Origin of the sequence: Micromonospora sp. CPCC 205558, assembly GCF_036902955.1 — a bacterium.
Taxonomy (GTDB): Bacteria; Actinomycetota; Actinomycetes; order Mycobacteriales; family Micromonosporaceae; genus Micromonospora.
This window is the reverse complement of record NZ_JBAKHR010000001.1, coordinates 343,398-458,740: the sequence shown is the minus strand read 5'-3', so window position 1 is coordinate 458,740 and position 115,343 is coordinate 343,398. Positions and strand designations below refer to the sequence as shown.

The 115,343-nt window shown below is 70.3% G+C and carries 96 protein-coding genes, 1 pseudogene and 2 riboswitches (2 of these 99 cut by a window edge); of the genes and pseudogenes, 39 read left to right on the top strand and 58 right to left on the bottom strand.

Annotated features, from left to right (window positions below):
• On the top strand, positions 1-2,594 hold the 3' portion of the coding sequence (locus tag V6U86_RS01970; protein ID WP_334497686.1) for an ATP-binding protein. Its footprint begins 2,869 nt before the window's first position; only the last 2,594 of its 5,463 coding nucleotides appear in the window; its start codon lies beyond the left edge, outside the window; it ends in the stop codon at positions 2,592-2,594.
• 86 nt (positions 2,595-2,680) lie between these two features.
• Here the strand turns inward: V6U86_RS01970 and V6U86_RS01965 are convergent, their stop codons facing one another.
• From V6U86_RS01965 to V6U86_RS01925, 9 genes are all read right to left on the bottom strand, one after another.
• Positions 2,681-3,259 (bottom strand): sigma-70 family RNA polymerase sigma factor, encoded by a 579-nt coding sequence (locus tag V6U86_RS01965; protein WP_334497684.1) that lies wholly within the window; start codon positions 3,257-3,259, stop codon positions 2,681-2,683.
• Positions 3,260-3,451: 192 nt separating this feature from the next.
• Positions 3,452-5,278, bottom strand: coding sequence for an ABC transporter ATP-binding protein (locus V6U86_RS01960; protein WP_334497682.1), 1,827 nt, complete (start codon positions 5,276-5,278; stop codon positions 3,452-3,454).
• Positions 5,275-6,981 (bottom strand): ABC transporter ATP-binding protein, encoded by a 1,707-nt coding sequence (locus V6U86_RS01955; RefSeq protein WP_334497680.1) that lies wholly within the window; start codon positions 6,979-6,981, stop codon positions 5,275-5,277. Before V6U86_RS01955 ends, V6U86_RS01960 begins: the two co-directional genes overlap by 4 nt.
• A gap of 56 nt (positions 6,982-7,037) precedes the next feature.
• Positions 7,038-7,628, bottom strand: a complete 591-nt coding sequence (locus V6U86_RS01950; RefSeq protein WP_334497678.1) for a gluconokinase — start codon at positions 7,626-7,628, stop codon at positions 7,038-7,040.
• Complete coding sequence (gene manD / locus V6U86_RS01945) at positions 7,618-8,847, bottom strand: D-mannonate dehydratase ManD (protein ID WP_334497675.1); 1,230 nt, start codon at positions 8,845-8,847, stop codon at positions 7,618-7,620. The genes V6U86_RS01950 and manD overlap by 11 nt, the downstream gene beginning before the upstream one ends.
• A 30-nt stretch (positions 8,848-8,877) precedes the next feature.
• The gene (gene dgoD / locus V6U86_RS01940; RefSeq protein WP_334497674.1) at positions 8,878-10,026 is read right to left on the bottom strand and encodes a galactonate dehydratase; all 1,149 of its coding nucleotides are present in this window, start codon (positions 10,024-10,026) and stop codon (positions 8,878-8,880) included.
• Between the two features lie 7 nt (positions 10,027-10,033).
• A complete protein-coding gene (locus tag V6U86_RS01935) occupies positions 10,034-10,849 on the bottom strand; it encodes a carbohydrate ABC transporter permease (protein ID WP_334497672.1) in 816 nt (271 codons plus the stop codon).
• Positions 10,846-11,799: a carbohydrate ABC transporter permease gene (locus tag V6U86_RS01930; protein ID WP_334497670.1), complete on the bottom strand. Its 954-nt coding sequence runs from the start codon at positions 11,797-11,799 to the stop codon at positions 10,846-10,848. The genes V6U86_RS01935 and V6U86_RS01930 overlap by 4 nt, the downstream gene beginning before the upstream one ends.
• A gap of 76 nt (positions 11,800-11,875) precedes the next feature.
• Positions 11,876-13,162 carry an ABC transporter substrate-binding protein gene (locus V6U86_RS01925; RefSeq protein WP_334497668.1) on the bottom strand — a complete coding sequence of 429 codons (1,287 nt, stop codon included), beginning with the start codon at positions 13,160-13,162 and terminating at the stop codon, positions 11,876-11,878.
• Positions 13,163-13,297: 135 nt separating this feature from the next.
• On the opposite strand from V6U86_RS01925, the gene V6U86_RS01920 reads away from it, so the two are divergent.
• Positions 13,298-14,083, top strand: coding sequence for a FadR/GntR family transcriptional regulator (locus tag V6U86_RS01920; protein ID WP_334497666.1), 786 nt, complete (start codon positions 13,298-13,300; stop codon positions 14,081-14,083).
• Positions 14,084-14,102: 19 nt separating this feature from the next.
• On the opposite strand, the gene V6U86_RS01915 is transcribed toward V6U86_RS01920, so the two are convergent.
• Positions 14,103-15,008: a hypothetical protein gene (locus V6U86_RS01915; protein ID WP_334497664.1), complete on the bottom strand. Its 906-nt coding sequence runs from the start codon at positions 15,006-15,008 to the stop codon at positions 14,103-14,105.
• A gap of 76 nt (positions 15,009-15,084) precedes the next feature.
• On the opposite strand from V6U86_RS01915, the gene V6U86_RS01910 reads away from it, so the two are divergent.
• Entirely contained in the window at positions 15,085-16,128 is a 1,044-nt protein-coding gene (locus tag V6U86_RS01910; RefSeq protein ID WP_334497662.1) for a DUF4034 domain-containing protein, read from the top strand.
• Between the two features lie 15 nt (positions 16,129-16,143).
• Here the strand turns inward: V6U86_RS01910 and V6U86_RS01905 are convergent, their stop codons facing one another.
• Together V6U86_RS01905 and V6U86_RS01900 are read right to left on the bottom strand one after the other, a co-directional pair.
• Entirely contained in the window at positions 16,144-16,872 is a 729-nt protein-coding gene (locus tag V6U86_RS01905; protein WP_334497660.1) for an SDR family NAD(P)-dependent oxidoreductase, read from the bottom strand.
• A gap of 26 nt (positions 16,873-16,898) precedes the next feature.
• Positions 16,899-17,738 (bottom strand): fumarylacetoacetate hydrolase family protein, encoded by an 840-nt coding sequence (locus V6U86_RS01900; protein ID WP_334497658.1) that lies wholly within the window; start codon positions 17,736-17,738, stop codon positions 16,899-16,901.
• Between the two features lie 111 nt (positions 17,739-17,849).
• Here V6U86_RS01900 and V6U86_RS01895 point away from each other — a divergent pair, with 111 nt between their 5' ends.
• The 4 genes from V6U86_RS01895 to V6U86_RS01880 are packed head-to-tail and all read left to right on the top strand — an operon-like array spanning position 17,850 to position 21,349.
• The gene (locus tag V6U86_RS01895) at positions 17,850-18,569 is read left to right on the top strand and encodes a GntR family transcriptional regulator (RefSeq protein WP_334497656.1); all 720 of its coding nucleotides are present in this window, start codon (positions 17,850-17,852) and stop codon (positions 18,567-18,569) included.
• 28 nt (positions 18,570-18,597) lie between these two features.
• A complete protein-coding gene (locus V6U86_RS01890) occupies positions 18,598-19,308 on the top strand; it encodes a (Fe-S)-binding protein (protein WP_334497654.1) in 711 nt (236 codons plus the stop codon).
• The gene (locus V6U86_RS01885; protein WP_334497652.1) at positions 19,305-20,750 is read left to right on the top strand and encodes a lactate utilization protein B; all 1,446 of its coding nucleotides are present in this window, start codon (positions 19,305-19,307) and stop codon (positions 20,748-20,750) included. The genes V6U86_RS01890 and V6U86_RS01885 overlap by 4 nt, the downstream gene beginning before the upstream one ends.
• Entirely contained in the window at positions 20,747-21,349 is a 603-nt protein-coding gene (locus tag V6U86_RS01880) for a LutC/YkgG family protein (protein ID WP_334497650.1), read from the top strand. Before V6U86_RS01885 ends, V6U86_RS01880 begins: the two co-directional genes overlap by 4 nt.
• Here the strand turns inward: V6U86_RS01880 and V6U86_RS01875 are convergent.
• Genes V6U86_RS01875 through V6U86_RS01850 form a run of 6 tightly spaced genes read right to left on the bottom strand, consistent with a single transcriptional unit; the run spans position 21,338 to position 29,161 of the window.
• Entirely contained in the window at positions 21,338-21,838 is a 501-nt protein-coding gene (locus V6U86_RS01875; protein WP_334497648.1) for a signal peptidase II, read from the bottom strand. The two genes, V6U86_RS01880 and V6U86_RS01875, sit on opposite strands and share 12 nt — an antisense overlap.
• A gap of 17 nt (positions 21,839-21,855) precedes the next feature.
• The gene (locus V6U86_RS01870) at positions 21,856-22,668 is read right to left on the bottom strand and encodes an ECF transporter S component (protein ID WP_334497646.1); all 813 of its coding nucleotides are present in this window, start codon (positions 22,666-22,668) and stop codon (positions 21,856-21,858) included.
• Positions 22,665-24,299: an ABC transporter ATP-binding protein gene (locus V6U86_RS01865; RefSeq protein ID WP_334497644.1), complete on the bottom strand. Its 1,635-nt coding sequence runs from the start codon at positions 24,297-24,299 to the stop codon at positions 22,665-22,667. The genes V6U86_RS01870 and V6U86_RS01865 overlap by 4 nt, the downstream gene beginning before the upstream one ends.
• On the bottom strand, positions 24,296-25,477 hold the full coding sequence (locus tag V6U86_RS01860; RefSeq protein WP_334497642.1) for a CbiQ family ECF transporter T component: 1,182 nt from the start codon (positions 25,475-25,477) through the stop codon (positions 24,296-24,298). The genes V6U86_RS01865 and V6U86_RS01860 overlap by 4 nt, the downstream gene beginning before the upstream one ends.
• 4 nt (positions 25,478-25,481) lie before the next feature.
• A complete protein-coding gene (locus V6U86_RS01855; RefSeq protein WP_334497640.1) occupies positions 25,482-26,432 on the bottom strand; it encodes an LPXTG cell wall anchor domain-containing protein in 951 nt (316 codons plus the stop codon).
• Positions 26,429-29,161 (bottom strand): prenyltransferase/squalene oxidase repeat-containing protein, encoded by a 2,733-nt coding sequence (locus V6U86_RS01850; protein WP_334497638.1) that lies wholly within the window; start codon positions 29,159-29,161, stop codon positions 26,429-26,431. Before V6U86_RS01850 ends, V6U86_RS01855 begins: the two co-directional genes overlap by 4 nt.
• Positions 29,162-29,253: 92 nt before the next feature.
• Positions 29,254-29,369: riboswitch (cobalamin riboswitch) on the bottom strand.
• Positions 29,370-29,436: 67 nt separating this feature from the next.
• Positions 29,437-29,558: riboswitch (cobalamin riboswitch) on the top strand.
• 103 nt (positions 29,559-29,661) lie between these two features.
• On the opposite strand from V6U86_RS01850, the gene V6U86_RS01845 reads away from it, so the two are divergent.
• On the top strand, positions 29,662-31,095 hold the full coding sequence (locus V6U86_RS01845) for a hypothetical protein (protein WP_334497636.1): 1,434 nt from the start codon (positions 29,662-29,664) through the stop codon (positions 31,093-31,095).
• Between the two features lie 63 nt (positions 31,096-31,158).
• On the opposite strand, the gene V6U86_RS01840 is transcribed toward V6U86_RS01845, so the two are convergent.
• Complete coding sequence (locus V6U86_RS01840) at positions 31,159-32,046, bottom strand: hypothetical protein (RefSeq protein ID WP_334497634.1); 888 nt, start codon at positions 32,044-32,046, stop codon at positions 31,159-31,161.
• 345 nt (positions 32,047-32,391) lie between these two features.
• On the opposite strand from V6U86_RS01840, the gene V6U86_RS01835 reads away from it, so the two are divergent.
• The 5 genes from V6U86_RS01835 to V6U86_RS01815 are packed head-to-tail and all read left to right on the top strand — an operon-like array spanning position 32,392 to position 37,540.
• On the top strand, positions 32,392-33,990 hold the full coding sequence (locus tag V6U86_RS01835) for an ABC transporter substrate-binding protein (protein WP_334497632.1): 1,599 nt from the start codon (positions 32,392-32,394) through the stop codon (positions 33,988-33,990).
• A complete protein-coding gene (locus V6U86_RS01830; RefSeq protein ID WP_334497630.1) occupies positions 33,960-34,979 on the top strand; it encodes an ABC transporter permease in 1,020 nt (339 codons plus the stop codon). Before V6U86_RS01835 ends, V6U86_RS01830 begins: the two co-directional genes overlap by 31 nt.
• Positions 34,972-35,862 (top strand): ABC transporter permease, encoded by an 891-nt coding sequence (locus V6U86_RS01825; protein ID WP_334497628.1) that lies wholly within the window; start codon positions 34,972-34,974, stop codon positions 35,860-35,862. Before V6U86_RS01830 ends, V6U86_RS01825 begins: the two co-directional genes overlap by 8 nt.
• On the top strand, positions 35,859-36,863 hold the full coding sequence (locus V6U86_RS01820; RefSeq protein WP_334497626.1) for an ABC transporter ATP-binding protein: 1,005 nt from the start codon (positions 35,859-35,861) through the stop codon (positions 36,861-36,863). Before V6U86_RS01825 ends, V6U86_RS01820 begins: the two co-directional genes overlap by 4 nt.
• Positions 36,860-37,540 (top strand): ABC transporter ATP-binding protein, encoded by a 681-nt coding sequence (locus tag V6U86_RS01815; protein ID WP_334497624.1) that lies wholly within the window; start codon positions 36,860-36,862, stop codon positions 37,538-37,540. Before V6U86_RS01820 ends, V6U86_RS01815 begins: the two co-directional genes overlap by 4 nt.
• Positions 37,541-37,746: 206 nt before the next feature.
• Here V6U86_RS01815 and V6U86_RS01810 read toward each other — a convergent pair whose 3' ends face one another.
• Together V6U86_RS01810 and V6U86_RS01805 are read right to left on the bottom strand one after the other, a co-directional pair.
• Positions 37,747-38,946 carry a helix-turn-helix domain-containing protein gene (locus V6U86_RS01810; RefSeq protein WP_334497622.1) on the bottom strand — a complete coding sequence of 400 codons (1,200 nt, stop codon included), beginning with the start codon at positions 38,944-38,946 and terminating at the stop codon, positions 37,747-37,749.
• Entirely contained in the window at positions 38,933-39,103 is a 171-nt protein-coding gene (locus tag V6U86_RS01805; RefSeq protein ID WP_285793846.1) for a hypothetical protein, read from the bottom strand. Before V6U86_RS01805 ends, V6U86_RS01810 begins: the two co-directional genes overlap by 14 nt.
• 138 nt (positions 39,104-39,241) lie before the next feature.
• Here V6U86_RS01805 and V6U86_RS01800 point away from each other — a divergent pair, with 138 nt between their 5' ends.
• The gene (locus V6U86_RS01800) at positions 39,242-40,003 is read left to right on the top strand and encodes a helix-turn-helix domain-containing protein (protein ID WP_393256019.1); all 762 of its coding nucleotides are present in this window, start codon (positions 39,242-39,244) and stop codon (positions 40,001-40,003) included.
• A gap of 621 nt (positions 40,004-40,624) precedes the next feature.
• On the opposite strand, the gene V6U86_RS01795 is transcribed toward V6U86_RS01800, so the two are convergent.
• Positions 40,625-41,161: a hypothetical protein gene (locus V6U86_RS01795; RefSeq protein ID WP_334497618.1), complete on the bottom strand. Its 537-nt coding sequence runs from the start codon at positions 41,159-41,161 to the stop codon at positions 40,625-40,627.
• Between the two features lie 199 nt (positions 41,162-41,360).
• Between V6U86_RS01795 and V6U86_RS01790 the strand changes: the two are divergent.
• Positions 41,361-42,026: pseudogene (locus V6U86_RS01790) on the top strand (transcriptional regulator); the annotation flags it as partial.
• On the top strand, positions 42,023-42,601 hold the full coding sequence (locus tag V6U86_RS01785; RefSeq protein ID WP_334497616.1) for an HD domain-containing protein: 579 nt from the start codon (positions 42,023-42,025) through the stop codon (positions 42,599-42,601). The pseudogene V6U86_RS01790 and the gene V6U86_RS01785, both read left to right, overlap by 4 nt.
• Positions 42,602-42,810: 209 nt before the next feature.
• Here the strand turns inward: V6U86_RS01785 and V6U86_RS01780 are convergent, their stop codons facing one another.
• Positions 42,811-43,797, bottom strand: coding sequence for a zinc-dependent alcohol dehydrogenase family protein (locus tag V6U86_RS01780; RefSeq protein ID WP_334497614.1), 987 nt, complete (start codon positions 43,795-43,797; stop codon positions 42,811-42,813).
• A 214-nt stretch (positions 43,798-44,011) separates the two neighbouring features.
• Between V6U86_RS01780 and V6U86_RS01775 the strand changes: the two genes are divergently transcribed.
• The 5 genes from V6U86_RS01775 to V6U86_RS01755 all read left to right on the top strand — a co-directional run bounded on the left by V6U86_RS01775 (position 44,012) and on the right by V6U86_RS01755 (position 50,045).
• Positions 44,012-45,961, top strand: coding sequence for a copper resistance CopC family protein (locus tag V6U86_RS01775; RefSeq protein ID WP_334497612.1), 1,950 nt, complete (start codon positions 44,012-44,014; stop codon positions 45,959-45,961).
• Positions 45,962-46,026: 65 nt separating this feature from the next.
• Positions 46,027-46,629 (top strand): copper chaperone PCu(A)C, encoded by a 603-nt coding sequence (locus tag V6U86_RS01770; RefSeq protein ID WP_334497610.1) that lies wholly within the window; start codon positions 46,027-46,029, stop codon positions 46,627-46,629.
• 23 nt (positions 46,630-46,652) lie between these two features.
• Positions 46,653-47,861, top strand: a complete 1,209-nt coding sequence (locus V6U86_RS01765; protein ID WP_334497608.1) for a Dyp-type peroxidase — start codon at positions 46,653-46,655, stop codon at positions 47,859-47,861.
• Positions 47,858-48,415, top strand: coding sequence for a copper resistance CopC family protein (locus tag V6U86_RS01760; protein ID WP_334497606.1), 558 nt, complete (start codon positions 47,858-47,860; stop codon positions 48,413-48,415). The genes V6U86_RS01765 and V6U86_RS01760 overlap by 4 nt, the downstream gene beginning before the upstream one ends.
• Before the next feature lie 163 nt (positions 48,416-48,578).
• Entirely contained in the window at positions 48,579-50,045 is a 1,467-nt protein-coding gene (locus V6U86_RS01755) for a PepSY-associated TM helix domain-containing protein (protein ID WP_334497604.1), read from the top strand.
• Positions 50,046-50,097: 52 nt separating this feature from the next.
• Here the strand turns inward: V6U86_RS01755 and V6U86_RS01750 are convergent, their stop codons facing one another.
• Positions 50,098-51,222: a cupin domain-containing protein gene (locus tag V6U86_RS01750; RefSeq protein WP_334497602.1), complete on the bottom strand. Its 1,125-nt coding sequence runs from the start codon at positions 51,220-51,222 to the stop codon at positions 50,098-50,100.
• A 13-nt stretch (positions 51,223-51,235) separates the two neighbouring features.
• Entirely contained in the window at positions 51,236-51,496 is a 261-nt protein-coding gene (locus tag V6U86_RS01745) for a hypothetical protein (RefSeq protein WP_334497600.1), read from the bottom strand.
• Positions 51,497-51,694: 198 nt separating this feature from the next.
• On the opposite strand from V6U86_RS01745, the gene V6U86_RS01740 reads away from it, so the two are divergent.
• Together V6U86_RS01740 and V6U86_RS01735 are read left to right on the top strand one after the other, a co-directional pair.
• Positions 51,695-53,272 carry a helix-turn-helix transcriptional regulator gene (locus V6U86_RS01740; RefSeq protein ID WP_334497598.1) on the top strand — a complete coding sequence of 526 codons (1,578 nt, stop codon included), beginning with the start codon at positions 51,695-51,697 and terminating at the stop codon, positions 53,270-53,272.
• 7 nt (positions 53,273-53,279) lie between these two features.
• Entirely contained in the window at positions 53,280-54,107 is an 828-nt protein-coding gene (locus V6U86_RS01735) for a GNAT family N-acetyltransferase (RefSeq protein ID WP_334497596.1), read from the top strand.
• Between the two features lie 15 nt (positions 54,108-54,122).
• Here the strand turns inward: V6U86_RS01735 and V6U86_RS01730 are convergent, their stop codons facing one another.
• From V6U86_RS01730 to V6U86_RS01710, 5 genes are all read right to left on the bottom strand, one after another.
• A complete protein-coding gene (locus tag V6U86_RS01730; protein WP_334497594.1) occupies positions 54,123-54,497 on the bottom strand; it encodes an aldo/keto reductase in 375 nt (124 codons plus the stop codon).
• Between the two features lie 153 nt (positions 54,498-54,650).
• On the bottom strand, positions 54,651-55,280 hold the full coding sequence (locus V6U86_RS01725) for a VOC family protein (protein ID WP_334497592.1): 630 nt from the start codon (positions 55,278-55,280) through the stop codon (positions 54,651-54,653).
• A 62-nt stretch (positions 55,281-55,342) separates the two neighbouring features.
• Positions 55,343-56,533: an MFS transporter gene (locus V6U86_RS01720; RefSeq protein ID WP_334497590.1), complete on the bottom strand. Its 1,191-nt coding sequence runs from the start codon at positions 56,531-56,533 to the stop codon at positions 55,343-55,345.
• A 187-nt stretch (positions 56,534-56,720) separates the two neighbouring features.
• A complete protein-coding gene (locus V6U86_RS01715) occupies positions 56,721-57,605 on the bottom strand; it encodes a pyridoxal-phosphate dependent enzyme (RefSeq protein ID WP_334497588.1) in 885 nt (294 codons plus the stop codon).
• Between the two features lie 84 nt (positions 57,606-57,689).
• Complete coding sequence (locus V6U86_RS01710; RefSeq protein ID WP_334497586.1) at positions 57,690-59,978, bottom strand: LLM class flavin-dependent oxidoreductase; 2,289 nt, start codon at positions 59,976-59,978, stop codon at positions 57,690-57,692.
• Between the two features lie 315 nt (positions 59,979-60,293).
• Here V6U86_RS01710 and V6U86_RS01705 point away from each other — a divergent pair, with 315 nt between their 5' ends.
• Entirely contained in the window at positions 60,294-61,991 is a 1,698-nt protein-coding gene (locus V6U86_RS01705; protein WP_334497584.1) for a cellulose binding domain-containing protein, read from the top strand.
• Positions 61,992-62,075: 84 nt separating this feature from the next.
• Here the strand turns inward: V6U86_RS01705 and V6U86_RS01700 are convergent, their stop codons facing one another.
• The 8 genes from V6U86_RS01700 to V6U86_RS01665 form a co-directional block, all read right to left on the bottom strand.
• Positions 62,076-63,068: a LacI family DNA-binding transcriptional regulator gene (locus tag V6U86_RS01700; protein ID WP_334497582.1), complete on the bottom strand. Its 993-nt coding sequence runs from the start codon at positions 63,066-63,068 to the stop codon at positions 62,076-62,078.
• A 102-nt stretch (positions 63,069-63,170) separates the two neighbouring features.
• Positions 63,171-64,898, bottom strand: coding sequence for an IlvD/Edd family dehydratase (locus V6U86_RS01695; protein ID WP_334497580.1), 1,728 nt, complete (start codon positions 64,896-64,898; stop codon positions 63,171-63,173).
• An 87-nt stretch (positions 64,899-64,985) separates the two neighbouring features.
• Positions 64,986-65,870 carry a carbohydrate ABC transporter permease gene (locus V6U86_RS01690; protein WP_334497579.1) on the bottom strand — a complete coding sequence of 295 codons (885 nt, stop codon included), beginning with the start codon at positions 65,868-65,870 and terminating at the stop codon, positions 64,986-64,988.
• On the bottom strand, positions 65,871-66,812 hold the full coding sequence (locus V6U86_RS01685) for a carbohydrate ABC transporter permease (protein ID WP_124774813.1): 942 nt from the start codon (positions 66,810-66,812) through the stop codon (positions 65,871-65,873).
• 75 nt (positions 66,813-66,887) lie between these two features.
• Positions 66,888-68,228, bottom strand: a complete 1,341-nt coding sequence (locus V6U86_RS01680) for an ABC transporter substrate-binding protein (RefSeq protein WP_334497578.1) — start codon at positions 68,226-68,228, stop codon at positions 66,888-66,890.
• 104 nt (positions 68,229-68,332) lie between these two features.
• Positions 68,333-70,474, bottom strand: coding sequence for an alpha/beta hydrolase (locus tag V6U86_RS01675; protein ID WP_334497577.1), 2,142 nt, complete (start codon positions 70,472-70,474; stop codon positions 68,333-68,335).
• A gap of 211 nt (positions 70,475-70,685) precedes the next feature.
• The gene (locus tag V6U86_RS01670) at positions 70,686-71,681 is read right to left on the bottom strand and encodes a LacI family DNA-binding transcriptional regulator (protein WP_334497859.1); all 996 of its coding nucleotides are present in this window, start codon (positions 71,679-71,681) and stop codon (positions 70,686-70,688) included.
• Positions 71,682-71,996: 315 nt separating this feature from the next.
• Complete coding sequence (locus V6U86_RS01665; RefSeq protein WP_334497576.1) at positions 71,997-74,369, bottom strand: glycoside hydrolase family 3 N-terminal domain-containing protein; 2,373 nt, start codon at positions 74,367-74,369, stop codon at positions 71,997-71,999.
• Between the two features lie 377 nt (positions 74,370-74,746).
• Here V6U86_RS01665 and arfA point away from each other — a divergent pair, with 377 nt between their 5' ends.
• A complete protein-coding gene (gene arfA / locus V6U86_RS01660; RefSeq protein ID WP_334497575.1) occupies positions 74,747-76,270 on the top strand; it encodes an arabinosylfuranosidase ArfA in 1,524 nt (507 codons plus the stop codon).
• A gap of 111 nt (positions 76,271-76,381) precedes the next feature.
• Here the strand turns inward: arfA and V6U86_RS01655 are convergent, their stop codons facing one another.
• From V6U86_RS01655 to V6U86_RS01625, 7 genes are all read right to left on the bottom strand, one after another.
• Positions 76,382-77,965 carry an alpha/beta hydrolase-fold protein gene (locus V6U86_RS01655; RefSeq protein ID WP_334497573.1) on the bottom strand — a complete coding sequence of 528 codons (1,584 nt, stop codon included), beginning with the start codon at positions 77,963-77,965 and terminating at the stop codon, positions 76,382-76,384.
• Positions 77,966-78,292: 327 nt separating this feature from the next.
• Positions 78,293-79,810, bottom strand: coding sequence for an aldehyde dehydrogenase family protein (locus tag V6U86_RS01650; protein WP_334497571.1), 1,518 nt, complete (start codon positions 79,808-79,810; stop codon positions 78,293-78,295).
• A complete protein-coding gene (locus V6U86_RS01645) occupies positions 79,807-81,015 on the bottom strand; it encodes a fumarylacetoacetate hydrolase family protein (protein ID WP_334497569.1) in 1,209 nt (402 codons plus the stop codon). The genes V6U86_RS01650 and V6U86_RS01645 overlap by 4 nt, the downstream gene beginning before the upstream one ends.
• Positions 81,012-82,193: a mandelate racemase/muconate lactonizing enzyme family protein gene (locus tag V6U86_RS01640; RefSeq protein WP_334497567.1), complete on the bottom strand. Its 1,182-nt coding sequence runs from the start codon at positions 82,191-82,193 to the stop codon at positions 81,012-81,014. Before V6U86_RS01640 ends, V6U86_RS01645 begins: the two co-directional genes overlap by 4 nt.
• An 8-nt stretch (positions 82,194-82,201) precedes the next feature.
• A complete protein-coding gene (locus V6U86_RS01635; protein WP_030330610.1) occupies positions 82,202-83,032 on the bottom strand; it encodes a carbohydrate ABC transporter permease in 831 nt (276 codons plus the stop codon).
• Positions 83,029-83,982 (bottom strand): carbohydrate ABC transporter permease, encoded by a 954-nt coding sequence (locus V6U86_RS01630; protein ID WP_334497565.1) that lies wholly within the window; start codon positions 83,980-83,982, stop codon positions 83,029-83,031. Before V6U86_RS01630 ends, V6U86_RS01635 begins: the two co-directional genes overlap by 4 nt.
• A gap of 75 nt (positions 83,983-84,057) precedes the next feature.
• Positions 84,058-85,305 (bottom strand): ABC transporter substrate-binding protein, encoded by a 1,248-nt coding sequence (locus V6U86_RS01625; protein WP_334497564.1) that lies wholly within the window; start codon positions 85,303-85,305, stop codon positions 84,058-84,060.
• Between the two features lie 162 nt (positions 85,306-85,467).
• On the opposite strand from V6U86_RS01625, the gene V6U86_RS01620 reads away from it, so the two are divergent.
• Positions 85,468-86,262 (top strand): IclR family transcriptional regulator, encoded by a 795-nt coding sequence (locus V6U86_RS01620; protein WP_334497563.1) that lies wholly within the window; start codon positions 85,468-85,470, stop codon positions 86,260-86,262.
• Positions 86,263-86,281: 19 nt separating this feature from the next.
• On the opposite strand, the gene V6U86_RS01615 is transcribed toward V6U86_RS01620, so the two are convergent.
• Positions 86,282-86,596, bottom strand: coding sequence for a chorismate mutase (locus V6U86_RS01615; protein WP_334497562.1), 315 nt, complete (start codon positions 86,594-86,596; stop codon positions 86,282-86,284).
• A 139-nt stretch (positions 86,597-86,735) separates the two neighbouring features.
• Between V6U86_RS01615 and V6U86_RS01610 the strand changes: the two genes are divergently transcribed.
• Positions 86,736-87,620: a CDP-diacylglycerol diphosphatase gene (locus V6U86_RS01610; RefSeq protein WP_334497560.1), complete on the top strand. Its 885-nt coding sequence runs from the start codon at positions 86,736-86,738 to the stop codon at positions 87,618-87,620.
• Here the strand turns inward: V6U86_RS01610 and V6U86_RS01605 are convergent.
• The 3 genes from V6U86_RS01605 to V6U86_RS01595 form a co-directional block, all read right to left on the bottom strand.
• Positions 87,617-88,177: a TetR/AcrR family transcriptional regulator gene (locus V6U86_RS01605; protein WP_334497558.1), complete on the bottom strand. Its 561-nt coding sequence runs from the start codon at positions 88,175-88,177 to the stop codon at positions 87,617-87,619. The genes V6U86_RS01610 and V6U86_RS01605 overlap by 4 nt on opposite strands.
• Positions 88,170-89,006: an alpha/beta fold hydrolase gene (locus V6U86_RS01600; protein ID WP_334497556.1), complete on the bottom strand. Its 837-nt coding sequence runs from the start codon at positions 89,004-89,006 to the stop codon at positions 88,170-88,172. The genes V6U86_RS01605 and V6U86_RS01600 overlap by 8 nt, the downstream gene beginning before the upstream one ends.
• A 77-nt stretch (positions 89,007-89,083) precedes the next feature.
• Positions 89,084-89,881: a hypothetical protein gene (locus V6U86_RS01595; RefSeq protein ID WP_334497554.1), complete on the bottom strand. Its 798-nt coding sequence runs from the start codon at positions 89,879-89,881 to the stop codon at positions 89,084-89,086.
• Between the two features lie 53 nt (positions 89,882-89,934).
• On the opposite strand from V6U86_RS01595, the gene V6U86_RS01590 reads away from it, so the two are divergent.
• Complete coding sequence (locus tag V6U86_RS01590) at positions 89,935-90,537, top strand: class I SAM-dependent DNA methyltransferase (protein ID WP_334497552.1); 603 nt, start codon at positions 89,935-89,937, stop codon at positions 90,535-90,537.
• A gap of 93 nt (positions 90,538-90,630) precedes the next feature.
• Here V6U86_RS01590 and wrbA read toward each other — a convergent pair whose 3' ends face one another.
• Complete coding sequence (gene wrbA / locus V6U86_RS01585; RefSeq protein ID WP_334497550.1) at positions 90,631-91,230, bottom strand: NAD(P)H:quinone oxidoreductase; 600 nt, start codon at positions 91,228-91,230, stop codon at positions 90,631-90,633.
• A gap of 191 nt (positions 91,231-91,421) precedes the next feature.
• Between wrbA and V6U86_RS01580 the strand changes: the two genes are divergently transcribed.
• The gene (locus tag V6U86_RS01580; RefSeq protein ID WP_334497548.1) at positions 91,422-94,250 is read left to right on the top strand and encodes an AfsR/SARP family transcriptional regulator; all 2,829 of its coding nucleotides are present in this window, start codon (positions 91,422-91,424) and stop codon (positions 94,248-94,250) included.
• Between the two features lie 69 nt (positions 94,251-94,319).
• Positions 94,320-95,894 carry an alpha/beta hydrolase gene (locus tag V6U86_RS01575; RefSeq protein ID WP_334497546.1) on the top strand — a complete coding sequence of 525 codons (1,575 nt, stop codon included), beginning with the start codon at positions 94,320-94,322 and terminating at the stop codon, positions 95,892-95,894.
• 135 nt (positions 95,895-96,029) lie between these two features.
• Here the strand turns inward: V6U86_RS01575 and V6U86_RS01570 are convergent, their stop codons facing one another.
• Positions 96,030-96,422, bottom strand: coding sequence for a YybH family protein (locus V6U86_RS01570; protein ID WP_334497544.1), 393 nt, complete (start codon positions 96,420-96,422; stop codon positions 96,030-96,032).
• A gap of 211 nt (positions 96,423-96,633) precedes the next feature.
• Here V6U86_RS01570 and V6U86_RS01565 point away from each other — a divergent pair, with 211 nt between their 5' ends.
• Entirely contained in the window at positions 96,634-98,517 is a 1,884-nt protein-coding gene (locus tag V6U86_RS01565) for an alpha/beta hydrolase-fold protein (protein ID WP_334497542.1), read from the top strand.
• A 60-nt stretch (positions 98,518-98,577) separates the two neighbouring features.
• On the opposite strand, the gene V6U86_RS01560 is transcribed toward V6U86_RS01565, so the two are convergent.
• Positions 98,578-99,291 (bottom strand): alpha/beta fold hydrolase, encoded by a 714-nt coding sequence (locus tag V6U86_RS01560; RefSeq protein WP_334497540.1) that lies wholly within the window; start codon positions 99,289-99,291, stop codon positions 98,578-98,580.
• Between the two features lie 174 nt (positions 99,292-99,465).
• On the opposite strand from V6U86_RS01560, the gene V6U86_RS01555 reads away from it, so the two are divergent.
• From V6U86_RS01555 to V6U86_RS01540, 4 genes are all read left to right on the top strand, one after another.
• Positions 99,466-100,104 (top strand): DNA alkylation repair protein, encoded by a 639-nt coding sequence (locus tag V6U86_RS01555; RefSeq protein WP_334497857.1) that lies wholly within the window; start codon positions 99,466-99,468, stop codon positions 100,102-100,104.
• A 64-nt stretch (positions 100,105-100,168) separates the two neighbouring features.
• A complete protein-coding gene (locus V6U86_RS01550; RefSeq protein WP_334497538.1) occupies positions 100,169-101,407 on the top strand; it encodes an MFS transporter in 1,239 nt (412 codons plus the stop codon).
• A 217-nt stretch (positions 101,408-101,624) separates the two neighbouring features.
• Positions 101,625-102,365: a hypothetical protein gene (locus V6U86_RS01545; protein ID WP_334497536.1), complete on the top strand. Its 741-nt coding sequence runs from the start codon at positions 101,625-101,627 to the stop codon at positions 102,363-102,365.
• A gap of 13 nt (positions 102,366-102,378) precedes the next feature.
• Positions 102,379-102,660 carry a hypothetical protein gene (locus tag V6U86_RS01540; RefSeq protein WP_334497534.1) on the top strand — a complete coding sequence of 94 codons (282 nt, stop codon included), beginning with the start codon at positions 102,379-102,381 and terminating at the stop codon, positions 102,658-102,660.
• Between the two features lie 80 nt (positions 102,661-102,740).
• On the opposite strand, the gene murQ is transcribed toward V6U86_RS01540, so the two are convergent.
• Positions 102,741-103,634 (bottom strand): N-acetylmuramic acid 6-phosphate etherase, encoded by an 894-nt coding sequence (gene murQ / locus V6U86_RS01535; protein WP_334497532.1) that lies wholly within the window; start codon positions 103,632-103,634, stop codon positions 102,741-102,743.
• A 252-nt stretch (positions 103,635-103,886) separates the two neighbouring features.
• Here murQ and V6U86_RS01530 point away from each other — a divergent pair, with 252 nt between their 5' ends.
• The 3 genes from V6U86_RS01530 to V6U86_RS01520 are packed head-to-tail and all read left to right on the top strand — an operon-like array spanning position 103,887 to position 109,537.
• Positions 103,887-105,449 carry a sodium:solute symporter gene (locus V6U86_RS01530; RefSeq protein ID WP_334497530.1) on the top strand — a complete coding sequence of 521 codons (1,563 nt, stop codon included), beginning with the start codon at positions 103,887-103,889 and terminating at the stop codon, positions 105,447-105,449.
• Between the two features lie 11 nt (positions 105,450-105,460).
• Positions 105,461-106,645 (top strand): anhydro-N-acetylmuramic acid kinase, encoded by a 1,185-nt coding sequence (locus V6U86_RS01525; protein WP_334497528.1) that lies wholly within the window; start codon positions 105,461-105,463, stop codon positions 106,643-106,645.
• A gap of 24 nt (positions 106,646-106,669) precedes the next feature.
• The gene (locus V6U86_RS01520) at positions 106,670-109,537 is read left to right on the top strand and encodes an FAD-binding and (Fe-S)-binding domain-containing protein (protein ID WP_334497527.1); all 2,868 of its coding nucleotides are present in this window, start codon (positions 106,670-106,672) and stop codon (positions 109,535-109,537) included.
• Between the two features lie 72 nt (positions 109,538-109,609).
• Here V6U86_RS01520 and V6U86_RS01515 read toward each other — a convergent pair whose 3' ends face one another.
• The 4 genes from V6U86_RS01515 to V6U86_RS01500 all read right to left on the bottom strand — a co-directional run bounded on the left by V6U86_RS01515 (position 109,610) and on the right by V6U86_RS01500 (position 113,537).
• A complete protein-coding gene (locus V6U86_RS01515; protein ID WP_334497525.1) occupies positions 109,610-110,533 on the bottom strand; it encodes a SpoIID/LytB domain-containing protein in 924 nt (307 codons plus the stop codon).
• A 6-nt stretch (positions 110,534-110,539) separates the two neighbouring features.
• Entirely contained in the window at positions 110,540-111,424 is an 885-nt protein-coding gene (locus V6U86_RS01510; RefSeq protein ID WP_334497523.1) for a peptidase inhibitor family I36 protein, read from the bottom strand.
• Positions 111,425-111,458: 34 nt separating this feature from the next.
• On the bottom strand, positions 111,459-112,322 hold the full coding sequence (locus V6U86_RS01505; RefSeq protein WP_334497521.1) for a peptidoglycan-binding domain-containing protein: 864 nt from the start codon (positions 112,320-112,322) through the stop codon (positions 111,459-111,461).
• Positions 112,323-112,529: 207 nt separating this feature from the next.
• Positions 112,530-113,537: an NBR1-Ig-like domain-containing protein gene (locus tag V6U86_RS01500; RefSeq protein ID WP_334497519.1), complete on the bottom strand. Its 1,008-nt coding sequence runs from the start codon at positions 113,535-113,537 to the stop codon at positions 112,530-112,532.
• Between the two features lie 138 nt (positions 113,538-113,675).
• On the opposite strand from V6U86_RS01500, the gene V6U86_RS01495 reads away from it, so the two are divergent.
• Positions 113,676-114,092 (top strand): hypothetical protein, encoded by a 417-nt coding sequence (locus V6U86_RS01495; protein WP_334497517.1) that lies wholly within the window; start codon positions 113,676-113,678, stop codon positions 114,090-114,092.
• A 62-nt stretch (positions 114,093-114,154) separates the two neighbouring features.
• On the opposite strand, the gene V6U86_RS01490 is transcribed toward V6U86_RS01495, so the two are convergent.
• Positions 114,155-115,343: the 3' portion of a hypothetical protein gene (locus tag V6U86_RS01490; RefSeq protein ID WP_334497515.1), read on the bottom strand. The gene runs 854 nt beyond the window's last position; the window shows 1,189 of its 2,043 coding nt (coding positions 855-2,043); its start codon lies beyond the right edge, outside the window; it ends in the stop codon at positions 114,155-114,157.

The following is a 115,343-nucleotide window of genomic DNA, read 5'->3' as shown; positions in this document are numbered from 1 at the left end:
GCAACCGCGCGCTCACCAGCGTGCGTACCCGCGAGGTCGCGGGCTGCACGTTCGTGGTCGCCGAACGCGCCGACTCGAGCGTGGTCTCCGCCGCTGTGCGCTTCGACGCGCTGGGCAGCGCCCTGCGCGGGTTGGTCGAGCTGACCACCGGCGAGGACGCCGTGGACGCCGACATCTACCTCGGCTGGGAGAACCAGCCGGAGGACTTCGACGCGATGGCGGCGGCGCTGGCCGAGGTCGTCGCCGCGCACCCGCTGCCGCCCCAGGTCCGTCGGGTGACCACCACCGTGGCGGGTCGCGGCGGGGCGGTGATGCACCACCACTTCACCTTCCGCCCGTCGGGCGCCCAGCTGACCGAGGACCGGCTGATCCGCGGGCTGCACCCGTACATCGCGCAGCGGATGCAGTTGGAGCGGCTGCACAAGTTCGACCTGACCCGGCTGCCGTCGTCGGACGAGGAGGTCTACCTCTTCCAGTGCGTGGCCCGGGAGAACCGTGCCGACGAGCGCCTCGTCGCGTTCGCGCAGGTGCGGGACCTGACCGAGCTTCGCGAGCAGGACGGCCGCCTGGTCGCGCTGCCGACCACCGAGGACGCCATCGCCGCCTGCCTCGACTCGATCCGCCGCGCCCAGTCGCGCCGGCCGTCGAAGACGCGGTTCAACACCAACCGCATCGTGGTCTACGTGTGGCCACCGAGCGAGCTGACCCGCGAGGAGATGGAGATGATCGCCGGGCGGGTCCGCCCGACGACCGCGGGCGCCGGCCTGGAGGAGATCCTCTTCATCGCGCGGCAGCGCGACCGCCGGACCGGCGAACTGACGAAGATCGCCGTACGGATCTCGTTCGACGCGGCGGGCGGCGCCGAGCTGGCCGTCGGGGAGCCGCCGGTCGAGCCGATCGAGCCGCTCGACGAGTACCGGCTCAAGGTGCTGCGGGCCAGCAGCCGCAACACCGTCTACCCGTACGAGCTGACCGGCCGGCTCGGTGACTTCGTCGAGTACGACCTCAACGACGACCACGTGCTGGTGCCGGTGGATCGGCCGAAGGGGCGCAACAGGGCCGCGATCGTCGCCGGGGTGGTCACCACCGCGACCGAGCGCTACCCGCAGGGTGTCACCCGGGTGGTGCTGCTCGGCGACCCGACGAAGTCGCTGGGTGCCCTGTCGGAGCCGGAGTGCCGGCGCGTGATCGCCGCACTCGACCTGGCCGAGCGGATGCAGGTGCCGCTGGAGTGGTGGGCGCTGTCGGCCGGTGCCCGTATCTCGATGACCTCCGGCACGGAGAACATGGACTGGGTGGCCGCGGCGCTCAAGCGGATCGTCGAGTTCACCCAGGCCGGCGGTGAGATCAACATCGTGGTGGCGGGCATCAACGTCGGCGCGCAGCCGTACTGGAACGCCGAGGCGACGATGCTCATGCACACCAAGGGCATCCTGGTGATGACGCCCGACTCGGCGATGGTGCTCACCGGTAAGCAGTCGCTCGACTTCTCCGGTGGTGTGTCGGCTGAGGACAACTTCGGCATCGGCGGCTACGACCGGGTGATGGGGCCGAACGGGCAGGCGCAGTACTGGGCGCCGAACCTGACGGCCGCACGGGACGTGGTGATGGCGCACTACGACCACACGTACGTCGCACCCGGCGAGGACGCGCCCCGGCGGGCGGTCACCACCGACCCGGCCGACCGGGACATCTCCCACTTCCCGCACGACGTGGCGGGCAGCGCCTTCGCCACCGTCGGGGAGATCTTCTCCGCCGAGGCCAACCCGGACCGCAAGAAGCCGTTCGACATCCGTACGGTGATGCGGGCCCTCTCCGACCAGGACCACCCGGTGCTGGAGCGCTGGGCCGGCATGGCGGACGCGGACACCGCGGTCGTGCAGGACGTCCACCTCGGTGGCATCCCGGTCTGCCTTCTCGGCATCGAGTCCCGGTCCGTGCCGCGCCACGGCTTTCCGCCCACCGACGGTCCGGACACCTACACGGCGGGCACGCTGTTCCCGCGCTCGTCGAAGAAGGCCGCGCGGGCGATCAACGCGGCCAGCGGCAACCGGCCGCTCGTCGTGCTGGCGAACCTGTCCGGCTTCGACGGCTCACCGGAGTCGATGCGCAAGCTGCAACTGGAGTACGGCGCCGAGATCGGCCGGGCGATCGTGAACTTCCGGGGGCCCATCGTCTTCTGCGTGATCTCGCGCTACCACGGCGGTGCGTTCGTGGTGTTCTCGAAGGCGTTGAACCCGAACATGACGGTGCTGGCGCTGGAGGGCTCGTTCGCCTCGGTGCTCGGTGGCGCACCCGCCGCCGCGGTGGTGTTCACCGCCGACGTCAACGCCCGTACGGCCGCCGACCCGCGGGTGCGGGACCTGGAGGCCCGCACCGCCGCCGCGACCGGCACCGAACGCGCCGCGCTGACCGCGGAGCTCGACGAGCAGCGTTCGTCGGTGCGCGCGGAGAAGCTCAGCGAGGTGGCCGCGGAGTTCGACCGGGTGCACAACATCCACCGCGCCGTCGAGGTCGGCTCGGTGGACGCCGTCATCCGCGCCGCCGAGCTGCGTCCGCGCATCATCGAGGCCATCGAGGCCCGCCTGGGGTGACTCACCGAGAGCAAGCGGGGCGGGCCCGGTTCCTGGACGTCGAGGAACCGGGCCCGCCCCGTTCAGGTGTCGTACCGTGCCCTCGCTCAGCCGGTTCGTCGCTCGCCGCTCGGGTCGGTGTCGGCCTGCCAGGCGGCGACGAGGTCCTCGCGCGCCCGGGCGACCCGGGAGCGGATCGTGCCGACGGGGCACTGGCAGACGTCCGCAGCCTCGGCGTAGGACAGGCCGAGCACCTGGGTGGCGACGAACGCCTCACGGCGCTCCCGGGTCAGGCCGTCGATCAGCCGGTGCAGGGTCACCCCCTCGTCGGCGCCGGCCGTGATCGCACCGGCGGCCTCGGCCGCCGCCTGCCAGTCCGGCACCGACGCCATCCTCGGTCGGGCCACCGCCGTCCGGACGTGATCCACGGCCACACGCCGGGCGATGGTGAACACCCAGGTGCGGGCCGACGAGCGGCCGGCGAAGCCGGGCAGGTTGCGAAATGCCCGCAGGAACGTCTCCTGGCTCAGGTCGTCGGCCTCACCCGGCCCGGCCAGGTGCGACAGGAACCGCCAGACCTGGTCCTGTAGTGCCCGGACGAACGCCGTGGCGGCCTGCCGGTCGCCCTGGCCCGCCTCCCGCGCCCACCGGGTCACCTGGTCGTCGTCAGCGACGCCGTTCCGCACAGACCACCGTCCTGTGTGCCACGGGCGCTCCTTCATGCCGAGTTGCCGTCGTCGGAACGCCGCCGGTCGGCCGCGCACTCTGGTGGTCGTCGGCCGGTCCGGAAAAGTTCCCGAGGGTCCCACGTTCGACTGATCTCGCGGATGTCGGAGGTGACGGGAACCGATGCCGACAGCCGATCTCGACGGTGCCGCTCAGCTCGGGACGGGCTGGTCCGCGCTCTCGCGTTCTCTCGGGGCCACGAGGTCGGGCATGCTCCACGAACGCCACAACTGGCTGTATCCGCCCCCGGCTCTGAGCAGCTCGTCGTGCGTGCCGTGCTCGGCGACGCGCCCCTGGTCGAGGACGACGACGCGATCCGCGGTGGCCGCCTGGCTGAGCCGGTGGGCGACGACCAGCGTGGTGCGGCCCTCGGTGGCCGCCACGGCGGCGCGGTCGAGGTCACGCGCGCCCGCGCTGCCCGCCTCGGCGGTGGCCTCGTCGAGGACCGCGACGGCCGGGTCGGCGAGGATGAGGCGGGCCAGCGCGAGCTGCTGGGCCTGGGCCGAGGTGACCTGCCGCCCGCCCTCCCCCACTGCCGTGGCGAGACCATCCGGCAGGGTCCGCACCCACTCGGTCGCGCCGACGAGATCGAGCGCGGTGGCGATCTCGGCGTCGCTGGCGTCCGGGTCGGCGAGGCGCAGGTCGTCGGCGAGCGGCCCGGCGAAGACGTGCACCTCCTGGCTGATCAGGGCGATCTCGCGACGGAGGCGATGCTCGCCGAGCTGTGCCAGCGGCACGCCGCGCAGGGTCACCGCACCGTCGATGGGCGCGATGATGCCGGCGATGATGCCGGCGAGGGTGCTCTTGCCCGCGCCGCTCGCGCCGACGAGGGCGACGCGCTCGCCGGGTGCCAGACGCAGGGCGATGTCCCGCAGCACGACGGGCCCGTCGTCGTAGCGGTGCTGCGCCACTGTCACCTCCAGTGCCGCCGGTACGCCCCGGTCGTGGCGGATGGGCTCGGTGGCGGCGGGGGTCGCCGTGTCCGGCAGGGTGGCGACACCGACGAGGCGGGCCAGGCTGGCGCCGGCCTGCAACACGGAATCCGACTCGAACAGCAGCAGGCCGATGGGGTTGAAGAGGCGGTGAAAGTAGAGCGCGGCCGTGGTGGCGGCTCCGACGGTGGCCAGGTCGCCGCGGACCAGCAGGAAGCCGGCGAGCAGCACGGCGGCGAGCCCCACGAACTCCGAGCGGTTGATGCGCAGCCCGAAGCGGGTGTAGAGACCGAAGATCTCCAGTGCCAGGTCGCGGGCGACGGCGGAGCGATCCGCGATCCGCGCGACGTGGGCGTCCTCCATCCGGTAGGCCCGCACGGTCGCCGCGCCCCGCAGCGCCTCGGCCGTCGCCTGCGCGCGCTCGCCCGTCGCCACCCGCTCGCGGGCGTAGTACGGCACCGAACGCCTGAGGTACCAGCGCAACGCCACCGCGTACGCCGGGGCCGCTACCAACCCGGCGATGCCGAGCCGCCAGTCGAGGGCGAAGAGCCCCGCCGCGGTCAGCACGACGGACAACAGCGCGCCGAGGAAGGCGGGACCGCTGGTGGCGATCACGTTCGTCACCACGGCCACGTCGTCGCCGGCACGGGCCACCAGGTCCCCGGTGCCGGCCCGCTCCAGGGTGGCCGACGGCAGGTGCAGGGCGCGGTCGAGGACCCGCTCCCGCAGTCGGGCCAGCACCGTCTCGCCGAGGCGCGCGGCGACCGCGGCTCCGGCCGCGGTGAGGAGTCCCGCGAGCACGGCCGCGCCCGCGATGACGCCGGCCCAGGCCACCACCCGCGACGTGTCGGTGCCAACGATGACGTCGTCGACGAGGCGGCCGAGCACCCAGGGGGCGACGAGACCGGTAGCGGCGGCGACGACCAGCAACGTGCCGGCGGCGGCGCTGAGCCCCGGCAGGAGGGTCAGCTCGGTGCGGAGGGCAAACCAGATCTGCCGGCCGGTGGCCGTCGGCAGCAGGTGCCGGGTGGTCGGCTCGGACGTCATCGCAGGGTTTCCTCCCGGTAGCGGGCGTCGCTGGCGAGCAACCGCTCGTGCGGACCCTCGGTGACGACCCGTCCCCGGTCGAGGACCGCGACCCGGTCGCTGATCCGTAGCAGCGCCGGACTGGTGGTGATCAGCAGCGTGCCACGGGTTCCCGCCCCGCGAGCCGTGGCCAGCCTCGCGGCGAGCAGCCCTTCGGTGACCGCGTCGACCGCCGTGGTGGGGTTGTGCAGCACCAGCACCGGCGGGTCGGCGACGAGCGCCCTCGCCAGCCCGATCCGTTGCCGCTGCCCGCCCGAGAGGTTCGCGCCGCGTTCGGTGAGCAGGCGGTCCAATCCGTGCGGGTGCGCGGCGAGCACGTCCTCGGCTGCGGCGGCCCGCACGGCGGCGCGCAGGATCTCGTCGTCGACGGAGGCGCCGGCGCTGAGATTGGCCCGCAGCGTCCCCTCGAACAGCGCCACGTCATGCTGCTCGACCAGGACCACGGCGCGCGCGGCGTCGATGTGCAGCTCGTCGGCGGGCACGCCGTCGACGCGGAGCGTCCCCCGGTGGTCCGCGCGGGGCACCCGGCCGGCCAGCAACGCGACCAGCGCCTCGGCGTCGCTCGGGTCGTAGGCGAGCACGCCCAGGATCTCACCGGCGCGAACGCGCAGGCTGATGTCGTCGAGGCCCGCGTAGGTGACCCCGTCGAGGGCGAGCCGGGACGGGCTCGGGGCGGGTGGCCCAGCGTCACCCGGCTGGACGACAGGCGCGGCACCGAGGACCCGGGCGACCCGCCCCGCGGAGGCTCGGGCCATGGCGAACAACTGGACGCAGTACCCGAGCGTCTGCACCGGTTCGGCGATGAACTGGGCCAGCCCGACCACCGCGACGAGCTCGCCGATGGTGAGCCGGCCCTGCAGCGCGAGCCAGCCCGCGACTCCGGCGACCGTCGCGAGGAAGAGGCCGTTGACGGTGGTGGTGAGCCCGAGGTGCAGGCCCTTGGTGGTGGCTGCGCGCAGGGTGACGTCGAGCGCGTGCCGGCTGGCGCCCGCGTACCGGCGGGCGGCGTGGTCCTGTGCGCCGATGCCGCGCAGCACGCGTAGGCCGGTGACGAGGTCGACCGCGAGGGCCGTGGTGGCCGCGAGCGCCTCCTGCTGCGACGTGCTGCGCCGGGTGAGCAGCGGCGCCATCCGCTGGAGGGCGACGACCAGCAGGGGTACGCCGATGAGCACCCCGAGGCCGAGGGGGATGTCGACGACGAGCAACGCGACGGCGGCGACCACGATGGCGGTGAGCGCGGCGGCGGCGAGTCCGGCGACCCGCACGACGAGCGCGGAGAGCTCGGCGTCGGAGGCCGTCACGGACAGCAGCTCGCCGTCGCGCATGCCTGAGCGGCGTCCGCGCGGGTCGAGGGCGCTGCGGACGATCTCGACCCGGGTGGCGTGCGCCTCGTGTTCGACGGCGGCGAACGCCAGTCGCGCGCCCGCCCGGTAGGCGAAGGCGAGCACGGTGAACAGTGCGGCCAGGGCGGCCAGGGAGAGCAGCAGGGCACGGACGTCCCCGGTGGCCACCGCGCGGTCGATGACCACGCCGATGGCCACCGGGACGAGGGCTTCGGTGGCCTGGTGGGTGCAGAGCAGCGCGATGCCCCCGGCCACCCGGGCGCGCTGTCGACGCAGCGCGCGACGGAGCACCACACCACCGGTGGTCTCGGCGACTGTCATGCTCGAATCGGTGAGGGCACGGCGGCAGACTCCACTGTCGATTAGGGAAGCCTAACCTAACATGCCTCCGGAGTGGGTTCGGAAGCACCGTCCCGGTGCTCCCCCAGCGGGGCCGCACCGGGCAGGCTGAGGCCCGCGACCGCCGCCGCGACCAGGGCTTCCGGGCCCAGCGAGACGTCGAGTACGAGCACCGACTCGTCCGGCTCAGCCGGTTCCAGGGTGGCGAGCTGCGACTCCAGCAGACTCGCCGGCATGTAGTGCCCCTCGCGCTGCGCCAATCGGGCTCGGATGACCTCCGCCGGCCCGTCCAGGTGCACGAAGTCCACCCGGAGCGGGCCCTGGCGGAGCACGTCGCGGTACGACCGTTTCAACGCCGAGCAGGCCAACACCGTCGAGCGGCCCTCCGCGCCACGCTCGGCGATCCACGCGGCGATGTCCCGCAGCCAGGGCCACCGGGTGGCATCGTCCAGTGGTACGCCGGAACGCATCCGCGCCACGTTCTCCGGGGAGTGGAACTCGTCCGCCTCGGCGAACGTCAGCCCGGTCGCCGCGCTGATCCCGCGTGCCACGGTGGTCTTGCCGGCCCCGGAGACGCCCATCACCACGACGTGCCGGGTGGGCCGGGCGCCGCCCCGCTCACCAGTCATGGACCGTGCCGTCCTTGAGCCGGTTGAACGGCAGGTACGCCGGCTCGTACGGGAACCGGGCCGCCACCTCCTCGTCGAGCTCCACCCCGAGCCCCGGCTGGTCGCCCGGGTGCAGGTAGCCGTCGGTGAAGGTGAACGACTGCCGGAACACCTCGTTGGCCAGCGGGGTGTGCTTCATGTACTCCTGGATCCCGAAGTTGTGGATGGCCAGGTCCAGGTGCAGCGCCGCGGCCATACCCACCGGGGAGATGTCGGTGGGGCCGTGGATGCCGGACTTGATCTGGTACTGGGCGGCGAAGTCGAGCAGCTTGCGCATGGCGGTGATGCCGCCGGTGTGGGTGACCGCGGACCGGACGTAGTCGATCAACTGCTCCCGGATCAGGGTCTGGTAGTCCCACACCGTGTTGAAGACCTCACCGATGGCCAGCGGGGTGGTGGTGTGCTGGCGGACCAGCCGCAGCGCCTCCTGGTTCTCGGCCGGGGTGCAGTCCTCCAGCCAGAACAGGTCGTACGGTTCGAGGGCCTTGCCGAGCTTGGCGGCCTGGATCGGGGTCATCCGGTGGTGACCGTCGTGCAGCAGCGGCAACTCCGGGCCGAACTCGTTGCGCACCGCCTCGAAGACCGACGGCAGGTGGCGCAGGTACGCCCGGGTGTCCCAGTCCTCCTCGACGGGCAGCGGGGTGCGCTGCGCGGGTTCGTAGTCGTAGCGCTGGCCGGTGGCGCTGGGCTGTGCGGCCACACCGTAGACCGCGTTGATTCCCGGCACCGAGGTCTGCACCCGGATCGACCGGAATCCCTCGTCGAGGTGGCGGCGGATCGAGTCGAACAGCTCGGGAAGGTCCCGCCCCGACGCGTGCCCGTACGCCATGATGCCGGTGCGCGACGCGCCACCCAGCAGTTGGTACAGCGGCATGCCGGCGGCCTTGGCCTTGATGTCCCACAGCGCGACGTCCACCGCGGCGATGGCCGCCATGGTGACCGGGCCTCGCCGCCAGTACGCCGAGCGGTACAAGAACTGCCAGGTGTCCTCGATCCGGTGCGCGTCGCGCCCCATCAGCAGCGGGGCGACGTGGTCGCGAAGGTACGAGGCGACGGAGAGTTCACGGCCGTTGAGCGTGGCGTCACCCAGACCGGTGATCCCCTCGTCGGTGGTGATCTTCAGGGTGACGAAGTTCCGGTCGGGGCTGGACACGATGATGTCTGCTGCGACGATCTTCACGGGGTGCCTTTCGTTCTGCCGGTCGGGGTCTCACCACTCCGCGTAGGAGCCGTCGGGGTGCCGCCAGGTCGGGCTGCGCCAGGCGTGCCCGCGCTTGTCCGCGGTCCGCACCTCGTGTTCGTCGATCTCGATGCCGAGGCCGGGCGCGGTCAGCCGGGCCACATACCCGTCGACGAAGGTCAGCGGGGTCTGGTCGAGGCAGTAGTCGAGCACCTCGGCGCCCTGGTTGTAGTGGATGCCGATGCTCTGTTCCTGGATCAGGAAGTTGGGGGTGGCGAAGCCGACCTGGAGGCAGGCGGCGAGGGCGATCGGCCCGAGCGGGCAGTGCGGGGCGAGCTGCACGTCGTACACCTCGGCCAGCGTGGCGATCTTGCGGACCTCGGTGATGCCGCCGGCGTGCGCGAGGTCCGGTTGGGCCACGGCGATGCCGGCCTGCAACACGGGCAGGAACTCCTGCCGGTTGTAGAGCCGCTCCCCCGTCGAGATGGGCGTCGTGGTGCAGCGCACGACCTCGCCGATCAGGTGCGAGTTCTCCGGCACCACCGGTTCTTCCAGGAAGAACGGCCGGTAGGGCTCCAGCAGCGGGGCGACCCGCCGGACGTTGGCGAGCGTGAACCGACCGTGGAAGTCGACAGCGACGTCGCGGTCGTCGCCGAGGACCTCCCGGGCGGCGGCCACCCGCTGCACCACCGCGTCGAGGTCGGCGACCGAGGCGAGCGCGCCCATCCGCCCGGACGCGTTCATCTTCACCGCGGTCAGGCCCGCCTCGATCCGGGCGCTGATCTGGTCGCGGATCTCGGCGGGCTCGTCACCACCGATCCAGCCGTAGACCCGGATCCGGTCCCGCACCGGCCCGCCGAGCAGTTGGTGCACGGGGGCGCCGTAGTGCTTGCCGGCGATATCCCAGAGCGCCTGGTCCAGACCGGACACCGCGCTGGCCAGGATCGGGCCACCCCGGTAGAAGGAGCCCTTGGTCAGCACCTGCCAGTGGTCCTCGATGCGCAGCGCGTCGCGGCCGATGAGCAGCTCGCTGAGCTGGTGGACGGCCGTGCGTACGGTCTCGGACTGGCCCTCACAGGTCGCCTCGCCCCAGCCGACGATGCCGGACTCCGTCTCGATCCGAACGAACAGCCAGCGGGGCGCGACCAGGAAGGTCTCCACAGTTGCGATCGTCGTCATGACCCGGTCAGCCCTTCGTGGCACCGGCGGTGAGGCCGGAGACGACGTACTTCTGCACGAACAGGGCGATCAGCATGATCGGCAGGGTGACCACGGTCGCGGCGGCCATCAGGCCGCCCCAGTCGATGCTGGCGTAGCCGACGAAGTCGAAGATCGCGACGGGGAGCGTCTTCGTGTCGGAGCCGGAGAGCACCAGGGCGAACATGAAGTTGTTCCAGGAGAAGATGAAGGAGAGGATGCCGGCCGTCGCGACGCCGGGCACCGACAGCGGGAGGGTGATCCGCCGGAACGCGCCGATGTGGGTCAGCCCGTCGACCAGGGCGGCCTCTTCCAACTCGGCCGGCAGTCCGTCGAAGTAGCCCATCATGATGTAGACGATCAGCGGCAGCGACACGAACATGTGGCTCAGGATCAGCACGCTGAACCCGCCGACCATCTTCAGGTTCGAGAAGACGTAGTACCAGGGCACCAGCAGCGAGACGCCGGGAATCACCCGGGCCATGAGCACGACGAGCGCCGACTTCTGCATGCTGAAACGGCTCATCGAGTACGCGGCGGGCACCCCGAGCAGCAGCGAGAGCACGGTGGCCGCGAACGCCACCCAGAGGCTGTTGCCGATGAACTGGAGATAGTTCGCCTGCTGGAGAACGGTCTCGTAGTTCTTCAGGCTGGGCGAGAAGACGAACGCCTTGGCGGTGTCGTAGATGTCCACGTTGGTCTTGAACGACGCGGCGATCATCCAGAGCAGCGGCGCCATCAGCGCGCACACCACGACCACGAGGGCCGACGTGCGGAACACCCGGTACGGCTTGCTCGGCTTCATCGGCCCAGCCCCTTCTTGCGATAGGTGAGGGCCCACATCACCCCGATGATGATCAGGAAGAAGATGATGAGGACTGTCGACGAGACGCCGTAGTCGTTGTAGTCGAAGCTGAGGCCGTACGCGTACACGTTGAGGGTCTCGACCTCGTGGAACGACCCGCCGCCGCGCCCCTTGGTGGCGTAGAGGATGTCGAACGTCTTCAGCGCGTCGATGCCGCGCAGCAGGATGGCGACGATCACCGTGGGCATCAGCAGCGGGAGGGTGACGTGCCGGAACCGCTGCCAACTGCTGGCGCCGTCGATCCGGGCCGCCTCCTGGGGCTCGTCGGAGAGCGAGGTGAGCCCGGCGAGCAGGATCAGCACGACCATCGGGGTCCACTGCCAGATGTCGATGAACATCGTCGTCGGCAGGGCCGAGTGCTGGCCGGCCAGCCACGGCTGGGGGCCGATCCCGATCCAGCCGAGCAGCTGGTTCGCCATCCCGATATTGGGGTCGAAGATCAGACGCCACATCATGCCGACCGCCACCGGGGTGGCCACCAGCGGCAGGAGGATCGCGACGCGGACCCACTTCTCACCGCGGAAGGGTCGCCACAGCAGCAGGGCGATCGCCATGCCGAGGAGGACTTCGAAGAACAGCACGACGCCGGTGAAGAGGACGGTACGCCAGACCGCCGGCCAGAACCGGTCGGTGTCGGTGAGCACGTCGAGGTAGTTCTGGAAGCCGATGAACTCGGACTCGGCGCGCACCGAACCCTCGGCGTCGGTCAGGCTCAGGTACCCGGTCCACGCCACCGGAAAGATGATCAGCACGGCGACGAACGCCATGGCGGGCGCGGCGAAGAGCCACTTGCGGTGTTCGTTGGCCCATCGCGACCAGGCCGACGACGTATCCAGGGGCGTCGTGGGGGCGTCGGGCGAATCGGTACGGGGGGTGAGAACGGCTGACATTGAGATCTCCGGGTTGGAGGGGCCAGGTCCCGACGAGGCGGCGGAGCCTTTCGGCCCCGCCGCCCAGCGCGTGGGGTTACTTCGCTTCGTCGTCGAGGAACTTCTGGAACGCCGCGTTCGCCGTCTCGGCCGAGCCGGCGGGGTCCTTGCCGGTGATCGCGTCGACGATCGGCTGGCCGACGATTTCCCGCGCCTCGGCCACCTTGACCACCAGCGGGCGGTCGTGCCCGACGCCGTTGGTGGTGCTGGCCGTGTTGGCCTCGGCCAGGTCCTTCGGCAGGGTCGCGGTGCTCGCCGGGTTCGCCCAGACCGAGGTGCGGGCACCGGGTACGCCGGCCGTCTGCTGCGCCAGCGCCTGCTCCTTGCCGGCCGCCCACTGGATGAACTTCCAGGCGTTGTCCTTGTTCTCGGAGCTGTCGTTCACACCGAGCGCCCAGGACGGGATGTTGTACGGCTTCGATCCGGCCGGGCCGGCCGGGAAGGCGGCGAAGCCGACGGAGTCGACGACCTTGGACTTGGTCGGGTCGGTGGCGTTCTTGTAGAGCGAGTTGGCCTCGGTGTAGAAGGCGGCCTTGCCCTGCGTGAAGATCGCCATCGCCTCGGACCAGCTCATGTCGGTGCTGATGTTCTCCGGGCCGTGGTCCTTGAGCAGCCCGCCGTAGTAGGCGTACGCCTGCTTGGCCTGTTCGGTGTTGACGGTGGCCTTCCCGCTGGAGTCCACGAAGTCGCCGCCGAAGCTGAAGAGGAAGCTGGAGAACTGCGTGACGGCGGCGGCCTTGCCGGTGCGAGCGACGAAGCCGGCGACGCCCGGGTTGTCGGCCTCGATCTTCGCGGCCTGCGCCTTGAGCTCGTCGAGGGTCTTGGGCGGCGCGGTGAAGCCGGACTTGGTCAGCAGGTCCTTGCGGTAGTAGAGGACCTCCTGTTCGGTGATGATCGGCAGCCCGACGACCTTGTCCTCATAGGTCGTCGTCTGCATCGGTCCGGCCTGGAAGTCGCCGATCTCGAAGGCGCTGTCGGACTTGACCTTGTCGCTCAGGTCGGCGAGGTACTTGTTCTTGGCGAACAGCTTCCCCTCCTGCAGAGGCCGGTACATCATCACGTCGAGGTCGTCGGACCCGGCGTTCAGCTTGACGTTGTACTGGTCGGAGAGCTGGTCCTCACCGAGCTGGGTGACATCGACCTTGAGGCCGGACTGCTTCTCGAACTCCGGCAGGGCCTTCCTGATGTTCTCGGTCCACACGTGGTTGACCAGTGTCACGCGCACGGTCTTCGAGTCTTCACCTCCGCCGTCGCCGCCGCAGGCGGTGAGGCTCATGGCGGCTACCACGGCCAGAGAAGTGCCGATTGCCGATCGACGTCGCACGCTTGTCTCTCCTTCTGTCGTGGCCGCCGCCCCCGTGAGAGCCGCTACCTCGGTGTTACATCCGCTTAACATCGGGATGCTAGGCGGAATAAGCGGATTATTTCAAGAGGTAGATCCAACTGATACGATCTTTGCGTGGAACCGTCCTCATCAGAGGTTGCAGCCGCACCGGCCCTCCCGGCCGAGTCCGGGTTGCACGCGCGCGTCCTCGAACACCTCGGCACCGCCATCTGCGGCGGTGAGCTGGCGCCAGGATCGGTCCTCAACATCGACGAGCTGGTCGACCGGTACGCCGTGTCCCGCTCGGTCGTCCGCGAGGTGCTGCGGGTGCTGGCCTCGATCGGCTTCATCGAGGCACGCCGACGGGTGGGGGTGATGATCCGGCCGGCGAGCGCGTGGAACGTCTTCGACCCGCAGGTGATCCGCTGGCGTCTCGCCTCGGCCGGTCGGATGGCCCAGCTCCGGTCGATCACCGAACTACGCACCGCCGTCGAGCCGCACGCGGCCTTCCTGGCCGCCAGCCGGATCGGCCGTGACGAGGCGAGCGACCTCGTCGGGCTGGCGGCGAAGATGTGGGCGGCCGGCGAGGCCGGCGACGAGGAGCGCTTCCTGCACCTCGACATCGAGTTTCATCGGCGCGTCCTGCTCGCCTCCGGCAACGAGATGTTCGTCCGGCTCCAGGAGCTTGTCGCGGAGGTGCTCACCGGCCGGCACAAACACCACCTCATGCCACACCACCCGCACGAGCAGGCCCTCCAGATGCACGCCGATGTCGCGCAGGCGATCCAGCGGCGCGACGGTGAGCGTGCCCGGCAGGCGATGGTGCAGCTGATGGAGCAGGCCTTCGACGAGATGAAGTCGCTGTGGGAACAGACCGGCCTGCCCGACCGGAGCACGAATGGCGGCCCGACGACCGGATAAGGTGGCCCGCCGTCGCGGACTACTGCGAGCCGCCGCCGCCCGATCGGCCCGCGGCGGTGGGCCGGTGCGCGATGCGGGGCGCCCGCACGGCGGAGGCGTTGCCCGACCCCGGGCGGTAGTCCCGGGCCGCGCTGGCCACCATCTCGTCGGCGTCGCGGGCAAGCGTCTGCCGGATGTGCGGCGGAACGACGTCGGACGTCGCCATCGCCAGTCGGACCTGCACCGCGCGGTCGTCGACCAGTCGGGCCAGATCCGCCTCGCTCAGCTCGACGGCCCGCACCAGCGCGGCACGGACGTCGACCACCGGGTCCGCGGCGAGCGCGCTGCGCTGCTCGGCGGTGGTCCGCGGGTTGCGGGCAACCCCCTTGCGTACGCGTGCGGTGCGATCGGCCAGCAGTGCGGTGATCACGTCGGGGTCGTGGGTGTGGGTGGCGAGTCGTTCCCGCACCTCGGGTGACACGTCGTCGATCAGCTTGGCGGCCAGGTCCGGCTCCAGCTCACGACTCTCCGCGAGGAGACCGCGAAGCTCCTTGTCCGAGGTCTGCGACATGACCCGGCGGATCGACTCGTCGCAGGCCGGATTGCCGGCGACCGCCCAACGGACCCACCGGTCGGCGTCCTTGACCAGGCGCAGAAGGTTGGCGATCGAGGTGGACGGGTTTCTCGCCACGGCTTCCCGGACCTGACGATCGTGGTCGCGGGTGAGCGGTCGCAGGGCCTGCGCGGGCGCGTCGGGCCGAGCGGCGACCGCCTTGCGGACCGGGACCGACGGATCGGAAGCCAGGTCGATGAGGGTCATTTGTGGCGTTGTGGGGTCCTGTGCGAGGGCGAGCCGGTCGTCAGCGCTGCCACCGATCGGACGGTGGGCGGTGGTGCCGGACTCATTGTGACGGTCGGCCGCGCCGACCTCCTGCTGTTTCCCCATGGCGCAATCATGTCACGCACCCGATCTGGCATTCTGGGCCGGACACACACGGGAACGGCGCTTACCCTCTTCGATTGTGATCTCGACTGTGTGGCGGCTACTCACCCGCCAGATCGATACCAACCAGGCTCAGGACGACACCGTGCTGCGCGAGGCATGCACGCAGGCGCGGTACGGCTCTGACCGCGAGCCGGCCCGCAGGGCCATGGCCGCCACCCGGGGTGACTACGACCGTCGGGCGCGGTACGTCCGCGTGCTGGCCGAATCGACAGCTGGTGGGCTGGGATCCCGAGTCGACCGTACGACCGGCCGGGTCGACACGGAGGCCGCTTGGACCGACCAGTGGGCGGCACGCGCGCCCAACAATCCGGACGCGCAGCTCGTACGTGCCGGTTCCCTGATGGCACGAGCCTGGGAGGTACGCGGCGGGGACTGGGCCTCCGCCGTCCGTCCAGAGCAGTGGGCTGAGTTCCACCGCCTACTGCAACTGGCCGGACAGGTGAACGACCTGGCCATGCGGCTGGCACCCGAGGACCCCACGCCGTGGGCGAACCAGTTGGAGCTCATGGTCGACCAGAGCGCGTCGACGGAGGACGTCGAGGAGACGTGGCGTGAGCTGACCCGGCTGGACCCCTGGCATCGGCGAGGGCACGCCCTCAAGCTGACCTACCACTGCAGGAAGTGGAGCGGGTCGCACGAGGCGATGTTCGACTTCGCCAGGTCGGTCGCCGCGGCAGCACCCGCAGGCTCGCCGTTGCACGTGCTGCCCGTGTGCGCCGCCGCCGAGTGGGCGCTGTGGGAGCACGATCGCGAGTCGCCGGGCAGCACCGCCGACGAGATCGGCCAGCGATGGCGGCAGGACCCGATCATGCAATCCGATCTCGACAACGCGTTGTCCCTGTGGTTTCACCAGCCAGCCACCCGGCACGCCGACTGGCTCAACGACGCGAACTTCTTGGCGTATGGGCTGGCGCGCACCGGCCGCGACGCCGACGCCGCGCCGGTCTTCGCCTCGATCGGCCGGTACATGACAACCGTTCCGTGGTCCTGGTGGGGTGACCGTGTGCGCGGCGACGCGGCCTTCATCCGAGCACGCCGCCGCGCCCGCCGCGCTGCCTGACGCGCATCGGCAGGATCAGCGCTGGGCGGGCAATCGCAGGCCGGACATGCCTCCATCCACCGGCAACGACGCACCGGTCACCGACCCGGTCGCGGGCGACGCGAGGTAGACGACGGCGGCGGCCACCTCGTCGGCGGTCACCAGTCGGCCGGTCGGCTGGCGGGCGGCCAACTGGCGCTTCTCCGCCGTCGGGTCGGCCGCCCCGGCGAGCAGACGGGCCACCCAGGGCGTGTCGACGGTGCCGGGGGCGACACAGTTGACCCGGACACCCTCGGTCACCAGGTCGGCGGCCATGGCGAGGGTGAGGGCGTGCACGGCGCCCTTCGACGCCGAGTAGAGGGCGCGTTTGGGCAGACCGGTGGTCGCCGCGATCGAGGAGATGTTGACGATCGCCGCCGACGACGACCGCCGCAGGTACGGCAGGGCGACGGCGCTGGTGCGGGCCACGCCGGAGACGTTGACGTCGAGTACCCGGCTCCACTGCTCGTCGTCGTTCTCCTCCACGGTGCCCACGGCCGAGATGGCGGCGTTGTTCACCAGGATGTCGATGCCGCCGAACGTCTCCGCGACCGAGGCGACGGCCGCGGTGAGGGAGGACCGGTCGGCCACGTCCGCCTGGACGCCGAGCAACCCGGGGGCCTGGGGCAGCGCGGACAGCTCCAGGTCCAGGACACCCACCCGGGCGCCGGCGGCGGCGAACGCCCGCACGCAGGCGAGGCCGATCCCCGATGCGCCTCCGGTCACCACCGCCACGAGACCGTCACACCGCATCAGGCGTCCCGGAGCGTGTTGCGCTGCCGACCGAGGCCGTCGATGTCGACCTCCATCACATCGCCGGCGGCCAGGTACGGGAAGCGGCCGGAGAGTGCCACTCCCTGCGGGGTGCCTGTGTTGATGACGTCGCCCGGGTCCAGGACGGTGTACTGGGACAGGTGCCAGACCAGGTACGCCACATCGAAGATCATGTCCTTGGTGCTGGAGTCCTGGCGGGGCTCGCCGTTGACCCAGGAGCGCAGCCGCAGCGCCTGCGGGTCGCCGATCTCGTCGGCCGTGACCAGCCACGGGCCGAGCGGTTGGAACGTCTCACAGGACTTGCCCTTGGACCACTGGCCGCCGGAGACCGCGAGTTGGAAGTCCCGCTCGGAGACGTCGTTGGACAGCACGTACCCGGCGATGTGCCCGAGGGCGTCGGCCGGCGAGGCGAGGTAGCGGGCCGTTCGGCCGATCACCACCGCCAGCTCCACCTCCCAGTCGGTCTTCGTCGATCCGCGCGGGATCAGGACCTCGTCGTACGGGCCGACGACGGTGTTGGGCGCCTTGTAGAAGATGATCGGCTCGGTCGGTGGCGCGGCACCGGACTCGGCGGCGTGCGCGGCGTAGTTCTGCCCGACGCAGAGCACCACCCCCGGCCGGGCAATCGGTGCGCCGACCCGCTGCCCGGTGACGTCGATCTCGGGCAGGTCGGTCGCCTCGCGGGCCCGCCGGACGCCGTCGCCGGCAAGGAACTCGCCGTCGATGTCGACGGTGAGCGACGAGAGGTCGAAGTGCCGCCCATCGACGCACAGCACGGGGCGTTCCCGTCCCACCGGCCCGACGCGCATGAATCTCACGAACCAACCTCCACTGCCTGGGTCGCAGCGACCCAATTTCCTATAGGATGCTGTTCGGCTCGTGTGTACTCGCTCACACCGGCACAGTCAAGGGGCTGCTGAGGAGATGAAATGGCCCAGCAGGAACCTCGCGAGGGTCGACTCCGTCCCGCCCGTCGACTCACCCTCACCGAGGACGTCTACGAGTCGATAAAGACGCTCGTCATGGACCACATCCTTCCGCCCGGCGAGCGGGTCAACATCGACGCGCTCGCCCGGGAGCTGGATGTCTCCCCCACCCCGGTCCGCGAGGCCCTCGCCCGGCTGGAGGCCGACGGCCTGGTCCGCAAACGCCCGCTCTCCGGCTACACCACCACGCCGCTGCTGAGCCGTGCCGAGTTCGACGACCTGTTCGACGTCCGCCAACTGCTGGAGGGCGCCACCGCCGGGCGGGCCGCCACACACGCCTCCGCCGAAGCCCGCCAACGGATCAGCGTCGAGGCGGCGGCGAGCATCGACGTGGAGGCCGGCGACGGATATCGCCGACACGCCGCCTTCACCGCACTGGACGCGAAATTCCACGACCTGATCGCCGAGGTCTCCGGCAGCCCACTGCTGCGCGACACCATCACGCGGCTGCACTCACACCTGCACCTGCACCGGCTGTACTTTCCGGTCGCCGGCGCACCGGACACCAACACCGAGCACCAGCGCATCGCCGCCGCCATCGCCGCGGGCGACGCGGCAGCCGCCACCGAGGCGATGCGCGCCCACCTCAGCGCCGCTCGGGAACGCCACCTGCCCGCCTTCGACCGGCTCCCCGCCCCCGGATCACCGCGCGACCCGGCGTGACCCACCCCCACCCAGCCGAGGAGCCGCCGTGCGGATCGCCCTCTTCATCACCTGCGTCAACGACCTCGCGTTCCCGGCCACCGGCATCGCGGTCACCCGCATCCTGCGGCGGCTCGGCCACACCGTGGACTTCCCCGCCGACCAGACCTGTTGCGGGCAGATGCACGCCAACACGGGTTACCGGGCCGAGGCCCTGCCGATGGTGCGCAACTACGTCGACGTCTTCGACTCCTACGACGCCATCGTCGCGCCCTCCGGGTCGTGCACCGCGATGATCCGCGACCAGTACCCGCGCCTGCACCCGCCCGCCACCTCCGTGGCCGCCCGCACCTACGAACTGTCCGAACTGCTCGTCGACGTTCTCGGCGTCACCGACGTGGGCGCCGAGTTCCCGGAGACGGTCACCTACCACCCCACCTGCCACGGCCTGCGCATGTTGCGCCTCGGCGACCGGCCGCTGACCCTGTTGCGCCAGGTGCGCGGGATCAAGCTGGTCGAGCTGGGCGACGCCGAGGAGTGCTGCGGTTTCGGCGGCACGTTCGCGGTGAAGAACCCGGACGTCTCCACAGCGATGCTCACCGACAAGTGCGCCCGGGTCCGTGACACCGGCGCGCGGGTGCTCGCCGCGGCCGACAACTCCTGCCTGGCGCACATCGGCGGTGGCCTCGACCGCCACCGGTCGGGCGTACGGGCCGTGCACTACGCCGAGATTCTCGCCGAGACGGGAGCCAGCTCATGAGCCATCCGGTCGCACCCGCCACCGGGGGCGGACGGATCCGCACGCCACTGCCCTTTCCCACCGCCGCCAAACCGGCCGTCGCCGACCCGCAACTGCGGGCCAACCTGCACCGGGCCACCCGCACCATCCGCGCCAAGCGAGCCCGGGTCGTCGACGAGGTGCCCGACTGGGAGGCGCTGCGCGACGCCGGCTCGGCGATCAAGGCGGACGTCCAACGCCGGTTGCCGGAGCTGCTGGAACAGTTCGAGGCGTCCGCCACCGCTGCCGGCGCCACCGTGCACTGGGCCCGCGACGCGGCCGAGGCGTGCCGGATCGTGGTCGCGTTGACCCGGGCCGCCGGGGCAGACGAGGTCGTGAAGGTCAAGTCGATGGCGACCCAGGAGATCGAGCTCAACGAGGCGCTGGAGGCCGCCGGGATCGCCGCGTACGAGACCGACCTCGCGGAGTTGATCGTGCAGCTCGGCGAGGACGCCCCCTCGCACATCCTGGTGCCCGCGATCCACTACAACCGGGCCCAGATCCGGGAGATCTTCCAGCGTCGCATGCCCGACGCGCCGGCCGACCTCAGCGACGAACCGGCCGCCCTGGCCGAGGCGGCCCGTGTCCACCTGCGACGACGTTTCCTCTCGGCCCGGGTCGCCGTCTCCGGCGCCAACTTCGCCGTCGCCGACACCGGCACCCTCGTGGTGGTGGAGTCCGAGGGCAACGGGCGGATGTGCCTCACCCTCCCCGAGACGCTGATCAGCGTCGTCGGCGTCGAGAAGCTGCTGCCGACCTTCACCGACCTGGAGGTCTTCCTGCAACTGCTGCCCCGATCCTCGACCGGCGAGCGAATGAACCCGTACACCTCGATGTGGACCGGTGTCACCCCCGGGGACGGCCCGCAGACCGTGCACATCGTGCTGGTCGACAACGGCCGGTCCGCGGTGCTGGCCGACCCGGTGGGGCGGCCGGCGTTGTCCTGCATCCGCTGCTCCGCGTGCCTCAACGTCTGCCCGGTGTACGAACGGGCGGGCGGGCACGCGTACGGCTCGGTGTACCCGGGGCCGATCGGGGCGATCCTGTCGCCGCAGCTGACCGGGGTGGCCGACAACGCCTCACTGCCGTACGCGTCGACCCTCTGCGGCGCCTGCTACGACGTGTGCCCCGTGAAGATCAACATTCCGGAGATCCTGGTCCACCTCCGCCAACAGGCACCGCACCCGCCAGCAGAACGGGCCACCATGCGCCTCCTGTCCTGGGTCATGCGCAGCCCTCGACGCTGGGCCGCCGCCCTGCGCCTGGCCCGGGCCGGCGCGGGGCCGCTCGGGGCGTACCGTCAGCGGCGCACCGGCGTTCGGACGCTGCGGCGACTGCCCTGGCCCGCGTCGGCGTGGACCCGGTCGCGTGACCTGCCGCTGCCCGCGCCGCAGACCTTCCGAGAATGGTGGGGGAAGCAGTGAGCGCACGTGACGAGATCCTGGCGCGGCTCCGGACGGCCCTGGCGGACAGTCCGCCGCCGGTCGAGGTGCCCCGGCGGTACCGCCGGGTCGACGACCGCACCGACCTGATCGAGACCCTGGTCGACCGCCTGGAGGACTACCGGGCGGTCGTCCACCGTGGCATCGACGCCCTGCCCCGGCTGCTCAGCGGGGTCGATCGGCTCGCCGTCCCCACCGACGTCCCCGCCGACTGGCTGGCCGGCTACGCCGGGCAGTTGCACCGCGACGCGCCCCCGCTGTCACCGGCCACACTCGACGACCTGGACGCGGTCCTGACCGGATGCGCCGTCGCGGTCGCCGACACCGGCACCATCATCCTCGACGCCGGCCCGGCGCAGGGGCGGCGCACGCTCACCCTGGTGCCCGACCGGCACATCTGCGTCGTCCGCACCGACCAGGTCGTCGGTCTGCTGCCCGAGGCGCTCGCCCGCCTCGACCCACGCGCACCGCTGACCTGGATTTCCGGCCCGTCCGCGACGAGCGACATCGAGCTGAACCGGGTCGAGGGAGTGCACGGCCCACGCCGCCTGGAGGTCGTCCTGGTCAGCTCAGGATTCTGACGACACCTGCTCGCTGGTCTCGCCCGCCGGCGCCCGTAGCGGAATGCCGCGCACGTTGAGCAGCATGACGATGCCCACGCCGACCACCAGGGCGATGTCGGCGACGTTGCCGACGAAGAACCCGGCGTAGTCGATGAAGTCCACCACGTGCCCACGAGCGAACCCCGGCTCCCGGAAGAGGCGGTCCAGCAGGTGGGTCGCCGCGCCGCCGAGCACCAGGCCCAACGCCACCGCCCACCCGCGCGACGTGACCCGCCGGGCCACGACCGTCACCGCGACCACCGCCGCCGCCGCGAACACCGCGAAGATCCAGGTGTACGCGGAGCCGATCGAAAAGGCGGCACCCGGGTTGTACACGAGTCGCAGCTGCAGCAGGTCACCGAGAACGGTGATGGTCTGCCCGTCGGACAGCGCGGACTCGGCCCAGTACTTGGTGAGCTGATCCGCGGCGAGCACCACAGCAGCGATCAACACGACGGCGCGGAACATCCCGGAACCCTAGCCGGTCACTGGTGACCGTCACCACCGACGGTGAACGTCGGGGCAGCCCGGAAACGCGCCCGCCGGGCCGCACGCCGGAACGCGCCGAGCACCGCAGGCCCGGCGAGGGTGACCAGGACGGCCGTGGTGACCGCCCTCCCGGTGTCCCAGCCCAGGGAGGTGACGGTGAAGAACGTCAGGTACCGCTGGAGCTGTTCCAGGGTAGGCAGGCCCGGCTGGTAGGCGATCGAGCTCGTCGGGTCGAGGGAGAACGGCCAGAAGGACAGATTGAGCATGAACCCGAAGAAGTACCCGCTGACCGCGGCGTAGGCGGCGAGCAGGACGATCTCGGCCCGTCCCCGGACCCTGGGCAGCAGACCGGCGAACAGGCCGACCCAGGCACAACCGAACATCTGGTACGGCATCCACGGCCCCACTCCCCCGGTCAGCAGGGCGGAGGCGAACAGCGAGGTGCAACCGAGTGCGAAGCCGAAACCGGGTCCGAAGACCCGACCGGCGAGAACGAGGATGAAGAACACCGTCTCGATGCCCGCCGTGCCCGCTCCGAGCGGTCGCAGGGCCGCGTTGATCGCGGACAGCACACCAAGCATGGCCAGGGCCTTCGCGTCGATCCTGCCGTCGGCGATCTCGGCGAAGATCACCCCGAGGACGAGGAGCAGCAGCACGCCGAACATCAAGGGCGGGGTCTGGGTGGAACCGAAGGTGCCCGGTGCGACGACGAACGGCCAGAGGAACGCGACAAAGCCCAGGAACGACGCCATGGTGATGGCGAGGACGGCCCGGGCAGGCACGCGGACGGCGACGTTCAGCGTCGTCATGCCGGCACCGTCGGCTCGTCGAGGGCTGCGGCGACCTGCCCGACGGTCAGGTACGGCAGCGGCGCGAGGATCTTCGCGACCTGTGGGGCGAACGTCGGCGACGCGGTGAGCACGGTCGGGACAGGGCCGTCGGCGACGATCTCCCCGTCTGCCATGACAACGACCCGGTCGGCGGCGGCGGTGGCGAACTCGACGTCGTGGGTGGCCACGACGACGGCACGGCCCTGCGCGGCGAGACCGTCGAGACTACGGGTCAGCGCGGCCTTGGCCTGGTAGTCGAGCCCACGGGTGGGCTCGTCGAGGAGCAGCACACCCGGCGTCACGGCGAGCTGGATCGCCAGAACCAGGGCCAACTGCTGCCCGGCGGACAGATCCCGGGGGTGGCTGCCGCCGTCTACGCCGGCGGCGATGCCGTCGAGGAGGCGCCGCGCCGTACCCGGCTCGGCACCGTCACGGTCGGCCTGGTCGAGTTCGGCGTCGACGGTGTCCAGGTACAACAGGTCGGTGGCGGTCTGCGGAACGAGGCCGACGAGTCGGCGGGCCTCGCTCGCGCCGACCCGCCCCGGGTCGACGTCCCGACCCGACGGATCGGGTACAGCGATGCCGCCGCCGCCCCGGCGACCCGAGCCCTGCAGAGCCCAGAGCAGCGACGACTTGCCGGATCCGTTACGCCCCATCAACGCGGTGATCTCACCGCGTACCAGGCTGAGGTCGACCCCGCGCACGGCGACGACCGGTCCGTGGCGGACGACCACGCCGGTTGCGGTGAGCGCCTTCCGCGTGCCGGCGTGGGATTGGCGGTGTGGTTGCGGCGGAGTGGCCGGCAATCGGTCCCGCAGTGCCGTCGCGTGCCGGCGGGCGTCGCGTACCGACAGTGGCAGCGGCGACCACTCGGCCAGACGCCCGAGGTCGACAACGGGCGGCGCGACTGTGGCATCGGCGATGAGACCGCTCGGGTCACCGTGCCGGACGGTGCCGTCGCGGGCGACGTGGATGAGCCGGTCGGCGTACGGCAGGACGCGTTCCATGCGGTGCTCGGCCAGCACGACTGTGACGCCGAGGTCGTGAACCAGCCGGGTGATGGTGGCGAGGACGTCGTCGGCCCCGGTCGGGTCGAGCGCGGAGGTGGGCTCGTCGAGGACGAGCACCCGCGGGTGAGCGGTCAGCGCCGCGCCGATCGCCACCCGTTGCTGCTGACCGCCGGAGAGTTCGTGCAGGCCCCGGTGGCGCAGGTCGACGAGGCCGAGCAGGTCCAGGGTCTCCTCCACCCGGGTCCGCATGACAGCCGGATCGAGGGCGAGCTGCTCCATCCCGTACGCCAACTCCTCCTCGACGGTGTCGGTGACGAACCCGGCGACCGGGTCCTGCCCGACGACACCGACCAGATCGGCGAACTCGCGTGGGGGGTGGTCGGCGGTGTCCCGACCGGCGACGCGCACGCTGCCCTGGAGGGTGCCGCCGGTGAAGTGCGGGACAAGACCGTTGATCGCGCCGAGCAGCGTCGACTTCCCCGCGCCCGTCTGCCCGACGACCAGGCACAGTTCCCCCTCGTCGATGTGGAGGTCGACGTCGCGGAGGGTGGGGCGGGGTGCGCCGTCGTACGTGATGCTGACGCGCTCGAAGCGGATCATGACGGTGCTCCTGCGGTGTCGGCGGCGCGGTGCCGCACGGCGGCGGCGGGCTGCGGTCGGTGCGGGCGCGGCGGTGTCGGTGCGGCGATCGCCGCGAGGGCGGCGACAAGGATCGCGGCGGCCGGTAGTGCGGGCAGGCTGGGCCAGTGCAGCGGATAGAGGCTCGGGTTGAGCGCGGCGGGGTCGTAGCCGGTGCCGGCACCGAGCACGATGGCCGTGACGACGCCGCAGCCGGCGACGGTCCACTCCGGCCACTGCCACGGGTCGGGTCGGTAGCGGCTGCGGGAGACCCGGCGTCCGCCGAGCGCCAGTCCGGCGACGCAGAGCAGGACACCACATCCGAGGCCACCGAGCCCGACCGGGCGTGGCACCCGCGGGTCGAGCAGGCCGTACACGCCGACGCAGAGGCCGGCCATGCCGGTGAGCATGAGGACGCCGGTGAGCCGCCGCGAGCCTGCTGTGGCGGTGCCGACCCGGCCGTAGCCGCGGGAGTCCATGGCGGCGGCCAGCCGCAGCGACCGGTCCAGCGCGTCGTGCAGGACCGGCATCACGATGGCCCGCACGGCACCGAATCCCCTGGCTCGCCCGGCGCGCAGTCGACGGGCACGGGCGACCCGTTGAACACTCTCCACGAGTTGCGGTGCGACGCTCAGCGAGACGGTGACGGCGACACCCAACTCGTACAGCGCGCCAGGGAGGACCCGCAGGGCCCTCTTGGGGTTAGCGAGGCTGTTGGCGGCCCCGATGCAGCACAGCAGGCAGGCCAGCCGGAGCCCGTCGACAGCGGCGGACAGGGTCGCCTCCAGGGAGACCGGGCCGCCGATCTGGATGCCGGCGTACCAGTCGGGGGTGGGCAGGTGCGGGAGCCGGAAGAGAATGTGGTCGTCGGGCGTGATGCCGGAGGCGAAGACCGTCCGGAACACCACCCGGATCGCGATGATGATCAGGGCGAGGTAGAGGTAGTAGCGGAACGCCCGTGCCCAGGGCGCGTCCGTGCGACGGGCGCTGACGACGAACCCGAGCACCGCGAAGATGAGCAGCAGGAGAAGCGGGTTGCTGGTGCGGCTCGCGGCGGTGGCCAGCGCGAGCGCCCACAACCACCAGGCCACCGGGTGCAGAGGGCGCGGCAGCCGCGCCACCGCGAGCCGGTGCACGAGGCCGCTACGGATCGGGCGCATCGGGTCAGGCGCGGCGGCGTCGCCAGCCGACGACACCGCCGGCAAGGGCGAGCAGGGCCAGCAGCCCGACCGTGATCAGTGCCGGCAGCGCCGAACCGGTGTCCTGGCGAGCGGCCATCGCGGTGGGTTCCGCGTCGAGAATGCGGGGTGCGTCGGCGGTGGTGCTCGGTGGCAGGGACGGTCCTCCCGCTACCGCCGAGGTAGCTTCGCCGGCCGGGGGCGTCGGCGTACCACTGATCGGGCCCGGCGTCGGTGCTCCCGCCAGCGGGAGGCCGGGCGGAGGGTTGCCGACGCCGGGATCGACGGGCGGCGGGTTGCCAGCCCTCGGTGGGTTGCCAACGCCCGGTGGATTCCCGCCACCCGGCTGAGCCGGGGTGGGTGCGGCGGGTGGGGGAACGGTGGTGGCTGTTCCGGTCGGTTTGCTGTTGCGGGCTCGGACGCTGTCCGGACTGAACTGGGGCCGCCCCTGGGTGCCGCCGATGTCGGTGGCCCCGAAGATCCACAGGTCGACGCTGCCGGGCTTGGGCTTGTAGCTCATCGCGCCGAGTTGGCTGTAGACCCAGGTGTTCTGCCCCGGGTCGGCGTGCCAGTAAGACCAGTACGCGCTGGCCGGCGGTGTGAGAGCACATCTCTCGGTGGCCGGGGTGGGGTACTGCGTACCGCCCTGGTAACCCGCGTAGCCAATCCGGCAGATGAACGCGGGCCCATCGTGCTGCGTCCCGGTGGTGCGCCAGCCACCCTGGTTGAGCAGTTGATAACCGGTGGTCGGGGTGGTGCCGCAGGACCGCAGGAGTGGCCCGCCCCACTTGCTGAAGTCGACCGCGAGGATCACCCCGGACGACGTGGTGCACTGGCCGATCGGCAGCGGGTCGGCCAACGCGGGCGCGGGTGTCCCCGCCACCATCGCGACGATCGACAGGGCGACCACCGACCGGAGCCACCTGCGGGCCGTCACGAGGCACCGCCATCGCCGGCCACCGCGCGCCGACGTGCGGAGATCCGCAGCAGGACGCCGGCGACGACGAGCACCAGCGCCAGCAGGATGACTGTCACGATGGACGCGCCGGTGCGGGGCAGGTTGCCCGACGGCTGCCCCCCGTTGCTGGGCGATGGCGGGGTCAGGCTGGTCGACGGGAGCGGCGACTGACTCGCGGTCGGTGTCGCAGTCGTGCTGGGCGTCGCGGTCGGCGTTGGCGTCGGTGAGCCGGTCGGATCCGTGCCGGGCAGTTCGTGCACGTCGCGGGTCAGGGTGGCGAACGACATTCCGGTGGCACCGCCGACAACCTGGGTGGTCGCGCGCACGTCGGAGCCAGCCTGGCCCCCGGCGGCGACGGTGAACCCGCCGTCGTCGTTCTGCTGGCCGGCCAGGAACGACATCGCATTGTCGACCTGTCGGGCATAGGTGGTGCCGCGCAGGGCGAGGCCCTGGATCGCGAGCGCCGTGGAGTTGGTGGAGTCGCCGGCCGCGCCGGGGAACCCGCCGTGCGCCTTCTGCGCCGAGGCGATCCAGGTCAGCGCCTTGTCGACGGCGCTGACCGCCGCCGCGTCGTCGGTCAACGGCGCGAGAGCCATCGCGGCCATCGCGGTGCTGTCGACGTCCTTGTCGGCGTCCGCCGCCGGGATGAGGCTGGGGAACGACCCGTCGGCGCGCTGGAGTCCCTTGAGGAACTCGACCGGCTTGATGGCAGCCTCGCCCTGGCCGGCGCGCAGCTGCGCCATGATGCCGAGCGACTGCCCGAACACCGAGGTGGCGTACCGGTAGTTGCCGGCCCCGGCACAGCCGGTCGGCGCGTCGACCTTGGTACAGGTCACGTCACCCAACGCGGCGATCAGGTCGTGTCCACCGAACGACCGTGGGTCGTAGCCGGTGACCTGGGCCAGCAACGCCATCTTCCCGATCGCGCCGCCGACGGCGTAGTCGGTGCCGACGCCCAACCACATGTCGACGGTGAATCCGTTGTCGCCAACCGCGCCGCCGCCGCGCAGGAACTCGACGATCGCCCGCAGCTTGGTGTCGTCCCCGCCGGTGGCGGCCAGGGCGTAGGCACCGTCGATGCTCAACCCGAAGTCGGGGAAGCCGGGGAACGACTCGTAGTACCTGCCGTCGATCAGGTTGCCCGGCGCGACGAGGTAGGCCACCCCCTTGACCAGATCGGGTCGCGGCCCGGCCGGCGGCGGCGGCGGCGCACCCAGGGTGGCAAGATTCTTACCGGCCAGGGCGAGCGCCGCAGCGGCGGTGGCGGCCAGGTCCGCGTCCGGGTTGCTCGGGTCGGGGCTGAGCCCACCGCCGGTGACGATCCGGCTGACCAGGAGGCCGGTGGCGGCGGCGGCCCGGTCGGTGAGGCCGAGTACGGCGAGTGCCTGCGCGGCGTGCCCGGTGGGGTAGGTGTCGCTGAAGCCCGCTCCGGTCCATGGCTGGTACCCACCGTCCGGCTCCTGCGCCGCAGCCAGGAACGCCTTGGCCGAACTCAACGCCGCGTCGTGCCCGCCGAGCGTGTGCATCGCCAGGACGGCCAGCGTCGTGGCCGCGAGGTCCGGGTCACAGGCGTCGGTGGGGCTGCGCCATACACCGGCGAAGGCACCGGTCGCGCACTGCTGCTCGGTCAGTCGGGTGACGGTCGCGGCCGGCGGGGTGACGCCGGCCCGCTTGAGCGCGAGCAGGGCGGTCGCGTGGGTCAGGGGATCGCTCGATCCGGCGAAGTCACCGGCGGCGGCGCAGCCGGCGTCGACGTCGGTCGCGGTGCACACCCGATCGGTGAGCGTGGCGATCAGATCCCGGTCGCCGAACGCGCGCGGGTTACCGCCGGTGATGGTCAGCAGGAGCGCGAGGTTGGCGACGTTGGCGATGTGGGGTGCGGCGGTGGCACCGTTCGGGGAGATCGCGGCATCGACGTGCGCCCGCAGGTAATCGACGATCTTGGTGATGGTCTGGTCCTGCCCACCGGTCCCGGCCAGGGCGGTGGCGACGGCGATGGTCCGGTAGTAGTCGACGAAACCGTTGTCGACGTGGTCGCCGTCGGCGAGCTGCGCGACAAGGTAACTCGCAACCGCCTTGACCTGGGCTTCCGTCGGTGGCACCGGCACGGGCGTCCCGGTCGGGGTCGCGGTTGGCGTCGCGGTCGGCGTCGGGCCGCTCGCGCGTACCGATGCGGGGGTGAAGCTCGGCGCCCCGGTGGTGCCGCCGATGTCGGTGCCGCCGAAGACCCACGCTTCGACCTCACCTGGGCCGGGCCGTTGGGACATCGCGCCGAGTGGACTGTAGGTCCAGTGGTCCTGCCCGGCCGGAGCGATCCAGTAGGACCAGTAGGCGGTGGCCGGCGGCGTCAGCTGACACGCCTCGTCGGCCGGCGTCGGGTGCTCGGCACCGGCGTCGAAGGCGGGTGACCCGATCCGGCAGATGAACCCGGGGCCGTCGTGGGCGGTACCGGTCGTGGTGAAGCCCGCCTCGTGCAGCAGATCCAGGCCGGTGGTCGGGGTGGCGTCGCAGCCGCGCAACAGCGGCCCGCCCCACGCGCCGAAGTCGACCGCGACGATCGCGCCCTGGGTCGGGGTGCAGAACTCCAGCGGATCGGCGATCGCCGCACGGGTCGGCACCACCAGCGCCAACGCGCCGAGCGTCACCGCGGCGACCAACGCCAACCACGGCGCGGAGATCCGCGACGTTCGACTGACCAGTGGGGACATGGTGACTCTCTCCGGGGTAGCGGCGCAGGCGCGGACGCGGACCCCGAGACGAGTCCCGGAAACCTGGCTCCGCGCCGTGTACCTCGACGGCGCTGCGGTGCACTATCCAGCCAGGTAATCCGACTCGTCCCGAAAACGGGACCTACGGCTGCGGGCCAGCGCCGGACTTTGACCGGCTTCCCCTGACTGCTGGATCGCGGTCATCGGACCACAACCCCGACCACCTCGTCAACGCGAGGACGTGTCATGTACCTAACAGCGCGCGGTAGGGGCTTCCTCCCATACCGTGACCGCGTCATCGCGTGGGGGAACCCGGTGGAAATCCGGGGCTGACGCGCAACGGTGAGGACGGTTGGCCGTCCCGAGCCCGACCACCCACGTGGTGACGCAGCACCTGCGGTATCCGTCCCACGCGTCCTGCGGCCGGCCCGCCCCGCTCCCGCCGGCCCCTGCCGGGCTCCGGGTCGAGGCAGTCGTGCCCCTTCCCCCAAGGAGACCCGATGTCCTCGCGCCTTTCCTCCGGCAGCCGCCGGAGACGACTCGCGACAGTTCCCGCCGCCGCGCTGATCGCCTCGGTCGTCGCGGTCACGACCGGTGCCGCGCCGGCCGCCGCGACCTCGACAGCGGCGCAGATCGCCACCGCCAAGACCAATGGCGTCGCCTACCTGCGCACCCTGCAGGCCGCCGATGGCAGCTACGCCAGCGGCGGGCTGTCGAACGAGTGGGCGTTCAGCGCGTTCGCCCCCGCCGGCGTCGCGGCCGTAGACGTCTACCCCTCCGGCGACACGACCAAGAACGCCCGCACCGTGTACCGTAACCAGCTCTCCGCCGCGTCCTGGCCGAGCACCGCGCCCGTCGTCACCGACTACGAGCGTGGCGTCCTGAACGCCTACGCCGCCGGCATCGACCCCGCCCGGGTCTCCCCCGCCCGCAACCTGATCGCCGATACCATCGCCTACTGGCAGACCGGATCGGCCGGCTACTACGGCCCGCCGGCGAACTTCAACGGCACCATCTTCGCCACCCTCGCCCTGGCCGGCGCGAAGACCCAGACCGGTGCCGCCCGCGTGCCGCAGGCGCTGCTCAACCTGTCGGTCACCCGGATCCGCAACAACCAGCACAACGACGGCGGCTGGACCTTCAGCCAGGCCGAGGGCAACCCCACCCAACTCGCCGCCGCCAGCGACATCGACATGACCGGCGCAGCCATGGCCGCCCTTTGTGCCGCCGGGGTGCCCAACACCGACACCGACGTCGTCCAGGCGAAGAACTTCCTCAAGGGCAAGCTCGTCAACGCCTCGGGCGCGTTCACCTCGATGTTCGGTGTGAACACCGACTCGAACGCGTGGGCTGTCTCCGGGCTGAACGCCTGCGGCATCCCGAGCCAGGGCACCGACTTCACCACCACGGCCGGAAAGACGCCGATCGACTTCCTCCGCGCGCAGCAGTTGAGCGGCGGTGGGTTCAAGTACCTCACCACCAACACCACCCCATCGGCGTACGCCTCGATCGACGCGGTGCGGGCCCTGGCCGCCGCGGGCTACACCGCCGCTCCCCCGACCCCGGTCACCGCCGGCGCTCCCACCTGGGTCGCGGCGAGTGGGTTCACCGCCGGCATCGCCTCCCGACTCGCCGTGATCATCGACAATGGCAGCGGCAGCATCAAGCCGTGCGCGGTGACGCTGACGCCGACCGCCGCCACCACCACCCTCGGCGCCGTGCTGGACGCCGCCGTCGGCGCGGCCGCCCCCAGCGGCTGCGTCACCGCCCTCAACCCGACCAGCGGCACCGGCACCATCACCTCGATCAACGGCCTGGCCAACAGCGGCTCCTCCACATGGAAGGTGTCCCGCGACGGCAGCACCCTGGCCACCGCGACCCGCGGCACGACAGTGACCGTCGGCGACACCATCTACCTGCGCTACGGCGTCTGACCGTCGGGTAGTGGCGTGGTCAGCGGCGGCCGAGCCGCCGCTGACCACGCTCTCGCCGGTTGCTCAGGCGAGGGTGACGAGGTGGATCGCGGCGACGGTGACGAGACCCGCGCCGAACAGCGTGATGCCGCTGGCGGCAAGGACGGGCGCCACCCGGGTGGCCAACCCAAGAATGGCGCGGGACTGTGCGCCCCGGGTGACCAGGGAGCTACCGGCGACCGCGAGGATCCCGACGCCGAAGAGCACGACGGCCATGCCCAGGCCGAACGTCAGGACCAGCAGCAGAGCGAAGCCGGCGCGACCGATGAACAGCCCGGTCGCCAGCACGAGGAACGCGGCCGGGGAAGGGGTCAGCCCGCCGGAGATGCCCAGCAAAAACAGTCCGGGGCGTTTGACGTGGTCATGACTGTGGGTGTGGGTGTGGCCATGACCGTGGCCGTGGCCGTGGCCGTGGGTGTGGGTGTGGTCGTGACTGTGGCCTGCGGCGTGTAGGTGCCGGCGCACCATCCACAGACCGGTGAGCATCCGCACCGCGACGGTAACCGTGCCGACCGGCCCCGGGCAGGTGTAGTCGACAGTCGCACCGGTCCGCGCCAGGGCCTTGAGCGGTGCGACAACGCCGAGGCAGGGCCGCGCCCCGTCGGCCACGGTGATCCGCTTGAGCAGGTACGCGGGAAACTGCTCGGACGCCGCGATCACGGCGGGGTCGGTCGTCCGGTAGTCGACCGCACCGTCGAGCAGGATGCGGTCGGCCGGCAGCAGGCCGAGCGAGACGCCGAGCAGTGTCAGGTCGTCGGGGCCGCCGACCCGCCACCGCACCCGCACGACGTCGGGCCGCTGCTCGTCAGGCGTGATGGACACGGTCTGCGGATCACCGAACGGGTGCGCCGATGCCGGGGACGGCAGGGCCAGGACGGCTGCTGCGACGGCGAGGGCCACCAGCGGGATCACCGTCGCCGCGTTTCGTCGTCGCCGACGTCGATGCTGGGACAAGAGGGCTCCAGGATGGCGACTACACGATTCGCGGCAACCCTGTCGACCGTCGGCAAACGCGCAGGTCCAGGCCGGTGTGGGGCACGAAGAAACGACATGAACAGTTCGTTGATCAACTTATTGGTCAGCGCAGATGCGCGGGCGGTGACGCGCGCTTGGACGTGATTCGACGACCGCATTCCTGTTCATGATGCAGACATCTTGCAATTGCCAATGAGTTGCAACTGTGCCACCGTGATCATCAACTGTTGCGGCTGCACCTGCACGCCCCACACCCCGTTACCCACACCACAGGAGCGTTCCGTGACCCGGATCCGTCCGACCTTCCGACGCCTCGTGGCGTTGACAGCAGCGGCCGGGATGCTCGTCCTCGCCGGCTGCTCGGCCCCGACCACCCCGGACAGCCCAGCCGGCGGCGCGACACTTGTCGTGGCCACCTCCGACGAGCCCGACGCACTGAACCCGGTGCTCAACTTCGGCGTCGACGGCGCCGCGCTGATCTTCGACGGGCTCGTCGCCCGCGACAGTGACAACCGCCTCGTCCCTGGGCTGGCCACGGCGTTGCCGGTACTGTCCGCCGAGGGACGCACCGTGACCGCGAAGCTCCGCGACGGCGTGCAGTTCCACGACGGCACCGCGCTGACCGCCCAGGACGTCGTATTCACGTACCAGGCCGTGCTGGATCCAAAGGTCGACTCGACGCTGCGCTCCGACCTGGACATGGTGGAGTCGGTGACCGCACCCGACGCGACCACAGTCGTGTTCCGGCTGCGCTACCCGTACGCGCCGTTCCTGCAGCGGCTCACCCTGGGCATCGTGCCGTCGAAGCTGCTCAGCGGGCAGGACATCAACACCACCGGGTTCAACCGGAAGCCGATCGGGACCGGGCCGTACAAGGTCGAGTCCTGGACGCCGGGTGACCGGCTGGTGCTCACCGCGAACGAGCGCTACTTCGGTGGCCGGCCGGCGAACAACCGGGTCGTGGTGGCGTTCGTCGCCGACGACAACGTCCGCGCCCAGCGGATGCGCGCCGGTGAGTTCGACGCCGCCGAGCTGCCGCCGAAGCTCGCCTCCGGATTCGACTCCGACAACACGTACCGGGTGCAGCGGGTGCCGACCGCCGACTACCGGGGCGTGATGCTGCCGATGGGCAACCCGGTCCTGGCCGACCCGGCGGTCCGCCGGGCGCTCAACCTCGCCGTCGACCGGGCCGCGATGGTGTCCGGAATCCTCGGTGGCGCCGGCGAACCGGCGTTCGGGCCGGTCCCCCCGACCTCCGAGTTCGCCGACCCTTCGACAGTCGGCACGCCGACCGCCGACGCGACGGCGGCGAGCGCGCTGCTCGACGCTGCCGGCTGGAGGCCCGGTTCGGGTGGGGTGCGGGCCAAGGACGGCCGGCCGGCCCGGTTCACGCTGATGTACCCGGCAACCGACACCCTTCGCAAGGACCTGGCCCTGGCCGTCACCGCCGACGCGAAGAAGATCGGCATCGAGGTCACCCCGGCCGGGCTCACCTGGGACGCCATCGATCCGCGGATGAAGTCCGACGCCCTGCTGATGGGCTATGGCACTCCGTACGACCCGGACTTCGTCTCGTACAAGCTGTTCAGCTCCCAGTTCGCCGGGCAGGGCTACTTCAACCCTGGCTCGTACCGCTCCGAGGTGACGGACCGGGCCCTCCAGGAGGGCCGCGACCAGATCGACCCGGCTCTTCGCAAGGCCGCGTACACCCAGTTCCAGAAGCAGTTGGCCGCCGACGTGCCGTGGCTGTTCCTCACCTACCTGCGGCACACCTACGTGCTGAAGTCCTCCGTCCAGGGCGCGGCCCCCCGGGTCGAGGCGCACGAGCACGGGGTGGCGAACAGCATCTGGTGGAACATCAACACCTGGACGCGCTCATGACCCGCTCCGGCCGACTGGCCGGGGCCGGGGCGGTGGTCCGACGCCGCCTCCTGGTCGCCGTGCCGGTGCTCGCCGCGACGAGCGTCGGGATGTTCGCCCTGGGTGCCGCCTCGCCGGTGGACCCCGCCAAGCAGTACGCGGGCGCGGCGGCCTTCACCGCCAGCGAGGAGAACCTGGCGCAGATTCGCGCCAACTGGGGTGTCGACGACCCGCTGCCGGTGCAGTACCTACGCTGGATCGGCAATCTGGTCCAGGGCGATCTGGGCTGGTCGACGAGTCGTCACGAGCCGGTCGCCGCAGTGCTCTCCGACCGGGCCGGCTGGACGCTGTTGCTGATCGGTGTGACCCTCGCCCTGGTCCTGGTCGGCAGTCTGCTGCTGGGCGCGCTGGCCGCGTACCGCAGGGGGGGGTTGTTCGACCGGGGTTTGCGGGCGGCGGCCTACGCGGTCGAGTCGATGCCGGTGTTCTGGCTGGGTCTGGCCGCGATCGCCGTGTTCGCGCTGGCCCTGGGCTGGTTTCCGGCGGGCGGGCTCACCGATGTCACAGCGACCAGCACCTCCTGGGCCGACGTGGCGCACCACCTGATCCTGCCGGTCGGAGTGCTGGCCGTTTCCCAGGCACCGTGGTTCGTGCTGTTCGTCCGGGACGCCGTAGCGGAGAGCATGCGCGACGACCACGTGCTCGCGGCGCGGGCCCGGGGGTTGCCCGGGCGGACGATCCTGTTCGGGCACGCGTTACGGACCGCGCTGCTGCCGTTCCTCACCCTGGTCGGCACCCACCTGCCCGAGCTGGTCGGCGGGGCGGTGCTTGTCGAGACGGTCTTCTCGCTGCCGGGCCTCGGTGCCGTCACGGTGGCCGCCGCACTGGGCAGCGACTTCCCGCTGTTGGCGGCGATCACGCTTGTCACCACCGCCGTGGTGCTGGCCGCGAACCTCACGACCGACCTCGCCTACGCCGCCGCCGACCCGAGGGTGCGACTCGATGGCTGACCTTGCTACCCGACAGCCGCTGCTCCACCTGGCCCGGTCCCGGCTGCGGCTGCGGCTGCGACCCGGCCAGACCGGTGTCGTCATCGCCGGTCTGGTCCTGCTGGTGGCAGTCGCCGGCTCGCTGCTCGCTCCGCTCGTCTGGCCGCTCGACCAGAGCGCGGTCGCGCTGGACCAGACCCGCTTGGCACCGTCCTGGGCCCACCTTGCCGGCACTGACGACCTGGGCCGCGACGTGGCGCACCGGGCTGTCTACGGACTGCGGGTCTCGTTGCTCGTCGGCGCGGTCGCCGCCCTCGTGGCCACGGTTCTCGGGGGCGTGGTCGGCGGGATCGCCGGCACGCTCGGCGGCCGGGTGGACCGGATCCTGATGCGGATCGTGGACACCATCGCCGCGATGCCACACCTGCTGCTGGGCATCTTCATCGTCGCCATGCTGCGGCCCAGCCTCGGTGCCGTGATCGCCTCCGTCGGGCTCACCCACTGGCTCTCCACCGCCCGCATCGTCCGATCCGAGTTGTTGAGCCTGCGGACCCGACCGTTCATCGACGCCGCCATCAGCGGTGGGGCCGGCCGACTCCGGGTCCTCACCCGGCACCTGCTGCCGCACGTCCTGCCCCGGCTGGCGCTGGCCACCACCCTGATGATCCCGCACGCGGTGTGGCACGAGACCGCCCTGTCGTTCCTCGGCCTCGGCCTGCCGCCGCACCTCGCCTCACTGGGCAACATGATCAATGACGGCCAGGGGTCGCTGCTGACCGGTGCCTGGTGGGCGAGCCTGGCACCGGGCGCGGTCATCGTCGTCGTCACCCTCGCCATCGCGGTCCTCGCCGCCCGCTGGCGCGACCGCCTCGATCCCCGGGTCCGAGCGGAGCTGCACCTGTGACCACCACCGAGTCCGTTTCAGCCCCGGCGTCGCCCCGCGTCGCCGCGGGTCAGCCGCTGCTCACCGTGGACCGTCTCGGCGTCGAGTTCCGGCTCCGCGACACGACAGTGCGTGCCGTCAGCGACCTCAGCCTCACCGTCCGGGCCGGCGAATTGCTGGCCATCGTCGGCGAGTCCGGCTGCGGCAAGTCCGTCCTGGCCCACGCCCTGCTCGGCCTGCTGCCCGGCAACGCCACGACCACCGGCCACGCCGTCCTGCACGAGCCGGACAGCGAACCGGTCGACCTGATCACCTGCGGTCAACGCCACCTGGCTCGCAGGGTGCGTGGGCGCCGTCTCGGGTTGGTGCCGCAGAGCCCGGCCACCGCCCTGAACCCGGTGCGCACCGGACGGCGGTTGCTCGCCGAGACGCTGCGGGCGCACGGCCGCGACCGCGCGGACGCCGAGCAACTCGCTGTCGATGTCGGGCTCGACCCGACGGATCTGGACCGCTATCCCCACGAGCTGTCCGGCGGGATGGCACAGCGGCTGGTCACCGCGCTCGCGCTGGCACCCGACCCGGCGCTGCTCATCGCCGACGAGCCCACCACCGGGCTGGACCGACCGCTGGTCGACCACACCCTCGACCTGCTGAGACGTCGCTGCGACAACGGCTCGGCTGTCGTACTCATCACGCATGACCTGGCGGCCGCGCAGCGGGTCGCCGACACCGTCGCCGTGATGTACGCCAGCCGCATCGTGGAACACCGCGACACCGACCAGCTCTTCACCGCACCGGCCCACCCGTACGCCTCGGCGCTGCTCGACGCCCTGCCGGACCGGGCCTTCCGGCCGGTGCCGGGCGACCCGCCGATGCTCACCGCGCTGCCTCCGGGCTGCGCGTTCGCGCCCCGCTGCCCGCGCCGCACCGACGCCTGTACGGACCGACCAGAGCCGACACCGGTCACCGGCGGCGGCACGGCGGCCTGCCACCACCCGATCCTTCCGGGAGCCACCACGTGACCGACGCGCAGCACCTGCTCGCCGACGAGGTGACCGTCGGGTACGGCCGCCAGGTCGTCCTCAACGGGGTCACAGTGCGTCTCGGCCGCGGAGAGACGGTCGGACTGCGCGGGCCCTCCGGCTGCGGAAAGTCGACGCTGGTCCGGGTCCTGGCCCTGCTGCACCGCCCCGATCAGGGTCGGGTCAGCATCGACGGCACCCCGGTCGACGGCACCCGGTACGCCGTACCGGTCGCCCTGCGGACCCGCGTCGCCGCCCTCTTCCAGAGCCCACGCGCCGCCGCCGACCCCCGACTGAGCCTCGCCGACCTAATCGCAGAACCGCTACGCGCCACCCGGACGCCCGAACCGACGGTCCGCGAACGGGTGGCCGAACTCGCCGACCTGGTCGGCCTCACCGCGGATTTGCGCGGCCGACGTCCGCACGCGGTCTCCGACGGGCAACTGCAACGCGCCTGCCTCGCCCGGGCCCTCGTGCACCGTCCCGACTACCTGCTCTGCGACGAGGCCACCGCGATGCTCGACGCGTCGACGCAGGCGCACGTCGCCGCCGTCATCAGCGACTACCAGCGGACCCGGCAGGCCGGCGTCCTGGTCATCAGCCACGACCAGACCCTGCTGGAGCGCTGGAGTGACCGGATCGTCGACCTCGCCGCCGCGACGAGGGCACGCGCCTGATCGCCGCTCGGGAGTTGCGGGCGCCTAGTCGATCAAAGCGGACGACTTGGCTCCTGCGGCGACCTCTTCGGGGTGAACTCTCGGCAGGCTGGTCGGGTCGGGCTTGATGTGAGGTCAGACGGCCTGTTGGCGCGCCTCTCGGGCCGGTTCGGCTGGCACGGTTGCTGTATTTCGCTGCTGTACTTCTCTGCCGCATGGAATGCCGCTCAGCCCACCCCGAGCGTGGCGGCGAGCTGGGCGATCGTGGCCGGGGCGCGCGGGTGACGGGCAACCTCGGCGACGACGTCCCGGGCGGCGGGCCGGCACCTGATCTCGGCTGGTGCGGTGCGCTCGACCTCGGTCAGCACGCGGGCGGCGCTGCCCGTATCCCCGGCCTGCAGGTAGGCACGCGCGACGTCGAGCAGGTGCGCGGCGCGGTGTTCGGCAGGTAGCCACCGCCAGCCGCCCCGCGCGGTGGCCTTCTCGTGCCAGGCGATCGCCTCCTGGGTGTCGCCGACTTCGACGGCTGCGGTGGCGCGGGCCAGGTCGACGGCGGTGGGACCGAACGCGGTGCGGTGGTGGTCGTGCCCGTCGCCGACCCGCTCCGCCATACCGGCAGCCTCGTCGAGCAGCTCGCCGGCGGAGGCCTCGTTCCCGTCTTGCGCCGCCGCCAGGCCGGCTTGGATGAGCAAGGCTCCGCACAGGGACAACTCCGCAGGCGTGCCGTACTCGATCACAGGCGGAGCGATCCGATACGCGGCACCGAGCGTCACCGACTTCGCCTCCCGCACCCGGCCAAGCGCGCGCAACACCTGCCCGAGCTGCACGCCTGCGGCGGCCACCAACTCCCGGTCACCGGTGGCGGCGAGCATCGCCCGATCCACGGCCAACCAGGCCAGCTCGGCGTCGCCGAGCTTGACCAACAGAGAAGCGATGATCCGGTACGCCTCGACGAGCGGCACCCGACCCGCCACCGGCACCTCAGCATGGGCGCGCTGCGCACCGGTGAGCAGGTCCGGCGCCAGGTCGACCACCTGCGGATAGCGGGCGTACTGGAACGTCGACCACGCGTACCCCACATCCCGCAGCATCCGGTCCACCGGCAATATCGGGCTGCCCGCCGGCCTGCCCAACGGGATCTCGTAGCGGGACAGCGCTGCTCTGATCCGCTCGACGCCGTCATCGCGACCCGTTGCCTGGACCGGCGCGGCATCCCGGTCGACAAGAGCGGCGGTGTCGATGCGAAGTACGCGGGCAATCTCCTGAAGTGTTGACAGCTTGTCCAGCCGCCGAACTCCGCGCTCGACCTTGTCGACCCAGCTCTTTGACTTGCCGAGCCGGTCGGCGAACACCTGCTGCGACAGCTTCCGCCGACCCCGCCAGTACGCCACCCGCCGCCCGACCGGCAACAGCTCAACGCTGCCCACGACGCCACCGCCGATCCGGAACGGCCCGAGTCGTCTCCTCTACCGGGATGCGATCCGCCTCCGCCTCGGCGAGAAGCCGCCGCCTCGCCGCCTCCCGTTCGGCCGCCTGGATCTGCTCGCCCCGACTCACCGCCGATTCGTCGCCCTTACGCGGCATCCCCACACCTCCGCCAGTGGAAGCAGCGGCACGTCGACCGTCGCGGGTCAACAGTGACGTCGGAATGTCATCTGCTGCGACGGCACAAGGGCCGACAATCAGGTCACTTAGCCGGCGACATTAAGGCGACATGGCGCTATGGTGGCAGTCATGGTCGCCCCCAACACCGCCCTGCGGGCCGTCCGCACCGGAATGCGCATGAGCCAGGACGACTTCGCTCGCGCTCTGCAGGCCGCCGGCCACCGCGTCGGCGAGCCCAACGACGCCAACAAGAGACTCGTCCAGCGATGGGAGTCCGGCGCAATCGCCGCGCCCCGCCCCGTCTACGCCCGCGCCTTGGAGGTCGTCACCGGTCTACCCATTTCACTGCTCGGCTTCGACGCGGTGCCAGGCGGGCATGTTGCCGACGACGAACACGGCGGCCACGATCTGACCTCGCCCGTGTCCAGCCTGGCCACACCGACGCCGACGTCCAAGCCCACCACTGCCCACCAGTCCTACGAAGGCGTGTGGCTCAGCCGCTACCAGTACTACTCCAGCGGGCGGGGAGACTCCTTTGCTGGACAACACTTCGTGGTGCTGCTCCAGCACGGCGATCGGCTCACGGCGCGCAGCCTTCCTGGCTCGGCGTCATCGTCTCTCTCGCTGGACCTGACCGTGGACGGTGCCGTCGTCACCGGCACCTGGGTGGAGCAGACCGACCCCACCGGCTACTACCGGGGCGCCCGATACCACGGGGCAATTCAACTCATCGCCGAGCCGACAGGTCGACGTATGGCCGGAAAGTGGATCGGCTTCGGCAAGGACATGGACGTGAACACCGGCCCGTGGGAACTCGTCTTCCGCGACGCCTCGACTTCTAAGACGACACTTGATCGCTACAACACGTCCGCGACGTAGGTCCCTGCTGGTCCGGGAGCCCTTGACGCCTCGCTTATAAGTTCTGGCCGCGTCGTCCGGCGTTGTCCCTCCGTGTGCTCGACCTTGGACGACTGTCCGTGCCCGACCGCCGGCGGCTGCCCTCGTGCCAGGTTGTTGCTGTCACCGTAGCTGTCGACACCCTGGCCGGACTCCCCCGCAGCCCGGGGATGGTACGCCTCGATAGCCTTTGAGGTATGGATCCCGCCATCGCCTCCGCCCGGGCTGCGGTTGTCGTTGCCTTCCGCGCAACCGCAGATTGCCGCTACCAGGCCCACTCGAACCGTCGCGCGACGTCTCTTGGGCCGTGCGGGAAAATGGCAATCGAGGGGAACCGCCGGTGGTGGAGTTGGGCACACGGCGTAAGGCCGGCCGGCAGTGGATGCCTGCGGACTGCCCCCGTCTGCTGTTGGCGCAGCTCACCGGCGGCTAGCGGTTCCTTCGGGACGAGCGGAACGCTGCCGCAGCAGCAGGCATAGCAGCCGTCCGCGTTGATGACCTGCCGGTGATCCGCCACTGGTTGCCCCGAACGGGCTGTGCCGGCAGCAGCGGCGCCAGCACAGCCCACTCGTGGTTCTTCAAATCTTCTCGTGCCACACAGGTCTAAAGAACGAGACTCTCGATCGGCGAGAGAGAAGCTGAACCAGCGGCACGCGAGTACTTCCAGCCCCACCACTGATCACCGGGCAGGATGGCCCCATTGTATAGGTACACCCTCTGGGTGTAGTCCGTGACCAGGTCACCATCGGTGTTGTCGCTCCAGATATAGCCGGACGACACCCTCCACCGGAACTCGATTATGGATCCATCGCAGGAGGCGCTGATTACTCGGGAGATGGTCACTTGCTTCAGGCAGCGTCCGGTCGCCTCGTTCTGCAGCATGAAGGTTCCCGGGTAGGCAGCGAGATTCTGCATTCGCCACCTTTGCGGCCCATTGCAGCCGGTAAAGGTGTAGACGCTGGTGCTCCAGTCGGTGGCCAGGCACTGCTGCGTTGCCGCGTTGGTGAAATAATTCCACGCCGTGTAGGTATCGGCGCTAGCCGGTGCGGCGGACGAAACGACCAGGGCGCCAGCCGCTGCGACGCTAGCCAGCAGTCCAGCAGCAATACGGCGTAGTCGGCGCTTCATAGCAAATCTCATGCCTCTCACTCTCTGCTCATCCGGACGGACGCATCCATGATCACAAGCATGACAGTCTCCACCACCTTTCGCTGTCCCGTCTGCCGTCGACCCGCCCTCTGGGGAGCGGGCTACCGCCCGGCCCGCCACGTCAAGACGACCTTGACGCACGGTCGGACGCTGGCGGGTCGGGCGGTGGTCTGCTCGGCTTGCCTGGGTCGATGGCAGGCGGGATGGCCTGCGTTTCGCTCACCTACACGTGCTCGCCGACCGCGCCGCAGCCGGACAGCATCGGAACGTGCTGTTGCACCGGCAAGCCTGCTTCCTCGCCGGCATGGACCCCACCAAGGCAGCAGCAGGTTGGCTCACCCAGACCACCGCCCGAGCACGCCGCACGATCACCTTTCGCACCTGGTCACCGCTGTGGCCCGACGCCCGTTCCGTCGTCACGTCCCTCGCCAACCAGGGCGACCCGGAACCGTTACGAGACTTCATCGCTCTCGCACACCCCGATGACGCCTGCCAGCGAGCGGCTCTCAACTACTCGGCCTACTGGGTGGGCGAGATCCCGTACCGCCACCGCGACGACTCTTTCATGCCCGAAACGCTCGCCGACTGGCATGGCTCAATGCTTCTTCGGCACCTGGTCCATCGCCTCGATCCAGGGCATCCCTTCGTCGACCTCAACATCCACAACGTCTGGGCCCTACTGGCCGCACGACGCGGTCTCGCTCTCGACAACCCCGCTACGACTCGGGCGCTCCTCGACCGCAGCGCCCCGCTCCTGGACAGTGACCGGATCTCCGCGCAGTCGCGGCAGGAACTAACCTCTATCGTCTACAGCCTGCGGGCGGACGGACTCACCGGCACAGGGACGGGCAAATGACCGACGACCACGACGCCGCCGGAGCGATGAACTTCATCTTCGAAGCCGGTGTCCTCAAACGCGCCGCCCGAACCGGCTGGTGGTTCGCCGGCGTCAAGCAACCCGAGTCCATCGCCGAACACTCCTTCCGAACGGCGCTCATCGGAATGATGCTCGCCGCCATGGAGGGCGCCGACCCAGCCCGAGTGTCGATGTTCTGCACCCTGCACGACACCCAGGAAACCCGCATCACCGACATCCCGCACATCGCCAAGCGCTACCTCACCGCCGTACCCAACACCGCCGTCACCGCCGACCAGGTCGCCGCCTGCCCACCGGCCGTCGCCGACGTCATCACCGCCGCCGTCGCCGAATACGAAGCTGGCGAGACACTGGAAGCCATCGTCGCCCGCGACGCCGACAAGCTCGAATGCCTCGTCCAAGCCGTCGAGTACCGCCACCAAGGCGTCGACAACGTGCAGCGCTGGATCGACAGCTCACGAGCCGCGCTCAAGACCGCCAGCGCCCACCGCCTCGCCGACGCCGCCCTCAACGGACAACCCCTGGCCTGGCTCACTCCCCCACCGCAGGAGTAAGCGTTCAACACTTGGCGTTGTATTGATGCTCCTGCCAGGCATAAGCATCCGAACTGAACGACACACGCCTTGGCCTGGACCGGATTAGTCATGGTTGGTCATCGGTTGCCACCACCGGCCTACGTTAGACGGTCTACGGACGGCATGATCTTGGTGCTGAGTTTGGCCATCTGGCAGCCGACCTGTTCGGTGTGAACGAACAGCTCTGCTCAGTCGGCGATGTCCACGATGACCTTGCCGTTGGCGGTGCCGTCGGCGACCAGGCGGTGGGCGTCCATGACCGTGTCGAGCGTGAACCGGCGCGCGTCTAGTCGGGGACGCAGCGCACCGGCTTCGGCCAGCGCCGCGATCTCGCGCAGGATGGCACCGTGGTGTTCGCGGCCCCGCCCGGTGAGCATCGGCAGCAGGGTGAACACGCCGGAGTAGGTGGCGCCCCGGAACGACAGCGGGGCGAGCGAGTGTGCGCCCCAGCCCAGCGCGCTGACGACGTGCCCGTGGTAGGTGCGGACCGCCGCGAACGAGGCGTCGAGGGTCGTGCCACCGACGTTGTCGACGATGATGTCGAACCCCTCACCGCCGGTGTGCCTCTCGACGTACTCGTCGACGGTGCTCGCGGTGTAGTCGATCGGCACGGCGCCCAGGCTCTCGATCACCCGCAGGTTCGCCGGCCGACCCGTGGCGTAGACCTCGGCGCCTCGCGCCCGGGCGAGTTGCACGCCCACGTACCCGACACCGCCGGCACCGCCGTGCACCAGTACCTTCTGCCCGGCGTGGACCCCGGCCCGGTCGACCAGCCCTTCCCAGGAGGTGATCGCCGCCAACGGCAGCGCGGCAGCCTCCCGCATCGAGAGGTTGGGCGGCTTGTGAGCCAGCAACCGGGCGTCCACTGCGGTGTACCCGGCCAACGAGCCCTGCAGGTCACCGACTCCCCCGCACAGCCCGTACACCTCGTCTCCCGGGCCAAATCCGGTCACCTCCGCGTCGACCGCCGCGACCACACCGGCGAGGTCCATGCCGAGCACCGCGGGTAGCTGGACACGCGCGTGTGCAGCCTTCCCTGCCTGGATCTTCGTGTCGAGCGGGTTGACCCCGCTGGCGACGACCCGGACCAGCACCTGACCGGGGCCAGGGGCGGGGTCGCCGATCTCCTCGACCGTCAGCGGAACGTCGAACTCCCGCAGCACCGCAGCCCGCATGGCAACCACCGCCCTTCGTGATCGAGACGTCACGTGGACGCTATCCGACCGGATTGTCGGCCGGGACGGTTCCTTGATGACCCGCATCCGTCGGAACTTTCGGCCGACGCCGCCGACCACCCGGATATCGACCGCCTGGCTGGTCAGCTTTTGCCATGTGAGGAAAAAGTTCGTCACCTCTTGTAAAAAGTCTGCGCACAGTCAGGATATTCAGATGCGTCGTCACCCTCAGATTCCTGGTCGGATGGTCGCGGGCCTCCTCGCGCTCCTCCTCGCGTCGGCGGTCGCTCTCCTCGCGTCCGCTCAGCCCGCCGCAGCTCACGGGACCCTCGCGATGTCCACGCCGGCGGGCGGCGCCACGGTGCGCGAACCGTTGACGTCGGTGCAGCTGTTCTTCACCGAGAAGGCGGCGGCCAACGCGTTCTTCACGGTCACCGCGCCGGGTGGCATCCGGGTCGACAATGGCTGGTCGTACGGGGAGCCGAAGCCGCTGGACAAGCCGGTGCGCGAGTATTTCCTGGTCAACGGCCAGTTCGAGCCACGCGAGTACACGACCGGGTTCCCCGCGACGGTGGCGGTCGCGCACCTGCCGGCCAAGGGTGAGTACTCGGTGAGCTACCTGTCGGTCGCCTCGGACGGCGACCCCATACGCGGGACCTTGACCTTCCGCTACGCCGGGCCGGTGACGGCGGCGCCCAAGGGATGGAGTCCGCCGACGACCCAGCCGGATCCGGCGCTGTTGGCCACCGCCGAGCAACACGGGTCGTCCGGGCAGGTCTCGGCAGTGCCGACAACCGCGGCCGAGACGGCGATTCCGCCAACCGCGGCAGCGGCTGCGGCTGCGCCGACCGAATCGACTGATGAGAGCGGCCCCGGAGCGGTCGCGTGGACCGGCCTGACCGTGGTCGCGGTGGCGGTCGCGGCAGCCGGATTCGTCGTCTGGCGTCGGCGAATGGCCCCCACTGGCCGACCCGTCGGCCGGAACCGCACCTCGCCGGCGCCATCCGCTCGACGCGGCGCCGGCACCCGTCCCGGGACCAGGACCTCCAGCACCAAGATCGCCAGCACCAAGGCCACCGGCACCAAGACCGCCGGTGCCAGGACCCTCGTTGCCAAGACTGGCGGGAGAGCCGTCGATGGCGGGACCGGCGCAGGTGGGACCGACGCGGCGACCGGCAGCGGTACGCAGGACCGGGACCTCGCCACCGCGACGCCCGGGTCCCGGCTGAGCAACACCGGCCTGGCGCTGTTCGTCGGTGCCCTGGTGCTCGCCCTGCTCGGCGGCTTCGGGTTGGCGCGCATCAGCGGCGACAACGGCCCGGCGGCCAACACCGCCCGACAGCCGGCGGGCGGTCCGACCGACTCCGGCCCGGCGGTGTCCGCGGCCGACGGACACCAACACCCGGCGGGCACCGGGCCGCACACGCACCGGGGCGACAGCGGAACAGGCGAGACGCTCGCCACCGGGACGACCGTCAGCGCCGCCGGCTACACGCTGCAACCGCTGGAACGAACCCAACCCGCCGGGGTACGCGCCGACTACCGCTTCCGCATCGTCGGCACCGACCGGCAGCCGGCGACGCGCTTCGCTGTCGTTCACGACAAGCCGTTGCACCTGATCGTGGTGGGCCGCGACCTGACCGGCTACCAGCACCTGCACCCGACGATGGCACCCGACGGCACCTGGAGCGTCTCCCTGACGCTGGCCCGACCCGGCGGCTACCGCGTCTACGCCGACTTCTCCGTCACTGCGGCCAACGGCACGCAGTTGCCTCTCGTGCTGGGCGTCGACCACACCGTGCCCGGTGCGCACACCCCGACCGCGCTGCCGCCGCCACAGGCGCAGGCCACAGCCGGTCCGTACGCGGTGTCGATGACCGGCACCCCGACCGTGGGGCTGACGTCGCCGATCCACTTCCAGATCAACAGCGCCGACACGGCTACGCCCGCGCAGCTGGAGCGATACCTGGGCGCGTACGGGCACCTTGTGGTCGTTCGTGAGGGCGACCTCGGCTACGTGCACGTCCACCCCGAGCCGGAGTTGGTCGACGGGACGGTCAAGTTCTGGCTGACCGCGCCGAGTTCAGGCCGGTACCGGGCCTTCCTCGACTTCCAGGTCGCCGGCAAGGTGCACACCGGGGAGTTCACGATCAACGTTCCCTGACTCCGGAACTTTCTCCGTGCTGCGGCCGACCAACCTCCCAGCAGCAACCATCGGAGGAAGAACACATGCGCACCACCAGCCCAAACGCTGCACGCCGCCGCTCGGCCGCGATCCTCGCCGCCGCGATCCTGACGGTGGGCGCCGCCGGGTGCGGGTCGTCCGACTCTCCGTCGACCGCGCAGGTGGGCCCGTCCGCGTCGGCCCCGGCCAACCCGGACACTGGTGTGCTCGGCATTCGTGACCCGTGGGTGAAGGCGGCCGACAAGGGCATGACGGCGGCCTTCGGGACCCTGGTCAACGATGGCGACAGCGATGTCACGGTGACCGGTGCCACGACCCCCCTGTCGCCGATGGAGCTGCACGAGATGACCATGAAGGACGGCAAGATGGTCATGCAGGCCAAGCAGGGCGGCATCGTGATCAAGGCCAGGAGCACGCACGCCTTGGAGCCCGGTGGCGACCACCTCATGCTGATGAACCTCACCAAGCCCGTCCAGGCCGGCGACGAGTTGGCCTTCACCCTGACCTTCGCCGACGGCAGGACCCAGCAGTTCCGGGCCGTGGCCAAACCGTTCACCGGCGCGCAGGAGAGCTACGCCCCCGGGCACGGCCAGCCCATGCCGGGCATGAGCGCCACGCCGGAGATGAGCATGAGCCCGGCATCGTGACGCAGCCGCCACCTGTGCGGCCGGTGAGCAGGCGTGGCCTGCTCACCGGCGGCGCCCTGGCCGCCGGAGGAGCCCTCGCCGGCGGTGCCGCCATCGCCACGACTCATCCCGGCAGCGGGCAACCACCTGCCGCGGGCGACACCACGCCGGTGGCGAGCGTCGGCAGCCTGGTCGAGCCGTTCCACGGCGCCCGGCAGGCCGGGGTGGCCACCGAACCGCAGGCGCACGCGTCATTCGTGGCACTCACGCTGCGGTCCGGCACCGACCGGGCCGCGCTGGGCAGAATGCTACGGCTGCTCACCGATGACGCCGCCCGCCTCACCCAGGGCCAACCCGCGCTGGCCGACACCGAGGCCGAACTCGGGATGCTGCCCGCACGGTTGACCGTTACCTTCGGCTTCGGGCCCGGCCTCTACCGGGCGGCCGGCGTCGACGGCCGGCGGCCGACCTCGGTCACCGACCTGCCGTCGTTCCGCATCGACAGGCTTCAGCCGGTGTGGTCCGGCGGCGACCTGCTGCTCCAGATCTGCGCCGACGACGCGATCACCGTCGCCCACACCCAACGGGTCCTGCTCAAGGACAGCCGACCGTTCGCCACCGTCCGGTGGGTCCAGCAGGGCTTCCGGCGCAGCCCCGGCGTCGAGCCGGGCGGCCACACCCAACGCAACCTCTTCGGTCAGCTCGACGGCACCGCCAACCCCCGACCGGGCACCCCGTTGGACACCGCGCTCTGGGTGCCGGACGGGCCGGCGTGGCTGCGCGACAGCACCACGCTGGTGCTCCGGCGGATCAGCATGAACATGGAGACCTGGGACCTGCTCGGCCGGACCGACCGCGAACTCGCTGTCGGCCGGCGGCTCGACACCGGTGCCCCGCTCACCGGCACCGCCGAACACGACGAACCCGACTTCGCCGCCACAGGACCGGACGGCCTCACCGTCATTCCCGACTTCTCGCATCTGACCCGCGCCCACGTCACCGACGATCGATTGAAGATCCTTCGCCGGCCGTACAACTACGACGGCGTGCCGACGGCGGCGGGTCACGCCGACAGCGGCTTGATCTTCGCCTCGTACCAGGCCGACATCGCCCGACAGTTCCTGCCCATCCAGCGCCGGCTGGCCGACCGGGACCTGCTCAACGAGTGGACCACACCGATCGGCTCCGCCGTCTTCGCCATCCCGCCCGGTTGCCGACCGGGCGGTTGGATCGGCGAGCAGGTGCTCGGATGACCGTCCCGTCCCGTCCCACCGCCGTCCGGCTCGGCGCGGCGGTGCTCGCCGTCCTCGTGGCGGTGCTCATCCCGGCCGGCCCGGCCTGGGCGCACAACTCGCTCCGGACCGCCACGCCCGCTCGGGACGCGACCCTGCCGAGCGCACCGACCGAGGTCACGCTCGAATTCATGCAGCGGCTCGATCCGACATTCACCACGGTCGTGCTCACCGATGCCGCCAGGCGGAAGCTGCCCATTGGCGAACCGGTGGTCACCGGAGCGACGAGCACGGTCCAGGTGACCGAGACACTGCCGAACGGCACATACACGGTCGCCTACCGGGTCGTCTCCGTTGACGGGCACCCGGTTCAGGGGTCGTATCCGTTCACGGTGGCCGATCCCACGTCCAGCGCCGCACCGGTTGTCACCGTCGGCGCATCAGCGCCCGTCCCGTCCGCCGCCATGGAACCCGACGGCGGCCCGAGCGCTGGCTTACTCGTCGCGGGTGCCGCGCTGGCCCTCCTCGTGCTGGCGACGGCTGGGCTGCTGTGGCGACGGGCGGCCCGACGCTGATCCGACCAGCCCTGACGTCGGGGGCCCGATCTTCCACATCCCCTGGGAACCACGGGCGTCTCTCCCCCGACTACCAGTCAGGCCGACGCGACACCACACCGGGCGACCAGACCAGTACGGGAAACACCTTTCGGTGCATCCCGACTCTTCCGATCGGATCACCATGTCTCTCACCGAATTGCCCGGCACGTCGACGCCGGAACCTGCCTCCACCGCGAACAAACCGGCCCGGCGCGCGTCACCGTTCGGCGCGCTGCTGCTGCGGCTGCACTTCTACGCCGGCATCCTCGTCGCCCCGTTCCTGGTGGTCGCCGCACTGACCGGCCTGGCCTACACCACCACACCGCAACTCGACACGGTCCTCTACGGCGACCAGCTGACCGTCGCCCAGGTGGGTGAGCGTCAGCTGCCGCTGGCCGAGCAGATCGGTGCCGCGCGCAACGCGCACCCCGACGGCAGCATCACCACAGTGCAACCCGGGGCCGGCGACCAGACCACCAAGGTGGTGTTCTCCCTGCCCGAGCTGGGCGAGAACCAGCACACCGTCTACATCGACCCGTACACCGCTGAGCCCCAGGGGCAGCTCACCACCTGGTTCGGTTCCACGCCGGCCGCCACCTGGCTGGACGACCTGCACCGTCACCTGCACCTCGGCACGGTGGGCGAGCACTACTCCGAGCTGGCCGCGAGCTGGCTGTGGGTGATGGCACTCGGCGGGGTCATCCTCTGGTGGCGTCGACGCAGTGCCGCCCGAGCCGCCGCCCGGCATCTGCTCGTGCCGGACCTGTCCACCGGTAAGGGTGTCCGCCGTACCCGAGGATGGCACGCCACCACCGGCATCTGGCTCACCGTCGGCCTCCTCTTCCTCTCGGTCACCGGCCTGACCTGGTCCCGCTACGCCGGCGCGAACTTCGCCGCCGGCCTCGACGCGCTGAGCGCCCGCACTCCGGAGATCTCCACCAGCCTCACCGTCGGCCCCACCGCCCCGGCCGAGACCGGCGGGGGTCACGAGCACGGTGCCGCCGGGGCGGGCGGGGTCGTCGAGTCGGCGGCCTTCGACCGGGTCCTGGCGGTCGCTCGCGGCGCGGGCCTCTCCGGTCCGGTCGAGATCACCCCCGCGCCGGAGCCGGGCTCCGCCTGGACCGTCACGCAGGTCGACAACACCTGGCCGGTCAACAAGGACCGTATCGCCGTCGACCCGGCCTCCGACACGGTCACCGCCCGCAGCGACTTCGCCGACTGGCCCCTGCTTGCCAAACTGAGCGGCCTCGGCATCCAGGCCCACATGGGGATCCTCTTCGGCCTGGCCAACCAGATCCTGCTCGCCGCGCTCGCCCTCGGCCTGCTCTGCGTCATCTTCTGGGGCTACCGCATGTGGTGGCAACGCCGACCCACCCGCGCCGACCACCGGGCGATCGCCGGCACCCCACCAGCCCGCGGCGGCGTACGCGGCCTGCCGCTCTGGGCGCTGCTGATCGGCGTACCGGTGACCGTGGCGATCGGCTGGGCGCTGCCCCTGTTCGGGCTCACCCTGCTCGCCTTCCTCGTCATCGACGTCGTGGCGGGGGCGGTGTCTCGACGCCGACGACCTGGCGCAACTCCCACCTCTCCGGCACCCGCGGGGAGCTGACCCACCGGTCCGGCGGTCCGTCCCCCGACGGACGGCCGTGTCGCTCAGAGCACTACCTGTTTGGGTTCGGCAGGCTGTCGACGATCGACTTCTGCACGTTGATCGTGTCGGCGATGACCTCGTGGGGCGTGTTGGCCATCCACTGCATCACCGAGATGTCCTCGAACCGGGGATGGCGGAACATCTCCAGGAACACCAGCGGCTCATCACCGGTGTTCTCGATGTAGTGACCGTAGGCGAAGGGGACGTAACCCACGTCGCCGGCCTGGAAGTCGAACGTCCGAGCGGCGGCCTGCGCGGCGAAGACGCCCATCCGCCCGGTGCCCGAAATGTAGTACTGCCACTCGTCGGTGGTGGGGTGCCAGTGCAACTCGCGCATCCCGCCCGGCTCGACCTCCACCAGGGCCGCGGAGGTGGTCACCGAGGCGGCGAAGTTGGTCGAGTCGGTGATCCGGACCGTTCCGCCCCGGAAACGCTGCGGGGTCTGCGCGAGCATCCGGTGCTTGAAGCTTCGCGGGATGTCGCCGGTCGGGCTGACCACCCGGTCCTGTTGCAGCGGCGGTGGGACGTCGCCCTGGAAGATGTACTTCTCCCGCTCGGGCAGGTTCTCCATCTGTTCCAGCGTCCAGCCGAAGTTCTTGGCCAGGACGTGCCGAGGGGTGTGTGCGAAGAAGTCGCTGAGCAGGAACGTGTTGTTCTCCGAGAACGCGCCGTCGTCGAAGACCAGCAGGAACTGCGCGCCGTCCTCCAACGCCTGGATATTGTGCGGCACACCCTGCGGAAAGAACCACAGGTCGCCCGCCTTCACGTCCTCGATGAAGTTGCGTCCCTCGTGGTCGACGGCGCTGATCCGGCAACTGCCGCTGAGCATGTACGCCCACTCAGACTGCTGGTGCCAGTGGATCTCCCGGTACGCGCCCGGCTCGAGACCGAACTGGACACCGGCCAACTGACTGGCGACCGGGAGGTCGCGGCTGGTCACCTCCCGGGTCCAGCCGCCCTTCTCCACCCGGGTGTGCGCCTGCGAGAACGAAAATTTGAGGTTGGGCACCAGCCGGCTGTCGGTCGTCGGCGGAACCAGAAGGTCCGGGTTCTGCCGCTCAAGCTCCACGTTACGGCCCGCGAAGGGCGCGGAGCCCTGGTCGCCGCGCCGCGGCTCGGGATCGCTGTTCGCCATGATCGCTGTCTCCTCACTCGGGTTGGATCGGCTTGGGTGCGGGAACGGATCCGCTCCGCAGCCGTAGCCGGGACGAGATCCACAGCAGGGCACGCACCCCGGGCCAGCCGTACTGGACCGCGATTGCCACCGGAATCGCCGCCGCGGTCGCCGTCAGCACCAGCCGGGTCCACGCCGGAGCGTGCCCACCCGCCCCGGTGCCGGCGAAGAGGATCAACATCAGCAGTACGACCCGGAGCCGGTGCAGACCGGGAAGTTCGGTGAGCGGGGCCATGATCTGATGATCGACGCCGCACACCCACCGTCGCATCACGCGATCGCGCCATTACCGCACCCCAGAAACCGGACGCTCACGCCCAATCCGCGCAGTCCCGCCGGTTCGTCGATCCGGTCGCCCGCACCTGCCGCCATGGTTAGGCTCGGTCGCAGGACGGCATTTCGACGCGCCTGGTAGCAACCGGGGAGAACGCCATTGTCCGAGTCACCCTTCACCGCCGGAATGCCCCCGGCCGACGACATCGCCGCCGACGTCGAGCAACTTCGGCACCGGCTCTTCGCCACCGCGGATCAGCTCCGGCCGGCCGGACGCGGGATGGAGGCGCTCCACCTCCTGGCGGCGGAGATCGCGACGAGTCGTAGCGGCGAGCGCCACCGTGCTCTCCTGCTCGGTCGGCTGGCGCAGACCGTGGCACTGGAGCAGCCGACGATCGCCCTCGCCGGTCTGCGGGAGGCGCTCAAGCTCCGGCTGGACGTCCGCAGCCGCAGCACCGTTGTCGCCCTGGTCGCCACGATCGCGGCCCGCACAGGACATCCGGACACCGATGCCCTGCTCCGCGAGGCGGGCACCGCACACGCGGAGTCGGGTGACCAGTCGTCCGCCCGGCACCTCGCCCTCGGCCGGGCCGCCCGCTCGCTCGCACACGGCGATCTGCCGGGCGCCCAGGCCGTGTTGGCGGCCCTGGACCCGGACTCCTGGGCGGCACGGGCCGACGCCCCGTCCATCCGGGCCGAACGGATCCTCGTACAGCTCGGCCTGGGCCGGCACCAGGACGCGCGGACCGCGACCCGACAGGCGCCCGAGGCCGACGTTCCGCTCACCGGGCTGACCGCGCTGGAGTGCCTGCGCATGGTGGCCGTGGGAGAGCTGCCCGAGGCGGCCGCGCTGGCCGTCACGACGCTCAGCTCCGGCGCGGCGGAGATCAGTGAGGAGGTGCGTGCCCTGTTGGTCGCGGTGATCGGCGAGGTCCGCTATCGCCGTGGCGAGCACGACGACGCACGCGCCATCCTCCGCACCTGCGTCACCGAGGAGCGCTGGCCGGACCGTACGATGTGGAGCCTCGCGTTCTGCGTGGCGGTTCGCGACCCCGCCCTCAGCGCGCCGACGGGCCTGCTCACCAGGGTCGTCGCCGACCTGCACCGGTCGGTCCGACCGCTCTTGCCGGTGCCGCACTTCGGCCCCCGACTGGTCCGCGCGGCGGTGGCCGCCGGCGACACCCGGGCCGCCAACCGGGTCACCGAACTCGTCGAGCTGGTGTCCACCCGTACGCCGGTGCCGCTGTGGCACGCGCTGGCCGACCAGAGCCGAGGGTTACGCGACGGCGACCCGGACGCGCTCCGCTCGGCGGTCGACCGGCTGCGCACCACCGCCGCCCGACCGGCGCTGGCCGACGCGCTGCTCGACCTCGCGAACAGCCCTCGGCTGCGCTGCGGGGAGGCGCGCGACGCCGCGCACGAGGCGGCCGCCCTCTACGCCCGGATCGGCGCCCCCGGCGACCAGGCGATTGCCGACCGGCGCTGCGCCGACCTCGCCGCCACTCTGCGGCACCAGCCATCGATCGACCAGCCGGTGAGCGGGGGCATCGACGCGCTCACCCCCGCCGAGGAACGGGTGGCGGAGATGCTCGCCGCCGGCGCCACGAAGAAGGAGGCGGCCAGGAGCCTTTTCGTCTCCTTCCACACCGTGGACACCCAGCTCCGGTCCATATACCACAAGCTGGGCATCCACAACCGGATGCAGCTGGTGCGGGCCTGGGAGAGGACCAGACGATAATCGGCCGGTGACCACGCCAGCCGACCTGACCCCGCTCGCCGAAGCCGTGGAGTGCGAATTCATGCACTCCTACGAGTCACAGGTGCCCGGGCCCACGTACACCGATCTCGGGATCGCGACCACCCGCATCGGCGGCGGCGTCGCCCTCGCCATGCGCAACGATCCCACCGGCGGGTACTGGAGCAAGGCCCTCGGCTTCGGCACCACCGAGCCGTTCACCGTGCAGACCCTGGATCGCGTCCTCGACTTCTACCGGGAGCACGGCGTCCACCAGGCTGTCCTCCAGCTCGTTGCGTCCGTGCTGCCGGCGGGCTTCGACGAGATCGCCGCCGCCCGTGGGCTTACGCCGGGAACCACCTGGGTCAAGCTCGCCGCCCGACCCGAGGACGTCGCTGCCACGCAGACCCGCTTGCGCGTCGGCCCGGTGCCGGCCGCCGAGGCGCGGCGCTGGGCCGATGTGGTGCTCACCGGGTTCGGCATGCCGACCGGTGCGCTCACCGACATGCTGACCGCGACGGTCGGCCAGCCCGCGTGGCGACCGTACGCGGCCTGGGACGACGGTGAGCTGGTCGCGGGGGGCAACCTGTTCCTGCACGGCGAGGCCGCGTCGCTCAACGCCGCCGCGACGGCCTCCGGTCACCGCGGCCTCGGGGCACAGTCGGCGCTGATCGCCGCCCGCGCACGGGCCGCCGCCGAGGCGGGATGCCGGTGGCTGTTCGCCGAGACCGGCAAGCCCGCTCCCGGTCAGCAGAACCCGTCGCTGAACAACCTGCGCCGCGCCGGGCTGGTGCCGCTCTACGAACGTCGCAACTGGGTCTGGCGAGCAGCGTCCTGAACCCGCCCCATCGGGTCACTTCTCGCTGTCGAGGGCGGCCATCATCGCCGTCGCGTACCGCTGGCCGGAGGCGGCGCCGGCCGGCACGGCACGCTCGATCTCGTCCAACGCGTCCTGGTCGAGCAGCAGGTCGGCTGCCGCCAGCCACTCGGTCAGCCGGTCCCGCCGGCGCGCCCCGACCAACGGCACGATCTGTTCGCCCTGTGCCGCGACCCAGGCGATCGCCACCTGGCTCGTGGTCGCCCCCAGGCGCTGGGCGACCCGACCGAGCGCGTCCACGAGTCGCAGGTTGGCGGTCAGGTGCTCGCCCTGGAACCGTGGGCTGTTCGCCCGGAAGTCCGTGCCGGGCAGCTCACGGTCGGCCGACCAGTGGCCGCTCCTGCCGCTCACCGAGGACTTCGCCCGCACCCTGGTCGACAACCTCATCCGCGGACTGCGCTGACCGCAGCGGTCAGCGCACGATGCCGCGCCGCAGATCGGCGGGAACGCGGGCGGCCACCCGTCACCGGCAGCACGTCGATCGGTAGACAAGGGGCAGGTGGTTCACTCGGGGGGCTTGGCCCCCGACTGCTCGCTCACCATGTACGCCGCGTACCAGTCGGGCCAGTTGTCGTCCCGCTCGCCGGTGCGCTTCTCGTGCTCGCCGTGCGCGGCGGCCGCGCGCCGCAGCGCGCTCGCCAGGTCGCTCGCGGAGCCGAACGACGTCAGGCCACCTTCGATGCGCCCGGGAAGCCTGGTCGTGATCTCCTGCAGCAACCAGGTGTTGCCGTCCGGGTCGCGCAGCGTGGCGCGGGAGAAGTAGCTACGCCGCTCCGGGTCCGGGCCGGCGACCGGGCCGTCCGGGCTGGCGTGGAAGACGTCGCCGACCTCGACACCGGCGGCGACGAGGGTGTCGTGGGCCGCCTCGACGTCGGACACGATCAGGTACGCCGTGGCCGAGCCGGGGGCCGCCGAGGTGAGGCCGGGACCGAACTGTACGGAGCACCCGGAGCCGTGCGGCGTCAACTGGACGATGCCGGGCGGGGTCTGGTCGAGCCGCCACCCCAACCGTTGGTAGAACGACTTCGCCCGCTCGACATCCGAGACCGGGATGACGATCACCTCAAGCTTGACGTCGAGGCTCTCGATCCTCGACGCCGCACTCGCGTCACCGTGGGCAACCTTCGGGCTCATCGCTGTCCCCTTCCTGATCATCAGGTACTGCTTGCGTCAATGCTCGGTGCAGGCCATCCGCATCAGCTCGGCGTCATCCTGGCGGCCCGGCGCACCCCCAGCAGGGCGACCAGGGCGAGGATGATGACGGCGACGGAGTACTCGTCGGTGGTCTGCGGCAGGCCGCCGGCGTAGACCACGAGGAAGCCGGCGATCACCGTGGGCAGACCGAAGCCGATGTAGCAGACGATGTAGAGCACGGACAGCACGCTGGAGCGTTGGTGCGCCTCGACCAGCGGCATGACCGCCTTGAGGCTGCCCTGAAAACCGCTGCCGAAACCGACGCCCCCGAAGGCGAGGCCGACGAAGAAGCCCGGGATGGACTCCGCCATGACCGACACCAACGTGACGATCATGCCCAGGATGAGCGCGACGATCCCGGTCAGAATCACGGTCCGCGCGGCGGTGTTGCGCTGCACCACGACGGCGATCGACCCGAAGACGGCGAAGACGAAGAGGACCAGACCGCCGATCACGACCGACGTGTTCATCAGACTGCGGACGAGCGCCGGGCCGAGCGCGCCGAAGAACCCGGCCAGTGCCCAGACCGCGAAGAGCACCGGGACGACGGCCAGGACCGGCCGGCGCACCGAGCGGGGCAGCGCGATGTCCGGTCGCAGGCTGCCTCGGGCGCCGGCCATGGGTGTGACCGTCTCCGGCATCAGCGCGACGCCGACGATCTGGATCAGCAGGATCACCAGCAGCACGACGTACACCAGTCGCGTCGGGGCGGGCAGGTACTGGATGAGCAGCGCCGAGAGCAGGGCGCCGCTTCCGGTGCCGATACCAGGGGCGAGGGAGTTCGCCAGCGTGCCTCGGGAACGGTCGATGTCGAGCATGGCGGCACCCACCGCGCCGGTGGCGGCACCGGCCGCCAACCCCTGCACGAGGCGGGCGACCAGCAGGGACGCAACACCGTTGGCGAAGATGAAGACGACCAGCGCGAGAATCTGCACCGCGATCGCGACGGCCAGCACCGGCCGCCGACCGACGTGGTCGGACAACTTGCCGAAGGTGAGCAGCGAGCCCAGCACCGCGAGCGCGTAGACAGCGAAGATCACCGTGGTCGTGACCGACGAGAAGTGCCAGCGTTCCTGGTAGACACCGTAGAGCGGGGTCGGGGCCGCCGAAGCTGCCAGGAACGACACCAGGATCGACGCCAGCAGCACCAGGGAGGCCGACGGCGAGAGTCGAGCCCGCCCCGCGATAGGCATGTCGGTGCTCCTCGGCTGTGTGAGAGCGGTCAGCCTGGGCGTTCCGCCGGCCCCCGGGGCCACCGCGGCGTACCCGGTTGGCGCTGGTACATGCCAGGTCAGCCCTCGGTGTCCTGACCGGTCGCCGGGAGACTCGCCATGCCACGGCCCAGCGCGATCCCGCCGGAGGGCACCGCCGCCGACACCCCTACAGCTCGGGGTGGCCGAAGAGGCCCGGCAACCCACCGCTGTGCAGAAAGACGACCCGGTCGCCGCGCGGGAAACTGCCGGCCAGCAGCGCCGCCATCGCCCGACCGGTGTACGTCGGGTCCAGGAAGACCCCCTCGGCACGCGCGGTCACCTCCAGCGCGGACCGGACGGCGTCGGTCAGCGTGCCGTACCCCGCGCCCACCTGCGTGCCGTCGATGCGCAGCGCGTCCGGCTCGACCTCGCCGCCGAGCAGCCCGGCGACGGTCGCCCGCGGATCTGGCAGGGCACCGACGTCCACGCCGATCACCCGCTCCGCGCCCAACTCCCGCACCAGGCCGGCCATCGTCCCGCCGGAGCCGAGCGCCGTCACGACCTCGACCCCGTCGCTGGTCGGCAGCTGGGCCCGCAGCTCCCGACCGCAGTCCACGTAACCCTGGATCGACGCGGGTGAGGTGCCGCCGAACGGGATGAGGTACGCCGATCGCCGTTCCGCCTCGACCGCCACCACCTCGGCGAGCGGACGGTCGCCGCTCCAGACGATCTCCGCGCCGGCGAACTCGTCCAGCAGCAGGTTGCCGCGCCTACGCTCCGGGGGCGAGCCGGCGAGCACAAGCACGCAGGAGAGGCCGAGCCGCGCGGCGGCGGCCGCGGTGAGCCGGGCGTGGTTGCTCTGCGGCGCCCCCGAGGTGATGACCGTGGTGGCGCCGACAGCGATTGCCTGCGCGCAGGTGTACCGCAGCTTGCGGATCTTGTTGCCGCCCCCACCAAGGCCGGAGAGGTCGTCGCGCTTGAACCAGAGCTCGGCCAGCCCCAGTTGGGCGGCGAGCCGGGGCGCGGCCTCCAGCGGTGTCGGCCACGTACCGAGGGGAACGGGTGTGATCATCCGTTCAGCTAAGCACTCCGCAGCTCTGCGCGACATGCAGAGGTTCGAACCGCAGCGTCGCCGCGATTACCTGTCCGGCGCCGTCTAGACGACCGGCCCAGCCGGTGTCGCCGGTGGGATCGGAAAGTTCCGGTTGAAGACGTTGTCCGGGTCGTACGTGGCCTTGATGGCGCGCAGCCGACCGAGGGTGGGCTCGGGCCAGGCATCCAGCAGTCGAGCCGGATCGGTGTCGCTCTCGAAGCTGAGATACAGGCCGTCGAGATGCGCGTACAGCTCGGCCCAGAGCTTGTCGAGCTGGGGTCGGCGATCCGGGATCGTGGCGGCGAGCACCGAAAAGTTCTGCTCCCGGTGCGGGTAGGCGGTGGCGTCGCGGGCGACGTCGTTGACCGCGCCGCCGACGGACCGGAGCTGCATGATCATCACATCGCCGGAATGGATCATGTTTTCCATCAGGTCGGCCGCCTGCGGTGTGACGTGGTGCAGCAGGCCGCTGCGGGTGTCCTCCAACCCCTGCCCCCGATGCTGGTTGCCCGGCGGCACGACGATCGCCGGGTACGGCACGAGCTGCGCCTGCTGATCGAGGATCGGCCCGATCTCCAGGAACGGGCTCAGGGCCGACTGCGCCGCCTCGACGTCGTCACCGGCGTAGACGAGGGTGACCTGCGCTGCCGGAGGGTTGCCGCGCCGGCCGGGAAAGAGCGAGAGGAAACTCGTCAGCTCCCGTGGCGCGGCCTCGACGAGCTGGCCCCACCGGCCCAGCAGTCTGGCGGTGTCGGTCGCGTCCACGACCAGCTGGGCGTAGACCACGTTTCCGACCTCGTACGCCTCCAGCTCGAGCGCGGTGACCACACCGAAGTTTCCACCGGCGCCACGGACGGCCCAGAACAGGTCGGGGTGATGCTCCTCGTCGACGCGGAGCAGGCGGCCATCAGCGGTGACGATCTCGGCGGCGACGACGTGGTCGATGGTCAGGCCGTGCTTGCGCGCCAGGTATCCGACGCCGGCGGTGGTGGCGAGACCACCGACGCCCACGTCTCCGTAGTCGCCCGAGCTCATGGCCAGGCCGTACGGCTGTAGCGCTTGGGCCACGTCGCCCCACCGGGCACCCGGCTCCAGCCGCACCCGACGGGTCGCCCGGTCGAGCACCTCGACCTTGTTCATCCTCGACATGTCGATGACGACTCCCCCGTCGTTCGTCGACCGGCCGCTGATGCCGTGCCCGCCGCTGCGCACCGCCAGGGGGACATCCTGGGTGCGGGCGTACGACACGGCGTCGACCACCTCGGCGGCGTTCTGCGGGCGGATCACCAGGGCCGGTGATCCGGACCGGCTGTAGGTGTGGCGGACCGACTCGTACTCCGGGTCACCGGGCTCGACGGACCTGGCGGCCAGCGACGTGGGCAGCGCGTCGTAGTCGAGGCCCGGGTGTCGCTCGGCCAGCGCGACGGTGGTGCGGACCCGTCCGGTGCCGGCCCCGCCTCCCGTGCGCTCCTTGGCGACCGCCTCCCGCAGCGCGGGGGCGATCTCCTGCCCGAGGGTCTGGATGAGGTGTGGGTCGTCGCGGCCGATCAGGAAGGTGCTGAACCCCTCGTCGAGGACCAGCGGAAGGAGCTGCTCGACCCACTGCTCGACAGGCCCCTGAAGGAAACCGCGGCTGCGCGACGAGACGTCGACAGTGAAGAGGTTGAGCAGACGTCGGATCTCCCGAGGCTCGCGCCCCGCGGCGACGGCAGCCTCGTCGATGAGCCGGTTGGCGGTCACCCGGTCCGGAGATCGCAGGTATTCCAGCGTGGGGAGCCAGCCGTTGGCCTTCTGGCCGGTCAGGGCCAACATCTTCGGCTGGTACGCGCCGAGCCAGATGTCGATGTCATGTGCCGGCTTCGGGCCGCGTTGCATGCCGGGAATCGGGTAGTACTCACCGTCGCGTCGCAGCGGCCCGTCGGCGGTGTCGTCCCAGACGCCGCGCATGACGTCGATCGCCTCCCGCAGGGCCGCGACCCCCTGGCCAGCGGTCAGCCGCCGGGCTCCCATGCCCTCGATCCCATCCCAGAAGGCTCCAGCGCCGAGGCCCAGGTCGAACCGTCCGTGCGACAACCGGTCCAGGCTCGCCGCGGCCCGGGCCAGCACGGCCGGCGGACGCAGCGGCAGACTGAGGACGTTCCCCGAGATCCGTAGCCGTTGCGTGCGGGCGGCCACCCAGCTCAGCAGGGTCCAGGTGTCGAGGAACTCCGCGTTGTAGGGGTGGTCCTGGAAGGTGACCAGGTCCAGCCCTGCCGTCTCGGTCAGCTCGGCCAGCGCCACCACCTGATCCGGGTCGTGCACGCTGGGCGTCAGGAACGACCCGAACCGGAGTTCATGCCCGTAGTCAGACATTGCTTCACCATCCACGCGATCGTTTGATCAACCTGTCATGTATTTCGCCTATCGTTTGTATGACAACAGGTCTTCGCAGCCACTCATTCCTGGGCTGCCGCCCACACCGTGGCGGACACGCGGTGCCTGCGGCCGGTGGCGGCACGGCGACTCCCCGCACGACCACATTGACAATCATCGTTGGACGAATTAGCTTTCTGGAATCAAGCACCTGGGAGCGCTCCCAATCCCCTCGCTGCCCACCCATCGCTGAATCTCGCCAGAAGCCGAGCCCTCCCTAGGCGTGGATGCCACCACCACCTCAGGAGGAGTCTCGTGAGAAGAAGAGTGACCAACGCCGCCCTGGTGTCGGCCGGCGCCGTCCTGCTGGCATCGACAGCGGTCGCCGTGGCGGTGCCGGCAGGCGCCGCAGCCGCCGGCTGCTCGGTCAACTACAGCGTGTCATCGCAGTGGCAGGGAGGATTCGGCGCCAACGTCACCATCACCAATCTTGGTGATGCCGTAACGAGTTGGACGTTGACCTGGTCCTACGGTGCCGGTCAGACAGTCACCCAGGCCTGGAACACGACGCTCACCCAGAGCGGCGCAGCCGTCACCGCCAAGAACGTCAGCTACAACGGTGCCATCCCAACCAACGGCACGGTCTCGTTCGGTTTCAACGGCTCGTGGGCTGGCAGCAACCCCGACCCGACCAACTTCGCGTTGAACGGGGTGGGCTGCACCGGCGGCACGGAAACGACTCCCCCGCCGACGGACCCACCGCCGACGACCCCGCCGCCGAACGGGCCGGCGGACATCACGGTGAACAGCGCGACCAGGTACCAGACCGTCGACGGCTTCGGGGCCGCGCAGTCCATCTGGGGCAGCGCCTGGTCGACGACGGACACCCAGACACTGGTAGGGATGGGCGCCAACCAGTTGGGGTTGTCCATCGTGCGGACCGGCCTGTCACCGGTCTCCAGTGAGTGGGCGACGCACGTGAACTCGTTGAAGACGGCGAAGTCGTACGGGTCGAACGTGAAGATCCTCGCCTCGCCGTGGACCGCGCCGGCGGCCTGGAAGACCAACAACAGTCGGGTCAACGGCGGCAAGTTGAAGACCGACTACTACGACGACTACGCCAACCACCTGAACAGCTACGTGCAGTACATGCGTGGCCAGGGCGTGACCATCGACGTGACCTCGGTGCAGAACGAGCCCGACTGGCACCCGGACTACGACTCGATGGACTGGAGCGGTACCGAGCTACGCACCTTCGTCCGCGACCAGGGCAGCAGGGTGCAGAACACCAAGCTGATGGTCGCCGAGGCGGTGAACATGAACTACAACTTCACCGACCCGACCCTCAACGACGCGACCGCCCGCAACAACATCGGCTACATCGGCGGGCACCTGTACGGCACCGAGGAGTCGGGCCGGCTGCGGCCGTACTCCCTGGCCGAGCAGCACAACAAGCCGGTGTGGATGACCGAGTGGAACCTGCACGCCGCCGACGGTGGCGGCTCCAACATCTGGGGCAACCCCGCCAACGCGGCGGTCTGGAACGAGACCCTCGACGACATCATGCGCACCGTGCACAAGTCGATGGAGGCCAACTGGAACGCCTACATCTGGTGGTACGGCAAGCGCTACTACTCCTTCATCGGTGACGGCGAGTCGGCGTTCGGCACCGTCGCGGGCGCTCCGCTCAAGCGCGGGTACGCCTTCTCGCAGTACGCGAAGTACGTCCGCCCCGGCTACCAGCGGGTCGCCCTGACGAAGAGCTCCAAGGCCTCCCCGCTGGAGGTGACCGCCTACCAGGGGGACGGAAAGATCACCCTGGTGATCCTCAACCGCTCCAACAACGCGGTCAACAACGCCGTGATCCAGGCCCCGCAGAACGTCAGCCGGGCCGAGCACTACCTCACCTCGCAGAACGCCAACGCGGCCAGCCAACCGACCACAGTGAACGGCGATCAGGCCACCATCAACGTCGGCGCGCGCAGTATCTCCACCCTCGTGTTCACCCTCTGAGCAACCGATCCGACCCGAACGTGATCGTCGCGGGAGCCCCTGCCACACGCGGGGCTCCCGCCCGTTCGCGCAGCCCCGCCCCGCTCACCTGCTGGCCCGGGTCGGCGGCGCCGTGCTCTGCCGCACCACGAGCTTGGGGATGACCAGCGGCAGGCGCTGCGGCACCGTGTCGTCGATGGCCTGGGTGACAGCGGTGATGGCCCGGCGACCGACCGCGCCGAAATCCTGCTGGACCGTCGTCAACGGCGGGATGAGGTAGGGCGCCTCGGGGACGTCGTCGAATCCGACGACCGAGATCTCCTGCGGCACCCGCCGCCCGCGCTCGTGCAGCGCGCGCAGCACGCCGATGGCCATCTGGTCGTTGGCGGCGAACACGGCGGTGGTGCCGCGCATCGCGCCGATCCGCAGCCCGGCGACGTAGCCGCTGTGCGCCCTCCAGTCGCCCTCGATCGGCTCCGCCGGGCGTAGGCCCGCCGCGCTCATCGCCTGACGCCAACCCTTGAGGCGGGCGCGGGCCTCGGCCCAGTTGAGCGGGCCGCTCACGTGCACGATCTCGCGATGTCCGAGGTCGAGGAGGTGTTCGGTGGCCATCCGGGCGCCGAGCACCTGGTCGACGCCGACGGTCACGCTGGCCCTGGACAGGTCGCCCTCCACGACGACGAAGGGGACACCCGAACGTGTCATCCGCACCACCTCGAGGGCCTCGTCGTTGCCGGCGATCATCACGACGCCCTCCACGCCGACGCGCATGAGGTGTTCGGTCGCGTCGCTGAGCGCCCGTACCGTCACCTCGGAGAGGCTCACCGAGGTGGCGAAGTAGCCGGCCGCACGGGCGGCGTCCTCGACGCTGCGATGGATGCTCGTCGGACCGAACAGGGTCCTGGCCGTGCCGATGATGCCGATCATCCCGGACCGCCCGCGAACCAACGCACGGGCGGCCGTGTTGGGGCGGTAGTCGAGTCGTCGAATGGCCTCGAGGACCCGCTCCCGCGTCTCGCGCCTGATGCTGGGTGCCCCGTTGATGACTCGGGACACCGTCTGGTGTGACACGCCCGCCAGGCGAGCGACGTCGGCCATGACCGGTGGCCGGTCGGCCGCTGTCACAGCGGCCTTTGCGTGAACTCGCACTGGCGGGCCGTCCGTTCTTCCATGGGATCAGTTCCTCGTGGGACTAGTCCGTCAGTGTGAGTGACGGGGCACCGCGCTGCCGCTGCCACCGACGAGAAAGTCGAGGTCGGCGCCGCTGTCAGCCTGCAGAACGTGCTCGCTGTACAGCCGTACCCAACCGCGGTCGGCCACCGGCTTCGGCGGCTGCCAGGTGGAGCGGCGTTGGGCGAGTTCCGCGTCGTCGACCAGGAGGTCCAGGCGGCGCGTCGAAACGTCGACGGAGATCAGGTCACCGGTGCGGACCAGCGCGAGCGGGCCACCCACTGACGCCTCCGGCGCCACGTGCAGGACGCAGGTGCCGTAGCCGGTGCCGCTCATCCGAGCGTCGGAGATCCGCACCATGTCCGTGATGCCGGCGGCGAGCAGTCGTCGTGGCATGGGCACGTTGCCCACCTCCGGGAAGCCGGGGTAACCCCGAGGGCCTGCGTTGCGTACGACGATCACCGTGTCCGGGGTGACGTCGAGGTCCGGGTCGTCGGCGGCGGCGACGTACTCCTCGATCCGGTCGAAGACGAGCGCCGGGCCGGTGTGCGTGAGGAGGTGGGCGGAGGCGGCGGAGACCTTCAACACCGCCCCGGACGGCGCGAGCGACCCGCGCAGCACCACGGTGCCCGAGCCGGCGGGCTGGAACGGCTCCTCCAGGGTGCCGATGACGTCCCGGTTCCAGCACTGGGCGCCATCGACATTCTCCGCCACGCTCCTGCCGCTGACGGTGACGTGGTCCATGTGCAGCAGCGGGGCGAGCTCCTTCATCACCACCGGAAGGCCGCCCGCGTAGGCGAAGTCCTCCATCAGGTACGCACCGGACGGCATGAGGTTGACGAGCATGGGCACGTCGGCGGTGAGGATGTCGAAGTCCTCCAGCGACAGGGGAACACCGAGGCGTCCGGCGATCGCGAGCAGGTGCACGACCGCGTTGGTGGAACCGCCGATCGCGGCGTTGACCCGGATGGCGTTCTCGAACGCCTGCCTGGTGAGCACCGAGGACAGCCGTTGATCCTGTTCGACCATGGCGACGATCCGACGTCCGGCAGCCTGCGCGAGCGCGTACCGCCGGGAGTCGACCGCCGGCACGGCGGCGGCCCCCGGCAGTTGCACACCCAGCGCCTCGGTCACGCAGGCCATCGTGGACGCCGTACCCATTGTCATGCAGTGGCCCCGGCTGCGGGACATGCCGACCTCCGCCTCGGAGCAGTCGGCCGCGCTCATCCGACCGGCCCGCATCTCCTCGGTGAAACGCCAGACGACCGTGCCCGAACCGATGTCCTGGCCACGGAACTTGCCGTTGAGCATCGGGCCGCCGGTCATCATCAGGGTCGGCAGGTCGACGCTCGCCGCCCCCATCAGCAGGCCGGGCGTGGTCTTGTCACAGCCGGAGAGCAGGACCACCCCGTCGAGCGGGTTGGCCCGGACCGACTCCTCCAACTCCATCGCCAGCAGGTTGCGATAGAGCATGGTCGTGGGTCGCATGAGCGGCTCGCCCAGGCTCATCGCCGGAAACTCCAACGGCAGGCCACCGCTCTCCCACACGCCCCGCTTCACCGATTCGGCCAGGTCGCGCAGGTGGGCGTTGCAGGGCGTCAGCTCCGACCAGGTGGTGGCGATGCCGATCACCGGGCGACCGTCGAAGACGTCGTCCGCGAACCCCTGGTTGCGCATCCAGGACCGATGGATGAACCCGTTGCGGCCTTCCGCACCGAACCACTGCCCGCTGCGCAGCGGTCGATTCGTCGTCGACATCAGCACCCCTCTCTGTCATCCGTCCGGCCGCGTGCAGTGCGGCGATAATTGCGCGTGTGGTGAGTTGGCTGGTGGCGCCGGCGCGGCCTACCGGAGACCTCCGACGGACAGGCCGCCGCGCCAGTGTCGTTGGAGGCTGAAGAACGCGATGATCAGTGGGATCACCGACACCAGGGAGCCCAGGATGATGAGGCTCCACAGTGAGGTGCCTCCCGCGTTGTTGGCCGACGCGATTCCCTGCCAGAGGCCGAGGCCGACGGTGACCGGGAAGAGCCGGTTGTCGGAGAGCATGGCCAGGGGTAGGAAGTAGTTGTTCCAGGACGCCACGGCCGACAGCAGCAACACGGTGACCACCGCGGGACGCATCAGCGGAAGAGCGATCTGAACGAACGTCCGCAACTCTCCCGCGCCGTCGACCCGCGCCGCGTCCAGGAGTTCGTCGGGCACCGCGTCGCGTGCGTACACGTGCATCAGGTAGACGCCGAACGGGTTGAGCAGCGACGGGAGGATCACCGCCCAGACCGTGTTCGTCAGGCCGAGCCGGGAGAACATGATGAAGGTCGGGATGACCAGAGCGGTGGCGGGCACCATCAGCGCGCCGAGCACGACGGCGAAGCTGAAGCGGCGGGCCGCGAACCGGTACTTGGCGAAACCGTAGCCGGCCATGACCGCCAGGACGGTGGCGCCGACTCCGCCGGCGATGGCGTACAGCGTGGAGTTGAGGATCCACCGGAGGTAGATGCCACCGTCGTAGGTGAAGAGCTGCCTGAGGTTGCCGAGGTAGTCGATCTGGTCGGTGAACCAGAGGGTGTTGCCGCCGCCGAAGAGGCCCGGCGCGTCCTTGGAACTGTTGACGATGACCCACCAGAACGGTACGAGGAAGTAGATCACCAGGAAGCCGAGGAGGATCTGCATGGGGAGATAGCGCTGCGGTCGGCGGGCGCCGGCGCGGACGCTGGTGCGGTCGGTCATCTAGAGGAAGCTCCTCCGCTTGCGGGTGAAGAACAGGAAGGCGTACACGCAGATGAACACGATCCCGCCGAGGGCGAAGGAGATCGCGGAGCCGTAGTTGAAGTTGGCGAGCGAGAACGCCTGTTGGTACGCGTACATGTTCGGGGTGAAGTCCGAGCCGATCGTGCCCGCGGCGAGGTACCGGAGGATCTGCGGTTCGTTGAAGAACTGCAGGGTGCCGATGAGCGAGAAGACCAGGATCAGGATCAGCGCCGGCGCGATCAGCGGGATCTTGATCCGGGTGGCGATCTGCCATCGCCCGGCGCCGTCCATCCGGGCCGCCTCGTAGAGCGTCGGGTCGACGCCCTGCAACGCCGCGTACAGGATGATCATGTAGTAGCCGGCCCACTGCCAGGTGACGACGTTGAGCAGCCCGTAGAAGATCAGGTCGCTGCCCAGGAAGTCGGGCGCGGTCGCGCCGAACAGCCCGAAGATGTCGGTGAGCGGGCCGAACCCCCGGCTGTAGAGGAACCCCCACATCACGGCCCCGATGACGGTCGGGATCGCGTAGGGCAGAAAGATCATGAGGCGGGAGAAGCGGGCGAACAGGGTGGTCACCGAGTCCAGGATGAGGGCCATCGCGAGCGCGATGATGATCTGCACCGGGATCGAGACGAGCGAGAAGCGGATGACGAACCACGCCCCGGACAGGAAGCTCGGGTCGGTGAACGCCTTCACGTAGTTGTCGAAGAGAACGAAGCTGGTGCCGCCGATCAGCTTCTTCTGAAAGAGACTGAGGTACAGCGCGTACGCCAGTGGGGCGATGAGGAACGCCAGGAACACGACCCCGAACGGCCCGACGAAGAGCCATCCCATCAGGTGCTCGCGAAGGTGTACCTTGCCACGGATCTTGCGCGTCTCAGGCTGTGTACGCGCTGCGCGCTTCTCGGTCAGGGATGTCATCTTGGTCTCCGGGACGTGGACGCTGAGGGGGGAGGGTGGGCCGGCCGCTCAGTGCGGCGCGGCCCACCCATCCGGTCACTGAACGGTGAAGCCTTGTTCCTTGGCGTACTTCGCCACGTCCTCCTGGAGCCGGTCGGCAGCCTGCGAACCGGTGACGGAGCCCTTAATGACCTCGCTGACCTGCTTCTCCATGGCGTCGAGGTAGTACTGGCCGAAGGGGGCGTACTGGACGCCCTTGTAGTCGTCGGCGGCGGGGACGTAGACCTCCTTGTTCGCCTGCTGGCCGTCGAAGAACGCCACCTTCAGGTCGATGAACGCGGGGTCCTTGAGCGCCGTGAGGTTCAGCGGGAAGATGATCTGGTTGGTCCAGCCGTCGGTGAGCGACTCCTTGTCGGCGTAGAGCCCGTAGGCGACCTTCGCGGCCAGCTCCGGCTTCTTCGCCTGCTTGGTCACCGAGAACGCCGACCCGCCCCAGTTCACCTGCACCGGGCTCGCCTCGTCCCACTGCGGCAGGGGCGCCACCGCGAACTTGCCGGTGTCCTGCCCCTTGCCGACACCCGCGCCGGTGAGGTAGCCGGGTGCCCACGCCGCCGAGATGTACGTCGCGTAGTTGCCGTTGATCACGCCGGAGATGTACTCCGGGGTGAACTGGTTCTGCGTGCCGACCAGGCCCTTCTTGGCGAGGCCACCCCAGTAGTCCAGCACGTCCTTGGAAGACTGGTCGTTGAGCTTCACACCGATCGCCTTCGGCTGCGCCGGATCGAAGGTGAAGGGCGTAGCGCCCTTCTGGATCTGGAGCGCCATCAGGACCGCCGGGACGTTCGCGCCGAAGTCGCCGAAGAGCGGGCCGCCGGCGTCCTTCACCTTCTGCGCGGCCTGCTCGTACTCGGCCCAGGTCTTCGGCGGGGTGATCTTGTACTTATCGAAGATGTCCTTGCGGTAGATCATGCCCATCGGGCCACCGTCGACCGGGACGCCGTAGACCGCGTCGCCGACCGACACGTCCTTCCAGGCGCCCTCGCTGTAGTTGGCCTTGACCGCGTCGTAGCCGTACTGCTTGATGTCGACGAGCGCGCCCTGGATCTGGAAGGTCGGGATCCGGTCCGCCTCGACCATGATCACGTCAGGTGCGCCGGTGCCCGCCGAGATGGCCGTCTGGAACTTGTCGTACTCGTCACCGCCCTGACCGACGTTGGTCCAGCAGACCTGCACATCGTCGTGCTGCTTGTTGAAGTTGTCGACGACGAGCTGGGTGTTGGGGTACCAACCCCACATCGTCACGACCGGCAGGTCCTTCTTGGTGATGGTGTTCGTGCAATTGCTCGCGTCGCTGCCGCCCCCGTCGGAGGAGCAGGCGACGAGGCCGGTCCCCGCCGCGAGCATGGCTACCGTGGCGAGTATCCGTCTTCTCTTCATTGAGATGGTTCCCTTCGGCGATGGCGGTGCACAACATCCATGCGCTGGCGGGCGCCACCGGGGGCAGGAAGCCCTGCTCCCGGTGGCGTCGCCAGCGATGGCCCCTAGCGCTTGAACAGACGCGGCGCCAGGTCGATGAGGTTCTTCTGCCACACGTCCCAGCCGTGCGGCCCCGGGGTGACCCCGTCGAACTCGTAGCGGATGCCGAGGTCGTTCAACGTGGTCAGCGATGCCATGAAGCTCGGGTAGACGAAGTCGGTCTGGTCACCGACGTACAGGCGCAACATCTTGGTGCCGTTGTTGATCGCCGCCACGTCGACGCCGGTGCCGCTACCGAACCCGGCCGAGAACGCCGCGACGTAGGCGAACTCGCCCGGGTAGGCCCGCAGCACCCCGAACGCCTGCCCGCCGCCCATCGACAGGCCCGCGAGGGCCTGCTGCGACGGGTCGCTGGAGATGTGGTAGCGGGCACGGGCCGTGGGAACGATGTTCTCCCGCAACTCCCGGTTGAAGTTCGACGAGTTGCCGTTGCCCATCACGACCACCATCGGCGTGAGATCACCGTCGAGGTACTGATGGTCGAGGATCTGCTTGGCACGGCCCATCTCGACCCAGTCCGTGTAGTTCTGACCGCCGCCGTGCTGCAGGTAGAGGACGGGGTACGGCTGCGCCCGGCCCGGGTCGTACCCCGGTGGGGTCCACACCAGCGCGGTGCGGTCCTGGCCGGCCACCGTGCTGGCATAGGTCATGCTCTCGACCTTCCCGCCCTGACCGGCGGGCACGTCCGACAGCAGTCGGGCACCGGGCCCGGGAATGAAGAAGGTGCTCCACATCGGTTCCGTGGTCACCTTCGTCGGGTTGGAGGCGTCCTTGACCGCGACCCGGTCCACGATCAGCCGGTAGTAGTAGAACCAGGGCTTCAGCGGACCCACTGTCGCCCGCCAACGATCACCGTCGCGGGTCAGCGGCAGTCGCAGCCAACTGCCGCCCGGCGCAACGTTCGCCCAGACCGTGACGTGTTGGGCGTCAGTGAAGTCGGTGGTCGTCTCGAAGGTGACGAACCCGTCCTCGGTGACGAAGGGCGTTGGCGTGGTGCCGGCCGGCGGCGCGGTGAACTCCCGCTTGAGCGGCTGGTGACCGGGGCTCGGCCCGTGGTCCCGCACGTGACCGAAGAGTCGCGGCAGGAAGTCGACGAGGTTCTCCTGCCAGGTGGTCCAGTTCGCGCCCCCGTCCGGGTTGACCCCGTCGAACTCGAACCGGACGTCGGCTCGGTCCAACGCCTTCGTCAGTCGGTAGGTGGCGTTGTGCGCGGGATCGGTGACGTTACCGGTGTACAGGCGCAGCAGCTTGACGCTGCGGTTGATCGCCTTGGCGTCCTTCCGGTCGATCTCCGGAGCCGACCTGCCCGAGAACCAGCCGACGTAACCGAACTGACCCGGCTTGGTGAGCGCGGCCCGCAGCGCCTGCGTGCCACCGTCGGACACACCGGCGATCGCCTGGTGCGCCGGGTCGCGGAGGACCCGGTAGTTGTCGGTGACCGCCTTCCGGAGGTCCTTCAACTCCTTGTCCTCCGCGGCGTTGGCGTTGTTGATCACCACCACCATCGGGGTCATCGCGCCTGAGGCCGAGAGGTTGTCGAGGATCTGCTTGGCTCGACCGAGATCGAGCCAGTCGGTCGCGGCGACACCGTCACCCGACTGCAGGAAGAGCGCCGGGTAACCCTTCGGGCCCTTGGCCGCGTAGCCCGGTGGCGTCCAGACCACTGCCGAGCGCTGCGCGTTCCTGGTGCGATAGGTCAGCGTCTCGATCTTGCCGCCGGTGCCCGTTGGCGCGTCGACCAGCCACCGTGCCGAGTCACCCCCGACGAGGAAGGTGCTCAGGAGCGGATTGGACGCGACACTGGCGCTGTTCGTCGGGTCCTTGATGGTCAGGGTGTCGTCGGCGGTGAACTGGTAGTTGTAGAGCCCCGGTTCGAGCGCGCCGAGAACGCCGGACCACACGTCACCCCGGCGGGTCAGGCCAAACTCCGCCCAACTGGCGGACGGACCGAAGTTTCCCTCGACGACGACCTGCGAGACGGTGCCCAGCTTCTCCTGGACGTACGCCGCCGGGACGGCGAACGAGGCGTAGCGGTCCTGGGAGACCTCCAACCAGGGCGTGTCGGCCGCTGCGGGTTGCGGCGCGAGGAGCACCGCCGCGGTGGCGATGACGCCAGCGGTGAACGCCGCCGAGAGTCGTCGACGCACGCCCGGACGGCGTAGGCGCCCATGATACTGTCCGGTAGTCATACTCCACTCCTTTCATGTGCCGGCAGCGGATGCGACCCGACTGACCGGCTCAACTCAACGGTGGATCTGGCCGTGTGTGTTGCGTTCACCTCCTTGAAGCTGCTGCCACGGGCACAGCTGACCTGATCGCTCTGTCGGGAGCGATCAGGCTTGCGCCCATGGGCGGGTGTCATGGTCGTGCCGCGCTCTTCGGTGGTGCGGTCGAGCTGCGCACGACGAGGCTGGTCGGGAGCACGATCTGGCGAGGCTCGTCCCACTCGCCGGTCACCAGTGACTTCAGCATCCGGGCGGCTTCGTACCCGAGCTGATACATCGACTGGTCCACAGTGGTCAGACCCGGCTCGGTCGACGCCGACTCGGGAATGTTGTCGAACCCGACGACGGACAGGTCGCCGGGCACGGAGAACCCCAACTCCCTGGCGACCTCCAGGACCTTGAGGGCCATCCCGTCACTCGCCGCGAAGATCGCCGATGGCGGGTCCGGTCGTTGCAGCAGGACTCGCGCCAGGGGCGCTGCCGACTCGGGGTTGAAATCACCTCGACCGATCAGTGTCGGATCGACCGCGACACCGCTGTTGGCCAGCGCGGCCCGGTAGCCCTCCTCCCGCGACCACGCCGAGGCCAGACTGTCGCGGCCGGCGATGAACCCGATGCGCCGGTGACCCAGGCCGAGCAGATGCTCGACCGCGGTGACGGCACCGGCGAGGTTGTCGGCCATCACCGAGGGCGCCGCCGAGCCCCGAACCGGGTCGATGGCCACGACCGGCGTCCGGCTGCGGATGTCACCCCAGGGCGTGACGACGATGCACCCGTCGGTGAGGGTGCCCGACAGGCGGGTGAGGTGCCGCTGCTCCCAGCCCTCCGAATACGACCCGTAGAGGTCGCTGTTGGCGTAGATGATCAGATCGAAGCCCGAGCGACTCAGCGCCTTCATCACGCCCTTGAGCACCTCCGCCGTGTACGACTGGAAGCTGTGCGCGACGAGGCCCAGAACGTTGGTGCGGCTACGCCGAAGGCTGGTGGCCACCAGACTCGACTCGTAGCCGAGTTGGTCGATCGCGGAACGCACCTGAGCGACCGTGCGAGCGCTGACGCCGTAATGCCCGTTGACCACGCGCGAGACGGTGGCGGTGGAAACGCCGGCGACTCGGGCGACATCACTCATTGTTACCGGCGCATTGGCTTCAATCATGCCGCTCTCTCTGGACTGCAATCGTTATCGGTTACGTTTCCAGGATGTTGCCAACGTATCCGAGAACGATTACGAACACAAGACCTCTTCGCCCTTAGTCGACGGTGGAGAAGGGGTCCAAACCGGATACGCGCAACGGGGCGGCTGACCACCAGTTGCCGCGCGGAGAACGCGAACAGCGCTCCCTCTCAGCGGGCGAAACGGAGCGCCGCTTTCTGCGCTGGTCCTACTCGTTGACAACAGGACGGCACGCTCCGTCAAACACCATTCCCAGGCCCAGGTGAACGATCACAGCTGCCGAACTTCTGTGGTCCCGGTAAAGACCTTCGCCGTCGGCTGGTTCGGGTCCGCGCTGATGACAAAGCTGCCGGCGTGGATGTGGTCGGCAGCCGAGAAACCGACGTACACCTCGATCTGCCCGGCCTCCACCGCGTAGGTCATGCTCCGGTCGTAGAAACCGAGCTGGCCCGTGGGGAGCTCGAAGCGCACCGCCACCCGCTGGCCGGCGCCCACCGCGACGCGGCTGAAGGCCTTCAGCTCCAGCACCGGCCGGGTGATCGTCGCCTGCGGGTCGCGGACGTAGAGCTGCACGACCTGCTCCCCCGCCCGCTGTCCGGTGTTGGTGACAGTGACCTCGACCCCGACGCTGTCCCCGGCGCGGACCTCGGCGCTGCGCACCGTGGCCTCGTCGATCGCAAACGAGGTGTACCCGAGGCCGTGGCCGAAGACGTATCGCGGCGCGACCGGCGAGTCCACGTAGTCGCCGTGCCAGTGTGATCGGCCGCCGGAAACCTTGTGCCCGTAGAAGACGGGGATCTGGCCCACGCTACGGGGGTACGAGATCGGCAGCCTTCCGCTCGGGTTCACCTCACCGAGGAGCACCTCGGCGATCGCCTGCGCCCCGGTCTCCCCCGGCAGCCAGGCCATCAGCACCGCGGCGCACTCCTCGTGCAGAAAGTCACCGGCGACGGGTCGGCCGGCGACGAGCACCGCCACGACCGGCGTGCCGGTGGCGACGACCGCACGGACCAACTCTTCCTGCACGCCCGGCAGGTCCAGACTGGACCGGTCCCGCGACTCCCCGGTGGTGGTCCCGAGCGTCACCCCCGAGCGGTCGCCCAGGACCAGCACCGCGACGTCGGCCGCCGCGGCGACCGCGACCGCCTCGGCGAAGCCCTCCGTCGACGGATCGAGCACGTCGCAGCCCGGGGCGAAGCGCAGCCGGTCGCCCAGCCGCGCCGCGAGTTCGTCACGCACCGTCGGCACACCGTCGGTGCTCTCGTCGATCTCCAGATCGTCCGGGATCGTCATCATCTCGCCGAGCAGGCCGCGCCGCTTGCGCGCGGCGATCAACGCCTCGATGTGGGCCGCGAACGAGTAGTCACCGAGCAGGTGTCGGGCGTTGTCGGCGTTCGGGCCGATGAGCGCGACCGTTCCGGCCTCGGCGAGCAGCGGCAGGATGCCGTCGTTCTTCAGCAGGACGAGGCTGCGGCGGGCGATCTCGAGCGCCACGTCCCGGTGCCGATCGGCGTTGGCCGTCGTCGCGGCCGTGTCCTCGTCGACGTACGGGTTCTCGAAGAGCCCCAGTTCGATCTTGTGCCGAAGGACCCGCGAGACCGCCTCGTCGAGCTGGGCCTCGCTGACCTCGCCGGCGTCCAGAGCGTGGCTGAGGGCGTCCGCGTACGCGTCCGTCGCCGGAAGCTCGACGTCCACGCCCGCGCCGAGACCCACCGCCGCGGCCTGCTGCTTGTCCTGCGCGAAGTGGTGGTACGAGTGGAGGTCGTTGACGGCGAAGTAGTCGGACACCACGCTGCCCGTGAAGCCCCACTGACCACGGAGGACGTCGGCGAGGAGCTCCTGGTTGGCATGACAGGGAACGCCGTCGAGCTCGTGGTAGCCGGCCATCACCGACTGGAGGCCGCCCTCGCGGACGGCCGCCTCGAACGGATACAGGTACACCTCGCGCAGCAGCCGCGGCGGCAGCTGGGCCGGCGCCCAGTTCAACCCACCCTCGGATGCTCCGTAGCCGACGAAGTGCTTGGCGGTGGCGAGGACACCGTCGGTCAGGTCGGCGCCCTGCAGGCCCCGGACGAACGCCACCCCCATCCGGGACACCAGGTACGGGTCCTCGCCGTAGGTCTCCTCCGTCCGGCCCCACCGTGGGTCGCGCGCCACGTCCAGCACCGGCGAGAGACCCTGGTGGCTTCCCATGGCGCGCATCTGCGCGCGGACGACGTCGGCCATCTGCCGGTTGAGCTCCGGCGCCCAGGTGCTCGCGACGCCGATCGCCTGCGGAAAGATGGTCGCCTCCCGGGCCATCACCCCCGAGCAGACCTCCTCGTGCACGATCGCCGGGATCCCCAGCCGGGTCTCGGTCACCAGGAAGCGCTGGACGGCGTTGGCGGCCCGCGCCACCTGTGCCGCCTTCAGGCTGGTCGCGCCCGCGATCCGGGTCACGTGCCCCAGGCCGTGTCCAAGGATCGGCCGGGCCCGCTCCGGCGCGAACCTCCCGCCCTCCAGCAGGGTGAACGCCCACGTGCTGCCCAGTTGCGCGAGCTTCTCCTCGCGGGTCATCCGGGCCAACAGATCCGACACCCGTTCGTCGACGGGCGCCGTCGCATCGGTGTAGGTCGCCTCGATCTCCGGCTCAACAGTGGTCACCCGGTCACCCCAATCACCGCGACAAGCTGGTCTTGCGGCCTCGTCGGCCACCACGGCACCTGCGCCTGGCCGAGGGCTGGGGCCGGGAGGCGGTGGCGGCGAAGCGGGCGGGAGGCGGACCCCTGGCCAACTGGGGCGGCATGCCCCAGGGGCCGTGCCGACCACACATTGATCCAGGTGCCGTGTTCCCTTACGTAAACGTAATCGGTAACGTTTACATTGATCGACAACGTAATCGAAGCCGATCACGTTGTCCAGAGGTCGCACCGCCTCCACCACCCCTCGGTCCTGGCGCTCAGGTAGAGATCTCCGCGTCGGACCTCGCACGAAGGGAGCCAGCCCTGAACACCCACCCCGACAGCGCGCCGGCGCACGTCGTGAACACGGCCCGCTTGACCCTGGACCCTCGCCGACGCGTCGCACCCGTGCCACGCCGCCTCTTCGGCTCGTTCGTCGAGCACCTGGGGCGCTGCGTCTACACCGGAATCTACGAGCCGGGGCACCCGACGGCCGACGCCGACGGCTTCCGGGGCGACGTCCTCGCGCTGGTGCGCGAGTTGGGCGTCACCACGGTGCGCTACCCGGGCGGCAACTTCGTCTCCTCCTACCGCTGGGAGGACGGCGTGGGCCCGGTCGACAAACGGCCGACGAGGCTCGACCTCGCCTGGCACAGCCTGGAGACCAACGCGTTCGGGCTCGACGAGTTCATGCGCTGGGTCGGCAAGGCCGACCTCGATCCGATCATGGCGGTCAACCTCGGCACCCGGGGCACCGCCGAGGCCGTCGACCTGCTCGAGTACGCCAATCACCGCGGTGGGAGTCACCTCGCCGACCAGCGCCGCGACAACGGCGCGATCGACCCGTACGGGATCAGGCTGTGGTGCCTGGGCAACGAGATGGACGGCCCGTGGCAGGTGGGCCAGCGAAGCGCGACCGAGTACGGACGTCTCGCGGCGCAGACCGCGAAGGCCATGCGCCGCTTCGACCCCGATCTCGAACTCGTCGCCTGCGGCTCCTCACACCTCGGTATGCCGACCTTCGGCAGCTGGGAGCGCGACGTGCTGACCGAGGCGTACGACGACGTCGACCTGATCTCGCTGCACGCCTACTACCAGCCGGTCGACGACGACCTGGCCAGCTTCCTCGCCTCGGCCGAGGAGATGGACAGGTACATCGACGCCGTCACCGCCATCGCCGACTCGGTCGGAGCGATCCGCCGGTCGACCAAGAAGATCATGATCGCGTTCGACGAGTGGAACGTGTGGTACCAGTCGGCAGCCCCGTCCACGCCGCCGAGCGGCGAGGACTGGCCGGTCGCGCCGCCGCTGCTGGAGGATCACTACAGCGTGGCCGACGCGGTCGTCGTCGGCGGCCTGCTGATCAGCCTGCTCCGGCACAGCGACCGGGTGACAGCGGCCTGCCAGGCCCAACTCGTCAACGTCATCGCGCCGATCATGACCGAGCCGGGCGGCTCGGCCTGGCGCCAGACCATCTTCCACCCGTTCGCCCGCACCGCCCGGCACGCCCAGGGCGCCGTGCTGGACGTGCTGCGCGACGGCAGCACGACGAGCACCGACCGCTACGGCGAGGTCGACGCGGTCGACGCGGTCTCCACCTGGGACGACAGCACCGGGGAGATGACCGTCTTCCTCGTCAACCGGGCCCTCGACACCCCGGCCGAGGTGACCATCGACGTCGCCGGCGCCCAGGTGACCGACATCATCGAGTGCGTCACCGTCGGTGGCACCGACCTGCACGCCAAGAACACGGCCGACGGTCCGGACCACGCCACGCCGCGTCCCAACGACACGGCACGCGGCGGCGACGCCAGTGTCCAGCTGGCTCTCCCGCCCGCGTCCTGGACGATGCTGCGACTTCGCGCCACCGACGCGACTCGATGATCGGCTGACGAACGGTCCCGGACGTGCCCCGGCCGCGCACACCCTGGCTTCACCAGGGCCGCGCGGCCGGGGGGTTCCCCACCACAGGGAGTACGGGGGTCGAGCCCAGGACTACCGGGCGTCGACCGCTGCGCTCTCGGAATCGTTGAAGAGCTTGTCGCCCTGGTAGCGGGCGACCACCGGCGCGGTCAGCTCACCATGGACGGTCTTCTTCAGCTGGCCGACACCGTGGCGCAGCGGGGCCGACCCGAGGAGCGTGTCACCGGCGTAGAAGTCGACGGTGCCGGAGGGGGCCGACGTGCTGGCGCTGACCGCGCCAACCGTCGCGGTGGCGGTGACCTTGGTGACGTGCGACCGGCCCGCCGACGACGTGGTGATGTCGAGATCGGTCGAGGTGGCCCGGAAGGTCAGGGTGCGCAGGTAGTGGTCCAGCAGCGGACGCCAGACGTGCCAGGTGTGTACGCCCGGCACGTTGTACTCGTCCAGCTCGACTCCGGCGGTCCGCAGTGCGGCGGCGTTGCGCTGCGAGTTCTCGGCGATGTTGCCCAGGCGGTCCTGGAGCCCGGTGCCGATCATGATGCCGCCGGCCACCGCCTTCATGCGGTCAACCTGCGCCTGGGTGGCTGCCGGGCCGCCCGCGCTCCACGCCGCGTGGTAGCCGAACAGGTCGGTGTGGTTGTACATGATGGTGTACGCCCGGCTGCCACCGGCGGAGAAGCCGGCGAACGCGCGGTCCTGCGGCCGGGTCGAGACGTGGTAGCTCTGCTCGACGAACGGGAAGATGTTGTTCCGCAGTTCGTTGACGTAGCCCTCGTTGCCACCAGGGAGGCCGTTGAAGTCGGTGGAGACGATCACCATGGGCTGCGCCGCCCGGTCCTTGATCGCGTTTTCCAGGATGAGGTGGGCCACGCCCTGCATCGTCCAGGCGGTCGAGTGGTCGCCGCTGCCGTGGCTCAGGTAGAGGGTCGGGTACGGCGTGGCCCGGTTCGGGTCGTAGCCGTGCGGCAGGTAGACGACGATGTCGTGGACTCCCGCCGGGTTGGTCGACAGCGGCGAGGTGTAGCGCCGGGACTCCAGCCGGCCGACCTTGGCGACCGGCGCCTGGTAGCCGGTGTCGTACGTCGGGAACTTCTTGCTGGCCGGGACGTAGATCGTGCTGCGTACCGCACCGGGTGCTCCCGGGTACTGCGGCTGGATCTGCCACCGGTTGGCGGGGTCGTCGTACAGGGCACAGCCGGTGGCCAACTCGTTGGCGCAGTCGTGAGTGAACGCGTAGCGGAAGGTGCCCGCCGGCAGCGGAGTGGTGAAGGTCCACACCCCGTCAGGCCCCTTCTGCATGGCCTGGATGTGCCACGGGGTGGCCGCGACGTCGCCGGGCTGCCACTCGGCGGGCGGCCGCGCGTCGCCGCAGTCCTGGCAGCCGATGTTCTCCGGTCGGGAGTAGAACCAGTCGCCGTAGATGTGGACCTGCTGGACATCGTCGGGCGCCCGGTACCGGAAGGTGACTGTGTGGCCGGTCGGGGCCTGGTCGGTGCGGGTGACCGTCGGGCCCAGCGGCGCCGGCGGTGCCGGCGGTGCGGCCGAGGCCGCCGGGGCGGCGACCGTCCCGGCCGTGACGGTGATGGCGGCGAGCAGCGCGAGCATCAGCCGGCGCGTCCGCGCCGGCATCAGGGGACGGGGAAGTGCAACGGGCATGTCCTGCTCCCTCTTCGGCTTGTGGTCAGACCGCAACGAGCGGCGACCGACATTCGATGGTGAGGCGAAGGGATACCAGTAACGGGCGATGCAGCAATGGCAGCGCTAACATCGTTCCCTGTCGAAAACAGAACCACGAATTGCATTGACGGTCAAGACTGGTCCGCGATCCGGATCAGAAAATTGCATCGAAAACAATTAGGGCGCGTTTCAGCGCCACCAGAACCATTGGCGCGCGAATTCATTGTCGGGTCAAATTTCGTCAACGAATTCGCGCGCCAGCCACAGGTGGCGCGAAAACGCACCCGGAAGAGACCGGCGATCCGGTTATTCGGCCGCTGGCGCCAACCTCCCGTCGACTCGCCGAGCAATTGCGGTGTACTCGTCTCGCAACTCCTCGGGAAGGACCCAGGCCGGGGCGTCCTGCCACGCCAGCGGGCGGAGGAACCGTCGGATCGACGTGGCGCCCACCGACGTGTGCACGTTGTTGGTCGACGGCCAGGGTCCACCGTGGTGCTGGGCCCACGACACCCGGACACCGGTGGGGTAGCCGTCGAAGACGATGCGCCCCGCCCGGGCGGCGAGCACGTCGACCAGGCGGCGTACCACGTCCGCGTCGTCGCCCGGCCCGCTGTGCAGGGAACCGGTCAGCGACGGCGGGACGGCGGCCAGCGCGGCGTCGAGGTCGGCGTCGTCGTCGTAGCGGACCACGACCAGGAGCGGGCCGAAGCACTCGTCGGCGATCTCGGCGGTCAGGCCGGACAGGCCGACCTCCAGGAGGGTCGGGGCCACGGTGAACCCCGCCCCGGGTTCGACAGTGGGCCGCGCCGAGACCCGGGCGCCGGCCCGCTCGAACTCCGTGGCCCGAATCTCGTACGCGTCCCGGATGCGCTCGTTGAGCAGGACCGTGCCACCCGACGAGTCGACTCTCGCCCGCAGCGCGTCGACCAGGCGGTCACCACCTGGATCTGACGGGATGAACGCCAGGCCGGGCTTGGTGCACAACTGACCGCCCGAGTTCGTGAAGGAGCCGAACAGCCCCTCGGCGATCTGGTCGCCCCGGACGGCGGCCGCGTCGGACAGCACGACGATCGGGTTCACGCTGCTCAGTTCGGCGTACAGCGGAATGGGGTCGGGCCGTTCGTCGATGGCCGCCTGGATGGCGCGGGCGGCGTTGACCGAGCCGGTCAGGGCGGCCGCGCGGATCGCCGGGTGGCGCACCAGCGAGAGGCCGGCCTGCTCGCCGTACACGATCGCGACGACGCCCTCGGGCCCGCCGAGGTCGCGGACGGCCGACTCGATCGCGGCGGCGGAGGCCTGCGAGGTCAGCGGGTGGGACGGGTGGGCCTTCAGGATCGTCGGACACCCGGCGGCGAGCGCGGCGGCCGTGTCACCGCCGGCGACCGAGAAGGCGAACGGGAAGTTGCTGGCCCCGAAGACCGCGACCGGCCCGAGGGGTACGAGCATCCGCCGCAGGTCCGGGCCGCGTCCCAGCGGTGTGTCGGCGGCGTGGTCGATGGCCGCCTCGACGTACGCTCCGTCGCGCAGCACCTCGCCGAACATCCGGAACTGGACCGCCGAGCGGGTGAGTTCCCCGTCGAGTCGGGCGTGGCTCAGCCCGGTCTCCGCCTCGGCGGCAGCGACCAGGTCCACCCGGCGGGCCTCCAACGACGCGGCGATCGTGTCCAGCAGCTCCGCGCGGCCGAGCCTGCCGCGGGCGGCCAGCCACTGCGCCGCCGCCGACGCCTGATCGGCGATCACCTCCAGCCGAGACTCGTCGGTCTCGGTGAGATCCGTCGCGCGACGCTGTCCGTCGCGCGGATCGACCGTGCTGACCACGTTCACAGCAGTCCTCTCCTTACCAGATTGCCCATCAGATCGCGGACGCCGAAGTGCCAGGGCTCGCACTCCTCCGCGTGCCGCACCCGGTTGACGAGGGTGCCGAGCGCCGGGCAGCTGATCCGTACCACGTCGTCGACCTTGTGGGTGAAGCCCTCACCGGGGCGGTCCCGGTCCTGGATGGGCGCGAACATCGTGCCGAGCATCAGGGCGGCACCGTCGGGGTAGTGGTGGTGCGGCCCGATCAGCTGCCGGACCAGTTCCTGCGGATCACGCGACATCTGGGTCATCTCCGAGACCGCCTCCAGGTGGAAGCCGTCCACGCCGTGAACCTCCAGGCGCACCTCGAGCTGGCGTACCCGGTCCATGTCGAACCGGTCGTCGAAGAGCCGGATCAGGGGGCCGAGTGCGCACGAGGCGTTGTTGTCCTTCGCCAGCGGAAGCAGCAGCGCCGAGCGGCCCTCGATGTCGCGCAGGTTCACGTCGTTGCCGAGGGTGGCGCCGACGACCCGTCCGCTGGACTGGACGATGAGGGTGACCTCGGGTTCCGGGTTGTTCCAGGTCGACGCGGCGAGCACGCCGACCGGAACAGCGGTGCCGACGGCGGAGAGGATCTGTCCCTTGGTGAAGATCTCGGCGTCCGGGCCGATCCCCACCTCCAGGTACTGACTCCACATGCCCTCGGCGACCAGCAGACTCTTGAGCCGATCCGCCTCCGGCGAACCCGCCTCCAGGTTGTGCAGGTCGACGCCGACGTCGGCGAGCATGCGGTGACGGATCTCCGCCGCCAGCGCCAGGTCGCCCCGTGCCCGTTCCTCGATCACCCGTTCGATCATGGAGATCGGGAAGGTCACACCGGCGGCCTTGAGCGCCTGGAGATCGACCGGGGCGAGCAACCAGGGTCGGCCAGGGTCCCGGGTGGCGGCCGGTGTGTTGGCCAGTATCTCCGCGAAGTCGCCCAGCCGCGGCCCGTCGAGCCCGGCCACCGTCGCGGCGGGATCGGGCAACTCGCAGATGTCGCGGACGGTGGGAAACCGGCGGCTGATGTCGATGACCTCGCCGTCGCGGACGACAACGGGCGAGGGTCCGTCACCGGACGGATCCCAGACCCGGCCGATGAGGACGCTGTCGGAGTCGTCCGGCAACGCCTCGGCGGCGGTACCGACCCAGTCGGTACCCGCGGCCAGCCCTCGGGGCCGTGGCACCGTCATGAGTCGCTCTCCAGGTTGAAGAAGGACCGCTCGTCGCGGGGACGGATGTCGTAGACGGCGTCCTGGAACATCCGCAGCGGGTGCGGGGTGAACGGGTGTTGCGCGATCGCGGCGAGATCCACCTCGATACCCAGGCCCACCCCGGTCGGGATGAGGATGTCGCCGTCCTCGGTCAGCACCAGCCGCTCGTTGGTGATCTCGGGACGCCACGGCACGTCCGTCGCCATGATCTCCAGGTACCGGAAGTTGGGCAGCGTCGCCCCGAGTTGCAGCGTCGCGGCCGTGCTGAGTGGACCGCTCGGGTTGTGCGGCGCGAAGCCCACGTAGCTGGTCGCGGCGAGCGTGGAGATGAAGGCCAGCTCGGCGATCCCGCCAGCGTGCGTCACGTCGGGCTGGACGAAGTCCACCGCCTGGCGGGCCAGCGCCGGCGCGAAGCCCTGCCGGCCGTACCACCGCTCCCCCGCCGCGATCGGCACCGGCGACGCGCGACGGATGTCGACGAGCGCATCGAGGTTGTCCGGTGGGCAGGGCTCCTCGAACCACACCGGGTCGAACTGGGCGATCTCGGTGGCGACCTTGATGGCGTGACGGACGTCGAAGCGGCCGTGCCCCTCGACGAACAGCTCCACCTCACGGCCCACCGCGCCGCGGACGGCGTCGATCTGGGCGAGCACCCGGTCCAACTGCGCGGTGGTGATGGTGAGGTCGTAGTTCTCGAACGGGTCCCACTTGAGGCCGCGGAAGCCGGACTCCACCGTCCGACGCGCGGCAGCCGCGAAGTCCTCCGGCGTGACGGCACCGGAGAACCAGCCATTGGCGTACGCGCGGACCCGGTCCCGGGTCGCACCACCGAGCAGCCGGGAGACGGGGACGCCGAGCTCGCGTGCCGAGATGTCCCACAGGGCCATCTCCAGCGAGCTCAACGCGGTCATGATGACCGGACCGCCGCGCCAGTACCAGTCCCGCGCGGTCTCGTAGAGGATCTTCGAGATGCTGGTGGGATCCAGGCCCACCACCGCCTCGGCCAGCTCGGCGATCGCACCCTGGACGGCGCGTTCCTTGCCCTCCAGGGTGGCCTCACCGAGCCCGATGATGCCCTCGTCGGTGTGCACCCGCACGATGACGAGGTTCGTGCGGTAGAAGTCGACGACCAGTGTGTCGACAGAGACGATCTTCATCTTTCGGCTCAACCCTTCACCGCACCGGCGGTCATGCCGGACACCACGTACTTCTGGACCAACAGGTAGAAGGCGACGGCGGGCAGTGTGAACAGGAAGGCGACAGCCATCACCGTCTGGATCGGTGTTCCCAGCTCGCCGATGAAGTTCGCGATGCCGACGGAGGCGGGTTGCAGGTCGGGGTTGAAGATGAACGTCACCGCGAACACGTACTCGTTCCAGGCGTGGAAGAAGGCGATGACCGCGGTGGCCGCGATCGACGGCGCGATGAGCGGCACGTTGATGCGGGTCAGGGTGGTGAAGGGCCGGGCACCGTCGGCACGCGCGGCTTCCTCCAACTCCTTCGGGATGCCGTCGATGGCGCCCTTGAGGATCAGGGCGACGATCGGCAGGACGAAGGCGGAGTTCACCAGGACGAGGCCGGTCAGCGAGTCGAGCAGTTCGAAACGGCGGAACAGCGCGAACAGCGGGACGACCATGAGCGCCTCGGGAAGCATCTGCGTGAACAGCAGCACGACGGTCAGCACCGCCTTACCCCAGAACGAGAACCGGGACAGCGCGTAGCCGAGCGGGATGCCCAGGCCGACGGACACCACCATCGTGCCGACGGCGATGATCAGACTGTTGAGCAGCCATCCGGCCGCTTTGCCCTCGGCCAGCGCATCCACGAAGACCCCGAACTGGCCGAGGTCCGGCGTGAGCCGGGGCTGGTCGGCGAAGAGGTCGCTGTTGCTGGACAGCGCCGTGACGAACATCCAGTACAGCGGAAAGACCGCGACACCCAGCACGACGAGCACGGCGACGATCCGTGCGGTGACACCGAAACGGAAGCGCCTCATCGGACGTCCCCCTTCTCCACGGCACGGGCGACGAGGCGGCTGCCGATGATGACGATGAGCGAGATGACGACGCCGACCATTCCGATGGCCGCCGCCGACCCGAGTTCCTTCGAGTCGAACGCCTGCGAGTAGAGGTCGATGACGAGCGTCTCGGTGGAGCCGACCGGCCCGCCCTTGGTCATCAGCCAGATCAGCTCGAACCGCCGCAGCGACCAGATCGTCATCAGCAGGGCCAGCAGACCCACGGTCGGCTTGATGACCTGCCAGGTGACGGCGCGGAAGGTGGCCCATCGTCCCGCGCCGTCCACGGTTGCGGCCTCGTTGAGGTCCTGCGGAACAGACTGCAGCGCGGAGAGCAGCACCACGGAGGTGAACGGGAACAGCTGCCAGATGGTCGTCGCGAGCACTGCGGGAAGCGCGTAGCGAGGGCTGTCCAGAATGGCGCCGCCGGGCACACCGAGCCCCACGGCATCGAGGAAGCGGTTCACGATGCCGTACTGCGCGTTGAGCATCCAGGTGGCGATGAGCGCGACCGCGATTCCGGGGGCCGCCCAGGGGACGGTCACGAGCGCCCGCGCCACGCCACGGCCGCGGAACTTCTTGTTGAGCAGGAGCGCGACGACCAGGCCGGCACCGATCGCGACGACGACGCAGGTGATCACGTAAACGACGGTGATCAGCAGGGTGCGGTGGAACTCGGAGTCGCCGAAGATCCGGTTGAAGTTGTCGAGCCCGACCCACTCGCTGCGGGTGGGATTGAGCAACCTCGTCCTGGTGAAGCTGAGGTACACCTCCTGAAGGAGGGGCACCGCCTGGAAGACGAGGATGAACAGAGCGGCGGGTGCCAGGAACAGGTACGGCGTCCACTTGCTACCCAAAGGGCTGGGCCGACGCCGGGCCCGGCCTGGGGGTGTTGTCTTCGGTGCTCCGGTCTGCTCGACCACAGTCATCGGGTTCGATCCTTAGGGGGAAGGACGCTGCCGGCGCACGGATCGTCGCGCCGGCAGCGTCGCCGTGTCGAGCGGTCAGCGGACCAGTTCGGTCGCCTGCTGCTGGGCGCGATCCAGGGCCGACTTCAGGTCGGCCTTGCCCTGCAGTGCCGCGACCACGTTCTGCACGACCACCTTGCGGATGTCCGGCGTCTTGGCCTCGAACCCCAGCACGATCTGCGGCAGGCTGGTCTCGGTGAGCCCGTCGAAGACGGTGAGGAACGGGGTCTGCTTGAGCGTCTCCGCGCTGCGCTGCGTGGTGGTGGCGACGCTGCTCGCGCCGAGGATCTCCTGCAGCTTGACCTGGTTCTGCGGCTCCAGCGCCCACTTGATGAAGGTGCCTGCCTCCTCCTTGCCCTCGCTCGCCTCGTTGATCACGATTGGTGCGAGGATCGCGCCCTGCTTGCGGACCGGGAAGGGGATGGGGGCGACGCTGAAGTTCAGCTTGGCGTTCTGGCCGCGCGTGGCGGTCACGTAGCCGCCGTTGTTGAGCTCCATCCCGACCTTGCCCTCGGCGAACATCCGCCGGAACGTCGCCGCGTCCGCTCCGCGCGGGATCACGTTCGCGTCGTAGAGGTCCTTGAACGCCTGCAGACCCTTGAGGTTCTCGGGCGAGTTGATCGTCAGGTTCTTACCGTCGGACCATGCGCCGCCGAAGCCGTAGACGTAGTTGAAGATGTCCTGCCAGACGCCGGCCTCCTCGGCCTCGGTCTGGCGGAACGCCAGACCGAAGACGTCACCCTTGGTCAGCGACTTCGCCGTCGTGGTGAACTGCTCGTAGGTGGTCGGCGGCGTCGGGATCAGGTCCGCGTTGTAGAACATCGCGTAGTTCGACGCTTCGAAGATGACACCGTGTCGGACACCATCGTGGACCATGAACTGGTCGGGCTGCTTGAGCAGGTCGTACTTGCTGGCGTCGATCACCTTGTCCAGCGGCGCGACGAGGCCGGCGTCCGAGGCCGCCTCGAACTCGGGCATGTCGAAGCGGACCAGGTCGGGGCCCTTGCCGCTGCCCATCTGGGTGAGCACGGTCTGGCCGAAGGTCGGGTACGGCACCGCGGCGGCGGACACCTGAACCTTGGTCTGGCTCTGGTTGAACTCGTCGAGCCACTTCGTCAGAAGCGGACCGCGGCCCGGATCACCGAAGGTCGAGGCGGCGAAGGTCAGTTTGGTGACGCCGTCGCCGGAGTCGCCGTCCGAGCCGCAACCGGTCAAGAGAGTGGCGACCAGGCCGAGGGCACATGTCGCCCTGGCGATGCCGAAACGAGCGCGCTGATTACCCATCGTTACTCCACTGTTACGAGTCAGAGTCAAGCGGATGAAATTGCAACGATCGTAGCGCCATGTGCAACGGTGTCAAGTGGCGATTGCGCATGGCGTCATCTATATTGCACAATATGCAACGACAGTGACGGGGCTTCCCGTCGCACGAGGGAGGGCACAGCCTTGGCGCAATCGATTCGCCGCGCGATCGACCTCATCCGTCGATCCGCGGAGCACCCGCTGTCCCTCACCGAGGCTGCGGACGTGCTCGGCGTCCACAAGTCCACAGCCCTGCGCATCCTGCAGACACTGGAGTCCGCGCGCTTCGTCCGTCGGACCGGCGCGGGCACCTACGTGCTCGGCAGCGGCCTGATCGAGTTGTCCGAGCTCGCGCTCGGCTCGATGGACCTCCGCCAGCCCGCGGCCGCGCACCTTCGTGCGCTGCAACGCGAGACCGGCCACACCGTACACCTGGCGCAGCTGACCGGCGACGAGATCATCTATATCGACAAGGTGGACAGCCCGGCGTTCGACGCCGTCAAGCTGCCGTCACGGGTGGGACGCGCGGTGTCGATCTACGCGAGCGCCGTCGGCAAGACGATCCTGGCCTACCTACCCCGGGAGGAACGCGACCGCCTGCTCTCCCACGTCGTCTTCGAGAGATTCACCGACACCACCTTCACCGACCACGACGCCCTGGAAGCCGAACTCGCCCGCATCCAGGAATGCGGCTGGGCCATGGACAACGGCGAGCACGACGCCTACGTGATGTGCGTGGCCGCGCCCATCAGGGATTCACGAGGGCAGGTCATCGCCGCCGCCTCGATCACGGCGATCGAGGTCATCGCAAGCCTCGACCAACTGAAGAGCAACCTTCCGCTGCTCCTGGAGACCGCCAACAAGATCTCGTACGAGCTCGGCTACGCGCCGCCGTCCACGGTGAGCCCGGACGCTGCGGGTCGCCCCGCGACGACCTGAGCCCGCGTATCCCGGGCGGTCACCGCGTTATCGGCGTCGACCCGCCGGCGATCCGGTGGTGCTCGTCGGTCTCCATCTCGATGAAGGCCTGGATCATGCCCCGGTAGATCCGTTCGATCAGATCCGGGTCGGCGCCGGCCTCGCTGGCCAGCGCGCGGACCCGGGTCACCACCTGTGCCACCCGCTCCGGCGCACGGACCGCCTGACCGTCGCTCTTGAGCGGGGCGGCCTGCCGGACCAGCGCCTCGCGCCGGGCGAGCAGGTCGACCAGGTTCCCGTCCAGTTCGTCGATCCGAGCGCGGATCGCGCTCAGCGTCACCGCGGTCTCTGCCACGCCGGAAATCGTCGCACGACGGCGACCCGATCAGGGGACCCGTTCGCCGGTCGGCGCGTCAATTGCCCGCTTTCACCCTAATCTCGACACGTTCATGTTCGCCTCAGCACGGCAACCACGGAGGATGACGATGGGCGGGATGCCACGACGTCAGTTCGTCAGACTCTCCGGGACCGCCAGCGCCACGGGTCTGCTGGGCCTGGTCGGCGCGGACCGGGCGTTGGCCGACGGAGGCCCGACCCCCGAACCGTCCCCACCGACATCCGGCGGTCCACCTGCCGCCGCCTGCCCCACACCCTCGGCCCTGTGCGGTCACCCCACCGACACCGGCGGCAGGTACGACCTGTGGGACCGGGTCCAGGTCTGCGAGGGCACGAAGACCGGCCCACCGTTTCCCCAGTGTCTGCGGACGACTCCCACCTACGTCATCCTCAATGGAGGATCGGGGTCGAACCACGACTTCCTGCTCGTCCCCAGTTGCCGGATCAGCGGCATCGAGTGTCCGTTCATCACCACCGCCACCGCCCCGAACTACTGGCTGGAGGCGTGGAACAACGCGCAGCCCGGGCAGCCGGGGCACGTCGTCTACCCGCACATCGGGCTGGGCATCAACTCGGCCGACCCGACCATCCGGATGCAGGACCAGCTGCACATCCACCTGGCCGGGATCCACTCGGGAATCCAGACGCAACTGAACAACCACGACAGCGCGATCAGCAACGACCCGTCGCGCTGGCGCAACCAGATCGTGCCGATCTGGGGCTTGACGTCCACCGGGCTGCCCGCCCCCCGCTCGTACCGGGTGCTGCACGTCGCAAACCTGAACGGGAACCTCTTCCGGCTCCTCCTGGACAACGTGGTGCAGCCGACCGGGGCGACCATGGCCGCGCAGATCCTGGCCGTGACGCCCCGGCTGATCGGCAGCGGCGGGTTCTACGTCCTGAACAGCGAGCCCGGCCTGCCCGTTCCGGCTGGGCAACCCGGCGGCACGGGCACCGTCGACTTCCTGCTCGCGTACGCCTAAGCGCGAAGACCCTGATCGATGAAGCTGATCAACCAGGTGAAACTCTCGTCGACGGACGCGTCAATCTGGAACCCACCGGCCGCCTCCAGGGTCGCGAACCCGTGCAGGACGCTGCGCAGCGTCCGCATGGCGTGAATCTCCTGGCCGGGGTCCAGCCCGTACCCACTCAGCATGGCGGCCCAGGAGGCGAGCACCCGCTCGCTGGCCGGGATGAACGGGTCGTCGGGGCCGGTCGGGCGGGCGGCGTTGCCCGCCGCGTACCGGCCGGGGTGTTCCCGCACGTACGTCCGCATCGCCTGCGCGCCCGCGGCGAGGGCATCGCTGCCGGACCGGCCCTGAATGGCATCGCGGATGGCATCGCCGACCTCGGTCAGGGCCAGGATGGCGATGCGGTGCGCCAGGTCGGCCTGGCTGGCGACGTGCTTGTAGAGCGAGGGGGTCTTGATCCCGAGCCGTTCGGCCAGCAAGGCCATGCTGAGGTTGTCGAAGCCGACCTCGTCGACCAGCGCGGCTGCGGCTGCGGTGACCGAGGCCGGGGTGAGCCGAGCCTTAGGCACTGGTCAGAGTCCGCGCGAGGAAGGGCAGGGCCAGGGCGACAACCTCGTCGGGCGTCTGGACGTGCGGGTAGTGCCCCGCGCCCTCGATGACAGCCAGCTCGCCGAGCCCTCGCGGCAGATCGGCGATGATGCGCTCGCCCTCGGCGCGCGGGTCGGCCCAGTCGGGGTCGACGCTCCCCTGGATCACCAGGACCGGGCAGGTGACGTTGGGCAGTTGCCGACCGGCGTCGCCCGCGCTGGTCTTGCCCATGGCCTGGAGGACCTTCATCCGGCCGGGCTCACTCATCTTGGCCTCGATGCGCGCCAACTCGCTGTCCCAGTCGGCGGGCTTGGTCGGAATCGCCAGGTCGAGATACCTGCGCCAGCTCGCCAGGCTGCCCCGCACGAGGACCTGCGCCAATTGGAGGTAGCCGGCCCGGAAGCGCTTCACCCGCACCAACCCGCCAAGGTCGACGGACTGTGCGCGGGTGAACGGCGCCAGCTCGATGACGCCGGTGATCAGCTCGGGCGCGGTGGCTGCCGCGATGGTCGCGGCGCCGCCGCTGATCGACTGGCCCATGATCACGGCCGGCCCGCCGAGGTGGCGTACGACGGCGACGAGATCGCCCGCGATGTCGGTACGGCTGTAGCCGTCCCAGCCGAGGCTGGAGTCGCCGCAGCCGCGGATGTCGACATTGGCGACCCGGTAGCCCGCCGCGGCCAGGGCCGGAGCGACGAACCGGTAGGAGTGCCGGCTGTCACCCATGCCGTGCGCCAGGACGACCAGTGGCCCCTGCCCGATCACCTCGTAGGCGATGGTGTTGCCGGCAATGCCCAGGTATTCGATCATGACGCCTCCAGATGATGGCTAATGCGATTAGCTAAAGGCTAACCGCATTAGCCGCAGGGGGCAAACGCCTGACGCCGCTACTTGCCTCCACCCAGGCCGAGCTGGGGATAGAGGGCGTCGGGGGCGACGGCCGCGCCGGACGGCCGCTCGACAACGACGGTCATGCCGAAGTCGCTGTAGCGCAGGGACGCGTTCGGCAACCCGCTGGCCTGCGGCATCAGGAAGCTGACCAGCCGACCCTCGGTGTCCAGTGTTGCCCGGAACGCGTGGCGCCGTGCGCTGTCCGGGAACGCACCACCGGGACCGGGCCGGAAACTGATCCCGTTACCGACGCCGATCAGGGTCACGTCGACCGCCCCGGTGATCTGACGGCCATCCGCACGGGCGGTGACGATCGCGTCGATGAGGCGACCCGAGCCGCCGGAGTCGTTCTTGCCCGGCGCGAAGCTCAGGGCGAAGCCCGGTGGCACCCGGGCCGGATCGAGGACCAGCCAGTCGTCGCCCACGCCCTGAAGGAGCGGACCGGGCTTCATGTAGACGTCATTGTCGATCATCCGGATCTCGATCACCCCACCCGGCGCCGCGATCGTGGCGTTCAGGCGCCTGTTGACGTTGTCGGTCTGCGACAGTGACATGATCTGGCTGGCGATATCGACATCGCTGCGATAACTCGTCTGATTGACGAACGCCGTGCCCGCCCGCAGCAGACCGACCGCCTCGGCGGTCGTGGCGGCATCAGCGCCGGCGGCATCAGCGCTGACGGTCGCCCCGGGGGCGGTGCGAGGTTCGGATTCGCTCTCCGTCCGCGTGCCGACCGAACAACCCAGCAGGAGCAGGCCTACCGAAATGCCGGCCAGCATGCCTCGACGTGTCATGGCCATCACGGTAGGCGGGGTCAGCAAGGCCTGAGGCCCCGTATGGTGCCACGGTGGAAACGGACACGGTGCGACAGGCCTACACCTCCGTCGCGGATCTCTACATCAGCATGTTCGGTACCAGTGAGCAGGTACACCCCGACGACCTCGCCCTCATCGAGCGACACCTGACGGGTCGACCGGGCCCGGTCCTCGACCTGGGCTGCGGGCCCGGCCACATCACCGGCCATCTCCGGGCGCTGGGCGTCGACGCAGCCGGCATCGACCTGGTCCCCGAGTTCATCGCGCATGCGCGTGCGGCGCACCCGCACGTCGAGTTCCGGCTGGGGTCGCTGGCCCGCCTCGACGTCGCCGACGAGTCCATCGATGGCATCCTGGCCTGGTACTCGTTGATCCATCTTCCGCCGCCCGAGCTCGACACCGTGCTCAAGGAGTTCCGGCGGGTGCTGGCCCCGGGCGGACGGTTGGTGCTGGGCACCTTCTCCGCCGACCAGGTCGGCGCCTTCGACCACAAGGTCGTGACCGCCTACCGGTGGCCGCTCGACGAGTTCTCGGAGCGACTCACCCGCGCCGGTTTCCGGGAGGTCGAACGCCTGCCCCGACCCGGCGACGACCAACACCGGCCGCATGCCGCGATGGCCGCGGTCGTGGTGTGAGCGCGCCGAGGGCCGGCCTCCCCCACGGGAGGCCGGCCCTCGCCCAGCTGAGCGCCCGCGTCGAGGCGGACGTCCGGCACGGCGGCGGCGCGCTCAGGCGTTGAGCTTCCCGGCGATCTTGACGACCCGCCCGGCCATGTGGTCGAGGGCAGCGAACTGGGCGTCGCCCAACGGGGCGTCGTTGCTGCCGCCGGTGACGTGCGAGACGCCGTACGGGTTGCCGTCGGCGAACTTCAGCGGGTCGGTGTAGCCCGGGGCGACGACCAGACCGCCGAAGTGGTGGACGGTGTTGTAGAGCGCCAGCAGGGTCGACTCCTGGCCGCCGTGCGCGGTCATGGACGCGGTGAAGCCGGCGTACACCTTGTCGGCGAGCAGCCCCTGCGCCCACTGCGGGCCGAGGGTGTCGATGAACTGCTTGAGCTGGCTGGCGACGTTGCCGTAACGGGTGGGCGTGCCGAACAGCACCGCATCCGCCCAGACGACGTCGTCGGCGGTCGCCTTCGGCTCGTTCTTGGTGGCGTCGAAGTGCTGGCTCCAGGCGGCGTTGGAGGCGATGGCCTCTTCCGGGGCGAGTTCCGGAACCTGACGCAGTCGCACCTCGGCGCCGGCCTTCTCGCCAGCCTCGGCGAGGCGCTTGGCCATGCCGTGCAGGGTTCCGGTGGACGAGTAGTAGATGACGGAGAGCTTGGTCATCGGGAGCACCTTCCAAAAGTAGTTGCCGCTGATAAATTTGCGACCGCAACAATCTCGACTGTAGCAGCCGCTTCGACCTACCCCAACGCCTGACCATTCCCAGCTCCTGACGGAGCACACCAGGGGACGAACCCCGGCTGCGGCCGCCCAGCCGATGAAGCGGAACGATCGCCGGCACCTACGATGAGGCGATGGACCAGGCGGGGGCATCGCCGGCGACGCGGTACCGACTGCTCGGACCGGTCGAGGCGTGGTCGGCGTGCGGGGAACGGCTGGCCCTCGGCACCCCGATGCAGGTACGCCTCCTGGCCGTTCTGATGTCGCAGCCGGGCACCGGGTGGTCCATCGACCAACTCGTCGACGAGCTGTGGCAGGGACGCCCACCGAAGACAGCGGGCGGCAACGTGAAGACCTACGTCTGGGCGTTGCGCCGGGCGTTGCGGTCCCCTGGCTCCCCCGACCCCGCCATCCTCGCCGGGCCCACCGGCTACCGCCTCGCCCTCGACACCCAGACCATGGACAGCCTGGCCTTCGACGACCTGGCGCGGCGCGGGTACTCCGCGCTGCGGCAGGGTCACTGGTCAGCCGCACAGGAGTCGTTCGAGGCCGCGTTGGCGCTGTGGCGTGGCGAGCCGTTCGCGGGTCTTCCCGGCTGGGGGGTGTTGCTCTCCGTCCGAGCACGGCTACAGGAGCAGCGGTCGAGCCTCTTGGCAGAGGTCGCGGACCTCAAGCTGCGCGCCGGCCAACATTACGAGCTGATCGAACCGCTCCGAACCCAGGTCGACGACGATCCGCTCCGCGAGCGCCCATGGGGGCAACTGATGGTGGCCCTGGCGCGGGCGGGTCGACGCGCCGACGCGCTGGCGACGTACCGGGAGCTACGCCAACTCCTCGCCGACGAGGTGGGGGTCGAGCCCGGGCCCGATCTCCAACACCTGCACACCCGCATCCTGCGGGCCGACCGGGAGCTGCTGACATCCGAGCCGCGGACACCGGAGAGACGCCCGCCGCTGATCGTGCCCCGGCAGCTGCCGACTCCACCGACGTTGTTCACCGGCCGGGCCGGTGAGCTGGTCCGGCTCACCACGCTCCTGCTCGGTGCCCCTGGCTCGGCCGGCACCGTCGTCATCACCGGCACGGGCGGCGTCGGAAAGAGCTGGCTGGCGATGCGCTGGGCGCACGACAACCAGCATCACTTCCCCGACGGCCAGCTCCACGTCGACCTGGGTGGATTCGGCACCGCGACGCAGGAGGCATCCCCCTCGGCCGTCGTCGTACGTTCGCTCCTGCCGGCACTGGGTGTGAAACCCCTGGAGATCCCCGCCGAGCCGGCGGCCCAGTTCGCGCTGTACCGCAGCCTGACCGCGGAACGACGGCTGCTCGTACTGCTCGACAATGCCCGTGACGCGGAACAGGTGCGGCCGTTGCTGCCGGGATCGACCCGCTGCGGTGTGATCGTGACGAGTCGTCACACACTGCCCGGCCTGGTCGCCGCCGAGGGGGCCCATCCGCTCGCGCTGGACCTGCCCAGCGACGACGAAGCGCGCCAGTTGCTCGTACGCCGACTGGGCGCGCAGCGAGTCGCCGCCCAGCCGGCAGCGGTGGACGAGCTGATCCGCCGTACCGCGCGGTTGCCCCTGGCCCTGTCCATCGTGGCCGCGCGAGCCGCCGCCCGGCCCACTTTTCCACTCCAGGCCATCGCCGACGACCTGACGGCGAGCCGGGGTGGGCTCGCCGCCCTGGCCACCGACGATGCCGCCACCGACGTGCGGACGGTGCTCTCCTGGTCGTACCGTCTGCTCAGCGCGGACGCGGCCCGACTGTTCCGGCAGATCAGCCTGCACCCCGCTGGGGACATCAGCGCGGCGGCGGTGGCCAGCCTCGCTGGGGCGCGACCGCACCTGATTCGGCCGGCGCTCGACGAGTTGACCCGGGCGAACCTGCTGGCCGAGCAGTCCCCCAACCGCTTCCGCTGTCACGATCTGCTCCGCGCCTATGGAGAGGAGTTGACGTCCGCGCTCGACTGCCTGGCCGACCGAAGGGCCGTCCGGAGGCGCGTACTCGACCATTACCTGTGTGTCGCGCGTGACGCGGCGAGGCTGGTCGACGCTGGTTGGCAGCCGCTCGATCCGCCATCCCTGCCCGCCGGCGGGTCGCCGCCGGCGTTTGACGACCACCGGTCCGCGCTGGCCTGGTTCATCATCGAACAGCGGGTGCTGCTGGCTGCCGTCGACGACGCGGTCGCGCACAGCTTCGACGCGCACGCCGGGCAGCTCGCCCAGGCACTCACTCCCCTACTCAGCCGGCTGTCACAGTGGCACGACCTGGCCGCCGTACAGGCCACCGCGGTGGCGGTCGCGCAACGCCGTGGTGATCCACGGGCGGAGGCACTGGCACACCGCGATCTGGCGCTGGCCCACATCCAGCACCGCCGGTTCGATGCGGCCCACCATCACCTTCGACGCGCGATGGCCCGGTACGACCAGGCCGACGACAGCCCGGGGCAGGCCAGCGCCCACCTGCATCTCGCCTGGCTCTGCGACATCGAAGGCGACCCTGCGGCGGCGCTGCCGCATGCCATGGAGGCGCTGGCGCTGGCCAGCGGCACCGACGACCGGCGCGGCGAGGCCGCAGCGCTCAACGCGCTCGGCTGGGGCCATGCGCGGCTGGACGAGCATGCCCACACCATCACCTACTGCGAGCGGGCGCTCGCGCTCTACGAGGAGGCCGAGGACCTGCTCGGCGCGGCCCACACCTGGGACAGTCTCGGATTCGCCTATCACGGCCTCGGGAAACACCCGACCGCGGCAGACTGCTACCAGCGCGCGCTCCTGCTCTACTCGGATGTCCAGGACCCGTGCGGGAGGGCAGACACCCTCGTCCGCCTCGGCGACACCCATCATGCGGTGGGCAACCACGACACCTCGGTCGACCTGTGGCGGCAGGCGTTGGCGATCCTCGACCAGGTCGGCCATCCGCAGGCCATCGTGCTGTCCGAACGGCTGGCAACGTACGGTTGAACGCCCTGCGGCGACCGTCCCCGGACCGGCATGGATCCGGCGTGGACCGGGCGTCGGCAGGCTGGACGAATGCTGTTCACCAAGAGAACCACCTTCTGGCATTCCAGCGGGGTCGACCGTCGACGTCGGCGGCTCGTCGGCGGCCTCTCGGCCGCCATCGCGGTCCTCGTGGCCCTGTCGCTCAACGCCCCGCCGTCGCTCGCGGGCACCACGCCGGGCGCGGCCGGCGGCAACGGGTCGGTCACCGCAGACACCACCGGCGGCTGGAACGGTCGCATCGACTGGCAGGCGTGCCCGGAACGACCCGACGATCCGGGCACGCGTTGCGGCACCCTGCGCCTACCGGTCGACTGGGCCCGACCGGGAGGGGAAACCTTCCAACTCGCCCTGGCCCGGCGCACCGCCACCGACCCGACGGCCCGCATCGGCGCCCTGGTCTTCAACCCCGGCGGTCCCGGTCTGTCCGGAGTGGACGTGGTGCTGACCGCCGACAGCCAGCTCGGACCGGACGTGCTGCGCCGCTTCGACATCGTGAGCTTCGATCCCCGGGGCACGGTCCGCAGTGCACCGGTGCGCTGCTCATCGGCGTTGCTGGCCCGGCACCCCTCGCTGGCGCCCGCCACCGCGGCCGAGTTCGAGCGACTGCGCACCTACGACCGTCAGTTGCGCGACGACTGCCGCGCTCACAGTGGCCCACTCTTCGACCACCTCGACAGTGTGAGCGTCGCGCGTGACACGGACGCCATCCGGGCGGCACTCGGCGAGCGCCAGCTCAGCTTCTACCAGTGGTCCTACGGCACACTGATCGGGCAGGCCTACGCCGAACTGTTCCCCGACCGCGTCCGCGCGCTGGTCATGGACAGCGTGATGGACCACAGTCAGGGGATTCGGGAGTACACGCGTAGTGGGGCGGCCAGTAACGAGGCCCTGTTCCACGAGTTCGTGACCTGGTGCGATCGGACCGTCAGCTGCGCACTGCACGGACGCGACATACCGGCGCTCTTCGACCGACTCATGAGCCGCGCCGACGCCGGCACGCTTGTCGACGCGGGCACCGGTGCCAAGCTGAGCTGGTTCGAGCTTGGGTTCGCGACCTTCGTCAACTTCTTCGACTCGACCTGGGCCGACCTCGCGAACACCCTTCTCGCGTTGGATCGGGGCGAGCCCTCCGATCCCCCGCTCGCGTCCCCGATGGTGTCCGCCGACAGCGACAACGACCTGACCGAGTACGCCCTACCCGCGTTCTGTCAGGACTGGTCACTGCCGGCCAACGGGTTCGCCGAGTGGAAGCGGTATCTCGACGAGTCCCGCGCCGTCGCACCGCACCTGCGGGCCTCCCCGTTGGTCGTCCGGTTCACCGCGATCTGCCTGGGCTGGACGGCGAACAACCCACAACATCGACTGCAGGTGCGGACGAACGCGCCGCTGCTGGTGCTCAACGGACGGTACGACCCGGCCACCCCGTACGACGGGGCGGTGCAGGTGGTGCGCCAGCTCGGCAGCCGGGGCCACCTCCTCACCTACGAGGGATCGGGCCACGCCAGCTACCCCCGCACGGAGTGCACCCGCCGTCAGGTGGAGCAGTACCTCATCACGAGAACCGCACCGCCGGTCGGCGCGAGCTGCCCGGCCGCCCCGGCCTGACGCGCCACGTCGTCAGGGTGACGCCCCAGCTCACGGTAGGTAGTGCGACCGATCCGACGACGTGTCGGTCGGGGCTCCTACCAGCGGCTGGGGCGTCGCCGCTCGCTCAGCGGTCTGGTCGGCGGGCTCCTCGGGTCACGATCCCTCCGGCGGGTCGGCCGGCTGCTGTCCCGGCCAGAACGGCCACTCCTCGAATGACCGGCATCGTCCGTCGCCGGCGAACCGCATGATCCACAGATCGCGGTACTCCTGCTCGACCGGGTCGCCGTAGCGGACCTCCTGGCGCGACACGGCGGTGTCGCCCTCGACCGCGACGATCTCAGTGGTCATCTGGAACACCTCGTCGGGGCCCTTGCGCTGCTTCTCCCACATCCGGGCGATGGCCGGCAGTCCGACAACGGGCGTCCAGTACGGCCCCTGCTGGTAGCTCGCGTCCTCGGTGAAGAGCCCGACCAGGGCATCCGTGCCCGGCGTCCGCCACAGTCGCTCGTAGGCGGCGAGCCAGTCCTCGACGTGCTTCCGGTCCATGGACATCACCTTGCCAGCCGAACTGCGGCCAGCAGGGAAAACCCGCAGGCTGCGGCCTCGCACCCGGCAACGGCCGCCCCGCACACCCTTGACATCGAATGGCGTACCCAGCGACACTCCCGATGCTAATTCGATTTAGCGACCATCGAAGCCCTCGACTGCCAGTGCCCGAACCACACCGCGACGAGCGACCACAGAGGAGTCTTCGCGCATGAGGGAAACGACCGGAAGACGCAGGCTCCGGCTTGCGATCTCGATTCTCACGCTCACGGCACTCGGAGCGGGGGCCGTCGCCCCCACGCCGGCTGCCGCCGCCGGCAGGCCCACGACCGCGCAGGGTGCGACCGTCAAGGCGGACCGCAACTCACCCACCGGCTACACCGTCACGTTCGTCTACCGCAATCCCCACGCCACCCAGGTACGCCTCGCCGGGGACCTGACCCTGCTCGACGTCAACACCGGCACCACGCGTTACCAGCCGGAAGAGTGGCAGCCGGGGCGTTACCACGCCGGAGGCACCGAGTTCCTCCGGGACATGACCAGGGACCCGAAGGGCAACTGGTCGGTCTCGGTCCCGTTGCACGCCGGAGGTCTCAGCTACTGGTACCGGGTCTGGGACCCGACCCAGGGCTGGGAGAACAAGCGCATCTGGGATCCCGCCTCGACGAACCCTCGGCCCCCGGGCGAGTCCTCGTTCCGGGTCAGGAACAACGACGTCCTCGACGCCGTGTACGTGCCGTACGACAAGAAGCAGAACGACCCGGTGCTGGCCGAACGCGCGGACTACGAGTTGCCGGTGGCCGACCGCGCGAAGCGGGGAACCGTCACGTACGTCCCGTACACCACGATCCTGGGCGACAGCGGCCACTACCTCGGCGTGTATCTGCCGGCCGGCTACGACGCCAACCGCCCGCAGCCGTACAAGGTCGCGTACCTCGCGCACGGCATCTTCGGCGACGAGACCGACTTCATGGTCCCCGCGAACGTCCCGAACATCCTGGACAACATGATCGCCAAGGGCGAGGTCGAGCCCACCGTGGTCGTCACCATGGGCAACCACTTCACCGGCACCAGCCTCGGCTTCGCCTCCTACAACCAGACCAACGCGGCCAACAACCTGGTCCAGACGATCCTGCCCCTCATCGAGGGCAGCTACAACGTCTCGACCGAACGCTCCGGGCGCGCCTACGCGGGTTTCTCGTACGGCGGGATGACCGGCGGCGTCGTCATCAAGAACTACCCGACCACCTTCGCGTTCTACGGACACTTCTCCGGCAACCCGTCCCTCACCACCCAGGACTACGACACCATCGCGAACGCGGTCGGGGACGATGACCTCTCCGTCTTCCTCGGCAACGGCGTCTTCGAGGGCAACCTCAACGCCCAGAACGCCATCGCGGACAACTTCCGGGCCCGGGGGTACGCTGCCGCGACGACCCAGGTTCCCGGCGCACACGACGGAATGACGGCCGGCCAACTGTTCACGATCTTCGCCCGGGATCACCTGTGGTCGGGGGTCGACTCGGTGTCGGTGACGCCCGCGACGGTGAACCTGACGAAAGGTTGGAACTGGACCAGGCAGTTCCACGCTCAGGTGACGACCAACGAGGGCGTGAGCCCGGCGGTGACATGGTCCGTCCAGGGAGCGGCCTCCGCGGGCACCACCATCTCCCCGGAAGGTCTGCTCTCGGTCGCCGCCACGGAGACCGCGTCGTCGCTCACCGTGGTGGCGACGTCGGTGGCCGACCCGGCCAAGTCACACTCGGCCTCTGTCGTCCTGACGCCCGCGGGCACGGCACGGGTCGTGGTGAAGGCGAAGGCCGCGCCTGCCTCGGTCGTTCGCGGTGGCACGTTCACAGTGACCGTCGACGTGCGGGCACAGCCCGCCCACCCGAAGGCTCCGAAGGTGACCGGCGAGGTCGCCATCACCTTCGCCGACGCGACCCAGGTGGTTGCGCTGCGCGGCGGAACGGCCGTCGTCACGCTGCCGACCGACGGGCTGTCGGCCGGGGTGTACCCGGTGCGCGTCGCCTACTCCGGTGACCCGGCGCACGCCCCCACCGCAGCGGTCCATCAGCAGCTGCGGGTCCGCTAGTCAGCAGGCCGGGTGGGCCGGCGACCGCTCGTCGTCGGCCCACCCTGCCCGTCCGGACCGTCAGCTCACGCCCCGAACCGCCTCGATGATCGTCTCGGCGATCTCGCTCGGTTTGGCCACCGCCATCGCGTGCGAGCCACCGACGATTTCGCGCTGCCCTCGGGGGTTGGCCCGCTCGGCCATGAAGCGGTGTGCCTCGACCGGGATGTTCTTGTCCGCGTCCCCGAACACGAACCAGCTCGGCAGCGATCGCCAGGCAGCGTCTCCGGTGAGCCCGTCACCCAGAGCCTGCTCGGTGATCGGCCGCTGGGTCCGGGCCATCAGCGCGGCCTCGTTGCCCGACGCGTCCGCGCAGAACTGCGCGTGGTACTGGCTCTGGCCGATCGCCACGTCGTTCCCACCGGTCGACACCGGGTACTGCACCAGCGTGTCGGCCAGGGTGCTACCGGGAAACTTCCCGGACAGCGTCAGCGCCGACTCACCCGTGTCCGGGGCGAGGGCGTTGACGTACACGAGGGCCCGCACCGAGGTGTCGCCGGCCGCGGCCTGCGTGATCACCATGCCGCCGTACGAGTGGCCGACGAGGACGACCGGCCCGCCGATCCCGCGGACGACATCTTGCACGTACGCGGCGTCGCCCGCCAGGCTGCGCAGCGGGTTCGCGACGGCCACCGAGTTGTACGCGGCGCCCAGCCGCTCGAGCACTCCGTTCCAACTCGCCGACTCGGCGAACGCGCCGTGCACGAGCACGATGGTGGGCTGTGGTTCAGGCATGACTGGTGCCCCCTCACTCCGTGAAGCTGTTCACCGCCGGTCGCACGCCTGGATACCCGTTCCGCGAGGGTGAAACGTCCGGTCCGACTGGCTTCTCGCCGTAGAGTGCACCAACCCGATGTGCAGGAGGCTGCGGTGGCTGCGACGACGCCGACCGAGACGGTGACCGAGGTGATGGCCGAGCTGGCCGCACTGGCGGACCCGAAGACGCGCGAGGTGAACGCGAAGCACGGTGACGATCACGGTGTGCACCTCGGCAAGCTCCGTGCGCTCGCGAAGCGGCTGAAGACACAGCAGGAACTCGCGCGCCAGCTCTGGGCGACCGGTGATTCCGCGGCGAGACTGCTGGCGATGCTGATCTGCCGTCCCAGGGCGTTCGAGCGTGACGAGTTGGACCTCATGCTGCGCGGGGCGCGCAGCCCGAAGGTGCACGACTGGCTCGTGAACTACGTGGTGAAGAAGAACCCGTACGCCGAAGAGCTGCGGCTGGCCTGGTTCGTCGACGCGGATCCCGTGGTCGCGAGTGCCGGCTGGGCTCTGACCACCGAACGCGTGGCGAAGAAGCCCGAGGGTCTGGACCTCCCGGGACTGCTCGATGTGATCGAGACCGAGATGAAGGACGCGCCGGATCGCCTGCAGTGGGCGATGAACCACTGCCTGGCGCAGATCGGAATCGAGCACGCTGAGCACCGTGCCCGGGCGATCGACATCGGTGAACGCCTGGAGGTGCTCAAGGACTACCCGACCTCCCCCGGTTGCACGTCCCCGTTCGCGCCCAGCTGGATCAACGAAATGGTGCGCCGCGCACGATAGGCACGCTCTCGGCGCGGGCAGGGTCGACGGCGTCTCCCGCCCACCCCCTATAGTGAGTTCCATTATGGGACTTACTACGTTCTGGCGGTGGTGGGTCGCCGGCACGACCAGCCACCTCGGCTCGGCGGTCGGCGCGCTGGCGCTACCACTGACCGCGCTGACCGTGCTCCACGCGTCGGCCTTCGAGATGGGCCTGGTCACGGCGGCGGGCTACCTGGCGTACCTTCTGATCAGCCTGCCGGCAGGCGTGATCGTGCAGCGTCTGCCGCTGCGCGGCATGCAGGTCGCCCTGGACCTGGTCCGGGCCCTCGCCATCGCGTCGGTCCCGCTGGCCTGGTGGTTCGACATGCTGACGGTGGCCCAGTTGATCGTGGTCGCCCTGGTGGTGAGCTTCGCCAACGTGCTGTTCGACGTGGCGAACCAGACGTTCCTGCCGGAGATCGTGCCGGCCGCGCAGTTGCAGGCCCGCAACAGCCTGACCTCCGGCACGCACGCCGCCACCGCGCTGGGCGGGCCGTCCCTGGGCGGTCTCGCGGTGCAGTTGCTGGGTGCGGTGCCGACGCTCTTCGTGGACGCCGTCAGCTACCTGCTCTCCGCCGTGTTGCTGCGCACCCTGCCGGCCCGGCGGGTGCAGCGACCGGCCGAGCGGCCACCGATGGTCACGATGATCCGGGAGGGCTGGCACTTCGTGCTCCGGCACCCGATCATCGGACCGGCCATGTGGGACGCCACCGCGACGAACTTCGTCAACGGCGCCATGCTCGCCCTGTTCCCGTTCTACCTGATGCGTGAGCTGCACGCATCGCCGGTCACGGTCGGGCTGCTCATCGCCACCGACGGCCTCGGCACGCTCATCGGCGCGGCGTTGACGACCCGGTTCACCAACCGTTTCGGCACCGCCCGCGGCCTGATCATCGCGGCCTTCGTCGGCGTGGCCGGCGCGCTCATCATCCCGCTGGGCAACGGAACCGCCGCATTCCTGGCCTTCGCGGTTGGGAACCTCATCTTCGCCAGCTCCACAGTGGTGCTCAGCGTGACCACCCGCACGTACCGGATGCTCGCCAGCCCGCCGGAGCTGCTGTCCCGGGTGATCGCCACCGTCAAGTTCGTCTCCTGGGGCGCCATCCCGGTCGGTGGCGTGCTCGCCGGCACCCTCGCCGGGCCGCTCGGTGCCCGCACCACCCTGCTGATCTTCGGAGCGCTCACCGTGCTGTCCCCGATCATCTACCTGTCGACGCCGATCCGTCGGCTGCGTGACCTGCCGCTCGACCCCGCGCCGACACCCACCGAGGCCCGGGTGTGAACCGGCCACGCTCAGTCCACATTGCTCACTCAAGATATCGACAGAAGGTGTAGGCCCCGGTTTCCCGGGGCAAGAACCCGCACATGGAGGGAACGGCGGGGTACGAGCGGCACCCACTCGGCCAGCGGCACCGAACCGGTGACCCGGATCGGGCAGGGCTGGCGACACCGCTGCCGGCGGCCTGCGTCTGATGCGGCTGAGGCACAGCCTCCCCCCGGTGGCAGTCGGCGCGGTGGCGCTCGGCGCGGCTCTGGGCGCCAACCCCGCCCGTGCCGACACTCCGTCGCCGCGTCTCCCGTTGGTGGAGGTCTCCGCCTCGCCGGAGGCCATCAAGGTTTCGGTGGACGATGTGGTCGAGGTACAGCTGACCGTCCCCCTGCCCGTGCCGACCGCAGTCGTCGACCTGCCCGTGCCTCTGCCGTCGGCCGTTCCACTGCCCCTGCCGTCGGCCGTCCCGCTGCCGACGCCCTCGAAGAAGCCCACCACCGCCCGGCCAGGTCGACCAGCTGGGGCCCCCGCGTCCCCGCAGGGCACGGCGGCACCATCCACCTCGGCGGCCCCGAAGGCACCCCCTGCCCCGCGAACCTCACCGGCGCCGTCCACGTCCGTGCCGGCGACGGTGACCCGGGGCGGCGCCCACGGCACGTCCGATGGCCGAGCGTCGGACCGGGCGCGGGCGGCGAGGACCGCCGTCACCGGACAGCGACCCGACGCGCCCGCCCGTCCCGTGCCGGGGCCACCGGCGTTCGTGCTGGCGCTCGCGTGCGCACCGACCGGCGGCGCCGGCGGCGGCGCTGATCCACCCCCGTCGACAGGCGAAGCTCCGCAGCTCACCCCGCCGCTGCGCCCCGGGCTCACCGTCGGCGCCGTCGACCTACGCGCGACCAGCCGACCGGTGGAGCGTGGCCCTCCCCCGCCCCAACAACTCCTGATCACCCACACGCGTCCACGACGTTGATCAGGAGAGGTTCATGGAAATCGCCGTTATCTGGATACCCGCCCACATCGAGCCGTCGGAGCCCGCCGTCGCGAGGTGTCTCAGCCACCTTCGCCGACACTCCTACCGATTCACCGGAATCATGCGGGCCCCGTGGGAGACCGTCGAGCAGACGATGATCGACGGTGAGGTGGACGTCGTCGTCATCGCCGACTTCGCCCACCTGCCACCGGACCGGTCCCCCCGGATCGAGCTGGCCACCACCGGCGGCGACGCGGACGGGGACCACCCGGCCTCCGACACACAGTTCGACTGACACCACGAAGCGCCTCGTCGGTCACCGACGGGGCGCTTGGTCGATCTGGTCATCCGGCGGCCGAAGGCTGCCCTGGCGGATCAGGCCGCGACGGCAGCCCGGACGTCGTCGTCGGCGGCGCGCAGCCGGGCTGCGGCCTCCTCGGCGGTGCAGTTCGCCAACAGCAGCACGATGGCGGTCTTGGCGTGCCCGTGCGCCGCCGCGAGCGCCCGCGCCGCCGTGTCCAGATCGGTGTCGGCGGCCTCCGCGACGATCCGACGCGCCCGATCGACGAGCTTCTCGTTGGTGGCGTTCATGTCCACCATCAGGTTGCCGTAGACCTTGCCGAGCCGGGCCATCGCGGCGGTCGAGAGCATGTTGCAGACCAGCTTCTCGGCGGTGCCGGCCTTGAGCCGGGTGGAGCCGGTGAGCACCTCGGGGCCGGTGGGCACCTCGATGGCGACGTCGGCGTGGCGGCTGGTCACCGCGCCGGTGTTGCAGGCCACGGAGACGGTCGCCGCACCGAGCGCGCGAGCGTGATCCAACCCGCCGACCACGTATGGGGTACGGCCGCTGGCGGCGAGCCCGACCACCGTGTCTCGGGCGGTCAGGCCGATCGCGGCGAGGTCGGCGACGGCGCGGGTCGGGTCGTCCTCCGCGCCCTCGACGGCGACGCCGAAGGCTCGTGCCCCGCCGGCGAGCAGACCGACGACCCGGTCGGGTGTCGTACCGAAGGTGGGTGGGATCTCGACGGCGTCGAGCATGCCGATCCGGCCGCTGGTGCCCGCGCCGAGGTAGATCAGCCGTCCGCCCTGGCGAAGCGACGCCACGATGACGTCGACGGCGGCGGCGATGTCCGGCACGGCCCGGCGGACGGCGTCGGCGACCGTCTGGTCCTCGTCGTTCATCGCGAGAAGCAACTCGGTGGGAGACATCCGATCGAGGTCGCTGGTCTTGTCGTTGCGGGTCTCGGTGCCGAGGGTGCTGAGGTCCACGGGGTGCTCGTTCCTCTCGCTGGTACGCAGTCGCCGGCCGGCTGGGTGCGGTCTCCCGGGGCGCCGGGCGGCCGTTGACGGCTCGCCGTCGCGGCCCGCCAGCGGGTCCAGGCCGAGGCGCAGCTGCGAACAGTCCCCGTATCAGCAGGCTGAAACCTCAGCGTAACCAGCCCGGACGGGTGGTGGCAAAAAGTTTCGCGTTACCCTTGGCCAACGTCACTTATTGACACCCCCGCTGGTTGGGAGCGAGCCGTGCGTCAACTCGACCTCGTCGTGATCGTGCTGTACCTCGTAGTGATCGCCTTCGTCGGACTACGCCTGTCCGGTAAACAGAAGTCCGCCAAGGACTACTTCGTGGGCGAGGGCCGACTGCCCTGGTGGACCGTCTCGTTCTCCGTGGTCGCCACCGAGACCAGCGTCCTGACCGTGATCAGTGTTCCCGGCGGCGCCTACAGCGGTCAGGGCTTCGGCAACGTCGAGCTGGCCCTGGGCTACGTCATCGGTCGGGTCGTCGTGGCCGCGGTGCTCATCCCGCTCTACAAGCGGGGTGGGTTCGTCAGCGCCTACCAGTACCTCGGTGAGCGGTTTGGCCTGAAACTTCAGGGTCTGGCGTCGGTCACGTTCGTCTTCACCCGGCTGCTCGCCGAGGGCGTACGGCTGTTCGCCTCGGCCATCCCCATCAAGCTGCTCCTCGACGAGTTCGGCCTGAACGTCGGCTACCAGGCCATCATCGTCGTGCTCACGCTCATCACGGTGATCTACACCTACCTCGGTGGCATCAAGGCGGTCATCTGGACCGATGCCATCCAGATGGGGCTCTACCTGGGTGGGGCGATCCTGGCCATCGCGGTGCTCAGCCACGCCGTCGGCTTCGACGGTTACTCGCAGGCCCTGGACGCCGGCAAGTTCCAGCTCTTCGACACCAACTTCACGCTCGCGCACGTGCTCACCAGCCCGTTCGCCCTGCCGACCGCGATCATCGGCGGCGCCATCTTCGCGATGGCCAGCCACGGATCGGACCAGCTGATCGTCCAGCGCATCCTGTCCACCCGCACGCTGCGCGAGGGGCAGAAGGCGATGATCTCCTCGGGCATCTTCGTGGTGATCCAGTTCGCGGCGTTCTCCCTGGTCGGGGCGCTGCTGTGGTCGTACAACAAGGGTCAGACCTTCAAGGAACTCGGCCTGGCCAGCAGCGACAACCTCTACCCGAGCTTCATCCTGCACGCCCTGCCGGTGGGCATCTCGGGTCTGCTGGTGGCCGGCATCCTCGGCGCCGCGATGGGTTCGCTGTCGTCGGCGCTGAACTCGATGTCGAACTCCACGGTCGCCGACTTCATCCACAGCTTCTTCCGCAAGGTCCCGTCCGACGACGTGATGCTCCGGCTCGCCCGGGTGATGACCCTGGTCTGGGCGGTGCTGATGGCGATCTTCGCCTGCGCGTTCAGTTCCAGCACCGGAAACGTCTATCTCACCGGTCTGACCATCGCCGGCTACACCTACGGTGCGCTGCTCGGGGCCTTCCTGCTCGGCCGCCTCGTCAAGCGGGCCAACCAGGTCGATGCGGTGATCGCCTTCCTCGTCACCGTGGCGGTGATGACCTACATCGTTCGATACGTCAAGATCGACGTGACGACGGCCGGGACCACCACCGCCACCGCCATCGCCGCGCAGTGGCTGGTCCCGATCGGCGTCCTGATCACCCTGGTCGTCGGCGCGGTGTCGAGCCGGTTCCACCCGGCCCCGGAGACGCCGTACGACCATGGACGCACCGACGAGGTCGACGACGATGCGGCGGCGCCCGCCGGCCGGGCGTGAAGGAGGACACGATGCGCGTGATCGGCCTGATGTCCGGAACCTCCTACGACGGCATCGAAGCCGCCGCCGCCGAGTTCGAGCTGAGCGGCGACACCCTGCGGATGCGACCGCTGGGCAGGCTCAGCCACCCGTACCCCGAGCAGCTGCGCACGCAGATCGCCGCCGCCCTGCCGCCCGCGCCGACCACCACCGAGGCGATCTGCGTGCTGGACACCGGCATCGGCCAGGCCTTCGCCGAGGCCGGCGTGCGGGCCCTCGCCCAGCTGTGCGACGGCCAGGCCGACCTGGTCGTCTCGCACGGGCAGACCATGCACCACTGGGTCGAGGCCGGCACGGTGCGGGGTACCCTCCAGCTGGGTCAGCCGGCCTGGATCGCGGAGGCCACCGGTCTTCCGGTCGTGGCCGACCTGCGCAGCCGCGACGTCGCCGCCGGCGGCCAGGGCGCTCCCCTGGTCGCCCTCTTCGACGCGCTGCTGCTGGGTGGCCTGCCCGGCGTCCCCGCCGCGCTCAACCTGGGCGGCATCGCCAACATCACCGTCGTCGCTCCGGACGCGGACCCGCTCGCCTTCGACACCGGGCCGGCCAACGCGCTCCTCGACGCCGCCGCCCGCCACTTCAGCGGTGGCACCGAGGAGTACGACCGGGACGGACGCGGGGCGGCCGCCGGGCAGGTGAACCCGGTCCTGCTGCGGCGGCTGCTCGACGAGCCGTACTACCGGCTACCCAGCCCGAAGAGCACCGGGAAAGAGCTGTTCCACCTGCCCTACCTGCTCGCCGCCCTCGCCGACGCGCCCACGCCGGATCCGCAGGACGTGCTGGCGACGCTCACCCGGCTGACGGCGGTCACGGTGGCCGGCGCGTGCCGCGAGCACGGCGTCACCCGGCTCGTCGTCTCCGGCGGCGGGGCACACAACCCGACGCTGCTGGGCATGATCGCCGACGAGCTGCCCGGCGTCGACCTGTCGTCCAGCGACGAGCTGGGCATCGCGTCGGACGCCAAGGAGGCGCTGGCCTTCGCGCTGCTGGGCTACCTGACCGTGCACGGGCTGCCGGGCACCCTGCGCTCGGGCACCGGCGCGCGGCACCCCTCGGTGCTCGGCAGCATCACCCCTGGTCGGCATCCGCTGCGGCTGCCGACCCCGGTCGGCACCGCCCCGGCCCGGTTGCTGGTCGACGCGTCTCCGGTGGCCGACTGACCACCCTCCCGGGAGGATCCGCCCATGAGCACCGTCGTACCAACACCGACCGCGGCCGGCGCTCGCGCCCGCGAGGTCGCCGAGCTGCTGCGCGCACGCCTCGACGACCCGAGCCGGGCCAGCGCCGAGCTGCCCCGGAGGCTGGCGGCGGCACACGACGCCTCGCCGTACCTGTTCGAGCCGCAGGCCGTGGTTCGGGCCGCCTCGGCGGCCGAGGTTGGGGCGCTGATGGCCGGCGCCCGGGAGGCCGGTGTGCCGCTGACCCTGCGCGGCGGCGGCACCAGCCTCGCCGGGCAGGCCGGCGGCGCGGGCGTGCTGGTCGACGTCCGCACCGACTGGCGGCACGCCGAGGTCCTCGACGACGGCCGCCGCATCCGGCTCCAGCCGGGCCTGACGATCCGGCAGGCCAACGCCCGGCTGGCCCGCTACCGACGCCGACTCGGGCCGGACCCGGCCAGCGAGGCCGCCTGCACGGTCGGTGGCATGGTGGCCAACAATTCCAGCGGGATGACCTGCGGCACCACCGACAACGCGTACCGCACCATGGAGTCGCTGCGCTTCGTGCTCCCGTCCGGCACCGTCGTCGACTCCGGCGCCCGCGACGCCGACGAGCGGCTGCGCGCCGACGAGCCCGACCTGCACGCCGGGCTGCTGCGGCTGCGCGACCGGGTGCGCTCGACGCCGGGGTCGCGCGCCACCATCGAGCGGCTGTTCGCCATGAAGAACACCATGGGGTACGGGCTGAACTCGCTGCTCGACCACAGCAGCCCGGTCGAGATGCTCGCCCACCTCATGATCGGCAGCGAGGGCACGCTCGGCTTCGTGGCCGAGGCCGTCTTCCGTACCGTCGAGATCCACGACCACGCCGCCACCGGCCTGCTGATCCTGCCCGGTCTCACCGACGCCACCGACGCGCTGCCGGCCCTGCTCGCCGCCGGCGCCCGTACCGCCGAACTGCTCGACGCCGCCGCGCTGCGGGTCAGCCAGCGCGACCCGGGTGCGAGCCCGGCCCTGCGCGGGCTGACCGTCGCCGGCCACGCCGCGCTGCTGGTGGAGTTCACCGAGGAGAGCGCGGAGCGGCTGGCCGCGACGCTGGCCGACGCCCGGGGAGTGCTCGACCAACTGCCGGCCGTCACCGGCACCGAGCTGACCCGCGACCCGCGCGAACGGGCCAACCTCTGGCACCTGCGCAAGGGCCTCTACACCGCCGTCGCGGGCGCCCGCCCGCCCGGCACCACGGCCCTGCTGGAGGACGTCGCGGTGCCGATGCCGCGCCTGACCGGCACCTGCGACGGGCTGATCGACCTGTTCGACAGGCACGGCTACCCGGACGCGGTGATCTTCGGACACGCCCGCGACGGCAACCTGCACTTCATGCTGACCCAGTCCTTCGACACCCCGGCCGAGATCGACCGCTACGCCCGGTTCACCGACGACATGGTCGACCTCGTGCTTGCCGAGGGGGGCACGCTGAAGGCGGAGCACGGCACGGGCCGGGCCATGGCGCCCTTCGTCCGCCGGCAGTACGGCGACGAGCTGTACGACGTGATGCGCGAACTGAAGCGGTTGTGCGACCCCAGCGGCCTGCTCAACCCCGGTGTGCTGCTCAATGACGACCCGACAGTGCACCTGCGGCAGCTCAAGGCCGTTCCGACGGTCGACCCCGAGCTGGACGCCTGCGTCGAGTGCGGCTACTGCGAGCCGGTCTGCCCCACCGCCGATGTCACCACCACCCCCCGGCAGCGCATCGTCCTGCAACGGCAGATCGCTCTCGCCACCGCCGCCGGCGACGAGGAGCGCCGCCGGGAGCTGACCGCCGACTACGCGTACGCCGCCGTGGACAGCTGCGCGGCGGACAGCCTCTGCGTCACCGCCTGCCCGGTCGGCATCGACACCGGGGCGGCGATGAAGCGGCTGCGCGCCGAGCGGCACACCCCTCGCGCCCAGCGCACCGCCCGCACCGCCGCACGGCACTGGCAGGCCGCGGTGACGGGCGTCCGGGTGGGACTGACCGCCGCGCACGCCGTTCCGACGCCGGTGACCCGCGCCGCCACCGGGGTGCTCCGTGGGCTCGGCGGCACCGAGCTCGTGCCACGGTGGAGCGACGACATGCCGCGCGCCGGCGCTCCCCGCCCCGCCCCGCGCAGCGTGCCGGACGCCCAGGCGGTGTTCTTCGCGGCCTGCGTCGGCAGCCTCTTCGCACCTGAGGACGGCCCGCGCGGCGGTTCGGCTGCGGCGTTCCTGCGCCTCTGCGAACTGGCGGGGGTGCCGCTCGTCGTCCCGGCCGGCACGGCGGGCCTGTGCTGCGGAACCCCGTGGCAGTCCAAGGGCTACCCGGCCGGTCACCGCGAAATGGCGGAGCGGACCCTGGCCGCCCTCTGGGCGGCCAGCGACGAAGGTCGCCTGCCCGTCGTCTGCGACGCGTCATCGTGCACGCACGGGCTGACCCAGCTGACCGCCGCCCTGGCCGAGGAGGACCAGGCACGGTACGCCGGGCTGCGCGTCGTCGACAGCGTCACCTTCACCGCCGAGCACCTCCTGCCGGCGCTGCCGCAGCCCCGGCGGCTGGGCTCACTGGCCCTGCACCCCACCTGCTCCACAGTGCACCTGGGCGGGATCGACGACCTGCGCACGGTGGCCGAGGCGCTCGCCGACACCGTCACCGTGCCGGACAGCTGGGGGTGCTGCGCCTTCGCCGGTGACCGGGGGCTACTGCACCCCGAGGTCACGGCCGGCGCCACGGCCGCGCAGGCCGCCGAGATCAACCAGCGCGACCACGACGCGTACGCCTCCTGCAACCGCACCTGCGAGATGGGCATGAGCCGGGCCACCGGCCAGCCGTACCGGCACGTACTCCAGGTTCTCGTCGAGGCGGTCGAGCCGCCGGCGTAGCTACCTGTTCCGCGCCGACGAGCGCGCCGCCCGCCGCGGATCTGCGGCGGGCGGCGCGGTTGGTGCCTGATCTCAGGAGAGCGCGATGTCACGGTAGTAGTAGCGCAGAATCGCCTGGTAGTTCTTGCCCTGGTTGGCGAGATCACGCGAGCCGTACTGCGACATCCAGTCCCCGTCCACCCAGGCACCGCAGGCGGTCGTCGACTGGCAGTAGTGCGCCCGCAGGATGTTGCCGCTCCGGGTCATCCGGGTCGACCACGTCCGGTCCACCGCCGCGGACGTCGACGTCTGCGCCGACGACGGCCGGTAGACCTGGTCAGCGGTGTCGTCCCGGACGTCGTAGCACTGTCCACCGGGCGTCTTCCGGGTCGAGTGCAACGCCCAGTACCAGGCGTAGCTCTTCACGGCCATCGCACCGGCGTCCAGCGAAGCGGCCGGCCAGCTCGTGATCCACTCGTTCGGGAGGACATTCTTGACGTACGTCTTGAAGTCGACCCGAACGACCTGCCCGAGACTGGCCCGGTAAACGAGGATGGTGCTCGGCAACTTGCTGTTGGTGCCGTCGGTGCTGCAGCCCGTCACCCCGCTCACCAACTCGTGCGAGGCGTTGTTGTTCTTCAGCGTGGCGTTCAGGTTGCCCTTCGCACCGGCCGCGAAGTCCTGAGTGGCGCCGGCGAAGTTGCTGTTGAAGTAGACCCGCACCGTCTTGCTGGTCCGGTTCCACACCGACGCGGCGTTGTTCTTCACGCACAGGCCCTTGCCGCTGCCCGCGCCCTTGAAGTCGTAGCAGGTCGGCTGGGTCGTACCGTAGTCGTCCAGTGAGTCGGTGAAGTCGGAGACCGAGCCGGCCTGGTTGCTGTTGTAGTAGTAGCAGAACTCGCCGCTGTCGCAGGTTCCGTCCCGGGTGGCCGCCGCTGCCGGCGAGGCCACACTCAGGATGGAGGTGGACATGGCGAGGACGGCGCCGACGATGGCGAGGCCCTTGCGGATGTTCACAGCGCCCTACCTCTCGTTGTAGCCCTGGGAGTTCCAGAACGAGGTCGGGTCGGCGTTGTCCAGGACGGGGTCGCCGACGCTGACGGACGCGTGGGTCTGCCGGCCGGCCCGGACCTCGACGTGGGTGTGCGCGCCCGAGCTGGAGGTCACCCCGTGCCACGACTCATCGGCGATGATCTGGCCCTTGCTGATGGCGTCGCCCGCGCTCACCCCGGACCTCGGCGCGGTGTGCAGGTAGATCACCGTCTTGTTGAGCGAGGAGTTGTAGATGGAGATCGTGGACAGGCCCCCGCTGCCGGTGGCGCCCCGCGCGACGTAGGTGACCGTTCCGGAGACCAGGGCGCGCACGTCCGAGCCGACGCTGCGGGCGATGTCGATGCCCTCGTGCCGGCCGGGCGTCGTGGTGTAACCGTCGAAGCCGCACGTGACCGAGCCGCCGCTGGCCTGGTACAGCGCGTACGACAGGTTCGTGCGGGTCGACGGCGCGAACTCGTGCGAGGCGTTGTTGTTCTTCAGCGTGGCGTTCAGGTTGCCCTTCGCGCCGGCCGCGAAGTCCTGGTAGGAACCGGCGTAACCGCTGTTGTAGTAGACGCGTACGGTCTTGGTGCTGCGGTTCCAGACCGAGGCGGCCTCGTTCTTGATGCACAGGCCCTTGCCGGCGCCAGCGCCCTTGAAGTCGTAGCACGAGGGCTGCTCGGTGCCGTAGTCGGCGAGCGAACCAGTGAAGTCCGAGATCGACCCCGCGTTGCCGCTGTTGTAGTAGTAGCAGAACTCGCCGCTGTCGCAGACCCCGTCCCGGGCCGCCGCCGACGCGGGCGATGAGACGCTGAGAATCGAGGTGGTCGCGGCCAGCGCGACGCCGACGGCGGCGAGGCTCTTACGGATGTTCATGGTGTCCTTTCAGAAACGGTGAGGCGGGTGCGGGTCACTGCCCGCGCTGGTACTGCTCCCAGGTCCTGATCAGGACCTGGGGGCCGTCGTCCGGTCCCTGGTTGGCCAGGCCGTTCATACCGAGGTAGTAGTCGCCGACCTGGTGTTGCGCCTGGCTGGACAGGTCCGTGTCGTTGATCGCCGCAGCGTGGATGTGCCACGGCCAGTCGCCCTGGCTCGGGTTGCGGACCCAGGCGGCGAAGCCGACCCGACGCAGGGCCTTGGCGGCGGCGGTGCGCTTGGCGGCGGTCATGCCGGTGACGGAGATGTCCACCACGCCCCCGCCGTCGTGCGTACCGGCCGAGGTGGGGTCGCCGCCGGGGTTGTACGAGCCCTGGTCGAGCACCAGGGTGAAGCCGAGCAGACGCTGCGCCTCGGCCAACATGGCCTGGGTGCGGGCGTTGACGACGTACCCGTCACGCGGGACCTTCGCGCCCGGGCCGATGGTGTTGCCTACTGTGTAACGGTTCAGCCCGAGCTTCGTCAGTGACGTCGTGCCGGGCAGCCCGTTCGCGGCCAGGCCGGTGTAACCGAGTGAACGCTGGTACGCCGCGTACGCCGAGATGGTGACGGTGCCGAAGTAGCCGTCGACCCACTGCGCGTTCAGCAGACCCTGCGCCTGGAGCGCCTGCTCGACGGCGAGCACGGAGTTCTTCGCCCCCGGGGTCAGTGTGCTGTCGGCGCGGCGGGGGTCGATCTGGGCGGCCAGGACGGTGGCCTCCATGTCCACGACTGGCCGCGCGGTCGTGGTGACGGTTCGCTGCGCGGTGGCGCCGGACGTCGCGGCCCAGGCGTGGGCCGGAACGCCGACGGCCACGCAGAGCGCGGCGAGCCCGACGGATAACCAGGGACGACGCAAGATCGATCCTCCTCGCAGGTGGTGAGTCGTTCGGAACGGACATCACCTTGCGTGAATCGACCTGCTGTTCGGTACCCCTCATGTCGTGTCAGATCCGTCAGGCCGTCGCTGACCTCGATGAATGCGTTGTTGTCAGTTGTGCTGGCACCCGGGCCTGACATCAGGCGTTCGCACTCTGACGCCGGTCCGGGTAACCGGGAGCGTCGTTCAGTCGATGACGTTCACCATGAAGAACACCGGCCGGCGGGTGGGAAAGGACTCCTGCCCGTTCTCGTCGACCATCTTCCAGCTGACCCAGCACTTCCCGGGCCGGCTCGGCGCGGTGACCTGAACACTGATCATCACCTGCTCGTCGGGCGCTGTGTCACCGATCGCCACCCGATCCGGCACCTGGCACCCGTCCGCGTCGGCGGTGGGGTTGATCCGCGCGAGGAATCGGTTGTGCCAGGCGATTTTTCCGTCGTTCTTGAGCGCCCACACCTTGACGAACTGGGAGTTGACCCGCACCTTGGTGCCGTCGGGGATGGTGACGTCGCCGAGGAACTTGCTCGAGTCGCCGGGGATCAGCGAATCCGAGAACGCCGACGCTGACGCCGCCACAGTGCCGGGGTCGTCCCGGGACGACCGGCTGCGGAGGATGGCGCCCAGGACGGCGACCATCGCCACGACCACGATCACCGCGGCGGCGGCGAGCCACGGCATCCTCTGTCGCCGCTCACCCACGATCTCCTCGTCGGTCTGCGGAAACTCGGTCTGCGAAAACTCCGTCGGCTCGCCCGGCGACGACGGGGCGGGGATGCCGGACACAACGGGTCGGTAGGCCGGCAGGGAGTCGGTCCCGGCGTCGGGCTTCTCTTCACCCGTGGTGAGCGGGGTCTCGGTGTCGACAGGGGAGTCGGTACGCACCGGCGTGATGTCGCCGTCGGCGCTGCCGTCGACCGTTCCGGCGTGCTGCGCGTCCTCCCATCGGCACCGCCACTGGACCTCGTCCGCCTCGCAGGCTCGGACGAACTCGCGGACTGTCTCCCAGGAGGGAAACCGTGTGCCGGCGGCGGCCTCGTGGAGCGTGGTGTGCGAGATCCGGCCGGACCGCCCAGCCATCTTGCGGAACGACGGGTCACCCGCGGCGGCCCGCAGTGCCCGAAGCTGTGTGGCGAACTCCTGGGCGGCTTGTCTGTCCGGAATCGACCCGGTGACGGCACGCTGGTCCTTCATTCACTCCCCCAGTCAGACGACGTTGTCAGGCGTTGTCAGAGCGTGTCAGAGGGTACCGAACAAGCTGCGGCGGCCATCAATGTGGTGCATCGACGACACAGGGGGCGACGGCCCCCGGTGCATTGAAGGAGGTCACCGATGAAAAGCCTTTCCCGACGTGGCGTACGCGTGCTCGCGGCCGCCGGTCTGGCGGTACCCGCGACGCTGGCGTTCGCCGGACCCGCGCACGCCGAGACCAACCCGCGCTGCGCCGGCTCGGTGCAGATCGGCGCGACCGCGTACGTCACGGTCGGCGGTCAGACGGCGGCGTCGGTCAAGCAGTACAAGGGCTGCGGTAAGAACTACGCCTACACGTACGTGTGGCAGCAGTACCGGGCCACCCACGGCTCGTACCAGGTCTGCACCTCCATCGTGACCGGCACGACGCTGCGCGATCTGCAGTGTTCCAGTGGCCCGGAGGTCTGGTCGCTGGGCGCCAACACGCTGTCGGTGTGCACCCGGGCCCTCGGCGGCATCTCGGACGTGGCGCAGAAGGAGACCGGAGTGCGCTGCTGACCGAAAGCGATCGGTACTTCCCCGGCGGGGCGCTGACCTGGTCAGCGCCCCGCCGGGTCGCGTCACGGGCAGGGCGTTCCCGCGCAGACGTCGATGACCTTGCCGGTACGCAGGAAGACCGCCTTCTGTTTTTGTGCTCCGGCCTGGGCGCGGGGGAACTCGTGCGGATCGTCGCCGAACTCCGGACCGGCCGGAGCGAGGTTGGTGGGCGGTGGTGCGGAGGCCGCGCCACTGTTCCAGATCACGATCGCCGAGCCGGTGTACGGGTAGCGGCGGATCGGCGTGATGCCCCAGTACGGGCGGACATCCAGTGACCAGCCGTCGGCGAGCGCGGGGGTGTGCAGGCGAGCGCCGATGGTGCGCGCCTGCACCTCCGCCGCGGCGGGCGAGACCTGCTGGTCACCGAAGGCCACGTGCATCAGCACCTGGTGCGCCGGGGTGCGCGGCAGTGGCCGGTCGGTCATGTGCTGGGCGTACCCGTTGGCTTCCGAGCGGTCCCACAACATCTGCAGCAACGCGAGGATCAGCTGCTGGCCGGCCTTGTCCGGGTAGGAGCCGTCCAGCACGCTCTGGAACGGTGCGAAGTCCACACTGCGTTGCAGCAGCGTGGAGTAGTTCATCGCCGGTACGCCGAGCACCGACCGGGTCCAGTCCTGGGCGATGGCGGTGAGGGCGCCTCCGTTGATGCCGCCCTGACTGTTGCCGTCGTAGTGCAGCCCGCCGCCGCGATCGATCAGCGGTCGTGCGGTCGCGTCCCGGAACGCGGGGTGGGCGGCGAAACCGTCCGGGTGGATCATCGCGCGGCCCAGGAAGAGGAAGTTCAGGAAGCTCTGCTGCAACCGGTCAGCCACTGCGGGGAAGGCGCTGAGGTCGGTGAAGGCGCCGGCCACATAGGGAACGTCGGCGGCGGCCATGCCGATCCAGCTGGTCGCGCAGAAGGTGAAGTTGTGGGTGTTCGACATCGTCTTGACGTTGCCGGCGTTGATCTCGGTCGGCCGGCCGAGCAGTCCGTGACCGTAGAGCGAGAGGTGCGCCGGTTTCGCGGCTGAGGCGCTGCGTGGGATGTTGCAGACGAAGTCCGCCGCCACCGTCGTACCGGACGGCGTGGGTAGGGCGTTCGGCGTGGGCGGCGCTCCGGTGCCACCGGAACGCCCGTAGTGCAGCCGGGAGCCGGGCCCGCCGTCACCGGTCAGGTAGGACGGCACGCCGATGGTGCCGGTCACCTGTCGGGCGATCAGCGGGTCCTGCTCC

Bases quoted from the DNA above. Each gene is read 5' to 3' on its own strand.
- V6U86_RS01795 (WP_334497618.1), bottom strand. From the start codon at position 41,161: ATGAGATTTGCTATGAAGCGCCGACTACGCCGTATTGCTGCTGGACTG.
- V6U86_RS01595 (WP_334497554.1), bottom strand. From the start codon at position 89,881: ATGACACGTCGAGGCATGCTGGCCGGCATTTCGGTAGGCCTGCTCCTG.
- V6U86_RS01565 (WP_334497542.1), top strand. From the start codon at position 96,634: ATGAGGGAAACGACCGGAAGACGCAGGCTCCGGCTTGCGATCTCGATT.
- V6U86_RS01755 (WP_334497604.1), top strand. From the start codon at position 48,579: ATGTCTCTCACCGAATTGCCCGGCACGTCGACGCCGGAACCTGCCTCC.
- V6U86_RS01495 (WP_334497517.1), top strand. From the start codon at position 113,676: ATGAAAAGCCTTTCCCGACGTGGCGTACGCGTGCTCGCGGCCGCCGGT.
- V6U86_RS01550 (WP_334497538.1), top strand. From the start codon at position 100,169: ATGGGACTTACTACGTTCTGGCGGTGGTGGGTCGCCGGCACGACCAGC.
- V6U86_RS01895 (WP_334497656.1), top strand. From the start codon at position 17,850: ATGGCCCAGCAGGAACCTCGCGAGGGTCGACTCCGTCCCGCCCGTCGA.
- V6U86_RS01875 (WP_334497648.1), bottom strand. From the start codon at position 21,838: ATGTTCCGCGCCGTCGTGTTGATCGCTGCTGTGGTGCTCGCCGCGGAT.
- V6U86_RS01500 (WP_334497519.1), bottom strand. From the start codon at position 113,537: ATGAAGGACCAGCGTGCCGTCACCGGGTCGATTCCGGACAGACAAGCC.
- V6U86_RS01780 (WP_334497614.1), bottom strand. From the start codon at position 43,797: ATGCGGGCTGCGGTGCTGCGGGAGTTCGACGTTCCGCTGACGGTCGAG.
- V6U86_RS01960 (WP_334497682.1), bottom strand. From the start codon at position 5,278: ATGACGTCCGAGCCGACCACCCGGCACCTGCTGCCGACGGCCACCGGC.
- V6U86_RS01865 (WP_334497644.1), bottom strand. From the start codon at position 24,299: ATGATCCGCTTCGAGCGCGTCAGCATCACGTACGACGGCGCACCCCGC.
- V6U86_RS01825 (WP_334497628.1), top strand. From the start codon at position 34,972: ATGGCTGACCTTGCTACCCGACAGCCGCTGCTCCACCTGGCCCGGTCC.
- V6U86_RS01520 (WP_334497527.1), top strand. From the start codon at position 106,670: ATGAGCACCGTCGTACCAACACCGACCGCGGCCGGCGCTCGCGCCCGC.
- V6U86_RS01845 (WP_334497636.1), top strand. From the start codon at position 29,662: ATGTCCTCGCGCCTTTCCTCCGGCAGCCGCCGGAGACGACTCGCGACA.
- V6U86_RS01930 (WP_334497670.1), bottom strand. From the start codon at position 11,799: ATGTCAGCCGTTCTCACCCCCCGTACCGATTCGCCCGACGCCCCCACG.
- V6U86_RS01625 (WP_334497564.1), bottom strand. From the start codon at position 85,305: ATGGGTAATCAGCGCGCTCGTTTCGGCATCGCCAGGGCGACATGTGCC.
- V6U86_RS01710 (WP_334497586.1), bottom strand. From the start codon at position 59,978: ATGTCTGACTACGGGCATGAACTCCGGTTCGGGTCGTTCCTGACGCCC.
- V6U86_RS01860 (WP_334497642.1), bottom strand. From the start codon at position 25,477: ATGCGCCCGATCCGTAGCGGCCTCGTGCACCGGCTCGCGGTGGCGCGG.
- V6U86_RS01695 (WP_334497580.1), bottom strand. From the start codon at position 64,898: ATGTCGACGACGAATCGACCGCTGCGCAGCGGGCAGTGGTTCGGTGCG.
- V6U86_RS01575 (WP_334497546.1), top strand. From the start codon at position 94,320: ATGCTGTTCACCAAGAGAACCACCTTCTGGCATTCCAGCGGGGTCGAC.
- V6U86_RS01785 (WP_334497616.1), top strand. From the start codon at position 42,023: ATGACCGACGACCACGACGCCGCCGGAGCGATGAACTTCATCTTCGAA.
- V6U86_RS01745 (WP_334497600.1), bottom strand. From the start codon at position 51,496: ATGGCCCCGCTCACCGAACTTCCCGGTCTGCACCGGCTCCGGGTCGTA.
- V6U86_RS01630 (WP_334497565.1), bottom strand. From the start codon at position 83,982: ATGACTGTGGTCGAGCAGACCGGAGCACCGAAGACAACACCCCCAGGC.
- V6U86_RS01645 (WP_334497569.1), bottom strand. From the start codon at position 81,015: ATGACGGTGCCACGGCCCCGAGGGCTGGCCGCGGGTACCGACTGGGTC.
- V6U86_RS01640 (WP_334497567.1), bottom strand. From the start codon at position 82,193: ATGAAGATCGTCTCTGTCGACACACTGGTCGTCGACTTCTACCGCACG.
- V6U86_RS01805 (WP_285793846.1), bottom strand. From the start codon at position 39,103: ATGCCGCGTAAGGGCGACGAATCGGCGGTGAGTCGGGGCGAGCAGATC.
- V6U86_RS01770 (WP_334497610.1), top strand. From the start codon at position 46,027: ATGCGCACCACCAGCCCAAACGCTGCACGCCGCCGCTCGGCCGCGATC.
- V6U86_RS01560 (WP_334497540.1), bottom strand. From the start codon at position 99,291: ATGCCTGAACCACAGCCCACCATCGTGCTCGTGCACGGCGCGTTCGCC.
- wrbA (WP_334497550.1), bottom strand. From the start codon at position 91,230: ATGACCAAGCTCTCCGTCATCTACTACTCGTCCACCGGAACCCTGCAC.
- V6U86_RS01870 (WP_334497646.1), bottom strand. From the start codon at position 22,668: ATGACGACGCTGAACGTCGCCGTCCGCGTGCCTGCCCGGGCCGTCCTC.
- V6U86_RS01955 (WP_334497680.1), bottom strand. From the start codon at position 6,981: ATGACAGTCGCCGAGACCACCGGTGGTGTGGTGCTCCGTCGCGCGCTG.
- V6U86_RS01540 (WP_334497534.1), top strand. From the start codon at position 102,379: ATGGAAATCGCCGTTATCTGGATACCCGCCCACATCGAGCCGTCGGAG.
- V6U86_RS01655 (WP_334497573.1), bottom strand. From the start codon at position 77,965: ATGCCCGTTGCACTTCCCCGTCCCCTGATGCCGGCGCGGACGCGCCGG.
- V6U86_RS01680 (WP_334497578.1), bottom strand. From the start codon at position 68,228: ATGAAGAGAAGACGGATACTCGCCACGGTAGCCATGCTCGCGGCGGGG.
- dgoD (WP_334497674.1), bottom strand. From the start codon at position 10,026: ATGACGACGATCGCAACTGTGGAGACCTTCCTGGTCGCGCCCCGCTGG.
- V6U86_RS01580 (WP_334497548.1), top strand. From the start codon at position 91,422: ATGGACCAGGCGGGGGCATCGCCGGCGACGCGGTACCGACTGCTCGGA.
- V6U86_RS01915 (WP_334497664.1), bottom strand. From the start codon at position 15,008: ATGGGGAAACAGCAGGAGGTCGGCGCGGCCGACCGTCACAATGAGTCC.
- V6U86_RS01555 (WP_334497857.1), top strand. From the start codon at position 99,466: ATGGCCGAGCTGGCCGCACTGGCGGACCCGAAGACGCGCGAGGTGAAC.
- V6U86_RS01760 (WP_334497606.1), top strand. From the start codon at position 47,858: ATGACCGTCCCGTCCCGTCCCACCGCCGTCCGGCTCGGCGCGGCGGTG.
- V6U86_RS01685 (WP_124774813.1), bottom strand. From the start codon at position 66,812: ATGACATCCCTGACCGAGAAGCGCGCAGCGCGTACACAGCCTGAGACG.
- V6U86_RS01670 (WP_334497859.1), bottom strand. From the start codon at position 71,681: ATGAGTGATGTCGCCCGAGTCGCCGGCGTTTCCACCGCCACCGTCTCG.
- V6U86_RS01850 (WP_334497638.1), bottom strand. From the start codon at position 29,161: ATGTCCCCACTGGTCAGTCGAACGTCGCGGATCTCCGCGCCGTGGTTG.
- V6U86_RS01750 (WP_334497602.1), bottom strand. From the start codon at position 51,222: ATGGCGAACAGCGATCCCGAGCCGCGGCGCGGCGACCAGGGCTCCGCG.
- V6U86_RS01720 (WP_334497590.1), bottom strand. From the start codon at position 56,533: ATGCCTATCGCGGGGCGGGCTCGACTCTCGCCGTCGGCCTCCCTGGTG.
- V6U86_RS01610 (WP_334497560.1), top strand. From the start codon at position 86,736: ATGCCACGACGTCAGTTCGTCAGACTCTCCGGGACCGCCAGCGCCACG.
- V6U86_RS01935 (WP_334497672.1), bottom strand. From the start codon at position 10,849: ATGAAGCCGAGCAAGCCGTACCGGGTGTTCCGCACGTCGGCCCTCGTG.
- V6U86_RS01725 (WP_334497592.1), bottom strand. From the start codon at position 55,280: ATGAGCCCGAAGGTTGCCCACGGTGACGCGAGTGCGGCGTCGAGGATC.
- V6U86_RS01885 (WP_334497652.1), top strand. From the start codon at position 19,305: ATGAGCCATCCGGTCGCACCCGCCACCGGGGGCGGACGGATCCGCACG.
- V6U86_RS01700 (WP_334497582.1), bottom strand. From the start codon at position 63,068: ATGGCCGACGTCGCTCGCCTGGCGGGCGTGTCACACCAGACGGTGTCC.
- V6U86_RS01600 (WP_334497556.1), bottom strand. From the start codon at position 89,006: ATGATCGAATACCTGGGCATTGCCGGCAACACCATCGCCTACGAGGTG.
- V6U86_RS01570 (WP_334497544.1), bottom strand. From the start codon at position 96,422: ATGGACCGGAAGCACGTCGAGGACTGGCTCGCCGCCTACGAGCGACTG.
- V6U86_RS01635 (WP_030330610.1), bottom strand. From the start codon at position 83,032: ATGAGGCGCTTCCGTTTCGGTGTCACCGCACGGATCGTCGCCGTGCTC.
- V6U86_RS01510 (WP_334497523.1), bottom strand. From the start codon at position 111,424: ATGAACATCCGTAAGAGCCTCGCCGCCGTCGGCGTCGCGCTGGCCGCG.
- V6U86_RS01800 (WP_393256019.1), top strand. From the start codon at position 39,242: ATGGTGGCAGTCATGGTCGCCCCCAACACCGCCCTGCGGGCCGTCCGC.
- V6U86_RS01950 (WP_334497678.1), bottom strand. From the start codon at position 7,628: ATGACTGGTGAGCGGGGCGGCGCCCGGCCCACCCGGCACGTCGTGGTG.
- V6U86_RS01715 (WP_334497588.1), bottom strand. From the start codon at position 57,605: ATGATCACACCCGTTCCCCTCGGTACGTGGCCGACACCGCTGGAGGCC.
- V6U86_RS01690 (WP_334497579.1), bottom strand. From the start codon at position 65,870: ATGACCGACCGCACCAGCGTCCGCGCCGGCGCCCGCCGACCGCAGCGC.
- V6U86_RS01775 (WP_334497612.1), top strand. From the start codon at position 44,012: ATGCGTCGTCACCCTCAGATTCCTGGTCGGATGGTCGCGGGCCTCCTC.
- V6U86_RS01525 (WP_334497528.1), top strand. From the start codon at position 105,461: ATGCGCGTGATCGGCCTGATGTCCGGAACCTCCTACGACGGCATCGAA.